Here is a 113,564-nt window from a genome sequence, read left to right on the forward strand (position 1 = left end):
TACTGCCGTTGCCGCAACTCATCAGGCATGTCGTTCAGATCGCCGGTCAGAATTGTGAAATCAATCCTGTTATCAACAGCATTACGGTGCGCAAGGGCTGCATAGTCTGGCTGCACCTCAAGCCCTGTCAGCGCAACACCCGGCACACGACGCCCCAGACACAGCGCAGCCACGCCAGCACCACACCCCAGCTCCAATACGCAGTCACCGGCCCCTGCAGGGATGCTGGCAGCCAGCAGAACGGGGTCGATCCCGGCGCGATACCCCCGCAGCGGTTGCAGGATTTTCAGTTGCCCGCCAAGAAAGTCATCGCAGCTTAACTGGGCATCGGTCCAGCCTTCAGCCATCCACATCTATCCCGTTGTCATTGAGCGTTTTGGCCGCTTGTTCAAAATCGTCGTCCGCTACCATGATCCGGCGCGGAAAAATACCGATCGAGCCCTCAAGGACGCTCATATTTACGTCCATTTCAAAGCAGTCTATACCCTCGCCCTGAAGCAGGGCCTTGGCGAATGCTATTGATGTCGGATCAGTGGTGCGTAAAAGCTGTTTCATGGGGATGACTTAAGGGCACCGCCCGCTGATTGTCGAGCGGTGAAACAGGAGTGTGATGGGATTGGACGAGGCCGCAACCAAACCGCATGAACAACTTGCCGCGCATCTGACGGCCAAGCTGGATGCGGTGAACGAGTTGATCCGCAAGCGTATGGCCTCGCGCCACGCACCGCGAATCCCGGAAGTCACCGCCCATCTGGTCGAGGCCGGCGGCAAACGCCTGCGTCCGATGCTGACACTGGCCGCCGCCGACATGTGTGGTTATGGCGGCGAATTTGACGTGCATCTGGCTGCCACTGTTGAATTCATTCACACTGCAACCCTGCTGCATGACGACGTGGTAGACGAAAGTGCGCAACGCCGCGGGCGCCCCACCGCAAACCTGCTGTGGGACAACAAATCAAGCGTTCTGGTGGGTGATTATCTATTCTCGCGTGCCTTTCAATTGATGGTCGAAACCGGTTCGTTGCGGGTGCTCGACATTCTTGCCAATGCCTCGGCCACGATTGCCGAAGGCGAGGTGTTGCAACTGACCGCCGCGCGTGACCTGTCGACAACCGAGGCGATTTATCTTCAGATCGTGCGTGGCAAGACCGCCGCGCTGTTTTCGGCCGCAACCGAGGTCGGTGGCGTCATTGCCAGTGCGCCCGAGACACAGGTCAGGGCGCTTTATGAATATGGCGATGCGCTTGGGATCGCGTTTCAGATTGTCGATGACTTATTGGATTATCAGGGCGACATGTCGGTCACCGGCAAGAACGTGGGCGACGATTTTCGCGAACGCAAGCTGACGCTGCCGGTGATCAAGGCCATAGCTGCCGCCGATGACGACGAGCGCGCGTTCTGGCGCCGGACAATCGAAAAGGGCGATCAGCGCGATGGCGATCTGGACCATGCCATGGCGCTGCTGAACGCGCATGACACCCTGAGCCAGACCCGGCAGGATGCGCTTGCATGGGCTGAAAAGGCAAAATCGGCGCTTGCCGCAATGCCAGAGCATTCATTGCGTACAATGCTGATTGATCTGGCCGATTACGTGGTCGCGCGGATCAGCTGACGCTGTTCAGACGGGTGGCTGCCACCCACCAACCCGGATAGGTTTCTTGCAGGCGACCGGCTGCCGAGGCAGCGGTTTCAGCACCTGTATAAAGCCCGAAACATGTCGCCCCCGAGCCCGACATTCGCGCCAGCAAACAGCCCGGCGTCACCTCAAGGATACGAAAAACCTGTTCAATCGCGGGTTCCGCAGCGATTGCAGGCTCTTGCAGATCGTTACGCTGTGTTGCCAGCCATTGGATCAGCTCGGCGGCTGTCACCCCTGTTGGCAGCCCCCGTGGCATCGGGGGGTTTTCGTGGTTTTCCACACGCTCAAAGATGCGGGCTGTGGGGACTGGCAACATTGGATTGACTAGCACTGCATGCAGCATGGGCAGGCCCGGTACAGAAATGACTCTATCGCCAATGCCCTGCATCCGGGCAGCCCCCTGCGCCAGACAAACAGGCACATCGGCGCCAAGCGACAGCACATTATCCGGTACCGGCTGACCAGAAAGCAAGGATAGCGCCCTGAGGGTTGCGGCTGCATCACTGGAGCCGCCACCGATCCCGGCGGCATTCGGCAGGAATTTTTTCAATCTGATATCCGCCGAAATACCCATCAGCTCGGCGGCTTTCACCACCAGATTACTAGAATCTGCGGGAACACCAGCGGCCATCGGGCCGGTGACCTTTAGGCGGGTAACATCCGATTGGGTAACGCTGATGCGATCGCCGACATCGGCGAACATCACCAGCGAATCAAGCATGTGATACCCGTCATCGCGCCGTCCCGTGACATGCAGCGTGAGGTTAACCTTGGCCGGGGCGAATGCTTTAATCGGTTTCATTGGCCACTTTCAGCGGCTCGGATCCTTCTTCGGACAAGACAACATCCAAACCGACCTCAAGCTTGCGGCGGATGCGATCGGGATCGGCATCACTTGTCGTGCTGCCCTTCTCTACAAACGACAGGGCGCGCTTCCATTGGAACCGGGCCTCGTTATAGCGGCCAACGGCCCACAGCACGTCACCCAGATGATCGTTGACCACAGGGTCAACGGGTTCAAGCTCGGCGGCGTGTTCCATATGGCCGATCGCCTCTTCGTAACGGCCCAGCCGATACAGCACCCAGCCCAGTGAATCCACGATATAGCCGCTGTCAGGGCGGGCTTTGACGGCGCGTTCGATCATGTTCAGGGCTTCGTCCAGATTGACCTGCTTTTCGACCATCGTATAGCCAAGGTAATTCAGCACCTGTGGCTGATCGGGTTTCAGTTCAAGCGCCTTGCGGAAATCAATTTCGGCTTTTTTCCAATCATCCAGCCGTTCGTGGCTGATTCCGCGCGTATAATGCACAAACCACTGATCGGTGTCGCGTTCGGCATATAGCGCAAGCGCCCGGTCATAGGCCTTCACCGCATCGCCAAACCGTTCCAGCTGACGGTAAAGATCGCCCGCAGCCACATGGACCATCGGCAGATCAGGGTGAGTTTCTGCCAGTCGCTCCAGGACTTCTATCGCAGCATCGGTTTTACCGGAACGGCGCAGCGCGTCACTGCGGCCAAGTTCGGCTGCGTGAAACGACGGGTGGTCGCGCGGGACGCGTTTATAGGCCTCGGTGGCCAGTTCGTAGCGTTCCAGCCCCTCAAGCAGTTCGGCTGACATGATGATCGCATCAATATGATCGGGCTTTAGAAATTCCGCAATACGGGCATAAAGCAGAACGTAATCCTCGCCTGTTTCGCTCATCAGGGCCTGACCCAGCGAAAAGAACACCTCGGCGATGCCATCTTGTGAATTGTGCACCAAGGCAAAAGGCACCCGTTCGCCGCTCGACAATGCGGCTCGCAACTGGGCAATCTCGGGGTCAAGATCGGTGCCAAATGTGTCGTCGATCAGTGCGACGGCTTCGGTGTCGCGCTCCAACTGACTGAGAATCTGCGCCCATGCAATGATGCCGCGACGGGTGCGTTGCAGCGGGCCATCAGATTTGCCCGAAAAAATCTTGTCGGAGCCTTCAAAATCCCCGACCGAGGCAAGGGCAAGTGCCTTGTGGTAGATCGCAAAGGCGTGCAAGCCGGGCTCTGTGGCAACCTTGTCAAACTCGGCCAGCGCCTTGGTCATGTCGCCCTTGCCGAGGTAGGTCCAGGCCCTGATCAGACCGTCACCCAATGCACCCATGCCACGCCCGTCCTTGAGCCGCGCCAGAATATCGTCATGCGCTTCGCGGATTGCTGCATCGGCAATAAGTGCCATCGACGCAACCTGACTGCGCAAGCCGTCAGCTTCGATTTTGCGGGCAATTGGTACCGCCCGGTCCACGCGCCCCAGTGCCACATGGGCTACAACCGCGTTTTCAAGGATGGCCGGGTTGGACGGATCCTGCGTTAGCGCACGGGTGAAATATTGGGCGGCGGCGGCAAAATCTTTGTCATACCGGGCCTGACGTGCAGCCAGATAGGCGCCTGTAGCCTCGCCTGCGACCGCAGGCGGGGCCATCATAGACAGAACAGTGGCAATGACAAACGCTGGAAGGATTCGGATTTTCACGCGGGCCTGCCTTTGGTTATGGGTTTCGGCGCAAGGTAATATGCAAGCGGGCCCAAAGCAATGCGGGGCGGCTGATTTGCCGCCCCGTGCGCAAGTTTTCACAACAAGGTTACATATTCGGATAGTTTGGCCCGTCGCCGCCCTGCGGGGTGACCCAGGTGATGTTCTGGCTGGGGTCCTTGATATCGCAGGTCTTGCAGTGGACGCAGTTCTGGAAGTTGATCACAAACTCGGGGCTTCCGTCCTTTTCCACCACCTCGTACACGCCTGCCGGGCAATAGCGCTGCGCAGGTTCGGCATAGGTTGGCAGGTTCACGCCAATCGGTACGCTGGCGTCTTTCAGTCGCAGATGCGCGGGCTGGCTTTCTTCGTGGTTGGTCATCGAAAAGCTGACATTGGTAAGGCGGTCAAATGACAGTTTGCCATCGGGTTTGGGATACTCGATCGGCTTGTGCTTGTCCGCGGGTTCGGTCGCGGCGGCGTCGGTCTTACCATGCTTGACCGTGCCCAGCAGGCTGAAGCCAAATGTGTTGGTCCACATGTCGAACCCGCCCACGGTAAGCGACGCCAGCAGCCCGTACTTCGACCAAAGCGGCTTGACGTTGCGCACTTTTTTCAGGTCTTTACCAATGGCCCCTGTGCGAACCTCGTTCTCGTAATCAGTCAGCTCGTCACTGGCGCGACCCGCCTCAAGCGCCGCGTGCGCGGCCTCGGCTGCGGCTTTGCCCGACAGCATGGCGTTGTGGTTACCCTTGATGCGCGGCACGTTGACCATGCCCACCGAACAGCCCAAAAGCGCGACGCCCGGCGCCACCATCTTGGGCATCGACTGGTACCCGCCCTCGGTGATGGCCCGCGCGCCATAGGCCACACGCTTGCCGCCTTTCAGCAGCTCGGCCACCATCGGGTGATGCTTGAAGCGCTGGAATTCCATGTAAGGGAACAGATGCGGGTTTTTGTAGTTCAGATGCACCACAAAACCGATATATACCTGATTGTTCTCAAGGTGATAGATGAACGACCCGCCGCCCGCATTGCTGCCCAAGGGCCAGCCCATGGTGTGGGTTACAGTGCCTTCGCGGTGTTTGTCGGGGTCGATCTCCCAGATTTCCTTCATGCCAAGGCCGAATTTCTGCGGTTCCTTGCCTTTGGAGAGGTCGTATTTGGCGATCACCTCTTTCGACAGGCTGCCGCGCACGCCCTCGGACAGGAACACGTATTTGCCGTGCAACTCCATGCCGGGTTCATAGGACGGGCCGGGAGTTCCGTCGGCGTTTTTGCCGAACTCGCCGGCGACCACGCCTTTGACGCTGCCATCCTCGGCATAAATCAGCTCGGAACAGGCCATGCCGGGGAAAATCTCGATCCCCATTTCTTCGGCCTGTTCGGCCATCCAGCGACAGACATTACCCATCGACACGATGTAATTGCCGTGGTTGTTCATCAAGGGCGGCATCGGAAAATTGGGCACGCGGATTTTACCGGCTTCACCCAACATGTAGAAATTATCCACTTTCACCGGCACATTCAGCGGCGCGCCCTTTTCCTTCCAGTCGGGGATCAGCGCATCCAGACCACAGGGATCAAGCACCGCGCCGGACAGGATATGCGCGCCAACTTCGCTGCCTTTTTCCAGCACCACGATCTCGCGGTCGGGATTAAGCTGTTTCAGGCGGATCGCAGCGCTCAGGCCCGCAGGGCCAGCGCCGACGATCACGACATCGTATTCCATGGCTTCGCGTTCGACGTCGGACATAAGGTGCATCCTTTCCCAAAGGCATCTCCGGCCATGATTGACCGGCAATAATGTTGCGCACGTGGTTACCGTGCCATTTAGCGCAACGTCAATTGGAACACGACGTTAAAACCGGCTGAAAACGGCAATTTTCCACGCAATGAGACAGGATTGCGCCGCATAGTCGCTTCGCCTATTGCAAAGACACCGCCCCTCGGGGCAATCTGGCGCGAATTTTGAAACAGACCTGACGGGCCCGGCCATGGCCGCCCCGCAATTACAGTGGACGACAGGAATGGAAAAGATCCCGATGACACAGGGTGGACATTCGGCACTGGAGGTTGAGCTGAAACAGCTTAAATCCGTCGAGCGGCCCGCCATCATCCGTGCCATCGCCGAGGCGCGCGAACATGGCGATCTGTCCGAAAATGCCGAATATCATTCTGCCAAGGAAAAGCAGTCCTTCATCGAAGGGCGTATCAAGGAAATCGAAGGCATTCTGAGCTTGGCCGAGGTAATTGATCCGACGAAGCTGTCTGGATCAATCAAGTTTGGTGCGACCGTCACATTGGTAGACGAAGACACTGACGAGGAAAAAACCTATCAGATCGTCGGCGAGCACGAAGCGAAAATCGAAAACGGACTCTTGAACATCAGATCACCCATTGCCCGAGCTCTGATCGGCAAAGAAGAGGGTGATAGCGTCGAAGTACGAACGCCGGGTGGCGAGCGATCCTACGAAGTGCTAAAAATCGCCTATATTTAACAGGCTGAAAAAATGTCCGAACGCAAGGCTTTGACCCCAACATCGTTGGGGGTTTACGACAAGATTAAAAATGATCAGATCACCCCGGTCGATGTGATCGCGCTTGCGTTGTCGTTTATCTGGCTTTTGGGCACGGCGATTTTTTTCATCGTCATGATGCCCGGCGATACGGCCGAGGGTTCTGGCGGGGCAATGCAGTTTGTGATGATCCTGCTGGCGGTGTTCATGCCGGTTGCGATGATCTGGGTGGCCGCGATCGCGGCCCGGGCTTCGCGCGTGATGCGTGAAGAAAGCCAGCGCTTGCAAGCGTCCATTGATGCGATTCGCCATGCCTATGTGGCCGAAAGCCAAAGCCGCAACACCGTGACCGAGCCCTCAGTCGCCAAAAAGCTGGATGAAATTGCTGCCGCACAGCGCAAGACCGAAAGCGCACTGGCCACGTTTTCGACCTCGCGAATGCCCGTGCCCGTCCGGCAACCGGCCAAAAAGGTTGAAAATATCGCCACAAGCGATGATCAGGTGGCCCTGCCACTAGGCACTACCGCCGAGGACATGCAGCCGCCACTGGAGCGGCCTGATTTCATCCGGGCGCTGAATTTCCCCGAGACAGCCGAGGACAAAGCCGGGTTTGCCGCATTACGCAAAGCCCTGAAAGATCGCCAGACAGCACAGCTGATTCAGGCCGCGCAGGATGTGCTGACCCTGTTGTCGCATGACGGTATCTATATGGATGACCTGCGCCCCGACATGGCACGCCCCGAAATTTGGCGGCGTTTCGCCGAAGGTGAAAGGGGCCGCCCCATGGCCGCCCTTGGCGGTATTCGCGACAGGACATCGCTGGCGCTGACGTCAGCGCGGATGAAAAAAGACACGATCTTTCGCGATGCTGCGCATCATTTCCTGAGGCTTTACGACAGGATGTTCACGCAATTCGCAGACACTGCCAGTGACGCTGAAATTTCCGAATTGTCCGATACCCGTACGGCTCGCGCCTTTATGCTGTTGGGGCGTGTCGCCGGAACGTTCGACTAGATGTGCCTGCCGCCTTCAGGCGGCAGATTACAAGTATTGCCCCGTGTGGCATTTACCTTCATGATCCCAGGCCGAGGAGAATACAATCATGCGTAAGTTTCTGGTCGTGCTGGACGAAAGCCGCGAATGCCTTAATGCCATGCGGTTTGCCGCCATGCGCGCAGCCCATACTCAGGCCGGGGTTGAAATTCTGGCCGTGATTGCCCCCGAAGAATTCAATCACTGGATCGGTGTCGGTGATCTGATGCGCGAAGAAAGCCGTGAACGGATTCATGCGCATTTCGAGGTGTTCGCAAAATGGATGCGCGACAAACAGGGTATCGATCCCGAACTGGTGATTCGTGAAGGCGAACCTGTTGACGAAATCATGGCACAGGTCATGGAAGACAGCGATATTGGTGTTCTGGTTCTGGGGGCGGGCACCGGTAAAAAGGGCCCAGGCCCGCTTGTGACGCAACTGACCAAAAGCTCGGGCTCATTGCCGATTCCGATCACAATTGTACCCGGCGATCTGTCAAAAGAGCGGCTGGAAGCGATCACCTGATCGCGCAGAACGCGAACCACCTTTGTAACCGCTCCCGTCCTGCCTTACCGGCGTGGCATTGCGCAAAAACCGGTCATTGATGCGCATCAATGCCAAAAGATGAGGTATTTGACAGACTGCGAGCATCTCTTTTGCGCAGCAGACTAGCCGCAAAGGTTCAGAGAAGGGTGAGGGTCGATGCCAAAGATCTTTTTGAACGCTTTATTTTTGCTGGTCAGCCTGATGTTGCCGTCACAAACCCTTGCTGGCCCGGACTATAGCGGCGCCTTGCTTGCGTTTCCGTCTGAGTGCCGCAATCAGTTAAAGGATCGTGGGGGGGTGGTTACCTGTAAGATTCCTTTGCAAGGGGGCACATCAATCAAGATCGATCTGGTTTTCGACAAGTTTACGATCAATGCCTTTGCAAAGCAGATTGGTGTCACACGAGAGAAATTTATCGGAAATCCACGCGGTTACATGCGTGGCGCCCTGAAACATTTTGAGAAGATGGCCGTCAAACAGCGCGATTCGGGGCGCGGAAGGATTCAGATCATAGCCCAGAGCGTACGTCCGGCACGCGCGACAAAGGCGCAACGAGGGTTGGATGAATGCCTGTATTTCATGGAAGACGCTCATGTATCCGAGCGTTCTGGCAAATACCTTGCCCGTGTTGACGTTTCAGGTGTGCGTTGTCTTGGCTTCGATACGGCCTTGGATCGCGTCTGGTATACTTATGTCGAAATCGGTGCGGTACACAAATCCGAAACCCGCGGCCGGTTGCCCAATTTTGATGACTATACCGCCAGGATCTTGCGTAGCCTAAAGCTGAACTGAGGCCCTGAAAGCCCTGACTGTGTATCACGGCTTTGGAGTTGATTTTCTGGGTTCAATACCGATTTTCCCTCCAATCTAGAATAGTTCTAAACCTTGACTTGCCGACCTGAGATGCGCATATCAGAGGCACACGCGAAAGGTGCTGCCCATGTTTATCCAGACAGAATCAACTCCAAACCCTGCGACGCTTAAATTTTTGCCCGGCCAGACCGTGCTTGAGACCGGCACCGCAGATTTTCCAACTTCGGAAGGCGCAGAAAAATCGCCACTGGCAGATCGGATATTCAAGGTCCAAGGTGTGAATGGTGTGTTCTTCGGCAATGATTTTGTGACCGTGACAAAGGCTGACAGCGCCGAATGGGATCATATCAAACCCGCCATCCTGGGCGCGATCATGGAGCATTTCCAGTCCGGCAAGCCGGTGATGATTGGCGAGGCCAGCGCGCCATCCGGCCACGCAGAGCATGACGGCGAAGACAGCGAGATTGTTGGCCAGATCAAGGAACTTCTGGATACGCGCGTACGCCCGGCCGTGGCACAGGATGGGGGCGACATAACCTTTCACGGATTTGATCGCGGCGTGGTTTATCTGCATATGCAGGGGGCCTGCGCCGGCTGCCCCTCGTCCACGATCACCCTTAAGATGGGCATCGAGAACCTGTTGCGCCACTACATCCCCGAAGTGACCGAGGTACGCCCTGTTGGTGTCTGAGCCTCTGGTTCTGGGGTTTGATACATCGGCCGCGCATTGCGCGGCCGCTTTGTTGCGTGGAAATGTGATTTTGTCGTCAGTTGCCGAAGACATGGGGCGTGGTCAGGCCGAACGGCTGTTTCCGCTGCTAGAAGAGGTGCTTGGCGACAACGGTGCAAACTGGTCGGATCTGGATCGGATCGGTGTCGGTATCGGGCCCGGCAATTTTACCGGCATCCGAATCTCGGTGTCTGCTGCACGCGGGTTGGCGCTTTCTCTGGGCATCCAGGCTGTGGGCGTAAGCACGTTTGATGCAATTGCCAAAGACCATGCCTTCCCCCATCTTCCGGCCATTCCGGCCCCTCGGGATCAATTTTACATCCGGCATCAGGGGCAGGCACCAGTGCTGGCCACCCGGGAGGCAGCGACCAGCGCTGCAGCGCCTCTGATTGGGCCACCACAACCCGCCAGGCTGGCCGCGCTGATCGCCCTGATCTCATCCCAGACGCCTCAGGATGGCATTGCCGCCGCCGCGCCGCTTTATATCAAACCGGCTGATGCAGCCCCCGCGCGTGACCAGCCGCCAAAGATTCTGGACAATGACGCCTGAGCAGATGGCCCACCTGCATGCCCGGGCTTTCGCCAGCCTTGGCAGGGCCTGGTCTGCGTCAGAGTTCGCCGATCTGCTGGAAAGCCCGCTGTGCTTTGGGGTGGGCGACGCGCGGGCATTTGCCCTGGGCCGCGTTATCGGCGACGACGCTGAACTGCTGACACTGGCAACGGACCCTGATCACCGTCGCCTTGGCCTGGCACGGGCCCGGTTGACTGCCTATGAAACGACGGCCGCAGAACGTGGCGCCACCCGAACGTTTCTTGAAGTTGCCCAAAATAACGCGGCCGCGCTGGCCCTGTACCTGGCGGCGGGCTACACCGAAACGGCCAGGCGGAAAAACTATTATCAGACACCGGACAATAGCAGGGTAGATGCGCTGATTCTGCAAAAGCAGCTTGGCGAAAACGCATCACACATAGTTCGTTCAGAAGCGAAGCGTTAAATCTGGACAGAACAGGAAATCTGCGGCTTGATATAGGCGCACCCCTGATAGCAAATAAATTAAAATGACCGATCTTTCCCTCTTCCTTCCCGGATTCATCGCTGCTTACACGATCCTTCTGGTGGGGGCGTCATCGCCGGGCCCCTCGGTGGCCATGCTGATCGGAATTGCCACATCGCAAGGCAGGGTGCCTGCGCTGGCCGCCACACTGGGCATCGCCGTGGGCAGTACGACCATCAATCTTCTTACCATGCTGGGCGTTGGGCTGCTGTTGTCGCAGGCTGCATGGGCAATAAGCCTGCTGCGCCTGATCGGGGCCGCCTATCTGCTGTACCTGGCATGTGGTGCGTTCCGCAAGGCGCTGAATCCCCCGGTCTTGCAGCCGGTCACGGGCAAGAGGCGCGCGGCGGGGAAACATTTCATGGCCGGATATTTGTTGCAGATCACCAACCCCAAAGCGATTGCCTTCTGGCTGGCCATCGCTTCGGTCGGCGCAACCGACGGGGCCGGGACGGGTATCGTCGCGATCTTCATTGCTGGGGCCTTCCTGATCTCATTCATCTGCCATGGCGCGTGGGCGATGGCCCTGTCAGCCCACCCCGTGCGCCTTGCCTATAGCGCTGGACGGCGCTGGATCGAATTGACATTGGGCGCGTTTTTCACCTTTGCCGCCTACAAACTGGCCACATCCGAAAACTGAACGACCACTGTCTGCACTGCGATATTCTGCTGAATCCGCCCCAAAGACCTTCAGAGTTCGCGAATATTAAGTCCAGATTTGATGAATTGATCAGGCCTGCGGCATTTCACCCCTGCTGATCTCTTGCAATTCGCGCGGAACTGGGGGTAGGACGGACCATGCAGATTTACCTTCCCATAGCCGAAGTTTCGGTTAACGCGTTCCTGCTCTTGGGGCTGGGTGGATTGGTTGGCATATTGTCCGGCATGTTCGGTGTTGGTGGCGGCTTTCTGATGACGCCACTTTTGTTTTTCATCGGTATTCCCCCGGCCGTGGCTGTGGCCACCGAGGCGAACCAGATTGTTGCCTCGTCGTTTTCGGGTGTTCTCGCACATTTCAGGCGAAAAACCGTAGACTTGAAAATGGGTACGGTGTTGCTGATCGGTGGTCTGCTCGGCGCGGCCGTTGGCGTGGTGTTATTCAACTACCTCAAGGCGTTGGGCCAGGTCGATCTTCTGGTCAAGCTTTGCTATGTGGTCTTTCTGGGCGTCATCGGCGGCATGATGTTCATCGAAAGCCTGAACGCGATTCGCAACACGAAAAAAGGCAAGGCGCCCAAACGCAAAAAGCATAACTGGATTCACGGGCTGCCGTTCAAGGTACGCTTCCGCACGTCGGGGCTTTACATCAGCGTCATCCCCCCACTGATCGTGGGGGTCTGTGTTGGCATTCTGGCGGCAATCATGGGTGTCGGCGGTGGCTTTATCATGGTGCCCGCGATGATCTATCTGCTGGGAATGCCCACCAAGGTGGTTGTCGGCACATCGCTGTTTCAGATTATCTTTGTGACCGCCTTTACCACCATGCTGCACGCCACGACGAACTATACCGTGGATATCGCGCTGGCGGTTCTGTTGCTGGTCGGTGGCGTGGTCGGTGCGCAGATCGGCACGCGGATCGGCGTCAAGATGAAGGCCGAACAGCTACGCATCCTGCTGGCCATGATGGTGCTGGCTGTCTGTTTCAAACTGGGCCTTGATCTTCTTCTTATGCCGTCCGAGCTTTATTCGCTTGGCAAAAGCGGGGGGCATTAGACCATGCTCCGCTGGATTGCATTGCTATGTCTTCTGGCCCTGCCGGCAAGCGCCGCAGAAGAGGTGGTGCTTGGTCTCAGCCAGGACAAGGTCGCCATCACGGCCAATTTCGACGGCTCTGATATTCTGATTTTTGGCGCGGTAAAACGCGAACAACCAATTCCGACCGACGAACCGCTTGAGGTGATCGTAACTGTCTCGGGACCGGATCATCCGGTGATGGTGCGCCGCAAGGAAAAGAAATTCGGAATCTGGGTGAATGTTGACAGCGTCCTGGTGGATTCTGCCCCCAGTTTTTATGCGGTGGCCACCAGCAATCCGTTCAAGGACGTCCTGAAAGACGTCGAAGACCTGCGTTACAGGATATCAATCAAACGGGCGATCCGGTCTGTGGGCGCTGCAATGAACATTCGCGGCGCGCAGTCATTCGCCGAGGCCGTTGTGCGTATCCGCAAGGCCAACGGGCTGTATCAAATTCTGGAAAATCAGGTGGTGGTGGATCAGCAGACCCTTTTCCGAACCTCGATTGCGATGCCGTCAAACCTGACCGAAGGCGATTATGCCACACGTATTTTCCTGACCCGTGGCGGCAAGGTGATCTCGGTGTTTGAAACAAACATCGATGTGCGCAAGGTGGGCCTGGAACGCTGGCTGTACAATCTGTCGCGTCAGCAACCGTTCGTGTACGGGCTGATGTCTCTGGCAATTGCGATCATTGCCGGGTGGGGGGCATCAGCAGCATTCCAAATGCTGCGGCGGGGGTAAGTATACTTTCCGAAGGCTGGTTTGAGCCCTTTGCAGAACTGACACCTTGCCCGGACTCAAGGCGCATCGCGCCGCCGGGCAGCGCCTGACCGCCCCATAGGCGGGCGCTTTTGCAACGTTGAACTCCAATAAAATCGTTGGATGTTGGTTGCACGATAAAGCGGCAGCCTTGACCGGATGTGCGCCCTCCCGCGGTCGGGCACCGCCCGTCACCCGCGCCCGATATAGGGCATCTTGGTGGCCATCACCGTCATGAACTGCACATTCGCCTGCGCTGGCATCTGCGCCATGTGCAGGACCGATCGCGCGGCGTCCGCGACATCCATCATCGGCATCAGGTCTGCCTTCGGGTCTTCCGCCAGGATACGCGCATTCAGGTCGTCCACCAGTTCGGTGCGCGCATTGCCGATGTCGATCTGTCCGCAGGCGATTTCAAACGCGCGCCCGTCCAGTGACAGGCTGCGGGTCATGCCGGTGATCGCGTGTTTGCTGGTGGTGTAACAAATCGATCCGGGGCGCGGGTTATGTGCCGACAATGATCCGTTGTTTATGATCCGCCCGCCTTGTGGGTCTTGCCGACGCATCTGCGCAAAGGCCAGCCGTGCGGCGATGAACATGCCGCGGACATTGACATTGATCACCTGATCAAAGGCATCGATCTCAACCTCATCAATCGGGGCGGAGGGGCCGAACATGCCCGCGTTATTGAACAGCACATCCAAACGGCCCGCATGGGCCACGAAGCTGTCAAAGACAGCCTGCATCGCGCCCGCATCAGTCACATCACATGGCAGGGCCATGGCGTTGTCGTGGGCCTGCGCCAGATCCTGCAAAACCTCAGCACGTCGTGCAATCAGTCCAACGCGCCAGCCCGCCTGAAGAAATTCAAGCGCGGTCGCCCGGCCTATACCCGAGCTTGCCCCGGTGATCAGAATAGATTTCATGCCTCAACCTCCAGTTCCAGCGGCACAGGGGCCACGCGCAGATCGTCCACCCGCAATGGCCCTGTGGGTTTTGACAGCCGGTTGCGCACCACCCAGTGCAGGCGTTCCTCGGCCCGGGTGATGGCAACATAAGCCAGCCGTTTCCACAGGGGTTGACCGGCCTCGGTCCGGCCCATTTTCGAGGCAACATAAATGTCGGGTGCAAAGACCTGCACATCGCGCCATTGACTGCCCTGTGCCTTGTGGATGGTCACCGCTGATCCGTGCAGAAAGGTCGCCCCCATGCGCGCGGCGAAAGGAATGAACGGCTCTTCCTCATCCGGTTTTTCAATCTTCACGATACTGGCAGCGCTCACCTGTGGGTCCTCGGCGCCCATCACATGCAACCGCGAAAACCCCGGCTTGCGCCCGGGGCCCAGATAGATCACCTGCGCGCCCTTGATCAGCCCGCGCGCCTCAAGATCCAGCCGTTTCTTGCGGTGTTTCAGCGGCAGTTCGATCCCGTCGCAGATCAGAGGCTCGCCTTCAACCAATTCGGTATCCGGGGCGCCGTGCACCGCGCGAAAGGCCGTGATCAGGCGGATTCGGGTTGCATTGCGCCAGACAAGGACCGGGCTGCGCGCCATCAGGTCCACCTCAACCCGCTGGGCCCAGACAACCCTTTCATCGCGTTTTGCCGCATCTTCGATCATGCGTTCGAAATCGTGAAATTCCAGCGCAGGATCGGCCAGTGCATGGGCTAGATCAAGGATCGGGTTGTCGGCATCCTGCCGGTGCACACGGTGCAATTCCAGCTTGGCGGCCGAAGGCAGGTCGTCAAACACCATCGAGCCTGATTGCTTGACCGGCGCCAATTGCGCAGGGTCGCCAAACAGCAGCAGTGTCGGGAAAATTTCTTTGAGGTCTTCAAACTGCTTGTCATCCAGCATGCTGGATTCATCGACAAAACCCACATCCAGTGGTTCTTCGCGGCGTTTCCAGCCGGTGATGAAATCCGATCCGCGCAAGCCTGCCACGGCCAGCGCGCCGGGGATGGATTTGTTGGTCTGATAGAACGCCAGTGCCCGATCCAGCGCCACGTCGGTCAGCCCCTCGATCTCGGGGCGTTCACCATGGCCGGCCAGCCATTCGGCGACCTTTTCATATTCGGGGTCATAGACCGGGGTGTAAAGAATGCGGTGGATCGTGGTGGCCGGCACACCGCGCATCCTCAATACACTGGCCGCCTTGTTGGTTGGCGCAAGAATGGCAAGGGTTCTCCGGTCGCGTCGCCGCTTGCCCTCGTAATCGCCGGAAACAACATCAACGCCGGCCTCTTCCAGCGCCCTGTAAAGCGCGGCCAGCAAAAGCGTTTTACCTGATCCCGCCTTGCCAATCACCGCCATTACGCTTTGCTTGTCGTCGCGCGGTGGTGTCAGCAACCCCTCGTCCAGATCAATGCCTGCGCCGCGCAGCGCCTCGGCGATACGGTCGTGGGCTTCGGCCTGGTCATCAGAATAGGAAATGGCGGTCGCGGACATTTTTGAACCCTACAACCACGTCCCGTGCTGCACCAGCAAAACCCGGCCCTTTCAGCCTACAATCACGGCGGCGCAAGCCGGGTCAAAGGATCATGCTGATTGCTGAAGCGCCGGTTCGATTGTGCCAAAGCTTCGGCGGAACCAGTGCTCGGATATTTCCGGCGAAAGCCCGGCGCGCAGCGCCACGCGTTGGCGGGCCCCGTTGCTGAATTGCCAAAGGCCGACGCTGATCCGGTCGCGGCCTTCCCCCTAGCTGCCCAGAATCTCAGGCGTTGACCCAAGCAGACGATAAATCCGCTCCATCCGGGCGTCGAAAACGCCGACATAGTGCTTGATTCCAAAACCGCGCATCACTTCGCCGCCTGCCAGCATCAACGCGGCCGCCACATGCGGCCCGGCGTTTCGTGTCAAACAAAATCGGGTACATTCCCAGATCAGCGGGCTGGTGATGCTTTCGCCATCCAGAAGCTGGCTGAAATGGTCATTGACCATGGTCTGACCCGTCGTTGGCAAAAAACGTGCCGATCCGCCATGCGCGCCATCCGTACGCTCCCAGATCACGTAAAGCGGGTTCAGCGTATCATATTCGTCCCGTTCTTCGCCGTTGCAATCAACGCTGACCTCCCAGTTCAGGCGCGTTTTGAACTGATCGGCGCGGTCCCGGAACATGGTATCGCGCAGACGTGGAAAACAGTGCAGATCATCTCCGTAAACATATCGCAGCATCACAGCCCCCTTTTGTTCGATGACCAATGGGAGTAGGCGACTATGGTTAACGGACCTTGGATTTAGCGTGCGTTGCTAAAAATTGTAGGCGTTTTCTGCTGCTCATGCAGTTTGAAATCTGCCTTCTAAAGCTGTTTTCGCCCTTGCATCACACCGCGCCGGGATCAGGGAATTTGACGGGTGCGTCAGATCACAATCAGCCCGCGGCTTAGCGCCCGTGCAACCGCATGCACCGTGTTGATCGCCCCCAGTTTGAACCGGGCGGATTCAATATAGACCCTCAAGGTATGTTCGGAAATGGTCAGTATTTCGGCCACCTGCGCCCGGTTGTATCCCATTGCGATCAGGGTGATGGCATCCACCTCGCGCGGGGACAGGGCTTTGGCTGCTTCCGGTTTGCGGTCAGGTTCGAAATCCAGCGCTTTCTGGTTAAAGTAATGCGCAATCAGGATCAGGTCGCGGCGGTGCCTTTCCGTAAAACTGGCCCAGGTGGCATCGTCACAATTGTGGCTGATTGAAAACAACGCGAATTGCCCGTTTGGCCCGCGCACCGGCACCGAATATCCCTGATTGCCGATACCGTGTTCAATCGCCTCGTGCTGAAACTTTCGGGCAGCTTTGCTGGACCAGTCAAGCTGCTTCCAGTCGACCGGATTGAACCTTTGGTAACAGCCCTGAATAACAGGATCGACACGCAGGTATTCCTGTTCGATATACCTTTGCACCCAGGCCGGCGGATAGGTTCCGCACCCGTACTGATCTCCGGCAGCGCTGACCCAATGATATACCAGATGATCAATTGTGAAATATTCACGCAAATCCTCTGCAACCTGCTGCAGAGCAGATTGTTCAGAGGCGCCTTCCAGATCCTCCAAAATCATGTCCAACCGCAGTGGCGGCGCCGGTTTCATCGCGTGAAAGTCCTTCCCCAGTCAACGCCAGCTCGGTCGCGGCCAGCAACCTGGTATCATCCAGTTGCTCGGCCAGAACATTCATCCCGTTTTTCCGGGCGAATGCCTTTAGATCAGCCAGAACGTCGAGTATCCACTCATTATGCATATTAAGTCTCTTTATGGTAGTTGATAAAGACGTAATACAACTTTAGCACGATATTATTTACTAAAGTATTCACGCTTTTTAACTCCCCCAAAATAGCGAGAGCTTGAAACGCTAACGGCATGACTTTGAACAGAAGTAATTTATTCGATCAAAAAACCCGCGAACAACAGGTTTGTTCGCGGGTTAATGTTACCAGATCGGAAACGGCCTTGATCACTTTGACGCTTCGACCACATCCTCGACCGTGCGCAGCCCGGTCCTAGGGGCCTGTACTAATACCGCCATATTGCCAGGCTTGTGTTCATTGCGCAGCATTTTCAGGTGCGCCTGCGGAATTTCGTCCCACGGAAACACTTCAGACATGCAGGGATCAATCCGACGTTCCACCATCAACCGGTTGGCCGAAGCCGCTTGTTTGAGATGCGCAAAATGCGAACCCTGCAAACGCTTCTGGTGCATCCACATATAACGTACGTCGAAGGTGCAGTTGAAACCGCTGGTCCCCGCACAGATCACCACCATGCCACCTTTTTTGCAGACAAGGCTGGACACGGGGAACGTGGCCTCACCGGGGTGTTCAAACACGATATCGACGTTGTTGCCCTTGCCGGTGATGTCCCAGATCGCCTTGCCGAATTTACGGGCTTCCTTGAACCATGCGGCGTATTCAGGCGTGTTTACGGTGGGCAGTTGACCCCAACATTTGAAATCTTTTCGGTTGATGACACCTTTGGCCCCCAAATCCATCACGAACTGGCGCTTTTCCTCGTCACTGATAACACCGATGGCGTTGCCCCCAGCTGCATTGATGAGTTGGATTGCAAATGATCCCAGGCCACCCGACGCGCCCCAGACCAGCACGTTCTGACCCGGCTTGAGTTCGTGCGGGTGATGTCCGAACAGCATCCGATAGGCAGTGGCCAGCGTCAGCGTATAACAGGCGCTTTCCTCCCAGGTCAGATGCTTGGGGCGGGGCAGCAATTGTTGGGCCTGCACGTTGGTGAACTGGGCAAACGATCCATCTGGGGTTTCATAACCCCAGATGCGCTGGCTGGGCGAGAACATCGGGTCACCGCCGTTGCATTCTTCGTCTTCGCCATCGTCCTGGTTGCAGTGGATAACAACCTCGTCGCCCACTTTCCAGTTTTTCACTTTGTCTCCGATTGCCCAGACAATGCCCGACGCGTCAGAGCCGGCGATGTGATAGTCGGCCCCGTGGCTGTCGAACGGGCTGATCGGGATACCCAGTCCAGCCCAGACACCGTTGTAATTCACGCCCGCTGCCATCACCAGAACCAGTACTTCGTGGCTGTCCAGCACCGGGGTGTCCACCACTTCGACCTGAAAACTCTTGTCAGGTTCACCGTGGCGCTCGCGGCGGATCGCCCATGCGTACATTTGTTTGGGAACATATCCAAGTGGTGGCATTTCACCAACCTCATAGAGGTCTTTCTCAGGCGCATCATAGGGCGCGATGCCGATATCAGAATCCAGTGCCATGAAGGGCCTCCTTTTTGTGTTTTCGCCGCGATGCAGAATCGCCTTATACGGCCTTGAAATACAATCGCGCGCGCAATAATGCAATGCCGTGGGGGTCATTTTTGTAACTTTATAACCGCGCAAGTGCAGAATATTCAGTATTTATGCGCTGCGACTGCGAAACAGATGCTCGATCGAGGCTGCATAATAGGCAACAAGCGGACGTTCTTCTTTCACCAGCGTCAGCAACCCATCGGCTTCCTGTACCAGATTGCGTTTCTTCAGCATGCGCAGGCCGACTTCGGTGGCATAAGCCGTATCACCGCGTGGCAGATACACATGCGCCTTTGGCAAGGTTTCTACCATCTGTTCAACGGTTGCCGCCAACGCCTTGTGGGTCATCGGGCCCTCTGCGCTCAACAGGGCACGTGCAACCATCGGCACCGGAAGGACGGGCACCTCTTCCCCGATCCGGTCCAACAAGAGTTTACCCAAGTGTTTTACGGTCCCTTGCGGATGGTCACGCTGAAACTGCGACAAAGAAATCGGCGCCCCGAAACTGACGGCGGCATATCCATGTCTGTGATATTGTCCGGTCAGGCGCAACCAGACCTGTTTCATCACAAATTTTGCCACCACACTGATCCGGGCCCTGAACCGGCGTTCGCCCTTTTGACCGGCGGCTACAAGAATGCGGTCTTCAAACACCCGGTCATAATTCAGGGCCACGGGTACAAACACCACGTCGCGCGCATCTGCAGACCGCTCGTCGATAATATATTTCAGTAGACCCAGCTTAGGCTGGGCCAGGGCCCCATCCAGACTTAGGCCGCCTTCGGGGAACATTGCCTGTGTCACGCCGCCATCGGTGGCCATGCGCACATAGCGGGCCAGTACCCGGCGATACAGGTCATTACGCGATTTTCGACGGATGAAATAGGCCCCCATCGCCTTGATAAGGCGGCTTAGCGGCCAGACCCGTGCCCATTCTCCCACCGCATATGACAGGGCCGAGCGCTCAGCCGCCAGCCATGTAACCAGCACATAGTCCATGTTGCTGCGGTGGTTCATGACAAAAATAACAGTTGCCTCCTTGTCGACGGCACTCAGCGCTGCCTCGTCGAAATTCCCAAGGCGCACGCGGTACAAGGACCGGCTGAGGAATTTTGCAAAGCGGATGGCAAAGCCGAAATACGCGGTGGCGGAAAACCCAGGCACAATTTCGCGCGCGTATCGCTTTGCCTGCTCAAATGCCACGTTTTCGGGGATGCCTTCCGTACGGGCATGCTCGACAATCGCGCGACTGACCTCGGGATCGTATATCAGCCGCTGAATCATGTCATAGCGCCGCGCCAGTTTGAACGGCTCGATCGGTCTTTCCAACCGTTCGTTCAGCTTGGCCACCGCGCGTTGCATCCGTCGGCGAAAGAACCAGCGCACCGATGGGAACAAAAAATGCGAGGCAAAGGTCACCACGGCAAAAAGCAGGATCAGTACAAAAAGCCAAAGGGGTATTGCCACGGTTTGCATCATGCCTCGACATTCGCAGCCAGCGGCAGGCACGTAAATCGAAATCTGGCGGTCGAAGGCAGGGCTTGTCGCCTGCAACCGGGCGCCGTAGCTTTGACACAACACCAAGGCGGGCAGGGACAAAGGTGTATTCCCGGGATTCCCTTTTCACATTATCCCAGCGCGGGCCCTCGCTGCCGCCGCGAAATGCCGCAACGCAGCGAATTGACACCGGTATAATATTCCAAGTATCAATCGCCCGACGTAACAAAATTGCGCAAACCGATTCACGAGGCCGCCCATGTCGCAGACGCAGAAAGATCGCCCCTGGCTTATTCGAACTTATGCCGGGCACTCAACCGCCAGCGCCTCGAACGCGCTTTATCGCGCGAACCTTGCCAAGGGTCAGACCGGCTTGTCCGTGGCCTTCGATTTGCCGACCCAAACCGGCTATGACAGTGACCACGTTCTGGCCCGCGGTGAAGTGGGCAAGGTGGGCGTGCCCGTCTGCCATCTGGGTGACATGCGCGCGCTGTTCGACCAGATCCCGTTGGATCAGATGAACACCTCAATGACGATCAATGCCACGGCACCGTGGCTGCTGGCGCTTTATATCGCTGTGGCCGAAGAGCAGGGTGCCGATGTAGCGGCATTGCAGGGCACGGTGCAGAATGACCTGATCAAGGAATACCTGTCGCGCGGTACTTATATCTGCCCGCCGAAACCATCGCTGAAAATGATCGGCGATGTGGCCGAATATTGCTATAAAAACGTGCCCAAATGGAACCCGATGAACGTGTGTTCCTATCACCTGCAAGAGGCCGGTGCGACACCCGAGCAGGAACTGGCCTTTGCCCTGGCAACCGCCACTGCGGTTCTGGATGAATTGAAACCACGCGTTGCCGCGCAGGATTTTCCGGCGCTTGCCGGGCGGATTTCTTTCTTTGTCAATGCCGGCATCCGGTTCGTGACTGAGATGTGCAAGATGCGCGCTTTTGTCGATTTATGGGATGAGATCCTGCATACCCGCTACGGCGTCAAAGACCCGAAATTCCGCCGCTTCCGCTATGGCGTGCAGGTCAACAGTCTTGGGCTGACCGAGCAGCAGCCCGAAAACAACGTCTACCGTATCCTGATCGAAATGTTGGCGGTGACGCTTAGCAAAAAGGCCCGTGCGCGGGCGGTGCAATTACCTGCCTGGAACGAAGCGCTTGGTCTGCCCCGCCCCTGGGATCAGCAATGGTCTATGCGGATGCAACAGATTTTGGCTTACGAGACCGATCTTCTTGAATTCGATGACCTGTTTGAGGGCAATCCGGCGGTGGACGCCAAGGTAGAGGCGCTGAAAGACGGCGCACGCCATGAGTTGGCCAATCTCGATAGTATGGGCGGGGCGATCAGCGCGATTGAATACATGAAATCGCGGCTGGTCGACAGCAACGCTGAACGCCTGAACCGGATTGAGCGCAATGAAACCGTGGTCGTCGGGGTCAACAAGTGGACGACAACCGAGCCATCGCCACTTCAAACCGAGGATGGCGGTATCATGATAGTTGACCCGGCAGTCGAGGCCGAACAGATCGGCCGCCTGAACGACTGGCGCAGCCAACGCGACGCCGGTGCGGTCAAACAAGCCCTTGCTGATCTGCGCGCCGCCGCCTCAGAGGGGCGCAACGTGATGGAGCCATCAATCGCCGCCGCCCGTGCGGGTGTTACCACCGGCGAATGGGCTGCGCAGATGCGCAGTGTCTTTGGTGAATATCGCGGGCCGACCGGGGTTTCCGCCAACCCTTCGAACAAAACCGAAGGCCTTGATGAAATCCGTACCGCCGTCGATACCGTCAGTGATCGCCTGGGCCGCCGCCTGAAATTCCTGGTCGGCAAGCCGGGGCTTGATGGCCACTCCAACGGCGCCGAGCAGATTGCCTTTCGCGCCCGCGATTGCGGCATGGACATTGGCTATGAAGGTATTCGTCTGACCCCCGAAGAGATCGTGACTGCCGCGCTGGAAGACAAGGCGCACGTGGTCGGCCTGTCGATCCTGTCGGGCAGTCACATGCCGCTGGTCCAAGATCTGATGACTCGTATGCGCGACGCGGGCCTTGCAGAGGTGCCGGTGATCGTCGGTGGCATCATCCCCGACGATGACGCCGCGCGTCTGCTGGAAATGGGTGTGGCCCGGGTCTATACGCCCAAGGATTTCGAGTTGAATACGATCATGATGGATATCGTGGCATTGGCAGACCCACAGGCCTTCGCCGCCGAATAACTTGATGATGCCGGCCGGCGTCGCAATTTCTCAGGTGCCGTGAGACGCGCATCAGGCCGCGGAACCAACTGCCGTCTCAGACCTGCCGGTTGCGCCATTCCAGAGCAGCTTTCAGGCCCTCTTCCTTGCGGATGCGGTTAAACTCCAGGCGTTCCGGCGATTGATCGGCTTCGATCCCCACGTCGACTTCCAGCGCCGCAGCCAGCCCTTCGCGCATGCGGCCCAGCTCATATGTGTGGTTGATGGCGTATTTGGTGCGCTGCACCGATTGGGCCGAGGCGCTGGTGATCTGGTGGGCCAGTGCCATGGCCGATTCCACTTCCTCGCCGTCGGGCACGACTTTGTTCAAAAGGCCCATTTCAAAACACCGCGCCGCCGGGATGCGATCATTGCCTGTCAAAAGCAGTTCCTTGGCCTGTTTGGGGCCCGTGACATAGGGCGCCAACATGGCCACGATGCCCGAGCCGAACCGCACTTCGGGTTCGCCAAACAGGGTAGAGTCCCCGGCCACCGCCATATCACAAGCCATCAGTACCTCCATCGCGCCGGCAATACAAAACCCGTGTGCTGCCGCGATTGTGGGTTTGGGACTGTTCCAGAACTGCATGATGAAGTCGAAATCGGTGGTCAGTACCTTGCGCCATTCTGCCTCGCCGGTAATGCCCTTGGCGGCACTTTCCTTCATGTCGAACCCGGCCGAAAAGCACCTGCCGGCTCCGTGCAGGACAATCGCCTGAACACTGTCGTCCGACAGAAAGCCGTCCATTGCTTCATGGGTGGCAGCGATCAGTTCGGAATTGAACGCGTTCATCACATGCGGACGGTTAAAGGTCAGGATGCCCGTGCGGCCTTCGACATGGGTTAACAAAGCGGCGTCGTTCATATCCGGTCCTTCATTGAGGGTCGTCGGAAAGTTTAGCAGAGGTTTGTTTCGCCGTTGCATCAAAAAAACAGGGATCAGTCCAGCCGATTTTTTTGATGATTTGATGTAGACGCGGATCGGGAATTAGCCTTGATTGAGCGGGATATGTTGAACGGAAAGCATTCATGATGAAGCATAGGCTGGATACGCTTCTCAAACCGCGCTCGGTGGCCATCGTCGGCGCATCCGACAAACCTGGCAGCAATGGTCATGCGATGATGACGATGTGTGGCATCGACGGCTATGATGGCCGGATCTATCCTGTGAACCCACGGCTTGAAACGCTTGAAGGTGTGCCGTGTTATCCGGATCTGGCGGCGCTTCCACAGGTGCCCGAACATGTGGTGATCGGTGTCGCCACCCGGTTTGTCGAAAGTATTCTGGATCAGGCAATTGAACTGGGTGTGCCGTCGGTCAGCATCTTTGCGGCGTGCTATCTGGACGGTGATGGCGTACCAACCCTGCCAAACCGCATTGCTGCCAAGGCACGCGCGGCTAACATGGCCATATGCGGCGCAAATTGCATGGGGTTTTACACCCCGGGTGCCGGTCTGCGTGTGGCCAGCATGCCTTCGCCGCCAGGAATTCGGCCAGGCGGCATTGCCTGGATCGCGCAATCGGGTTCGGCCTTTGGGGCACTGGCGCATAACGACCGACGGCTTGGTTTTACGCTCTGCGTTTCAACAGGCATGGAATTGGTCACAACAGCGGCTGACTATATGGACTGGGCGCTTGCCCAACCCCAAACCCGTGTGATCGGTCTGTTTCTGGAAACGGTCCGTGATCCGGTGAAATTTCTTGCCGCCCTGCAAAGGGCCCGTGATGCTAAAATCCCGGTGGTGGCTCTTAAGGTGGGGCGTACCAGAAAAAGCGCGCAGATGGCGGTTTCCCATACTGGGGCGATTGCGGGCAACGATGCAGCGTATGAGGCCGTTTTTCGCAAATTCGGCGTGACCCGCGTTGCTGACATGGATGAAATGGCCGCGACCCTGGCGCTGTTTGATACGCCCCGTGCTGTACCACAGGGCCTTTTGGGTACGGTGCACGATTCCGGCGGAGAGCGCGAATTGATCGTGGATATCGCCGAAGACATCGGCCTGGAATTTGCCGAACTGTACCCTGCAACATGCGCGGAACTGGCCAAACACCTGGAGCCGGGCCTGCACCCGGAAAACCCGCTGGATGCCTATGGCACGGGTCATGACCTGATCAACCGAAATGCGGCGATGACAGCCGCGCTGGTAAATGATCCGAATGTGGCGATTGGCTATTTCATGTCGGACCCGCGCGATGGGTATGACTATGCCAGACAGTATACCGAAGCGGTGGTCAAGGCCGCTGGCATGACCGACAAGCCACTGGCGCTGGTGTCAAACTATTCGATGGCCGACGACCGCAGCCTTGCGCAACTTTTGTTGGGGGCTGGGGTGCCGTTGCTGCGGGGAACACGCAACGCGCTGCTGGCAGCACAGCATGTCATGACATATCGTGACTACATTGCCCGGCCACCGCCGCAGCACATAGATCTACCCAAGGCCCAAGCCTGGCGCGACCGGCTGGCAGCGGGCGGGCCACTTTCCGAGTATGAAGGCCTTTGCATGCTGGCGGATTTCGGAATTGCATCGCCTGCACTGGCCTGGGTGGGTGAAGCCGCTGACGTACCCGGGGCGCTTGGGCTGCTCAGCTTTCCTATCGCCCTGAAAACCGCCGAGGATTATGCCCATAAAAGCGATGTCGGGGGCGTTGTTCTTAACTTGCCGGATGTGGCTGGCGCTGTGGCCGCCTATACGGCCATGGCGGCAAAACTGGGCCCCCGGTGTCTTTTCATGGAAATGGCACCCAAAGGCACAGAACTGGCGCTTGGATCGCTCTGGGATGACAGCTTTGGCCCGATTGTTATCATCTCTGCAGGGGGTGTTCTGGTCGAGTTTCTGAATGACAGCACTGCAGCATTGGCACCGTTTGACGAAGCCGAAGCCCTGCGCCTGCTGCAGAATTTGCGGGTCTTCAAACTGCTTGAAGGGGTGCGCGGGCAATCACCCGCCGACCTGAAACACATTGCCAGCCAGATCGCCGGTTTTTCCCGGATGGTGGCCAGTTTGGGCAAAGCCTGTCGCGAAATTGATATCAACCCTTTGATGTGCACCTCAAGCGGTGTAGTGGCGCTGGATTGTCTGGTCGTGACACCCTCGGATTAAGCGACTAGCGAGAAAAACTTCTTTTTATGGCCAGCATATCAGATCAAATGTTGTGAAAGTATGATCAAGGCACCGTTCGCGTGGCGATTTCGTTCGTGACACGAGGCCTGGTCTCCGCGATCAAACAATTCGGCGCGGCATCCCGGCATTTGGAAGGTTACCCAGTCAAAAATTTTCAGGCGTTAAAAGCCTAGTTTTTTTGCCCCAAATTGGGAGGACAGCAAATCCAGATGTTTCGCCAGAAGATTGTCGCTTCGTGTCACCAGGATAAGTGTTCGACGAATGTTATTGGGCGCACGCAGCTTTACCACATCATCGTTTGAATACCTTGTCACATCCGGGTCGGGAAGCAGGGTAAAGCCCAAACCACTTTTTACACAGCCCACTATGGCTTCAATATTATCAAGCATAACTGTTGCAGCGGTTGCGGGTCTGTCGATCTGTTCCATCGCGCTTGCGATCAGTTTGCCAATTCCGGTCTGCGGCATGAAATGGAAAAACATATGCTGTTCGATAAGCGTGTCGAGGCCCTGGCTGGCAATTGACGAATGCGCTGCAAAGACAAATGGTTCGTCGCGCAGGATCGCCTGTTTCAAACCTCGTGGATTGATTTCGGCATCGGTCACAATGGCAGCATCCAGATTTCCAGTGCGCACCTTCTCTTGCAGTACCACAGACAGTCCTGTCTCGAACTCAAACGCTGCGCGCGGCAAATTGTTCTGGGTGTTTTCCAGAAAATCCGGAAGAAGGCGTGCGGCGGCAGAGGTTACGAATCCGATCCTGAATTTGCCGGCAAGGTTGCCGTCCTGTGAACATAACTCTAGCAATGCATTTTCCTGCCCCACAACATCGCGGGCTCTTTCAACCACTGCACGGCCAATCGGCGTAAGGCGTGGCGGCCTGACCGATCGGTCAAAAAGGACGACGTCAAGTTCGGCCTCAAGCGCCTTCATTTGCATCGAAAGCGCGGATAGCGTCATGTTAAGTTGTTCGGATGCATGCAGGAACGATCCGACTTGAGAGATTTTCAAAAGACTTCTAAGCGCCCGCGTCTGCATATCTTCAGATTTCCTGTATTTTATATAAAATCTTATTAGATTGATTTGAATAAAACCAGTCATATGCTCTCCCTGTAAGTGAAGGAGGGATTGCCATGACCCACCCAGCCGTCGCCAAAGCACAAAAGCTTGCGCCGCTATTTGCCAGCCGTGCCCGCATTTGGGATGTTGAGCGCCGCTACTGCTGGGAAAATGTCGCCGATCTGGTTGGCGCCGGGATTATGGGCATGACCATCCCGAAAAGTTACGGCGGTTTGGGTGCCAGCTATCTCGATGTGGTTCAGGTCGTTGAAGAAGTTGCCAAGGCCTGCACGCTAACCGCGCGCATCGTCGTCGAATCCAATATGGGCGGTATCAGCGCTGTCATGGCCTATGGCACGGATGCGCAAAAATCTTTTTGCGCGCCGATCGTTCTGGCTGGCGACAAACCTGCAATTTGCATTACCGAGCCCGAGGCAGGAAGTGCTGCGACAAGGATGCGCACCACGGCGCAAAAACGGGGTGGCAGCTATGTGATCAACGGCACCAAGCACTGGATCACTGGCGGCGGTGTTTCGAAACTCTATGTGATTTTTGCCCGTGTTTTGGATGAAGATGGCTCAGATCTCGGCATAGGTGGTTTCATCGTTCATGCTGATATCAAAGCCGGTATCATCCCTCAGGGCTTCACCGTTGTCGGCCGCGAAAGAACCATGGGCCTATGCGGGATGCCCGAAGCTGAACTGAAATTCGAAAATCTGGAGGTTGACCAGAAATGGGCGTTGATCCCTTTGTCCGGGCTCAGGCACGGCTTTGCGGATTTGATGAATGCCTACAATTCGCAACGTGTTGGTGCCGGGGCCATTGCCCTGGGCGTGGCAGCAGGTGCTTTTGAGCATGCGAAAACATATCTGCTTGAGCGTGAACAATTCGGACGACCACTGGCAGAATTCCAGGGGCTGCAATGGATGGCCGCAGATATGGATACGCAAATTCATGCCGCTCGCCTCATGTTGCATGATGCTGCAAGACCCCGTGGTCCAAACGGTAGCCAGTTTCCCGACATGACGATGGCAGCCCGCGCAAAACTCTTTGCGTCCGAGATGGCAATCAAGGTTGTAAATGATTCACTGCAGATATTCGGGGCAAGGGGATATGGCGACAAGGAACCCTTGGAACGGATGTATCGTGATGTCCGAATGTTCACCATCGGGGGCGGCACTGCCCAGGTTCTGCGCACCCAACTCGCGGGTGCGATCCTGGGCATCAAAACACCACAAACGCGCGACGGCTACCTCAACGCGGCACCAGCGGTATGTCACGCGGCAGAATAGCCCACGCTGAAATGACAGCCGATCCGCACGACCGAACCGCAGAATCTGATTTCCACGCTCGGCTTCCCTTTCATCGCCTTGAAAACGCAGGTTTTGTGTCTGCCCCTGTCGAATTCGGTCGTGAAGTGTACGAAATCCACGTACAAAATGTACAAAGAATACGATGCACGCCCTTTATTCACGCCACAGAATCAGGTCTTCCTCATGTCCGATATGATCACCATCCGCCGCATTGAACCTGCCGACAAAACCGCTTGGGCCGCGTTGTGGAAGGCCTATCTGGACTTCTACGAAAGCAGCGTTTCAGATGCGGTTTATGACACCACATTTGACCGGCTTTGTTCAGATACCCGCCCAAATCAAAATGGCTTTCTGGCCCTGCAAGGCAACGTCCCCGTGGGGCTGGTGCATTACATTTACCACCCCCACAACTGGCGGCTCGAGGATGTGTGCTACCTGCAGGATCTCTACGCCGACCCGTCCGTACGTGGCACCGGCGTGGGGCGCAAACTGATCGAGTCGGTCTATGCCGCCGCCGACACGGATGGCTGCCCCTCGGTCTATTGGCTTACGCAGGATTTCAATGCCGAGGCGCGCAAGCTTTATGACCGCATCGCCATCCTGACCCCCTTCATCAAATACGTCCGCCCATGACCATCCATATTGGCGCGAAGCCCGGTGAAATCGCCGAAACCGTGCTGATGCCCGGCGACCCTTTGCGCGCCAGATGGGCGGCTGAGACATTTCTGGAAGACCCTGAACTGGTCAACGATATCAGAGGAATGTTTGGGTATACCGGTCACTGGAAGAAGCAACGGGTAACTATTCAGGGCAGCGGAATGGGCATGCCGTCACTCAGCATCTACGCAAATGAACTGATCCGTGACTATGGTGCGAAAACCCTCATTCGCATTGGTTCCTGTGGGGCGATGCAGGCGCAAGTAAAACTGCGCGATGTGGTGCTGGCAATGACTGCCAGCAGTGTCAACACACCGTCTTCTGCTCTGTTCCGGGAGCTGAATTTCGCCCCCTGCGCCGACTGGCCGCTGCTTAGGGCGGCCTTGCAGGCCGCTGACGGAAAGGGAATTTTTCCACATGTCGGCGGGATTTATTCTTCAGATACGTTCTATGACGAACGTCCCGACCTGATCCAGCAGATGACCCGCCACGGTGTGCTGGCTGTCGAGATGGAGGCGGCCGAGCTTTACGCCGTCGCCGCACGCCACGGGGCACGGGCGTTGGCGGTCCTGACCGTAAGCGACCATTTGCTGACCGGCGAAGCGCTGGACAGCGATGCCCGTGAACGCAGCTTTGCCGACATGATCGAAATCGCATTAGAAGCCGCGTTTTCGATCTGACCGGATGTGGATTTGCCCCCTCTCAAGCCGAGCAGAGCGAGGCTGGGCCCAACGGACGGAATGGCATCTTAGATGCCATGGCGCCGGGCGGGAGCCCCGCTTACTGGATCACTTTCCGTGGCTGCGGTCGTATCCGTTCACCGCAGGACCTGACCAGTCACCCAGCGCACCGGGGGCAGGTTCAAAGACCTCAACCAGCAACGGATAACATGCTGCGGTGTCGCTTGAATGCTCGGTCGAGCAATCGCCGCCCGGACAAGCGGAAAGCGCGCCCAGCAAGTCGACCTCGGCAAAAAACTCCAGATAATCCCCTGGGCGCACCGGGCTGGCTTTCATGAAATATTGCCCGGTGTCGCGGGTAAAACCGGTGCACATGAAGACGTTCAGTACATCATGCACATGCGGCTCGGCCTCGGCCAGCGAAACGCCCAGCTCATCCGCCAGGGCGCGGGTCAGGTTGGAATGGCAGCAATGGTGATAGTGTGTGCCTGCCAAAAGGTTGCCTGTATAAGGATCGCAACGGGTGCCGATGACATCGTGGACGGAGCCACCATAAGGGTCGATTCCGTACCAGCCCAATGTGTCTGTGGTGAGTGTCGCCATCGGGCGCAGGTAGGGAAAGCTGGACCACATCCGCTCGCCCGTTGTCAGATGCGTACCGTGCAGCGCGCGGGATTTGCCGGAATAGAACCGCTCGGACAGATTATTGGCATGCCACAGGTTCAGGTCACCCACCTGCGGGCCGTCGACCGAAGTAATGCGAAAGAATTGCCCTGCGGGAACACGAAAGCAGGCCGCATCGCGTGCAGGCACCAGCAGCTCCTCCACTTTTTGGGCTGTGTCCCGCGCCAGGGCATACAGCGCCAGATCAGGTTTGGGCAGCGTATCATTGGGGTAGCAGATCACGGGTTTGACCATACGGCGGGCATCAGCGTCGGCGGGTTGGGTCATGATGTCTGTCCTGTCTGATCCGGAATCGCGGGTACAGTCATGCACAAAGGTGACCGGGTCTGCAATCTATCCCAGGATCGGGTGCGCCAGAACTGCGCACCCAACAGTTTGCTGGGCTATAGCACCACGATATCCAGCGGCGGAAAGCCGTTAAAGCCGATGCTGGCATAGGTCGACGTATAGGCGCCGCAACTGCGAATGATGATCCTGTCCCCCGAGCGCAGGCCCAGAGGCAGATCGATCATGCGGTTTTCATACAGGACATCCGCGCTGTCGCAGGACGGGCCTGCCAGAATGCAGGGGCCGGTACGCTCATGATCGCGATCAGTCACGAACTGATAGCGAATCGCTTCATCCATGGTTTCGGCCAGACCCGAAAATTTGCCGATATCCAGATAGACCCAGCGGTGCAGATCGTCGTCAGATTTGCGTGACACCAGCAGCACTTCGGCGGCGATCATGCCGGCCTCTGCCACCAGACCACGGCCTGGTTCTGCCATAAGATGCGGCACAGTGCCGAAGCGCTCGGTTATCAGTTGCACCACCCGTGACGCATAAGGGGTGGGGGCCTCAATCACCTCGCCATAGAACGCGGGAAAACCGCCGCCGATATTCAGCAGGTTCAGGTCATGGCCCGCTGCACGAGCAGCATGCCAAAGGGTTGCGACCTGATCCAGCACATCGGTCCACATCTCGGCGCGGCGGGTCTGACTGCCAACATGAAAGGAAAACCCAACAGGGTTCAGGCCAAGCGCGCGGGCGCGATCCAATAGCGCAATTGCCTGGGTTTCGGCGCAACCGAACTTACGGGTCAGTGGCCAGTCGGCCTGTGATGCTTCGACAATCAGTCGGATATAGACCTGCGCACCGGGGGCGTTTGCAGCGATTTTTTCCAGTTCTTCCACGGCATCGGCGGCAAAAAGACGTAGGCCGGCTTGCCAGGCAAATGCAATGTCCGAGGCACGTTTGATCGTGTTGCCAAACGAGATCTTGTCAGGCGACGCACCCTGGCTGAGGCACAATTCAATCTCAGCCCGGCTGGCGGCATCAAAGCCCGACCCAAGGCCGACCAGCGTTTCGATGATTTCGGGCGCCGGGTTGGCCTTTACCGCATAGTGAATATGGGCCCGGCCCAGGCCCTGCGACAGGGCCGCAAACTGGCGGGCAACGGCCTGCGTATCAATCACCAACGTAGGTCGGTCGAAACGGGCGGTCTGCAGATAGGTTTCTATGCGGGAAACGGGCGCAATGCGGGCGTCGACCGACAGGTCGGTTACGTAAGCTTTCATGGTCATCTCCAAAAGACATGGCGCCAATAGGCGCAAGGATCAGTTCAGAGACGTTACCGTCGCTACGTAACCAGTGGCTTATAGCCTTTGGGACAGAGGCGCGTGCGTTGGCGTCTTAACGGCGCAATTACTCTTAACTGAGAAAAAAACAAGTAGGAATTTTGCCCTGGGCGCATTTTTTTGCGTTCTGTCATTTCCGAGGCGCCACCCGCAGACGCAGGCAGGTTGCGGGCGGATTGCCGTCAGATGTGACGGATAAGGCGCCACATGCCATGCATTTGTAATTTCTGGCCATCCCGTCGCCTGATTTTCCTTGCGCACGCCAACGGCAATAGCGGGTCCGCCGGTTGGAAAACAGCACCACCAGCACAAACGCAATGATCAGACCGACAATGATGATCATGGCGTGTGGCGCCCTATCCCGGGACCCATCTTAATCTGCCGCGAAGGCATCAGCATAGGCGAATAGCGCTGGCTGCCCGCCCGTATGCCAGAACAGCACCCGTTTTCCGGCCAGGTCAGGCGCCCGCCTGATCAGCGCGGCCATCACCTTGCCGGTATAGACCGGATCAAGGAACAACCCTTCGGTACGCGCAGTACGTTCCACCGCTTTACGGGTCAAAGGCCCCATGCGGCCATAACCGGGGGCAAGGGCGCTTTCATCAAGGCGAATATCGGCGTCTGTCACCGGATTGGGCATATCCAGCAGGCGGGCCAGATCCTTTAGGCGCTGACCGACACGGGTCGTCTGAGCAGTCGCTCTGCGACGCACGCAGACACCGGTGACCGGGGTTTCATCGCCCAATGCGCGCAACCCCAGCAACAGGCCGCAATGGGTAAGGGCCGATCCCGAGGCGATGAAGATTTCATCAAAACGCGTGTCCTGTGTCAGCAGCTCGATCGCTGCATCGACATAGCCTAATGCGCCTGTCGGTGGCTGATCAGCGGCTAGCGGAACGATAAAGGGTACTTCGCCCGCCGCCTGCAAGTTTTTCGCGATGGTGCGCAAATTGGCATCGGCACCGGTCTCATCCTCGCCGTCAGGGTAGCTGTGCAGGGTCGCACCCAGCACCCTGTCCAAAAGGACATTGCCGTTTTCACGGTAGAGTGCCGTGGGCTCTGTCACCCTTTCCTCCAGCTGGATATGACAGCCCATGCCAAGCCGGGCTGCCATGGCGGCGGCAGTGCGAACAAAATTGGATTGTACTGCGCCTGTGATCAGGACCTGCGTGGCACTTTGCGCCTGTGCCTTGCCCAGATAAAACTCAAGTTGACGAACCTTGTTGCCGCCCATGCCGATACCGGTGCAATCATCGCGCTTCACCCACAGATCAAGGCCCAGTTGGCGCCCAAGGTTCGTCATCGGCTCCAGCAGCGTTGGCAGGTGGCCCATGCGGGCACGCGGATGTTGTGAAAGTCGGGTTTCAAGGGTCATGTGATCAGTTGCAGTGTGATTCAGGGGTTTGTCAACGCAAGCGGGCGGACGTTTGCGGGTGTGGGCGGCTCGAAAACCGGCAGCCGCCCTAAATATGCCGTCAGGCGTGGCAGCGCTGATATTGCCATGCCGCCTGAAATATCCGCGGCTGGTCGGGGCGGAGGCTTGGGCAAACCAGACCTGCACGATTATTTGCGCTTTGCAGCAAAGCGCGCTAGGCCGCGACTACAGAATGTCTGACTGGTTGAGGGACTATGAAAAATTCACCTGTTGATCCGATTGCACTGACCGCCGATCTGGTGCGGTGCCCCTCTGTGACCCCCGACGAAGGCGGCGCGCTTGTGTTGCTGGAAAAGCTGCTTCGCGGGGCAGGGTTCACCTGCCACCGCGTGGACCGCGGCGGGGTTGCCAACCTGTTTGCCCGCTGGGGCGAAAAGGGCGCTGAAAAAACATTTGGCTTCAATGGCCATACCGATGTGGTGCCACTGGGCGACAAGGCCGCCTGGACAATGCCGCCCTTCGGGGCCAGGCAGAAAGACGGCTATTTGTGGGGCCGCGGCGCGACCGACATGAAATCGGGTGTCGCCGCGTTTGTCGCCGCGGCAGTGGACCTGGTGCAGAATGACCCGCCCGAAGGTGCGATCATTCTGACCATTACGGGCGACGAAGAGGGCGATGCAATCGACGGCACCACAGCCTTGCTCGACTGGATGCAGTTATGGGGCGAGGCGATGGATGTCTGCCTGGTCGGGGAACCCACCTGCCCTGACCATATGGGTGAGATGATCAAGATCGGGCGGCGCGGGTCGCTGTCGGCGTGGTTCACTCTAACTGGTGTGCAGGGTCATTCGGCCTATCCTCATCGTGCCTGTAATCCTTTGCCCGCTATGGCGCGCCTGATGGACCGGCTTTCTTCACATGTGCTGGACGAAGGCACCGAGCATTTTGATGCCTCGACACTGGCGGTCGTGACAATCGACACGGGTAACCCGGCAACAAACGTCATACCGGCCGAATGCCGGGCAACGGTCAATATCCGTTTCAACGATGCCCATGACAGCAAAGGGCTGATAGCGTGGATGCAGGATGAATTGGACAATGTGGCGGAAGAATTTGGCATTGCGGGCAAACTGACGGTCAAGGTTTCGGGTGAAAGCTTTCTCACACCTCCGGGGCGGCTGTCCGATCTTGTGGCAGCGGCGGTCGAGGCAGAAACCGGCGTAAAGCCGATATTTTCAACCACCGGTGGCACCTCGGATGCGCGATTTGTCAAAGATCACTGTCCGGTGGTGGAATTCGGGCTGGTGGGTAGAACCATGCATCAGGTCGATGAACGCGTGGCGGTCGATCAGATCAGCCAGCTTAAATCGATCTATTCCCGCATCCTGCAAGATTATTTCGCCTGATTTCATGCGCCAAACACTGGTTGTCATGCTGAAAGAGCCGCTACCGGGCCGGGTGAAAACCCGGTTGGGGCGCGATATCGGCATGGTGGCGGCCGCTTGGTGGTTTCGACACCAGGTGGCGCGCCTGCTGCGCGAGGTGCACGACCCCCGCTGGCGGGTCGTTCTTGCCGTAACACCCGATCACGCCGGTCTGAAAAGCCGGGTCTGGCCCAGTCACCTGCCACGTGTTTCGCAAGGCCGAGGCGATCTGGGCAAACGAATGGGGCGCTTGATGCGGCATCTGCCCCCGGGGCCGGTCTGCATCATCGGCGGCGATATCCCGGGCATCCGACGCAGGCATATTGCCCAGGCCTTTGCTGCCCTGGGGGGGCATGACGCAGCGTTTGGCCCGGCGCCCGATGGTGGCTATTGGCTGGTTGGGATGACGCGCGTGATGGTGCCTGCCTCGCTGTTTCAGGGTGTCCGCTGGTCAACTGAACACGCCTTGGCCGACAGTATCGCAAGCCTTGGGGGCGCGCGCGTGGCGATGGTGGATGAGTTGCGCGATGTCGACACCGTCGCCGATCTGCCCGGTCGCGGCGGTTTCTAAAAATTGTGCGGCTCCGCCGCGAGTCATTTCAGAGGATTAGGGGCGTTGCCCCTCACGTTGGAACCCGGGCGAGTTCCAACGCGCACCCCAGAGTATTTCGGGAAAAATGAAAGGGCGGCAAGACTCTGGTCCCACCTGACGAAGTCACCGTACGGTGTTGCAGACCTTACAAGTGTACTTGACCTTATTTCTGACCGGCATTTTCACGGATGACGCTGTTTGTCATTCATGTTAGGCCAGCAACATGAGCCAGATGCCCTCGAAAGACGAGATCCTGCAATGGATTTCCGATAACCCGACCCAAGCTTCGAAACGCGATATCGCCCGGGCCTTTGGCATCAAGGGTGCGGCGCGGATTGACCTGAAACGCATGTTGAAAGAGCTGGAGGCCGAAGGGCATCTGGAAAAGCGCAAGAAGACCTATCGCGACCCGGATCGCTTGCCGCCGGTCAGTGTGCTGCAGGTTACAGGCCAGACACCCGATGGTGAACTTTTTGCCCGCCCCCTGGAATGGCAGGGTGAGGGAGATGAGCCGGTTGTGATGGTCATACCACGTGCCAGCGACCCGGCCCTGGGCGAGGGTGATCGCATCCTGGCCCGGCTGACCGAAGCAAACGGCGAGGCGCACCAGTACGAGGGTCGGCTGATCCGCCGGATCGGGACCAACCCTTTAAAGGTGCTTGGGATTTTCAGAAAAACTACCGAAGGCGGTCGGCTTTTGCCGATCGACAAGGGGGATGGCAAGGAATGGGATATTCTGGGCGATGCCACCGGCGGCGCCAAGGATGGAGAGCTGGTTGAGGCCGAGCAGGCCGGGCCCAAAGGCCGGATGGGCCTGCCTCGTGCACGGGTCGTGCAACGGCTTGGTGATCCGTCGGCACCCAAAGCGGTCTCGCTGATTGCGATTCATCAGCATGGCATCCCCGATGATTTTCCCGATGAAGTGATCGCTGAAGCGGACAGGATGAAACCCGCCGGGCTGAGCGCGCGTGAAGATATGCGGGACATGCCGCTGATCACGATCGACCCCTCGGATGCGCGCGATCATGACGATGCCTGTTGGGCTCATGCCGATGATGACCCCAAAAACGAGGGCGGGCATGTAATCTGGGTCGCGATTGCAGATGTGGCACATTATGTTACCTCGGGCTCTGCGTTGGACCGTGAGGCCAGAAAGCGCGGCAACTCCAGCTACTTCCCTGATCGGGTTGTGCCGATGTTGCCTGATCGGCTGTCTGGGGACCTGTGCTCGCTGCATGAAGGCGTGCCGCGGGCCTGCATCGCTGTCCGGATGCAGATCAACGCCCATGGTGAAAAGATCGGTCACTGGTTTCAGCGTGGTTTGATGCGGTCTGTGGCCTCGCTGAACTATCAGGAAGTGCAGCAGGCCATGGACGGCGCGCCGAATGATAAATGCGCGCCATTGATGGAGGATGTGATCCAACCGCTCTATGCGGCCTATGAGGCACTTGAGCAGGCACGCCGGAAGCGCCAGCCGCTTAATCTGGATCTGCCCGAGCGCAAGGTCGTGCTGAGTGACGAAGGCCAGGTCCTGAGCGTTAATTTTGCCGATCGTCTTGATGCCCACAAGCTGATCGAAGAATTCATGGTTCTGGCCAATGTGGCCGCGGCCGAAACCCTGATTGCCAGAAAATCACCGCTCTTGTTCCGGGTTCACGAAGAACCACCCCCCGAAAAGCTGGATACGCTGCGCGAGGTGGCTGAGGCGGCGGGGCTGGTACTGGCCAAGGGGCAGGTTTTGAAAACCGCGCACCTGAATGCTTTGTTGAATGCCGCCGCTGGTACGGATCATGCCGAACAGATCAATATGTCGACATTGCGCGCCATGACGCAGGCCTATTATGCCCCGTCGAATTTCGGGCATTTTGGCCTTGCGTTGCAAGCTTATGCACATTTCACCTCGCCCATCCGGCGGTATGCTGATCTGGTCGTGCATCGTGCGTTGATCAGCGCCCATGGTTGGGGCGATGATGGTCTTAGTCATGAGGATATGGAACGGCTGGAAAGTACGGCGACACATATCAGCGATACCGAAAGACGCTCGATGATGGCCGAGCGTGACACCAATGACCGCTATCTGGCGGCGTTCCTGTCCGAGCGTGTAGGTGAAGAGTTTACCGGTCGGATCAGTGGAGTTGCCAAATTCGGGGTTTTTGTAAGGCTGGATGAAACCGGGGCCGATGGGCTTATTCCGGTACGCAGCCTCGGGCGCGAGTTTTTCCATTTTGACCGAGAGGCAGGCACCCTGACAGGAGCGGACAGCGGGCTGACCATCGGGCTGGGGCAGCGGGTGACGGCAAAACTGTCCGAGGCTGCTCCGGTTACGGGTGGATTGGCGCTGGAACTGGTGTCGATCGAGGGCAAAGCTATGCCAAAGAGCGGGTCTGGCAGCCGTGGTCGTCCCGTAAGGCGTAAGTTCAACAAGGCAAAACGGAAATCAGACAAGGTAAAGCGAAAGGTGACGCGGAAGCGTTAGAAGTCCCGTCGGCAACCCCCTTGGATCCTGCCCGGGCACCGCAATCAGGGTCGCGCCGAGTAGTGTCACTGCGGGGCATCGTGATTCTATTGTGCAGGCAGCCTTGCAGATGAGCAACGACCCGCGCCCGGTTTTATGACTACTTTCGATTTGGAAATATTCGGGCTACCATGAGGCAAAAGCGTCAAACAAAAAAGGGCCGGGCAATGCGAGTGAGTATTCTGTTGGCCATAGTAACAGGCATCTTATCAGGAACGGCGGTATTGGCCGCGCCGGTTGAAAGTTCGATCAGACCACAGTTGCGGCCCGGGTCGGGCGTGATTACGCCCGCTTCTGTTGTGGTGATTGATGTGCCCGTGCGCAGCTTGCGGCCAAAGATACGCCCTGCACAGCTTGGCAATGCCGATAACAGAGCTGAGACTATTCTGGTGGTTTCGTCAAACCCTGCTTTTGATCGCTGGATAAAGGGTTTTCGCGGGCGCGCTGTAAGTGCCGGTATCAAGGGCAGTGTGTTTGATAATGCCTTTCACGGTGTACGCTTTAATGCCGATGTCGTGCACAAGGACAGAAATCAGGCGGAATTCAAAAGGCAGATCTGGGATTATCTGGACAGCGCCGCCTCGCCCCCGCGAATTGAGGGTGGAAAAAAAGCACTGAGAAAACATAGTAATACGCTAAGACGGATCGAGCAGAAATATGGGGTAGACAAAGAGATTGTTACCGCCATCTGGGGGTTGGAAAGCTATTATGGCACCCGCAAAGGTGACATTCCGTTGATCGAAGCGCTGGCGACGCTGGCCTTTGACGGGCGCCGCGGCAAGTTCTTTGAGGGGCAATTGATTGCGGCCCTGAAAATTATCCAGTCCGGAGATGTGTCGCCGCGCAACATGACCGGTAGCTGGGCAGGGGCCATGGGGCATACGCAGTTCATCCCAACCTCTTATCTGGCTTATGCTGTGGATTTTACCGACGATGGCAAGCGCGATATCTGGTCGGATGATCCCAGTGATGCTTTGGCGTCAACTGCTGCTTACCTTAGAAGGTTTGGCTGGAAAAAAGGCCAACCCTGGGGCGTTGAAGTGCGCCTTCCCAAAGGGTTCAATCCCAGCCTGGCCAGCCGCAAGAATCGCAAATCTCCTGCGGCCTGGGCCGCTCAGGGCGTTGTTGGTTTCAATGGCAAACCTGTGCCAAATTATGGCAACGCCGCAATCCTGCTGCCTGCAGGATCCAAAGGCGCGGCTTTTATGATATTTGACAATTTCGCTGTGATCGAGCGGTATAATAACGCCGATGCCTATGTAATTGGTGTGGGTCACCTGGCCGATCGACTAAAGGGTGGGCCCGGGATTCAGGCCAACTGGCCGCGTGGCTATGACCCTCTGTCGTTTGACCAGAGAATGGAGATGCAGCGCCGTTTGCAGCGCAAGGGATACGGGATCGAAAAGATTGATGGTATCATCGGGCCAAACACCACGAATGCAATTCGCGCATTTCAGAATTCTGTTGGTGTGAAGGCGGATGGATATCCCTCGCAGACGCTGTTGCGGCTTCTTAAGGGGTCTTAAAAGTTAAAGATACACTTCAAAATTGTATCAGGCTGATCCAGAATTGCCTTTTACGCCGCTCAATCAGACGCGATACAGATTTAATTTTTTTGAGCTTAAAGTATAAATTTTACAAAGCTTTAAGGCGCTAATCCGGGCATTTAAAGGTACGTCTGGGGGTGTTGTGTCGAAATGACGCCGCCCAATATTGGAAATATTTCTTTACCAATTTTTAATTCCACGTAATATCACGGTCGCTGAATATTACCCGTGCAGAGTGGCATTGGGAACAAAGGCACTAGGGAGGAACATATGACCAATAAGACGATTTCACGTCGCCAGGCACTTGCTGGCCTTGCGACAGCGGGCGCAACAACGCTGGCAGCCCCATCCATCGCCACTGCAGCTGGTGAAACCACGACCTGGAAAATCCAGACATCCTGGCCCGGCGGTATCGGTTTGCAAATATTCAAGGACTGGGCAGGCTCAATCGTTGAAAAAACCGGCGGTGAACTGGCGTTCGAGCCGTTCGGTGCCAAGGACGTTGTTGGCGACTTTCAGCTTTACGATGCCGTGAAAAACGGTGTTCTGGATGCTGTTAACCCGTTCACCATCTACGCTCAGGGCATCATTCCGGCGGCGATGTTCCTAACCAGCTATCCGCTGGGACTGCGCAACCCGCACGAGTTTGACACGTTCTATTATGGCCTTGGCGGGCTCGAGATTGCCCGCGAGCTTTATGCCGCGCAGAACATGCATTTCGTGGGTCCGGTGCATCATGGCCCGAATATCATCCATTCCAAAGTGCCGATCCGTTCGGTCGACGATTTCGCAGGCCGCAAAATGCGTGCGCCAGGCGGTATGGTTGCTGAACTCTTTTCAGAGCTTGGCGCAAAAACCACGCTATTGCCCGGCTCGGAAATCTTCCCGGCGCTGGAAAAAGGGACGATCGACGTGGCCGATTATGTGGGCCCCGCTGTGAACTATGCCCTTGGCTTTAGTCAGGTCACCAAATACATCTCGATGGGGCCTCCGGGCTTTATGTCGGTGTATCAGCCGGTCGATATCATGGATATCACGGTTGGCATGCCAAGCTGGAACAAACTGAGCCCCGCGATGCAGCAGTTTGTCGAGCTGGAAACAGCCGCATATTCCGACCATCACCATGCCGCGATCCAGGCCGCCGACCAGGCCGCATGGAAAAAGTTCGAGGCAGATGGGACAGAGGTTACGCGCCTCAGCCAGACAGATGTCGAACTGATGACCGAAGTCGCCGTCCCGATCTGGTTCAAATATGCCAACCGCGACAAGGATGCCGCGCGTGTTTTCAAGATCCAACTTGATTACATGCTGTCCGGCTCGCTTGGCTATGTGACACCTGAAATGATCGAAGGCCAAACGCTGGATCTTTGATCGAACTCTGTAAGCATCACCGTCACGCCCCTGCATCTGCGGGGGCGTGACATGTCATACGACTGACCCCAACGGAAAAACCTATGCCCAGCATTGATTTCATTTTGCCCCATTGGCTTTATTGGGGTGCACTGGTTGTCTTTCCGCTGTTCGCCATGATGATGGCGCGGCGCAAACAGTCGACAGGTTATTCGCTGCCCATTGGCTATATGATCCTGTTTACCGGGGGGCTTCTGGGCCTCCATCGGCTTTATCTGCGAAACCTTTGGGGGTTGCTTTTTCTGCCAATCTTCTTCGGTATCCTGTTCGCCAATGCGCAGGGCCGCGATGCCCGCGAGGTTGAGTCAGAGGCTGCAAATGTTCTGAACAGCGCGCAGCGTGTGATCACGCGGCTAGAGCCGAAACTGGCAGGCGCCGATGAACGTCTGGCCAAGTTGCAGGCCGCTCTGGACGAGGCAGAAGAGGGCACATTTGCGCAGAAAAGCGCTAAAAAGCAGTTGGAAAAGGCGCAGGATACGCTGGTCGCCGATCAGCAGCGAATGGAAAAATCCCGCGCAGATCTGGAAGCGGCCCGACCCAATCTGGAGGCCGCCACAGCGATGCGGGATACCTGGGCGAATGTAGCCTATGTCGCGTTTCTTGTGATCTGCGCACTTGTTGCCCTGGATGCAGTTTTATTGCCTGGCATGATCAGGCGCGCCCGTGAAAAACTGGCGATGGAAGAGGCCAGTACCATAGCCTCTGCTGGAACGCTTGAGGCGATAGAGGCCGAGGCCGCAGCCAAACTAGCCGCTATCGAAGCCGAAGAAATAAAGGGTGACATGGCCCATATCGGAACCGGCTGGACCGGCGCTATTGATCGCATGTCTTATTTCGCCGGCGAGTTCGTCAGTTACTGGGCGGTGATCGCCGTCTTTGCTTATTATTTTGAAGTGGTAGCGCGCTATGTCTTCAACTCGCCCTCAATCTGGGTACACGAAGGCATGTTCCTGATGTTTGGCATGCAATACCTGATCGCAGGTGCCTATGCGGCAATGACCGACGCGCATGTCAAGGTAGACGTTTTTTACGCCGATTGGTCGCCGCTGCGCAAAGCTGTGGTTGACCTGCTAACGTCGGTATTTTTCTTCATCTTCGCGGGGACATTGCTGGTGACCGGCTGGATCTTTGCGATGGATGCGACTGTGGTGCACGAGGTTTCCTTCTCGGAATGGACCATTGCCTACTGGCCCTTCAAATGGGCCATCGCTATCGGGGCTGTGCTGTTGATCCTGCAGGGGATTGCGAAGCTGGCCCAGGATGTTGTCACTGTCCGTAACAGCCTGCAAGGAGCCTGATTAATGGGTATCGAGATGGAAATCGGCTGGCTGACCTTGCTGATGTTTGGCAGCCTGATGGTGTTGCTGATGGCGGGATTGCCGCTGGCGTTTGTGACTGGTGGTCTAGCCTGTGTGTTCCTGTTTATTCTGGGAGATGCGCAGACGTTGAATATCGTGCCCTCGCGGATTTTCCCGTTGATGACGAACTATCAGTTATCGGCGATCCCGCTATTTATCTTTCTGGCCGCGATGCTGGAAAGGGCTGGTATTATCAACGAGATGTTCGATGTGATCTACAAGCTTCTGGGGGGCGTCAAAGGCGGCCTGGCAGCGGCAACGATCATCGCCTCGACCATCCTGGCAGCCATGGTAGGTGTAATTGGCGCAGCCGTGGTGACGATGGGTATCATCGCGCTGCCGGCTATGCTGGAGCGCAACTATGACCCCAAGATAGCCATGGGCTCGATCATGGCTGGGGGGACTCTGGGTATCCTCATTCCGCCGTCCATCCTTGCTATCATCTATGCGGTTGTTGCAGAGCAGTCGGTGGGCGAATTGTTTATCGGGGCAGTTCTGCCAGGGCTATTGCTGTCGGGGATGTACATTATCTACGTCGTCGCCATGTGTTATGCCGACCCCAAGAAAGGTCCGCCCATTCCTGTTGAGGACCGTGTCAGTAACGCAGAAAAGCTGCGTCTTCTGGGGAATATGGCGGCGCCAATCTCGCTTATTTTTGTAGTGCTTGGCGTGATTTTTGCCGGGGTGGCTACGCCGGTTGAAGCGGCTGGTATCGGAACCTTTGGTGCCTTTATCGTGGCGGCCATTCACCGCAAGTTGACCTGGACCACCGTACGCGAGGCCTGTCTGACCACACTCAAGGCGAGTGCGATGGTGATCTGGATCATGTTCGGTGCGACAATCTTTGTCGGGCTTTACGTTCTGGAAGGCGGGCAGGAATTTGTCGAGCGGACGATGACCGGCATGGGCCTTGGCCCCTGGGGCATCCTGATGCTGATGATGCTTGTGCTGATCGTGCTGGGCATGTTTCTGGACTGGGTCGGTATCCTGCTGTTGGCGGTGCCAATTTTTGTGCCCATTATCAAGGCATTGGGCCCCGAAGCCTTTGGTATGGCGTCCGAGAATGATCTGGTCCTGTGGTTCGGCGTGCTTTATCTGGTGAACATGCAGATGAGCTTTCTTTCGCCGCCCTTTGGTTATGCGCTGTTTTATCTGCGGGGTGTGGCCCCGGCGGATATCCCAATGAGCGATATCTTCAAATCGGCCTTGCCGTTTCTCTTTCTGCAGATCGTCGGTTTGTCTTTGTGCATGCTGTTTCCGCAAGTCATCACCTGGCTACCCAGGCTGGTTTACGGGGGTTAGCAAGGCAAGACCCCGCTTCGGGTAACAGAAAAACCCGCGTACGAATTGTACAATTCGTACGCGGGTTTTGTACGTTTTATGGCAGTTAAAATTTGATTACCGAAATGAGGGCTGTCCGTTTGACAGCCCGATTTTTCCGGCCGGTTCCGATATGAGAGAAAAGTTGAATTTTCAGCGGTATCAGAACGGCGCGGGTTCGCAGGCCTTATCCTTGAAGCACTGTGCGACATGTTCCAGCATCTCGAGCGAGGGGTTGGCAAAGCCGAAGCCGCCGCAAGGATCAAGTTTCAGCAAATAGCCATCTTCGGTGCGTTCCAGAAAGGCCAGAAAGGGCGTATCTGACCTTGCCCCGGCGCACCAGGGACCAAAGCATTGGGCATTCAACGTGATTGGTTGGTCAAAGGCCTGTTCAAAGCCCGCCCCAACAAGGGAATTGCCTACAAGCTGCGCCGGGATCAGCGTGTTGTGTGGTGTCTGTTCCAGCTTTTCCCTATCGACCTTGGGCAATCTGGTTTCGTCAAAATTCAGGCGGCCGTACACGATAATATAGGCCTCTTTTGCTTCGGCGGCTTCGTTATAGGTGCGTGTCACATCCGGGGGCAGGCAGGACAAGGCCATCGCAGGTGAGGCAAGTGCAATCTGGGTGCTGACGAGCAAACCGCGGATCATAGCCTTGCCCCAAATGCAGCCATAACGCGTTCGTAAACCACGCGTTTGAAGGGCACGATATTGGCGACCAGCAGTTCAGGGTCCAGCCAACGCCATTCGGAAAACTCGGGGTGGTCGGTGGCGATATTCACGTCCGAGTCTGCGCCATGGAACCGCAGAAGGAACCATTTCTGCTTCTGTCCGCGAAACCGGCCTTTCCAGATGCGCGGTACCAGATCATGCGGCAGGTCGTAGGGAATCCAATCAGGTGTTTCAGCCTCGATGGTGACAAGATCGGCTGGCACTCCCGTTTCTTCCCAAAGCTCACGCAGGGCTGCATCACGGGGATCTTCGCCTGGGTCTATGCCGCCCTGAGGCATCTGCCAGGCTGCGTTGTCATTGTCGATGCGCTGCCCGACAAAAACATGACCCTGAGAGTTGGCAAGCATAACGCCGACACAAGGGCGGTAGGGAAGGTTTTCGATTTCTTCGGGCGCCATCAGTTTTCCAGACTATTTCAATGCAAACTTGGGGTGTGCAGGGGCAGTGGTCAACCGCAATAGGATTAACCCGCACCATGTCGGCCTGAAAACGCCTGAGATTTTAACTTACGCGGGCGCCAACCATGCCGACAATATCATAGGTTCTTTGTAGTATCGGGGCGGCAATGGCACGCGCACGGTCTGCTCCGGCTTCGAGAATGCGATCAATTTCGGCTGTATCCTGCATCAGGCGGGACATTTCGGTTGAGATTGGCGACATTTGCGCCACGGCCAGATCTGCCAGCATCGGTTTGAATTCCGAAAAAGCCTTGCCGCCGACTTCGGCCATAACCTGATCGACAGTCTGGTCGGACAGGGCCGCGAAGATGTTGATCAGGTTGCGGGCCTCGGGGCGGTTCTCAAGGCCTTCTACCTCGGACGGCAAAGGCTCGGGGTCGGTCTTGGCCTTGCGGATCTTTTTGGCGATGGTATCGGCATCGTCGGTCAGATTGATGCGTGACATATCCGAAGGGTCGGATTTGGACATTTTCTTGGATCCGTCACGCAGGCTCATCACGCGCGTAGCCGCGCCTTCGATCACCGGTTCGGTGATGGGAAAGAAATCGACGCCGTAGTCATGGTTGAACTTCATTGCGATGTCGCGGGTCAGTTCAAGATGCTGTTTTTGATCTTCACCTACCGGCACATGGGTCGCGTGGTAAACCAGAATGTCAGCCGCCATCAGCGCCGGATACCCAAACAGCCCCAATGAGGCGTTTTCGGCGTTCTTGCCCGCCTTGTCCTTGAATTGGGTCATGCGTTTCATCCAGCCCATGCGCGCGACGCAGTTGAATATCCATGCCATTTGGGCGTGTTCGGCCACTTGTGACTGATTGAACAGGATGGATTTCTGCGGATCGACGCCAGACGCAATAAAGCCTGCGCAAAGTTCGCGCGTGGCATGGCGCAGCTTGGCGGGGTCCTGCCAGACGGTGATGGCGTGCAGATCGACCATGCAATAGATCGTCTCGATCCCCTTATCCTGAGCGTCGGCAAATCGTTTGAGCGCACCCAGATAATTGCCAAGGGTCAGCCCGCCTGAGGGCTGGATGCCTGAGAATACGCGCGGGGTGAACGCCGCCTTGGTCATATGTCATCTCCGACTGGATTAATTCGTCTGCCTCGCTTACCCATGGGCCATAGCGCCGTCAAGGAGAGCAGGCATGTCGAGCCCCGATAACACTAGCCCCGTCAACCCGATACCGCCCGTGGTGGTGGCCCTGTTTCTTGTGGTCATCGGCATCGAGGCCGCGTTTTCACTGGGCGCGCGAGGGTTGATTGGTGGTCCTGGCGCTGTGGGCTGGCGCAGTGCGGCGATCCAGTCCTATGGGTTCAATAGCGATATCATGAAGTGGATGCTGCAAAACGGAGTGTATCCGGGTGAACATATGATCCGCTTTGTCAGTTTCATCTTTGTACATGGCACCTTTACCCATGCGTTGTTCGGCGGGGCGATGTTACTGGCGCTTGGCAAATTCGTAGGCGATGTGTTCAGCGGGTGGGCGACGCTGTTGCTTTTTCTGGCATCTTCGGTTGCAGGGGCCGCCATCTTTGGGCTTGTCGCCGGTGGGCAGCCCTGGCTGATCGGGGTTTTTCCGGGGGTTTACGGCCTGATCGGCGGGTTTACCTATCTTATGTGGCTGAAACTGGGGCAGATGGGCGCGCAGCAATATCGCGCGTTCACGCTGATCGGGTTTCTGATGGGTATTCAGCTGTTCTTTGGATTGGTGTTTGGCGGAAATGGTGACTGGCTGGCGGACGTCGGCGGGTTTGCCTTTGGCTTTGTGCTGTCGTTCTTTCTGGCGCCGGGGGGATGGTCCAAGATTCGTGCCAAAATCCGGCATCGTTAGAGTCACATCCGGGTCGGTTTATCGTCGGCGCAGTGCCTGCCGGAATTCTTGCAGTCGGAAGGCGCCAATGGCGTGGCCAAGGCTGAAGTAGCTGATCACGCCTGAACCAATCAGCACCAGCAGTGCCAGCCAGCGCCAGCCCGCCAGGGTGAAGACCGGGTTAAGCAGTATCCCCATGACCCAGAGCACAACACCCATCAGGATCGAGGCGAGTACGATCCGCCAGACGCGTCTGCGAAAGCGGGCGTCGAACCGGGCCACATCGCCAAAGGGGCGTGCGCCCTGGATCAGTAGCCAGACCATGACCCAACCGGCCACCGTGGTTGCAATTGCCGCTGCGATCCAGCCAATATAGTAGGCCAGCCCGATAGCCACGACTGCATTCACGATCATGGCCACTACGGCGTAGCGGAATGGGCTGGTGGTGTCTTCACGAGCGAAAAAAACCGGTTGCAGGATTTTTTGCAGAACGAAAGCGGGCAGGCCCAACCCGTAGACAGCAACGGCAAGGGCGGTGGCGGCGGTATCGTCGGTACCAAAAGCGCCACGTTCAAACAGGACAGTGACCAGCGGAAAAGGGATCGTAACCAGTGCCACGGCAGAGGGGACTGTCAGCGCAAGTGAAATTTCACCGGCGCGGGAAAAGGCCTCGCGCCCGCCGTCGTGGTCATTGGCTTTCAGGCGGCGTGAAAGATCGGGTAACAGGACAATACCCACTGCGATGCCGACCACGCCAAGAGGCAGCTGATAAAGCCGGTCTGCAGAATAAAGCCAGCTGATCGCCTTGTCGAAGTTCGACGCGACCTGTTGACCGACCAGAAGGTTGATCTGCATGACGCCCCCGGCAAGGGCGGCCGGGATGGCAATGCGCACCAGGCGCGACATGGCAGGGGTCCAGCGTGGGCGGACGGGGCGGATATGAATCCCGGCGCGGCGCGTGGCCTGCCAGACCAGAATCAATTGGGCCACACCAGCAAAAGGAATGGTCCAGACAAGCGCCTGCGCCACGGCGCCGCCAGTATAGGCGGCAAAGATCATCGCGCCGACCAGCATGATGTTCAGCAGCACAGGTGCTGCTGCGGCAGCTGCAAAACGACCGGCGGCATTAAGCACGCCGGAAAATAGCGCGGCCATTGAGATGAAAAGGATATAGGGAAAGACGATGCGACCGAATTCCACGGTCAGGTCAAAACGCGCGTCGCCCGAAAAGCCCTCGGCGGTGGCCCAGACCAGCGCAGGCATGAAAACCATCGACAGGCCTGTCAGCGCCAGCAGGATAAGCGCCAGACCACTGAGGGCCAGCGACGCGAAACCTTCGGCATCTTCTCCAGCTTCGTAGCGTTTCGAGAACATCGGCACGAACGCGGCATTGAACGCCCCCTCGGCAAAGAATCGGCGGAACATGTTGGGCAGGCGGAAGGCAGCGACAAAGGCATCCATCAGCGCACCGGGGCCCAGATAACTGGCGATCAGCACGTCGCGGACAAAGCCCAGAATTCGGCTGAGCAAGGTCCAGCCGCCGACTGTCAGAACGCTGGAAAGCAAGCGTATAGGTTTCATCTTTGGGCCTTTTGCCGGGTCCGATCCAGGCAGACCTAGCGGATCAAAGCGTGCGGGGGAAGGGGCGCAAAACGGTTCGTGATTTTGCCGACCTGTAATTCCCGGGCCGGTTTGGGTGGCTTTGCGTGCGGTGCGGGCAGGGCCAGATATCTTGAGGTGTCAGGCAGCAGGTGGGGGTTTGATCCCTTTGGTGCATCCCAATCAAGATCAAATATGCCCAATTATTAATCACTGCTCCCGTGTGCGCCTAAATTTTACGCATACCTCCGGGTTCCATCCTTTGATCTTGCGCGTCCGCTTTACGCTGCGCCGCAGAGGTTTTTACGCTGCGGGTGCAAAGTCCTCCACTCCGAAAGAGAAGAATGTGAAACTGATCATTGCAACTATAAAACCCTTCAAACTTGATGATGTCCGCGAAGCGCTGGTCGGCATTGGTATTCGTGGCATGATGGTCAATGAAATCAAAGGCTTCGGCACCCAATCAGGCCATACCGAAATCTATAGGGGCGCCGAATATACCGTCAATTTCGTTCCCAAGATCAAGCTTGAGATCGCTGTCCCTTCAGCCATGGCCGATCAGGTCGTCGACACAATCGCCACATCTGCCCGTACCGGCAAGATCGGGGACGGCAAAATCTTTGTCCTCGACATCGCGCAGGCGATGCGGGTGCGCACGGGTGAAACCAACGAAGACGCGCTGTGATGCGCGAGATTAGGAAAATAGAAATGCCAAAACTCACACAACTGGGACTGGCGGCTGCGCTGATTGTCCTTCCGCAGATTGGCCTTGCACAAGAGGCTGATACGACGCCCCTGAATGCAGATATCGGCTTTATCTTCACCACCTTCATGTTTCTTGTCACGGGTTTTCTGGTTTTCTTCATGGCGGCAGGGTTTGCCATGCTGGAAGCGGGCCTTGTGCGGGGCAAGAACGTTACCATGCAGCTGACCAAGAACATTGCGCTATTCTCATTGGCGTCGATCTTCTATTACATCCTTGGATACAACCTGATGTACCCCGGCGATGCCTGGACGATTTCCAACGTGCTTGGGGCCTTTTCGGTGACCGGTCTTGAACCCGTGGGGCTGGAGGGCGCTGAGCCTGACCTCACCTATGCTTCCGTTGGCTCGGACTTTTTCTTTCAGCTGATGTTCTGTGCGGCGACAGCCTCGATTGTATCAGGTGCGCTGGCAGAGCGGATCAAGCTGTGGCCCTTCCTTGCATTTGTTATCGTGCTTACAGCCGTTATCTACCCAATTCAGGCCAGCTGGAAATGGGGCGGTGGTTTTCTGCACGCGATGGGCTTTCAGGATTTTGCAGGCTCGACCGTTGTTCATTCGGTTGGGGGCTGGGCCGCACTGACAGGTGCCATCATCCTTGGGCCACGTTTGGGTAAATACAAAGACGGCAGGGTACATCCCTTCCCCGGGTCAAACCTTGCGCTGGCCACATTGGGCACGTTTATTCTGTGGCTTGGCTGGTTTGGGTTCAACGGCGGTTCGCAGCTGTATATGGATACTGCCGGGAACGTGTCTGATATTAGCCGTATCTTTTCGAACACCAACACCGCGGCGGCGGCAGGTTCTGCGGTTGCGCTGATCATGACGCAGGTGATGTACAAAAAGCCTGACCTGACGATGATCCTCAACGGAGCATTGGCCGGTCTGGTGTCAATCACAGCCGAGCCTCTGACGCCTACCCTTGTCGAGTCAACGCTGATCGGCGCGGTTGGGGGGGCAATTGTTGTGTTCGCTGTTCCCATGCTGGACCGGATGAAGATTGACGATGTCGTTGGTGCCATTCCGGTTCATCTGTTCGCGGGCATCTGGGGCACTGTCGCGGTCGTGTTTACCAACGACGCCGCAAGCCTGATGACACAGCTTTATTCCATCGTTGTTGTGGGTGTATTTGTCAGCGTAGCCTCGACGGTTGTCTGGCTGATCCTTAAATTCACGGTGGGAATCCGAGTTGATGAAGAAACCGAAATCAACGGTCTGGACGTAAGTGAATTGGGGATGGAAGCTTATCCGGAGTTCTCTGCCGGTTAAATTTTCCGACCCAGATTACCAGAAACCCCGGGGTGTTCCCCGGGGTTTTTGTTTGGGCTCTGAACGCAGAAGCGCGTGGGAGTGCGGGTTTTTCGAAGTTTGGCCTTGGTGGTCAGTGTAAAGTAGCGGCCCCTAGGTAAAGGCCCGTTCCACACCCAGTTCGATGGACTGGCGGAGCTTCTTTTCAAGAGCTTCCTGTTTGGCCTTGGAATGGAACTTCAGGCCAAACATGTCTTTCACATAAAAGGTATCCACCACCTGTTCACCAAAAGTCGCGATCACGGCCGAGTTGATGTAGACATTGTTGTTGGCCAGTGTGCGCGTCAGGTCATACAGAAGGCCGGGCCGGTCGCGGGTGTCGACCTCGATGATGGTGTAGATTTCCGAGCCTTCGTTATCAAAGGTGATATGTGTGGGCACCCGGAAAGCGCGTTCTCGCTTCTTGATCTTGTCGCGCGATTTGATGGCGTCGCGGGCGACGACCTCGCCCTTGAGGGTTTTCTGGATCATCTGACGCAGGCGGGGCAGGCGACTGGATTCGTAGGGGTGGCCCTCGGCGTCCTGTATCCAGAAGGCGGCGGTGGCAAAGCCGTCCTTGGAGGTATAGGTGCGCGCGTCGACCACATTGGCGCCGACAAGGGCCAGCGCACCCGCCAAGCGTGAGAATATGCCAGGATGGTCGGCCAGAGCAAAGCAGGCGCGGGTCGCATCACGGTCTTCGTCGGGATGCAGGTCGATCGCTATTTCATCTGCTTTGAGGTCGCGCAACAGGCGGGCAAAAACCTCGTGTGCGGTGACATGCAGACCCTGCCAGTAAGGCGGGTAGTGCCGGGACGTTTCGATTTTAAGGTCCTTGGCGTCCCAGTCTGACAGCGCTTCGCGCAGGTTGCGCTTGGCGTCTGATCCGCGTTGCTCGCGGTTGAGATCTTCAAGCCCGCCTTCCATGGCACGACGGGTTTGTCGATAGAGTGCCCTCAATAGTGAGGCTTTCCAGTTGTTCCAGGTCCCCGGGCCGACGCCTCGGATATCGCAGACCGTCAGCAAGAGCAGCAAATCCAGACGCTCGCGGGTTTGCACGGCCTTGGCAAAATCGCGCACCGTGCGCGGATCGGCAATATCGCGTTTCTGCGCCATGTCGGACATCAGAAGATGATAGCGCACCAGCCATTCAACCGTGTCGACCTCTTTTGGTTTCAGACCAAGACGTGGCGCCACTTTGCGGGCGATCTGTGCGCCAAGGATTGAGTGGTCTTCATCCCGACCCTTGCCGATGTCATGCAGCAGCAGGGCCACATAAAGCACTTTGCGGTTGACGCCCTCCTTGAGGATCGAGGACGAAACCGGCAGTTCTTCAATCAATTCACTGCGTTCGATCTGGGCCAGATGGCTGATGCACTGGATGATGTGTTCGTCAACCGTGTAATGGTGGTACATGTTGAACTGCATCATGGCGACGATCGGCTCAAACTCGGGGATAAACACAGACAGGACGCCCAGTTCGTTCATCCGGCGCAGGGCGCGTTCCGGGTTTCCGTGCTTCAGCAGCAGGTCAAGAAAGAGTTTCTTTGCTTTTGGATCGGCGCGAAACTCGTCATCGATCAGATTGAGGTTGGCCGTCACAAGTCGCATTGCGTCCGGATGGATCAGAAGGCCGGTGCGCAATCCTTCCTCGAAGACCCGAAGCAGATTCAGCCGGTCCTGAAGAAAGGCCTTTTCATCGGCAATCGCAAGGCGTCCATGTACCTCGGTATAACCGTCTTTGAGACGCTTTTTGCGACGAAAGAGCCGTTGCAGCAGGGGCTGCGATTTGATCTGCGACGCTTCCAGTTTGGTCAGAAAGATGCGCGTCAGATCACCCACCGCCGTGGCATGGCGAAAATAATCCTGCATGAAGATTTCAACGCCCCGGCGGCCGGCAGTATCCTTGTAGCCCATGCGCTCGGCCACCTCGACCTGCAGATCGAATGTCAATTGATCGCTGGGCCGTTTGGTGAGTAGGTGAAGGTGGCAACGCACCGCCCAGAGAAAATTTTCAGCCTTGGAGAATTTTTCGAACTCTTCTTTTGTAAAAAGGCCAAGTGACGCCAGTTCGCTGACGTCTTTCACACGGTGCAGATATTTCGCGATCCAGAACATGGATTGAAGGTCGCGCAGCCCGCCTTTGCCCTCTTTTACGTTGGGTTCAACCATATAGCGCTGGCCGCCTTGTTTTTCGTGGCGTGCATCGCGTTCTTCCAGCTTGGCCTCGGTAAATTCACGCTCGGTTCCCTTGAACAGGTCCTGCCAGAGACGATGATTTAGGTCTGCGGCCAGCTTTTCATCGCCAACCAGAAAACGGTTTTCCAGCAGCGCGGTGCGTATTGTGAAATCTTCGGTGCCAAGGCGCAGGCAGTCGTGAATCGTGCGGCTTGCATGACCTACTTTAAGGCGCAGATCCCACAACATATAAAGCATGCTTTCGATCACGCTTTCAGCCCAGGGGGTGATTTTGTAGGGGGTAAGAAACAACAAATCGACATCTGATTGCGGGGCCATTTCACCACGACCATAGCCACCGACAGCAAAGACGGCGATACGTTCGGCCTCGGTTGGTGTGGGAAGTGGATGCATGACGCGCGTGGCCAGATCAAAGGCGGTCAGAATAATGCAATCGGTCAGCCAGCTATAACTGCGTGTCGCAGCATGGGCGGCGAAAGGCTGGTCAGTAAAGGCCGCGCTGATTGCGGCGCGGCCTTTGGTCATCTCTTCATTCAAAATGCCGACTACAGGTTTGCGTAGCGACGTTGATTTATCTGTCGCCTCTGCGATGGCCGTCTCCAGCCTCTGGTGGACAGATTTGGCATCGAAAATTTCTTCAGCCGGGCAGATCAGGTTGTCGGGGCGGGGTATTTTATTCTGCATTCTGTCCTATCAACGCGGCGTCAGAAACCCGCGCCACCAAAGCCCTGTGGCGCGGGCGCAATTACAACCAATTTCTGATCACGGATCGTAGCAACAGCCAGTCCGCGTTCATTTGTGCCATCTGCAAGCAGACGGAAAACGCCATTTACGCCCTGAAAGCCTGCAGGCTGGGTAAGACTTCCCCGGGTCAGAGCGGTGCGCGACCCGGATTTGGCCAACGCGCCGATGGCGGCAATCGCGTCATATGCCAGACCGCTGATTGCATGGGGTGAATTACCGTAAGCGGCTTGAAAACGGGTGATATACTGGGCGCTGCGTTGTGGGTCGGGCAGGGCAAACCAGCCCCCCTGCACCCCGGGCAGCGCCAGAGTCTGCGGCGGGGTGTCCCAACGGCTGAGGCCGATAAACTGGGTGGTTGCCGGGCTGATGCCTGCCTCGGGCAGCATCTGCGAGAAGAGCGGCAATGCGCCGGCGGTATTTGAGGTCAGAAAAATCGCATCTGCGTTGTTGTTGGTAACGGCCGCCTTGATGGCCGGGATCGCGGCCACAACGCCTTGCTGTGAAAAATCGTATCCGACGCTGCCGGCCATGGTTGCGCCGCTTATGGCGACTGCCTGCTCAATCGCCTGCTTGCCAAGCTGACCGGAAAGGTTGTTCGAATGTACGGCTACGAAGCGTTTTTTGCCCTGACGGCTGGCGAAACTGGCAAGCCGGTCTGCCGTGTTCTGGAAGGTTTGACCGAGAACGAACAGATTGCCACCCGCGATCGTGGCGTTGTTCGAGAACGCCAGAACGTTGACGTTCCTGTTTGCAACGGCAACCGCCACGGCATTTGCCGATTCAGCGTGCAGTGGGCCTATGATGATCTTGGCCCCGTCTGCCACGGCGCTCAAAGCCGCTGACTGGGCCAGGCCAGCCTGACCACCGGTGTCGTAGACCCGAAGGTCGATCTTTACACTATCCAGATCCGACGCCGCCAGACGCGCCGCGTTTTCCAGATCGCGCGCCAGATTCTGTTCCTGCGGGCTTTGTGCACTTAAAGGTATCAGAAGCGCCACGGGGACCGGCGCAGAGGGGTTGATCGACTTGCCCCCGCCAGTGTTTGACAAATCCACCGGCTGGCATGCCGCCAGCCAAAGGATTGAAATTAGGATTGTAAAACGACCGAACAGCTTGCGGACGGGGGATAAAACGGCGAACATGGTCAACTTCACTCCCTGATTTCTGCGGACCTTTTGGTGGCCGCGATTTGAGGGCGATAATAAACGTCAAACGGGGCGGGTCCAGTGGGGAATGCGATCAAGACGGGGCTGACGCCGGGGCTGTATCTGGTTGCGACTCCGATTGGCACGGCGCGCGACATCACGCTTAGGGCTTTGGATATTCTTGCCTCGGCGGATGTGGTCGCGGCCGAGGATACGCGCAGCCTGCGCAAATTGATGGATATCCACGGGGTTGCACTGGGGGATCGCCCGCTGTTGGCCTATCACGATCACAATGGTGATAAGGTAAGGCCCAGGCTTCTAGAGGCTTTGAGCGCAGGCAAATCGGTGGTTTACGCGTCCGAGGCGGGCACACCTTTGGTGGCGGATCCGGGATTTGATCTGGCGCGCGCTGTCGTGGCCGAAGGCTATGCACTGGTGTCGGCGCCGGGCCCGTCTGCGGTGATCACGGCGCTGACATTGGCGGGATTGCCGACGGATAAATTTCTTTTCGCGGGCTTTTTGCCCAATGCTACCGGACGGCGGAAATCCGCGCTAAGCGAGTTGAAGGACGTGCCTGCGACGCTCGTCTTCTACGAATCGCCCAAACGGATCGCAGCGATGCTGTCGAATGCCGCCGAGGTTCTGGGCGGCGAACGCCAAGCGGCAGTCTGTCGCGAACTGACCAAGAAATTCGAGGAAATCCTGCGCGGGACACTGGATGAGCTGGCTGCGACCTGTGCGGCCCGCACTCTTAAAGGCGAAATCGTTGTGGTGATTGACCGGGCAGGTTCAGTAATTGTTAGCGAAACTGATCTAGAAGAAAAAATTATAGACGCTTTGCGGACGCGCACTGTGCGCGATGCGGCAGATGTTGTTTCAGCCGAACTGGGATTGCCACGACGCCGTGTTTATCAGCTAGCGCTTAAGCTGGCAGGTACCGACTAGTGGCGAGTCTGATCCGGTGAAAGGTGAGGCATGTCAAAACCCGATGAAAAAGGATGTGCCCCGCCTGATCGGGCTCAGCGGCACGAGGCGGGACAGCGCGCATATTTATCGGGCGACAGCGCAGAGCGGTCGGTTGCTGCCGAATATTTCAAGCGGGGATGCACAGTATTGGAAACCCGTTGGCGTGGTCATGGGGGCGAGATAGACCTGATCATCCGGGATGGGCCGGTTTACGTATTTTGCGAGGTCAAGAAAGCGCGCAACTTTGATGTTGCAATGACCCGGCTAAGACCCGCGCAGATGCGGCGCATTCATGCCGCTGCTGAAGAGTTTCTGGGAACGACGAAATCGGGATCGCTAAGTGAAGTGCGTTTCGATCTGGCAATTATGGATGGTCAAGGGCGCATCGAGATCCTGGAGAACGCGTTCGGGCATTTCTGAATTGAACCTTTGGCCTTCATGCCCCATTTAGGGGGGAACGGAACAAGGGGACAACCCATGAAAATCGCCTTTCAGATGGACCCGATCGGGCCAATCAACATTGATGCCGACAGTACTTTTCGTTTGGCTGAAGAGGCTCAGGCGCGCGGGCACGAGTTGTTTTATTATACGCCTGACAAGCTGGCCTATGATCAGGGACACGTGACGGCGCGAGGTTGGCCATTGCGTGTGCAGCGCGTAAAGGGGGATCATTTCCGGCTGGGCGACGAGGCGACTGTGGACCTTGCGGATTTTGATGTGGTCTGGCTGCGTCAGGACCCGCCGTTTGACATGTTCTACATCACCACCACGCATATTCTGCAGCGGCTGATGCCGGGCACGACGGTGGTCAATGATCCGTTCTGGGTGCGCAATTTTCCCGAAAAACTGTTGATCCTGGATTTTCCGCAGCTGATGCCGCCGACTACGATTGCCCGCGACATTGACACGATCCGCGCCTTTAAAGAGCAACATGGTGATGTTATCCTGAAGCCGCTTTATGGCAATGGCGGTGCCGGCGTGTTCATGCTGAACATGGCGGATCGCAATCTGACCTCGCTGCACGAGCTGTTCACCGGGTTCAGCCGGGAGCCATTGATCGTGCAAAAATTCCTTCCCGATGTTGCCAAGGGCGACAAACGGGTGATTCTGGTTGACGGTGAGCCGGTGGGTGCAATCAACCGGGTGCCTGCCAAGGGTGAGACCCGGTCCAACATGCATGTGGGAGGGCGCCCCGAAAAGGTTGAACTGACGGATCGCGACCGCGAAATTTGTGCCGCGATCGGGCCACTCTTACGCGAAAAGGGACAGGTTTTTGTGGGGATTGATGTGATTGGTGAGTATCTGACCGAGATCAACGTCACATCGCCAACCGGCATTCAGGAACTGGAGCGGTTCGATGGTGTCAACGTGGCTGCGCAGATATGGGAGGCCATCGAGGCCAAGCGCGCATGAGCGCTGAATAAAATCTTCCCCATCACTGGCCGCATTTGTGCCGTTTCTTCCAGAAGTCTGTCAAACGTCAAAATCATTGCCGCGTGGTTTACAGTTCTTTCACACCTGACAGGCGAAAGCTGATGGCTTCCGCCACATGGGGCTGGCGCACATCCTGATCAGCGTCCAGGTCGGCGATGGTTCGTGCGACACGCAAAATCCGGTGGTAGCCGCGTGCCGAAAGTCCAAATCGTTCAGCCACGCGATTGATCAGATCGCGACCTTGAGGGTCGGGTGTCGCGATCTCTTCCAGGGCCTCGCCTTCGGCATCGGCATTCAGGCGCATGTCGGGTCGGTCGGCAAATCGTTGGGCCTGTACCGCCCGGGCCTGTTCGACCCGGCCTGCGACCGTCGCTGAGGCGTCGCCCGAGGGTGGCAGATCAAGATCAGTAAAGCTGACCGGTGGCACTTCGATGCGCAGATCGAAACGGTCCATCAAAGGGCCTGAAATTCGGCCAAGGTAGTCTTCGCCGCAAAGGGGCACACGGGCGCAGGCCCGTGCCGGATCAGAGAGGTATCCGCACTTGCAAGGGTTTGCAGCGGCTACCAGCATGAACCGACAGGGATATCTGATATGGGCGTTGGCACGGGCGATCATCACCTCGCCGGACTCGATGGGCTGGCGCAGGGTTTCCAGCACGGTGCGGGGAAATTCGGGAAATTCATCCATGAAAAGTACACCATTGTGGGCAAGGCTGATTTCACCGGGGCTGGCGCGGCGGCCTCCGCCGACGATAGCGGCCATCGAAGCGGTGTGATGCGGTTCGCGAAACGGGCGGGTGCGGCTAATGCCGCCTTCGTCCAGCAGGCCCGCAAGGGAATGGATCATTGAGGTTTCCAACGCCTCGACTGGGGTGAGTGGTGGCAGGATGCCTGGCAACCGGGCGGCCAACATGGATTTGCCCGAACCGGGCGTACCCACCATCATCAGGTGGTGGCGTCCGGCGGCGGCAATTTCAAGCGCGCGCTTGGCGCGTTCCTGCCCCTTGACGTCGCGCAGGTCGCGCCCGCCATTGCCGGTAAGGACTTCTCCTGGTTCAGCCGGTGCCAGAGGGGACTGGCCGGTATAGTGGCGTACAACATCCGCAAGCGAGGCTGCGCCGATCACTTGTGCTGCGCCAACCCAGGCGGCCTCGGCACCCGAAGCTTTTGGGCAGAGGAGTGTCCGATCGTCTTCTGCGGCGGCCATGGCGGCTGGCAGGGCACCAATGACAGGGATGAGGGTGCCATCGAGTGACAATTCTCCCAGTGAACAGGTGCCTTCTACGGCGTCTTTTGGGATGATTTCCAGCGCGGCCAGCAGGGCCAGAGCAATGGGCAGGTCGAAATGGCTGCCTTCTTTGGGCAGGTCGGCCGGGCTGAGGTTGATAGTGATGCGTTTAGACGGCAGCGCGATGGCCATGGAGCTGAGCGCAGTGCGCACACGATCCCTGGCCTCGGACACGGCCTTGTCAGGCAGGCCGACAAGGGAAAAGGCGGGCAGGCCGGGGGTGATGGCGCATTGCACCTCAACCTGGCGCGCCTCGACCCCTTCAAAAGCCACCGTATAGGCGCGTGCGACCATGCTGTTCCCCATTTCATAAATCGTGGTTAACGAATACGGTGGGAAGGGTTTAGGATTGGTTAACTGACGCAGGAAGGCGCAGCCCCCACGTTACAAACCCGAGGGATTTTAACGCCCCCGGAACAGTTTCCAAAAGAAGACGTAATCGCGTTTTCAGGCGTTGAAAATTGTGGTGAAGGCGGGCCACGCGTCGGGATCGGCCACTGTTTTATCGCGGCAGAAGGCGTTGCAGAATCCGAATGTCCGGCCCTCGGTCTCCAGAAGGTGGGTGATGGGTTTGCCGGAATAGGGGCAAACCGTGTTTTCGGGTGTGCCTGTGTCGACGGGGTGCGCCGGGCGCGGCATCGGGCCCGGCCAGGGGCCTGTGGTATAGGGTTTGGCATAGCGGTTGAGCGTTTCGCCATGCACCAGCCCCATGGCGCGCCAGCGTCGGAAGGCCGGATCGGCCAGATGAGCAGCGACATAGGCCTGTGCAGCGGGGGTGACTGCAAGACCGTACCCTGCAATCCGCGCCGCTACAGGCGCAAAGAAGGCATCGGCAACCGAATAGGCGCCGCAGAGCCACGGACCGTCGGGAAGGCAGGTGTTTCGGGCATGATCCCAGATCAGTTCAAGCCTGCGAAGATCTGCCATTACCGCGTCTGAAGGTTGCATGTTTGTATAGGCGAGCCGAACATTCATCGGACAATCGCTGCGCAGGGCAGTAAAGCCCGAATGCATCTCGGCCGTGAGGTTGCGGGCGGTGGCGCGCGACTTGGGATCTGTTGGCCAGAGACCCGCATCGGGATGGCGGGTTGCCAGTTCTTCGGCGATCGCGAGGGAATCGGACAGGATCGCGCCTTCGGGTGTGCGTAGGGCGGGTACGGTCTTGGCGGGTGCCCAGTCGGGCATCTGGTCGGGTACACTGCCGAGTTTGAAATTCACCATTCTGGTCTGCCGGGGCAGACCGAATTTTTCAAACAACAGCCAGCCGCGCAGTGACCAGGAAGAATAGGCGTAATCGCCGAGAATGAGATCATAAGTCATGGCATGACGATAGCGCTTGCCGGTTTTGGTGTGAAACCAAGAATTGTGAGGCGGGTCATCACGGCAGATGATTGATCTGCGCCGCGTGCCAGCCGCTTTCCTTTTTATGCAGTTCCGTTACCGAAAGATTGTCGATCCGGTGGCTGAAGACCTCGTACGCACCGACCCGCAGGGCCTGCTGAACCTGCGTCAGGATTGCGCCGAAATGGGCCACCGCAATGATGTCGCGGCCCGCATGTGCTGTAAGCATACGGTTGACTGCGCGGTCGACACGCGTGGCCACCTCGTGCCAGCTTTCGCCGCCGGGGGGGCGCACATCGCCGGGATTGTCCCAGAAGGCGCGCAGATGGTCCTGATCGGGGATGGTGTCAAAGCGTTGCAATTCCCAGTCACCAAAGTGAATTTCGCGCAAGTCGGGATCATGAGGCAGGCGATCCCGGTTGCCTGCGATGGCATCGGCAGTGGCGCTGGCGCGGATGAGATCGGAAGAGATGACAAGAGCATCATCAGGCAAATGCGACCTGAGACGTTCGATCTGTGCTGCGTTGCTCAGGTCGGCCGGAAGGTCAGACCAGCCGACCATGGATTTCGCATGTGTGGGCCCATGGCGGACCCAGAAAATGCGACTCAAGGCAACTGACCTTTCAGGACCTGCGGCAGGCCCGCGATGACGTTGACAACCAGACCTGCCTTTTGGGCAAGTTTCTGGTTCAGCCGCCCCTGGGCCTCGCGGAAATCACGGGCAAGTTTGTTGTCAGGCACCACTGAAAGCCCCACCTCATTGCTGACGATCACGATGGGGGCTGCGCTGAGCGCGATACCTGCCATCAACCCGGCCTCGGCTTCGGCCAGATCATTTTCTGCCAGCATATGATTGGAAAGCCACATTGTGGCGCAATCCAAAAGAACGGCTTGATCCCCGCTGATCGCCGCCAGAGTGCGGCCCACATCCAGTGGTTCTTCGACAGTTCGCCAGCCTGCTCCGCGCGTTTCTTTGTGATGATAGACTTTTGCCCGCATCTCGTTGTCGTGGATTTGCGCTGTCGCCAGATAGACCAGCCCGCGACCTGTGCCTTTTACAAGGCTTTCGGCGAAGGCGGATTTCCCCGAGGCCGCGCCCCCAAGTACCAAAGTAAGTTCTGGCAGCATTGTGGTTTTGCACCCTTTTTTGATCCAGATTGATTGGGTCTGCGTATCACCCCATGAGAAACTGAGAAAGGGCGCAATCGGGATTGCTGCCCTGCAAGGGGGTAAAAATGCCACTGGATGCACCACAAACCAGTTCCATGTCCCGCACTGCTATGAAGGCCGAGTTGCTGGACGCAGAGACCGAGCGCCAACTTGCCTGCGCCTGGCGCGATCAGCGCGATGAAGCGGCACTGCATCGGCTGATCACGGCCTACATGCGGCTGGCTATTTCGATGGCTTCCAAGTTCCGCCGCTATGGCGCGCCGATGAATGACTTGATTCAAGAGGCCGGTGTCGGCCTGATGAAGGCGGCCGACAAGTTCGACCCGGATCGCGGGGTTCGGTTTTCGACCTATGCGGTGTGGTGGATCAAGGCCAGTATTCAGGACTATGTGATGCGTAACTGGTCGATGGTGCGTACCGGAAGCACGTCATCGCAGAAATCGCTGTTTTTCAATATGCGTCGGGTGCAGGCGCGCCTGGAACGCGAGTCGATGGCGCGGGGCGAAGAACTGGATGGTTATCAGCTGCGCGAGTTGATCGCACACGAAGTTGGTGTGCCATTACGCGACGTTGAAATGATGGCGGGGCGGCTTTCGGGTTCGGATTTTTCGCTGAATGCAACGCAGTCTTCCGAAGATGAAGGGCGAGAGTGGATCGACACGATCGAGGATGACGGGCCGCGTGCGGATGAGATGGTTGAACAGGACCATGATCTTCATGCCTTGCGTGGATGGCTGGGTGAGGCGCTGGGCAAGCTGAATGAGCGCGAACAGTTTATCGTCAGGGAACGTAAATTACGTGATGTGCCCCGAACCTTGGAAAGCCTTGGAGATGAACTGAACCTTTCGAAAGAGCGTGTGCGACAGCTGGAAGTGGCGGCGTTTCAGAAGATGCGCAAAACCCTTGAACGTCATGGATCAGAGGTGCACAACCTGCTCGCATGATTGTGCGGTTTGCCTTCCTTTTCCTGACCCTGTCCCAGAATGCGTTTGCGCAGGATGTGCTGATCATTGGCGAGGTGCATGACAACACCGCCCACCACGCGGTCCAGGCTGAAAAGGTGGCCAAGTTCCGACCGGCCGCGCTTGTGTTTGAAATGGTAAGCCCTGCACGTATCTATGGGGAAGTCTTGCCGCAATTTACAGATCCGGGCGATTTGGAGGCATTCCTGGAGTGGGGATCGTCAGGGTGGCCGGACTTTTCGATGTACAGACCCATATTCAATGCGGCACCGGAGGCGAAGGTGTATGGCGCGCATGTCCCACGCAGCCAGGCACAGGCTGTTCTGGAAGACGGGCCAGAGCAGGTTTTCGGTGCAGAAGCCAGACGCTATGGGTTGGCTGAACCACTGTCGGCCCGGCAACAGGCCCAGCGAGAAACCCTGCAAATGGTGGCGCATTGCAATGCGCTGCCACCCGAGATTTTGCCGGGGATGGTGGAAATTCAGCGCCTGCGTGACGCCGTTCTGGCGCGTGCGGCGGTGCGCGCATTGGAGGAAACCGGTGGTCCGGTGGTTGTGATCACCGGAAACGGGCATGCGAGGCGCGACTGGGGTGTGCCCTCTTATCTGGCGGATGTTGTGCCAGAGACAACAGTTTATGTGATTGGCCAGACTGAAGACGATCAGCCTCTGGAGGGCGGATTTGACAAAGTGCTTTCGGCCCCGGCGGCTGAGCGCCCCGACCCTTGTGCCGCTTTCAAATAAAGATGGATTGCCCCGCGAGACAGGGTGACAAGCGCAGCGAGCTGCCCCTTGTCACCCTGAAGGTCAGACCTTACTGTCGCAGCGGCTGAATAAGGAAAGCGTCATGCTGGCATCGAAACGCATTCTTCTGATTATCGGCGGAGGTATTGCGGCCTTCAAGTCCTTGGACCTGATCCGCCGCCTGCGAGAACGCGGGGCCGAGGTAACCCCGGTCCTGACTCGTGCGGGATCGGAATTTGTAACACCTCTTTCGGTTTCGGCGCTTGCCGGTCAAAAGCTTTATCAGGACCTGTTCGATCTGACCGATGAGGCCGAAATGGGCCATATCGAACTGAGCCGCAGTGCCGACCTGATCGTGGTAGCACCCGCCACCGCTGACCTGATGGCAAAAATGGCGAACGGGCATGCGGATGATCTGGCCTCAACCCTGCTTTTGGCTACCGACACACCGGTGATGATCGCGCCGGCGATGAATGTGCGGATGTGGCAGCACAGGGCGACCCGCCGGAACACAGCGACACTGGACGCCGATGGTATTCATGTTGTTGGCCCGAATGAGGGCGACATGGCCTGCGGCGAATTTGGCCCGGGCCGGATGGCCGAGCCGCTGGAGATTGTCGCGGCGATCGAATCAGCGTTGGCAGGCGGCCTGCTGCAAGGCAAGCGCGTGCTGGTAACATCGGGACCGACGCAGGAGCCGATTGATCCGGTGCGCTATATTGCCAACCGCTCGTCCGGGGCGCAGGGAACGGCGCTGGCGCGGGCGCTGGTGGCATTGGGAGCCGAAGTGGTATTTGTCACTGGCCCCGCCGATGTGCCGCCGCCTTCGGGGGTTGAGGTGATCCGGGTTCAGACGGCACAAGAGATGTTGAAGGCGGTGCAAGCCGCGCTGCCGGTCGAGGCGGCCGTTTTCGCCGCTGCGGTGGCTGACTGGCGCGTTGCGAGTGCCAGCGACAGCAAGTTGAAGAAAACAAAGGAAGGTCTGCCAAATCTGGAATTCGCCGAAAACCCGGATATTCTGGCTACGGTTAGCCAGATGAAAAAGGGTCGGCCGGCACTTGTTGTGGGCTTTGCGGCCGAGACCGATGATGTCGTTGAAAACGCTGCAGCCAAGCGCCTGCGAAAAGGCTGTGACTGGATCGTTGCCAATGACGTAAACCACTCTACGGGTATCATGGGTGGGGCCGAAAATGACGTTACCCTGATCATGGACGAAGGGGTGGAAGATTGGCCGCGCATGTCCAAAGATCAGGTCGCGCAAAAACTGGCCCAGCGTATCGCTGCAGCGCTGACCTGAGGGTTTTGAGTATTTTTGCCAAGAAGAAGGGCTGGGAATGGTTGCAGTGCAACTGATGTGGGACGCGGGCGCAGACCAGTCGCTTGGGCTGCCATCCTATGAAACGCCGGGGGCTGCGGGTGCTGATCTGCGGGCCAATTTTCCGGAGGGGGCCAAGGGGGGGCTGATACTGGCACCTGGTGAACGGGCGTTGGTGCCCACCGGATTGCGGATGGCGGTGCCCGAAGGGTATGAGGTGCAATTGCGCCCGCGCTCGGGGCTGGCCCTGAAAAACGGAGTTACCCTGCCCAACAGCCCCGGCACCATCGACAGCGATTATCGCGGGCCTTTGGGTGTGATCGTGATGAATGCAGGCGATGCGCCGTTTGAGGTTACACACGGGATGCGCATCGCCCAGATGGTTGTGGCCCCGGTCGTGCAGGCGCGTTTCGATCTTGTCCAGACGCTGGATGAAACCCTGCGCGGGCAGGGTGGTTTTGGCTCCACAGGGCGCGGCTGATGATTTTGGTTCTGGTGATGGCGGCTGGGCTTTGGGGCCTTGGAGCGGTTCTGGGGGTGCCCAGGAACCTGCGCTGGACGATGATTGGCCTGCTGTGGCTGGCGGTTGTCTTGCTGCATCTGGTTTTGCCGGACGGGCACTCTTTGCGCATGGCGACAGGAACCACTGCTGGTTTTTGGTTGATCCTTGGGGGCTGTGCCGTGCTGATCATGGTCTATCGCGCGGGCCTCAGATGGTTAAAAGTCAAGGCGCAGGCCGGCCCCGCGCATGTCGCCAACTCTGGTACATTTTCGGATGCCGAACTAGAGCGTTACGCACGCCATATCGTGCTTCGCGAAATCGGCGGACCGGGGCAAAAAGCGATGAAGCAGGCGCGTGTTCTGGTGATCGGCGCCGGAGGGTTGGGATCACCGGCACTGTTGTATCTAGCGGCGGCAGGGGTTGGTACGATTGGTGTGATTGACGATGACGATGTCGATAATTCCAACTTGCAGCGGCAAGTCATTCACCGTGACACTGATATCGGTCTGCCAAAGGTGAAATCCGCCGCTGTCGCAATGAAGGCGCAGAACCCCAGTGTTGATGTGCGTCCCTATCAGCGGCGTTTGACCCCAGAAATCGCAGACGAGCTATTTGCCGATTACGATTTGATCCTTGACGGCACCGATAATTTTGAAACCCGTTATCTGGTGAACCGGGCCGCTGCTGCACAGGGTAAGCCGCTGATTTCCGGTGCTTTGTCACAATGGGAGGGGCAGCTAAGTGTGTTTGATCCGGCGCGCGGTACACCCTGTTATCAGTGTATTTTTCCCGATGCGCCTGCGGCGGGTCTTGCCCCGTCATGTGCCGAGGCAGGTGTTTTGGGCCCCTTGCCAGGTGTTGTGGGGGCAATGATGGCGGTTGAGGCGGTCAAGCTGATCACCGGAGCGGGCGAGGCTCTGCGCGCAGAGATGCTGATTTATGACGCGCTTTATGGCGAATCCCGCAAGATCACCCTGAAATCCCGCCCTGATTGCCCTGTATGTGGGGCCAAAGGAGAACACCATGACCAATCCGCTGCTGGCTGACTGGGCCACGCCTTTTGAAATCGCACCGTTCGCCCGGATCCGCGACGAAGATTTTGCCCCGGCATTTGACAAGGCACTGGAGCTGGCGCAGGCAGAGGTGCGGGCGATCGGCGATTGCTCAGCTTCACCCACTTTTGCCAACACGATTGAGGCGCTAGAGGCGTCAGGCAAAGCGCTGGACAAGGTGTTGTCGGTTTTTTTCTCGCTGGCGGGGGCTGACAGCAATCCCAAACGGCAGGAGTTGCAGCGCTCATTCAGCCCAAGACTGGCGGCGCATGCGTCAGAAATCTATGGCAACAAGGCGTTGTATGCGCGGATAGAAGCCTTGTGGGAAGCCCGTGATACGCTGGATCTGACAGACGAACAGCGCCGTGTACTGATGTTGACCCACCGCGGGTTCCGGCGTGCGGGCGCTGCGTTGACAGGGAATCAGGACAAGCGCATGCGGCAGATCATGTCGCGGCTGGCGGAGTTGGGCACTGCCTTTACCCAGAACCTGTTGGCGGATGAGGCCGCATGGTACATGGCGCTTTCCGAGGATGATCTGGAAGGCTTGCCCGATTTTCTGGTGAATGCGGCCCGTTCTGCAGGCGCGGAAAAAGGTCTGAAAAATCCGATTGTTACATTGTCACGGTCGCTGATCGTACCGTTCCTGCAATTCTCGCCTCGACGGGATCTGCGCGAGAAAGCTTTTACTGCCTGGGCTGCCCGTGGGGCAAATGAAGGTGCGACGGATAACCGCGCGATTGCGCAAGAGACGCTGGCGCTGCGGCAGGAACGCGCGGCGCTTCTGGGATATGGCAGCTTTGCCGATTTCAAGCTGGAAACCGAGATGGCCAAGACCCCGGCCGCGGTCCAAAAGTTGCTGATGGATGTCTGGGGGCCCGCCAAGGCACAGGCTGATCGTGACGCAGAGGTGCTGACCACGATGATGCGGGAAGACGGGATCAACGGTGATCTGGCGCCGTGGGACTGGCGGTATTATGCGGAAAAGCGCCGTCAGGCCGAGCATGATCTGGATGAGGCGGAACTGAAGCCCTATCTGCAGCTTGACCGGATGATAGAGGCGGCTTTTTCCTGTGCTAACCGGCTGTTTGGCCTTGAATTCAAGGCACTGGACGTGCCGCTGTATCACGCGGATTGCCGGGCCTGGGAAGTGACCCGTGAAGGTCGCCATATCGCTGTATTCATTGGGGATTACTTTGCCCGGGGTTCAAAACGTTCAGGTGCTTGGTGCTCGGCCATGCGGGGGCAGGCCAAATTCCCAAAGGTGCAGGGGCCGGTGGTGATCAATGTATGCAATTTTGCAAAGGGTGATCCCGCATTGCTGAGCTACGATGATGCGCGCACGTTGTTTCATGAGTTTGGGCACGCCCTGCATCAGATGCTGTCGGATGTGACCTATGAGAGCATTTCGGGCACCTCGGTGGCGCGGGATTTTGTGGAATTGCCCAGTCAGCTATTTGAGCATTGGCTGGAAGTGCCAGAAGTTCTTGGAGAATTTGCCACCCATGCCGAAACAGGTGCCCCCATGCCGCGGGATATGCTGGACAAGGTTCTGGGGGCGGCGACATTTGATATGGGGTTTCAGACGGTAGAATATGTTGCCTCGGCACTGGTTGATCTGGCGTTTCACGAAGGGGAGGCGCCCCATGATGTAATGGCTAAGCAGCAGGAAATATTGAAAAATATCGGGATGCCGTCGGCGATTGCAATGCGCCATGCGACGCCGCAGTTTGCACATGTGTTTTCTGGCGACGGCTATAGCTCGGGCTATTACAGCTATATGTGGTCTGAAGTGATGGACGCCGACGCGTTTGCTGCGTTTGAAGAGGCGGGTGGACCGTTTGATCCGGAACGGGCCAAGGCCCTGGAGAAAAACATTCTTTCAACCGGCGGGTCGCGTGACGCGGAGGCGCTTTATATAGCATTCCGGGGCCGTTTGCCGGGTGTTGAGGCGCTGCTGAAGGGGCGTGGGCTGACGGCCTGAGGTATCGTGGGGTGAAACCCCGCCCTGCACAGGCCTGAACATGCGAAGTGTACGTGGATTTCGCGGGCTTTACCGGTGACCAAGCCCCGGGAGCGCCCACCCGCCCACCCCGCACCCGGGGCTTGGGGTGCGGAATGGATATTTTGGCAAGAAGAAATGGCAGTGCGCGCGCCGGGTGTCAGATTGTCTGGTCGTAATCGCCAACAGCAGGTTCGGTGCGGATGACCGCGTCAATATCGGCAAAGATGGCCCGCATTTCGGCGTCGGAATGCGAGCTTTCGCAGACCACCACCAGATTGGGGGTGTTGGAGGAGGCCCGCACCAGACCCCAGCTGCCGTTGTCCAGAATGACGCGGGCGCCGTTGACGGTGACCACTTCCTTGATGGCGCGACCAGCGATTTTTTCGCCGGCTTTGTGTTTGGCAACGAGTTTTTCGACCAGTCGTTCAAGCACATCGTATTTTTCGGTATCGGCGCACCAGGGTGACATGGTTGGGGTGGCGTAGGTCACGGGTAGCGCCTTGCGCAGGTCGGACATCGACATGTCGGGATTGCGGTCCATCAGTTTGCAGATCTCAACGGCCACGCGCATGCCGCAGTCGTATCCGCGGCCCACAGGTTCGGCCAGAAAGTAGTGGCCGGATTTTTCAAAGCCCGCCAGCGCGCCGATTTCCTTGACCCGGCGTTTCATGTGGGAATGCCCGGTTTTCCAATAATCGGCCCTGGCGCCGTTGGCCAAGAGTTCCGGATCCGAGGCAAAAAGCCCGGTCGATTTCACATCGGCCACAAAGGTGGAGCCGGGATAGAGTTTGGAAAGATCCCGCGCCATGATGACGCCGACCTTATCGGCAAAAATCTCTTCGCCCTCATCATCGACCACGCCACAGCGGTCGCCGTCGCCATCAAAGCCAAGGGCAAAATCGGCGCCTGAAGCCTTAACGCTGTCGCTCATGTCGTGCAGCATTTCCATGGCTTCGGGGTTGGGGTTGTAGTGGGGAAAGGTGTAATCAAGGGTGTTGTGCGAGGGCACGACCTCGACCCCCAGCCGTTCAAACAACTCGGGGGCAAAGGCGCTGGCCGTGCCGTTACCGGTGGCGCAGACGACCTTGAGCTTGCGGGTCATCTTGAAGTCGCCGACAAGGTCATCAAGATAGGCCTCGCGCACGCCATGGACAAATTCATAGGCGCCGCCGGGGCGCTGTTCACCTTCGCCATTCAGAACGATGTCGCGCAGTTCGTTCATCTCATCGGGGCCGTGGGTGAGGGGGCGTTCAAAGCCCATCTTCACGCCGGTCCAACCGTTGGGATTATGGCTGGCTGTGACCATGGCAACCGCAGGCACATCCAGATGAAACTGCGAAAAATAAGCCATGGGGGACAGGCAGGGGCCGATATCCCTGACGGAAATCCCGGCCTGCATCAGCCCGAGCATGAGGGCGTTTTTGACCGATAAAGAATAGTCGCGATAGTCGTTGCCAACGGCAATCACCGGGTCAATACCGCGGCGTTGCATCTGGGTGCCAAGGCCCAGGCCAAGGGCGGTGATGCCGGGCAGGTTGATCTCGTCGGGGTATTTCCAGCGCGCATCATATTCACGGAAACCGGTGGGCGTGATCATCGCATCGCGCAGGAATTCCCAGGTGTTTGGGGTGACTTGGTACTCGGGCTTTTTCACTGTCAAAGTCTTTCTTCAGATCGCAATCGGGTTCTCTTTGGCGAGAAGGTCAAATCGCATTAATGTGGCAATAAGATGAGGCATTTGCGACAGCGGGATCATATTGGGCCCGTCCGAGGGGGCACTATCGGGGTCTTCATGGGTTTCAATGAAAACCGCAGCAATACCAAGGGATACGGCGGCGCGGGCCATGACCGGGGCAAATTCACGCTGGCCGCCGGAACTGCCGCCCATGCCGCCTGGTTGCTGCACAGAATGGGTGGCGTCCATCACCACGGGATAGCCGGTGGCGGCCATTTGCGGCAGGGCACGCATATCGGTGACAAGGGTGTTATAGCCAAACGATGTGCCACGTTCGGTCAGCAGAATTTTGGTGTTGCCAGTGGATTCGAGTTTGGAGACCACATTGGGCATATCCCATGGCGCCAGAAACTGGCCCTTTTTCACGTTGATCACGGCGCCGGTTTCGCCTGCGGCCAATAGCAGGTCGGTCTGGCGGCAGAGAAAGGCAGGGATTTGCAGCACATCGCAGACCTGGGCCACCGCTGCGCATTGGTCGGGCAGGTGCACGTCGGTCAGTACCGGAACGCCAAGGGCGTCCTTGACGGCCTGCATGACCTTGAGCCCTTCATCCTGCCCAAGGCCGCGTTTGCCCTTGAGCGAGGTGCGATTGGCCTTGTCGAACGAGCCCTTGAAGATGAATTGCGCGCCAGCGGCCTTACAGGCCTCGGCCATGGTTCCGGCAATCATCTGGGCGTGATCCACGCTTTCCAACTGACACGGGCCTGCAATGACGGTGAGCGGCTGATTGTTGCCCACGTGCAGCCCGGCGAATTCAACCTGTTTCATATTAAGACGATACCTGTTCGCGAAGAATGGAGGCGGTGAGTGATATCATCAGGTAGATACCGGCAAAGATCAGGAAGGCAAGGACCGTGTTTTCAAAAGCCCGCGGATAGGAGGGATCCTGCGAGGCGATCGGCTGAACGCTGACGGTCAGATACCGGACCTGTTTGTTCGCCTCGATCTCGGACTGGCGTTTGGTTTCCAGTGCCGATTGCAGGACCAGATCGGCGGTGGCCAGATCCGCCTGGGCCATCTGTATGTCCGCGGTTTGTGAGGCCAACGAGCTTGCGCCGTCACTTGCCTGATTAAGACGGGCGTTCAGTTTGGTCAGCTCAGCCTGCAGAATTTCGATTTCGCTGCGCAAGGCTGCCACCTTGGACCGGTTCGGCCGGGAATTGTTCAGCTGGATGTTCAGAGCCAGTTGTTTTTCCTGAAGTTGCAGTTCGATCGAGTTGATCAGGCTGCGGATGCTGCCGATTTCACCTGCCGGATCCAGAATGCTGTTTTCCTGCAATTCAACAAGACGTTGCTGGGCTGCGCGCCGTTCGGCCTTGGCTTGCTCAAGGCTTGCAATGGCGGTTTGTACAGCATCCTGACGTTTTTCCTGACTCAGGTGGTCAACCCGTTCTTCGGCGTAGTTGATAAGGCGTTCCGAGAACAGGGCACTGACTTCGGGTGTGGCGGTGGACAGTTCCATCCGGATCACGCCTTCGGTTGGGTCATAGCCCAGTTTCACGTATTTGTTGTAAAGCTTGTACGCCTTTTCGTTGCTGGCGTCAGGGTCAAGCCGCTGGATCGGGTCGATCCAAGCCTGACTGAAATGATCACGAAATCCCAGTTCCTTGTCGAGGCGCAGCATGGCGTCTTTGGATTCAAGGTATTCCTGGGTGGCAATAGCATCCTGACCGGTGGCAAACTGGCTGGGCAGCAGGCCACCCAATCCGCCCGCGCTTGCGCCGCCGTCGGCGGATAAGATCAGGAAGGCGGACTTGGTCGTGTACATCGGAGTGGCTACGGCATAGTAGTAATAGCCCGCCAATATCGTCGGCAGAAACACAAATGCCGACAGTCGCGACAACAACAGCAGCAGCTTGCGGCGGCGGCGCTTGGCGATGTCGCGCTGGATCTGCATGATTTCCTGAGCGCGACGGTCTGCCGGGCTGAGATCTGTTGAAGGCAGGCCCGGACGACCCGCCGGAACGGTCTGGGGCAATTGCACTTGTTGGTCAGATGTGCCTTTGGTGTCGGCGCGCTGTTTATTCTCTTTGTCCACCAGCTCGACTATGTTGGCGCGCTGGAACGGGTCGATGCCTTTGGCACGCAGCAACCGTACCGCATCTAAATCCGAGACCGGGGCCAGACCGTGTTTTTGTGCCATGCGCCGCGCCATTCGCAACTGACGACCGGTCAGGCCTTCTTTGCGGATGTCATCGATATTCTGAGCTGCAGGTTTTTTTGGCGCAGGAGTGGCGGTGCCCTGTGCCGTAACAGTCGCTGTGTCAGCGACAGGCGTTACCGGCGCGGATTCGGGCACATCGCCCGCTTTATCATCCGCCATGATCCGATCAAGCGCTTCCTCCGGTTCCATTTCCGGACTGGTCGATGTCGCGCCTTTGGGGGACGGTGACGGTTTGTGCGGGATACGGTACTTTTTAACCTTGGGTTTCGTAGTCATACAGAACTTTCGCCTCTTCCAAGGTGTCGAACATATACAGCTGTCCGCCCATGAGAACTGCCGCTGAGCGGGCAAATTTTTCCAGTGTCGCCGGCTGGTGTGAAACAATTATCACAGTGGTTGTGCGTAACCTTTCCTTGAGTATTTCACCAGCCTTGCGGTTGAATTCTACATCAGTAGAACCGGGCATTCCCTCATCAATCAGGTAGATATCAAAATCTAGCGCCAGCATCAGCGAAAAGGTAAAACGCGCCCGCATTCCCGAAGAATAGGTGCCAAGCGGCTGGTCGAAATATTCGCCAAGGTTACACATCCACCGGCAAAACGCTTCGATATAGTCGGGGTCAAGCCCGTAGAGCCGGGCGATATAGCGGGAATTCTCCATCGCTGAGACGCGATTGACAACTCCGCCCATGAACCCGAGCGGAAAGCTGATACGACAGCCACGACGAATGTCACCTTCGTCTGGCTTTTCCAAACCGGCCATCATATTGATCAGTGTGGTTTTGCCGGTCCCATTAGGGGCGAGTATGCCAAGCGAGTTGCCCAATTCAACGCGAAAAGACACGCGGTCAAGGATCACCTTGCGCTGCGTGCCAGTCCAGAAGGACTTGCTCACGTTGTCGAATTCGAGCATTCCATTGCTCCGATGCTGCTCTGCCAGATCCTCTTTAGCGAGGTTTTCTTAAGGCATGATGAGTCAATTCCCCATGATTATGGCGAATTAGATAGCTTTGTGACAGTAAATCAGGGAAAATTTTTGCGCCTTGGTGCAAAAAAACCGGCGCCAAAGCACCGGCTTCATGTGGCTGGCAAGCCATTATCCTACATTTCGCGCTTCTCAACCCTGAGCAGCTTACCCACGAAAATTGATATGATGGCCGCCGCAAAGCTGAAGAGCGCACCCATTTTGGCGGCATCCTGCACAGGCCCGGCATCGAAGGCCACTGAGGCAACAAAAAGCGATACCGTAAAGCCGATGGCGGCGACGCAGCCGATCACCACCAGATCAATGATCCGCATGCCCTGCGGAATTCCAAGACCCATCGGCTTTGCGGCGATCCAGCCGAAGATGAAAATCCCGACCGGCTTACCAACGAGCAGCCCCGCCAGTACCAGCCATGTCGCATCGCCCATCGCCGAAAACTCGACCCCGGCGTTGAGTAGGCCAAAGAAGAACAGAACGATTTCAACAGGGTGTTTGAGCGCGTGTTCCAGAACGTTCAGCAGGTCATGCAGATATTTCTCGGCTTCAGAAAAAATGCCAAAAGCACGGTCAGCATGGGGGATGGTCGGGACGATAGGAAGCAGACCTAGCGCCGGATGAAGCCCCGAGCGCATGAAGCCATACCAGCTGATGCAGCCGGCAAGGATATAGGGCAGGCCACCCAGATTGGCGCGCATCCAGCTGGAGCAGGGGCGATCCTGATTGCCGCGGTCCATCCGGCGGGGCAGCCAGTTGAAGAACACGAACACGCCGATGGCGGCCCCCAAAGACAGCAGCAGCCAGACGGGCGCCAGATCGCCGCTGGGGTAGAAAATCGCCAGAATGATCAGACCGGCTGCATCATCGGCAATCGCCAGAAGCAGCAAAAAGCGTACCGCCGGGTGCCCGCCGCCAAAGACCATACGGCCTACCAGGTAGCTGAACGCGATATCGGTGGCGGTTGGGATCGCCCAGCCATTGGCAACGGCACTATAGGTATCCGAGCCCATGATCGTCGCCAGACCCAGATACACCAGTATGGGGCCGAACATGCCGCCGGCTGTTGCAAACAAGGGGGTTGCAGCCTTTTTCCCTCGCAGGGAACCGTTTTTAAGGATCACCGCCTCCCACACTTCTTTGGCGGCAATGGCAAAGAACAGAGCCATCAGGATGTCATTGACCAAATAGTGCAGCGTGAGGGTGCGGTGGCCGTCATGCAGGTGGCCAATCGGAGCATGATCCCAGATCACGAATTCAACAAAATGGTGGTAGCTGTCGGGATTGGTATTAGCCCAGATCAGGGCAGTAATGGCGCCAAGGATCAGAAGAAGAGAATATTCAGCGACAAAATTCCATACGCGATACATTGCAGCCCCCCAGTTTCAAATATTTCCTTTTCGGGTTAGGGTATTTGGGCGGCAGGGGCAACAGGCCGCCCGGGTGCCGACAGCTTTCCTGAATCCGTTAGGTTCAGGCCGCTGCCTGCCAGGCGATTCCGGCCAGAACTGCGCCAATGACAGCAAAACCTATATAGGCGGCAAAGACGCGCGGTTTGACCAGCGCCCAGACAGCGATGGCGGCAGGGATGCAACTGACACCGCCGGCAATGACAAAGCTCATGGCGGCCCCGTTGCTCATGCCTTGCGCCAACAGGGCATCAACCATCGGCACGGCGGCATAGCCGTTAAGGTAGGCCGGTGCACCGACAATGGCACCCATCAGGATCGGGGTGATGCCGGTACCGCCCAACAGGCCCGCGACGGCATCGGCAGGGATGTAATGCAGCATCAGCGCTTCGATCACATAGGCCAGAGCCAGCCATTTCAGCAGGAACACTGCGTTGTCCAGCGCCGTGGCGCGAAAGGTGTCGATGCGGGGCTTTTCCTGCCAGAAACGCCAGAGCGGTGCGCCCTGAAACGGTTTATTGGCGCTGCAGCAGCCACCGACATGGGGTTTTTCCCGCAGGGGGTCTGCAAAGACGAAAGAGTGCGCAGCCAGCATGGTTGCAAAACCGCCGAACAGGCCGATACCAACGGCGGCAATTGTTTTGGCGATGGCAAAATCCCAGCCCAGTGTGCCTGAGGTGATCAGGAACATCGCCGGGTCCATCAGAGGGGAGGCCAGCCAGAAGGCCATGACCGCAGCCAGTGGGGCGCCTAGGGCTAGCATGGCGGCGATGAAGGGGATCACCTCGCAACTGCAGAAGGGTGAGAGACCGCCAAGCAGCGCCGCCAGCACGATCATCCGGGTCTGGCGGCCTTCAAAGGCGCGGGCCAGTAGGGTTTCGGCACCTGAAGCCTTCATATAGGCCACTGCCAATACCGCGAAGGCGATGAAGGGCGCAGTGTGCAGAAGAGACGTCGCGCCGAACGTGACCGTGGGCCAGAATTGCGGCCAGTCCAGCACCGCAACCAACATGAGGATGATGATCAGTGACGCCCAGGCTTTGTCCATTCGGTTCCAGAATGAGCGCGGTGCGGGAAGGGTGGTATCAGCCATGTTCATGGTCCTTGCAGGGCGCATCGGCGCAGCATTCTCGCAACAGAAATTCGGAGAGCGCACGCAATTCATCATAGGCGACGGCGGCGCAGATGATCGAGCGGCCCTGACGCTGTTGTGTGACCAGCCCGGCCTGGGTCAGGATTTTGACGTGATGCGTCAGGGTCGAGCCGGTGACGCTGCTGCGTTTGCCCAGCTCGCCAATGCTCAGCCCGTCAGGGCCTGCGCGGACAAGGCAGCGCAGCACCGCAAGGCGCTGTTCACTGCCAAGAGCCGCAAAGGTTGATGCCGTCAGGGCAAGATCAAGGTCGGGTGTGGGTGGTTGTTTCATGATTCTAGAAATATCGAAATAAATTCGCCCCTGCAAGATTTATTTCGATAATCTTCGAAATAACAGGTTAACCCACTTTCCGGCGTAGATAATTTTCCAGCAAACGAGAGATATCGTTGTCGAAATCATTCCACGGCAGGCTGCCGCAGAAGGTGATAGAGCCGGTTGAAAACACCGATCCACCGCCTGAACAGTCAAAATAGATCATGTCGGCATGTTTGGCTTCGTCCTCGGACCCGCCGGTAAGGTTGGTCAGATGGGTTAACATTTCCTCGGGCACCAGCATGAAATCGTGATTGTCGCCGGTAGAGCGGGCCAGGATAGTCAGGTCTTTTGGTGAGCCGAGGCGATGATCGACGTGGTCCAGTTCGAACCCGGCAGCGCCGTTGCCGCTGAAGCCGAAATCGCCCAAGACATCATTTTCAATGCCCTCAAACAGCCAGTCAAAGGCCGGATCCTTGCAAAGCCGCAGATAAGGAGAGCCATAGAATTCACCCTGCGCGGCAAAGCCGATACCGACCAGATCCTGCGGTGCGCGGCCGCTGCGCCGCCAGAGTCCGCCATAGGTGCCGTCAAAGGCGTTGTAGTATTCGCCCGGTTCCGCCGCCCAGGCACGGATGCCGTCCTCGGCCCTGCGGATTTCAAGCAGGCTGTTGTTTTCACGATGTCGGGCGATGCGCCAGTAAAATCCGTTGCCACCTAGGTATAGCAGGTTGCCGCCAGAATCGCGATATTCGCGCAGGGCATCCAGCGTTTCAGCCGTATGGTATTCGGGGTGGGTGGTTGTGGTTACTGCCTTGTAACCCGCGATAGCGGCTGCGCCGTCTTCGTGCAGTTCGGTATCGGTGATGATGTCATAGCTGATGGATTTGGCGTGCAGCCAGCTGATCAGGTGACTGTCCGCCTGAAAATGCCGCAAGCCCGAACAGGGCGTGGTGCAGAAGGTCAGATATCCGGGGCGCAGGTTGAAAAGCGGCCGGTGATGTGAGGCGTGGCAGATGCCCGACCCGTCGGAATGAGTGTTGTAGGTCGACATGCCATAGTCGCGGTATTCGGCGGCATTATACGGATAGGCGCCCCATTCAGCGATCCGTTTTTGCCAGGACGGATTGTAATCTGGGCGGGCGTGGTTGCCATAAATCACATAGGTGAAAGTGGGGATCAGAACGCACAAATCAGAGGTCCGCTCGCCTTTGGGCGGGCAGACGTAGAACGGCATGGCATCTGCATCGCTGTCGCCCTCGATCCGCATGACGTAGACGCCCGAGGGCATGCCATCCGGGATCGTGAAGCTGAAATCAGTCTCCCAGCCGAAATCGTAAAGGTCGTCGTCGTGAAAGTGGATGGCGCCGTAGTGATCGGGTTTGTGGCGCCAACACATCTCGGACGCGTCCCAACCCGAGCCGGTCATGCCACGTGCGGGGAAATTGATTAGCGTCAGGCCGGGCCCGGTGAGGGCCGGAACGCGGGCCGAGGGTGTATTGGCGGCCAGATCCCACACGGCTAGCGGGGTGTCGCCAGACGTTATTGACGGCGCTTCGACCTTGCCGTTGAAATGGGCCGTGGCCCGGGGCCCGTCCTGTCGGGCGGCAAGAGTGACCGTGGCGTTGATGGCGGGCAGGGCCGCGGTGCCTGACACCGACTCGGCCAGGGTTGTGTCGCGGCTGATCGGGGTCAGGGTCAGGGTGAAATAGCCATCGGCGAATTCGGCGCTGATCCGCGCCCACTTATGAAGGGTCAGTGGCTGGCTGGTGATAAGGCGCTGGTTGCCGACCAGGGCAAAACCGTGCCCGGCTGCATCAAGGCCCAGTGCAATCGGGCCAAGCCCAAGTACAACCTGATCCTGGCCGGTGATCCGTGTTGGCAGGATCGTAGCGGCAAGCGTCAGGGCCTGACCCGCCTGGATTTTGAGGGCGGTGTCGCTGGTGCCGTATGACCCTGAAAAAAAGGGCTGGTGGCGGGATGGGACATCGCGGGCAGTGAACCAAGCGCTGGCGTCTTCCTCGACAATGCCTTGACCTGCGGGGTTTGGATCGGCGCAGATGGACCGCATGAGGCGGGCGCGAAACGGGGCGTCAAGATGCGATGAGACCTTGAATTCAATGGTCTCACCCGGGCGCGCCGACAGGCGATCCGTGTAGCCAGCTAGCGGGACTTCTTTCATTGTTTTACCTCAGTTGCGGACCGTAGACCATGTCGGGCAGGAAGGTGACCCAGTCCGAGAAAAAGACCAAAAGCAGGATCATCAGCATGTAGGGGATCAGCAGGGGCAGGACACCAACGGAAATCTCCTCGATTGTGATCTTGCTGATCCGTGCAGCGACAAACAGGTTGACGCCGATCGGCGGGGTGAGAAATCCGATCTCGCAGGTCATGACCGTGAAGATGCCAAAGACCACCGGATCAATCCCAAGGCTGGTGATCAGGGGAAAGAAGACGGCGGTGAAGATGATGATCTGCGGGATGCTTTCAAGCCACATGCCGACAAGGATATAGAAGACGCCGATCAGCAGCATCACCAGCCAGGGATATTCGACAAGCCCCTGAAACAGGCCCAGCACCGCATCGGGTATATCGAACAGCGTAACCAGTTGGCCAAAAGCTTTGGTCGAGCCAAGGATGAACAGCACCGAGCCGATGACGATCGCGGTGAATTTGAAGGCGTGGAACAGCTTTGCCCAGGTCAGTCCGCGATAGATGAACATGCCTACGAAAAGGCCATATGCCACGGCAACGCCTGCGGCCTCGGACGGGGTGAAGATGCCGGCATAGATGCCGCCAAGGATGATCACGGGGGCCATGACGGCCCATTTACCATCCCAGAAGGCCGTGAGCAGCGGACCCCAGCGGAATTTTTCGCCGGTGCCGCCATAGCCGTTCTTGACGGATATGATGAAGACCACAATCATCAGCATCAGGCCCAGCACAATGCCGGGCACGATGCCCGCCAGAAAAAGGCGCGGGATCGACACGTCGGTGACGAGCGCGAAGATGATCAGCAGATTTGAGGGCGGGATCATGCTGCCAAGCGCGCCTGCGGCGGCGGCAATCGCACCGGCAAAGCGTGAGCGATAGCCTTCTTCCTGCATAGCCGGAATGGTGATCGAGCCGATGGCAGCAGTGGTGGCGGGGCCGGACCCCGAGAGTGCGGCAAAGAACATGCAGGCCACGACCGTCACCAGCCCGAGGCCACCCTTGTAGGCGCCAACAAGTTTCTGCGCGATATTGACCAGTTTTTCGGACATGCCGCCCTGTTCCATCAACTGACCTGCCAGAATGAACAGCGGGATGGTGACCAGCGGGAAGGGTTCAAACGCCGTCCAGGCGGCCTGGGCCATCAACGTCATCGGGACGTCAGCGAGGTAAAGCCCAGCTACTGTGGCAATCCCGGCGGCAAAGGGGATGGGAACCCCAATGGCCATCGTAAACACAAAAACGACAGCCATGAGAATGGGGCCATTCACCCCCGTAGCGAAGGCGAGGGCAACGCCAATGGTCATTGCGGCAAGAATTGCCGTTGGTATGGCTGACGCGGTGATTGGGCTTCCTTTGACCGGGGTCATAGCGGCAGCCCTTCGAAGCGGTCTTTGCCCCACCGCCAATAGACCTGAAGGATGCGGAACAGCATCAGGGTGAACAGCATGGGAATGAACATCTGCACCCAGCGTTGTTCGATCCCCAGACCGGGTGTTTGGTAGGTGACGTTGAACAGCAGTTGCGTGTAGGCGGTGGTTTGCACGATCATGAAGATCACAAATGCAAGCCAAAGCGTATCAGCCAGCACAACCGAGGCCACCTGCAGGGCCCGTGGCAGTCGGCTGACCAATAGCGTGATCCGGATATGCGCCCGGTCGCGAACTGCCATTGTAGCCCCCAGATAGACCGCGAAGATCATGCCGTAGACGGCGGTTTCTTCGGCCCAGGCCGCTGCGGTATGGAAGAAAAACCGCAAGACCACCTGCATCAGCACCGATCCGACAACCACGCCAAGAAAGAGCGTACAGAGCACTTCTTCGAAATACTGATCAAGTTTGGTCAGCATGATATCTTCCTGCGGATCGGGGAAAGGCAGGCATGCAAACCAAGGATTGCATGCCTTTTACTTTTGCGGAAAGCCGCCTATTCAGCAGCGGCACGAACGGCGTTGACCAGTGCGGTAAATTCGTCCCCTTTTTCAGACGCATACCGATCCTGAACGCGCTGGCCGGCTGCGATGAAGTCGGTTCGGTCAAACTCGGCCGTCTTCATACCGCCCTCGCCGGTCAGGAAGGCGCGGATTTCATCCACCTGCTTGGTCATTTCCTGTTTTTGGTAGATCCCTGCATCACGGGCGGCGCGCATCACGGCGTCTCGCTGAGCATCATCCAGTTTCTTCATGATCCGGTCGCTGGCGAAGAGTGGTGAGAAATAGGTGAAATGCTCAAGCGCGGTGAAATACGGCATGATTTCATAGAATTTCTGCGACTTGATGAAGGATGTCCCGTTGTCGGCGCCTTCCACTGTACCTGTCTGCAGTGCAGTGGGGGTATCTGCCCACGGAAGCGGGATGGGGGCGGCGCCGAATTCGGTAAAGGTGTCAATCATCACCTGGTTCTTGGGAACGCGGACTTTGAGACCCGCCATATCCGCCATCTTGGTGATCGGGTTGCGCGAATTATAGAAATCGCGGTCACCGACAAAGCCAAAGGTCAGCAGGTGAACGCCTGTTGCTGCATGCAACTGGCTAGCAAAACCGGAACCGACCTTGCCTTCGAGGACGCGGTAAGCGTGGGCCTTGTCCTCGAAGATATAGGGCAGCACAAAGGCATCCATCAAAGGAAAGTGCGGCGAGATATTGTTGCCGGTGATGATATGCATATCAACGGTGCCAAGCTGCATCGCTTTGAACGCTTCGTCCTCGCCCATCAGCTGGCCGCAGCAGCGCACTTTGACGTCGATTGTGCCACCGGAATATTCCTCGGCCAGTTCTTCGAATTTGTCGGCCAGAACGGCGTAAGAACTGCCTTCGGCCGCAGCATAGCCAAGGTTGATTGTGACGTCGGCCGCCTGCGCGGCGCCGACCGTCAGGGAAAGGGCCGCAACGGACCCCGCAAGGATTTTTGGAAAGGTGAGTGACATGACAGCTCCCGGGTGTTGGATGTTTTTATTCTTATTGTTGTGAGCAAAGGGTAGCGTGGGGGAATGCGCAAGTATAATATCAATTCATCCGTTCTTGATGCAGAAAAGGTATTATGAAATTTGGCCTGCGCCATATCCGCTATTTCCTTGCTGTTGCCGAAGATCTGAATTTTCGCCGCGCGTCGGAAAAGCTGAATATCTCGCAACCGGCCCTTAGCCGGGCGATCCAGCATCTTGAGGCCGATCTGGGCGTGCAGTTGTTCGCCAGATCGCAAAGCTTTGTCCGGCTGACCGAGGCGGGGGTCGTGTTTCGTGATGGTGCGCGCGCTGTGCTGAACGGGATGGAGGCAACGGTGGACCTGACACGTCGCATAAACCGGGGTGAGGCGGGCGCGCTGCGTGTGGGATATACTGACTTCGCCATTGCCGGCGCCCTGCCCGAGTTGTTGAAGCAGTTTCGACTGGGCCAGCCGGGTATCACTATCCGCCCGCATCATGGGGTAACGTCAACTCAATTGAGGGAACTGGATGATGACAAGCTGGATATTGGTTTTGTCACTGGCCCGGTAAGGCAGGCTGGTCTGGGACGACGCGCGATCCAGACCGACCGCCCGATTTGCATCGTGCATGAAAGCCACCGGTTTGCGCAGCGCAAATCCTTGCGGCTAAAGGATCTGGCGGATGAGGATTTCGTGCATGGCCCGGCCAAGGATTGGGCGCATTTCTATGACTATCTTTTTCCGCTGTGCCGCCGCGCCGGGTTCATGCCCCGGATCGTGCAGGAGGCCTTCAATTCGGTGGGCATTCTGGGCCTTGTATCTTGCGGGATGGGGATCACGATATTGACCGAGACAATTTATAATTTTGCTTCGGGGGGGCTGGTGGCGTTGCCGCTGGAGGACGTACCCGAGGTGATGTTAACCGAGGCGGTGTGGAACAGTGACAAGGCAAGGCTGCCGACGCTGCAATTCGTGGAGTTTCTGGACCAGCAGATTGCGTTGGGTCAGATCGGGGCGCTGCCGCTGGCAAGAAGCTGAGGTTCAGGTAATGTCGGGCATCAGACAGTGGTTCAGGTCTGTCATTGCCGTCTGCCCGATCTGAGCCAGAGTCAGGCTGATCTCGTCGTTCAGAACGTCCCAAAGCTGCGCCAATCCTGCCTCACCCTTTGCCGCCATGGCAAACAGGAACGGGCGCCCAAGAAAGGCGAAATTGGCACCCATGGCGTAGGCCTTGATGATATCCTCGCCCGAGCGCAGACCGCTATCGTAGAAAAGCGGAAACCTGGGCCCCACTGCCTTGCGGATCGCAGCCAGCATCAGGATTGGCGGCGGCGCGCTGTCAAGTTGGCGGCCACCGTGGCTGGATACCTGAATGGCATCGACACCGGCCTTTTTCAGATGTTTGGCATCCTCGACACTCAGCACGCCTTTGACCACCAGTTTGCCAGGCCATTTGGCGCGCAGCCGGTCCAGATAGGACCAGTCGGCGGCGGCGCGGCTTTCGGTACGGTCAAACGCGTCGGCGCCATCGGGGAAATTGGCCATCTGCGGTTTGCCTTTGGCCAGAGAAGACAGCGACCATCGCGGATGCAGGGCAAAGTCGACGAACTGCCTTGGCCCGATGCGGAAGGGCATTTTGAACCCGTGGCGCAATTCACGCGGGCGGCGGCCTACTTCGGGCACGTCCAGCGTCAGGACTAGGGTTTTGTATCCGGCTGTTTTCGCTCGTTCGACCAGTTTCATGGTGCCCGAGCCGTCGCCGCTGAAATAAAGCTGGAACCAGGCGTGCCCATCGGCCGCGTCAATCATTTTTTCCAATGAGGTCGATGCGACGGTAGACACGCCCACCGGTGTTTTGTACCGGGCCGCCATGCGCGCCAGCATCAGATCGGCGCCGGGCGTGGACAGGTTGCACATGCCCATAGGGCTGACGCCGAAGGGCACGTTTGCATCGTGATCAAACACCTTCACGCCAAGATCGCGGGTCTTGACGTTACGCAAGATCCGCGGCTGCAGGCGCAGGTCACGCAGGGCGGTGCGGTTCATTGCCTCGCCGTGGCCCTCGCCTGCGGCGCCGTCGATGTAATCGAACACCATCCATGGCAGACGGCGCCGCGCCAGATGGCGGGCGTCGTCGCAGCAGTGGATGCCAGTACGCGGCAACATCGTGGACCCCTTTTGCGTAACGTCAGGCCTGAACGGCCTTCATGAAGCGGTCACGGATAACGACCGGATCCATGGTGATGACCGGCACCTTGATGTTGCCGCTTTCGCATTTGCAAACAATGATCGTCATCTTGTTCGAGGCCAGCGCCTTTTCCAGCACGTCCTTGGTCTCGCTCGCCTGACATTCAATCACCGTTTCACAGCCACAGGCCTTTGCCACGGCGGTGAGCGAGGTTTTCTTGCCGGCATAGGTTGGCTGATCGCCGGTCGAGCCATAGCTGCCGTTGTCGATGATCAGCAGGATATAGTTGTCGGCCACGTTGTTGGCGATGGTTGGCAGGGTGCCAAAGTTGGTCAGGACAGAGCCGTCACCATCAATCGAGATGACCTTTTTGTTTTGGGCCAGAGCCAGCCCAAGCCCGATCGAGGACGAAAGGCCCATAGTGCCAAGCATGTAGAAATTGGTCGGTTGATCATCCAGCAGGTGCAACTCCTGACTGGGCAGGCCGATGTTGCACACCACAAGATGGTCGCGGATTACAGGCGCGATATCGCGCAGAACGTCAGAGCGGATCATTGGTCTCCGTAGCCTCCCCAGAAAGACGCGTCGGTCAGGATCGCGACAGGTTTGTTGCACATGAATGTGTATTTCAGGATCGCGTCCAATTCGTTGGCGTCCGATTCCCTGTGGAAATGATAGGTCGGGATATTCAGCTGGGCCAAAAGCGCCTTGGTATGCACCGCCATTTCCACCTGACAGGCCACCGGCTCGCGCAGCTCGCCGCGATAGCTGATCAGCATCGGCAAGGGCATGCGGTAGAACTGCGTCAGGGTGGCCAGCGTGTTGATGGTCACGCCGATCGCCGTGTTCTGCATGATGATGGCGGGGCGTTTGCCGCCCATGAAGGCGCCGGCGCAGAGGCCCATACCCTCGTCTTCTTTGTTTGAGGGGATATGGTAAATCTCGGGCCGGGCTTCGATTTCGTCGATGACACCGGCCAGCTGCTTGCAGGGCACGGTTGTGACGAAACTGATGTCATTGGCGACCAGATCGTCGACGATTTTCGTGTGGATGGACACGTCTTTTACTCCTTGAAGTCAGGAAGGTGGGTATTGGCAGGAAACACGGGTTTTACCGCAGTACATGAACGGAACAGGGGGCGTGCCGGACAATCCGCGCAGCGGTTGACCCCAACAGAAAATCGCGCAGGCCGGGTTTATGCGATCCGATGACAATACAATCGGCCTTTATTTCGTTGGCATAGTCGATCAGTGTGCGCCCGGTATGACCTTTGAGCAGGACCGCTTCGACATCTGGCGCATCCTTGACCCGGCTGGCCAAATCGTCCTTTACACGTTGCAACGCAGCGGCGACCGCCTCTTCCGAGACATAGGTGCTGGCTGATCCCTGAAGCGGCTCATAGACATGCACAGCGCGGATCTTGCCGCCGTTAGATGTTAGTGCGCGGGCGGTATCGATGGCCGTCTCGCCGATGCCATGTTCGAGGGACAGGGATACGATAACATTTTTATACATCGTGGTTCCTTTTTACTGCCAGCTTATCCCGAGATCTCGGGGTTGAGTATAATCTTCGGGGCGGCGATACGGCCTGCGCGGATATCTGCGAAGGCCTTCGCGCCGTCGGCGAGGGGGCGGGTTTCGACCCAGTCAAGCGGGCCCAGGCGATTGTTAAAAATGGCCTGTGCCGTATCGCGGAAATCCTGAGCGGTATAGGTGTAGGTGCCGATAAAGGTAATCTCCTGCAGGGTCATGCGGCGGATATCCAGCCCGCCGGTATCCTCTCCCAGCCCGATGTGCAGGATGACGCCGCCGGGCTGTGCCAGTTCCGACGCGGTAGCGCGGGTGGCGGCATAGCCCACCGCATCCACGACGATTGCAAATTGTCCGTCGCCTGCCGCCACGGCTTTTTCATCGCAGTGCAGTCCGAGAAACGCGCGCCGTTCTGCATTCGGCTCGACAATCGTGATGTCACCGACCCCCATTGCGCGCAGCGCCAGCGCCGCACCCAGCCCGATGGCGCCACCGCCGATAACGATGGCTTGTCGATCGGCCGCAGGGTGCAGCGCCTCCAGACCTAGCCGTACCGCGTGCCAGCTTACGGCAAGGGGTTCGGCCAGCGCCGCCTTGCCTGTGCTGATGTCGTCGGGGATGGCGACAAGATTGCGTTCTGGCATTGCCACATACTGGGCAAATGCGCCTTCGCGGGGTGGCATCGAGATGATCTGGCGCGTCGAACAAAGATTTTCGCGTCCGGATATGCAAGCCGGGCAAGTGCCACAGGTCACCAGCGGGTTGATTGTCACACGCTTGCCTTCACGCGGGCCGCCGATAATGGTGCCTGCGGCCTCGTGTCCAAGGATCAGCGGGGCGGGGCGGCGGTTGTCGTGGCCCAGGTAGGCATGCATGTCGGACCCGCAGATACCCACGCTTTCGACGCGGATCAGCGCCTCATCCGTCTTGGGCTGGGGCATCGACGCGTCCCGGTAATCCAGCGTCTCGGGGCCAGTGTAAATCAACGCTTTCATTTTGCGGTATATCCTCCGTCCACCATCAGGATCTGCCCGGTCACATAGGCCGAGGCGTCGGAACACAGAAACAACAGCGGGCCGTTCAGATCGTGAGGTTCGCCGTTGCGGCCGATACAGGTTTGCGCGGCATTGCGGGCGGCGCGCACCGGGTCGTTGAACACCGGCGCTGTAAGTTCTGTACGGATGAATCCGGGGCCAATCGCGTTGGCGTTGATACCAAATTGCGACCAGGCTTCGGCCATGGCACGGGTCAGCTGGCCGACACCGCCCTTGGTGGCGCCGTAAGCAATGCCGCCCGGAAAGGCACGGGTCGTCTGCAGAGAGGCGAAATTCACGATCCGGCCCCAGCCCTTTTCCTTCATTGCGGGCACAAGATGCTGGCTGAGGAAAAAGGGTGCCGACAGGTTGAGCGACAGGGTGACATCCCATCCTTCGGGTGTCACGTCGTCGGCAGCCTGCCGGGTGTTGATGCCTGCAGCGTGGATCAGGATATCGGGTGCGCCAAAGGGTTGTGCCACCTTTTGGGCCAGATCGGCCAGACTGTCGCGATCCGCCAGATCGTGCGGCACGCTGGCGGCGGCCTTACCGATATCGGTCTGCCATTCTGCCAGTTGATCTGCCCGGCGGGCCACGCCGACGACACGCGCGCCGGCCTGTGCCAGCACCGTGGCGGCCTGCCGGCCGAGGCCAGAAGAGGCCCCGGTGACGCAGGCCACATGGCCCGTCAGGTCAAACAGACCCGATATGCAGGAAACCTCAGCCATCGGCGGTCAGGTCAAAGGTTTCGTTGGGGAAATACTTGTGCAGGCGGATGTCCGCGGTGCGGGCGTGTCCCTCCATTCCTTCCAGACGGGCAATGCGCGCCGTCGCTTCGGCAACGGGTTTGGATCCTTCGCGGGTGGCGCGCTGCCACGTGACGATCTTCATATATTTGTGAACACTCAGGCCACCAGTATAGCTGGCCGCGCCCGAGGTGGGCAGCACGTGGTTGGTGCCTGCGGCCTTGTCGCCAAAGGCAACGGTGGTCTCTTCGCCCAGGAAAAGCGAGCCATAACAGGACAGGCGGTCCAACCACCACTCCAGATCCTCGGCCTGTACGGTCAGGTGTTCGGGGGCATAATCGTCGGATGTTGCGGCCATTTCCTCGCGGTCGGCGCAGACGATCACCTCGGCATAATCGCGCCAAGCGGCAAAGGCGTTGTCGCGGTTCACCTCAGGCAGATCGTCGATCAGGCCGGGAACGATGCGCATCACCTTTTCGGCCAGCGGACGGTTGTCGGTGACAAGCCAGACTGGAGAGTTATAGCCATGCTCGGCCTGCCCCACCAGATCGGTGGCCACGACCATCGGATCGGCGGCCGCATCGGCGAGAATAAGGCTATCTGTCGGGCCGGCGATCATGTCGATGCCGACACGGCCAAACAGCATGCGCTTGGCCTCGGCGACGAACTGATTGCCCGGACCCACCAGAATGTTCGCCTTGGGCAGGCCAAACAGGCCGAATGTCATTGCTGCGACGCCCTGAACCCCACCCATGGCAAGGATGGTATCGGCACCGCACAAATCGGCCGCATAGATGATCGCAGGGGCGACACCAACGCCAGGGCGCGGCGGTGAACAGGCAACGATGTGTTTGCACCCGGCGACGCTTGCGGTGGTGACGGTCATGATTGCACTGGCGATATGGCTATAGCGGCCGCCGGGGACGTAACAGCCGGCGCCGGTGACGGGGATGCTTTTCTGCCCGGCAATCAGACCCGGCACGACCTCGATCTCGATATCCTTGCAGGTCTCTTTCTGGGCTTCGGCAAAGCGACGCACGTTGTTGTGGGCGAACTGAATGTCCCGTTTGAGCTTTTCCGGCACCAGCGCCGCTGCTGCCTCGATCTCGGCGCGGGTGATTACGACATTGCCATCATATTGGTCAAACTTGGCGGCATATTCCATCGCGGCCTTGTCACCGCCTGCCTCGATGTCATCGAGGATGGCACGCACTGTGGCTTTCACATCCGAGGCATCGGATTTTGAGGTGAGGGTTGCTTTCTTTAGATACTCTCTGGGCATCTTTATCTCCTATCTGAGGTTGTCGGGCAGCATTGTCAGCGAGATCGCGGGAATGTAGGCGATCATCAGTGTGACAACGAGCATGAAGAAAACGAAGGGTCCGACGCGTGAGGCGATTCTGAGAACGGATTCGCCGGTTATGCCGGAGACAACGAAAAGGTTCAGACCCAAGGGCGGCGTGATGAATCCCACACCCAGAGCGGTAATCATCATGATGCAGAACTGAATCTCATGCATACCGATGGAATCTGCCAGTGGCTTGAGGATCGGCGCCAGGATCACGATATTTGGCGTGGTTTCCATGACGCAGCCCGCAGCAATCAGAATGCCGATCATTAATAGCGTCAGCAGGTAAGGGTCTTCGGTCAGCGATGACACAGAGGCCACGAAACCCTGCGGCACACCCATGATGGCCAGCGCCTGCGCCAGAGGCAGCGAAAAGGCGATGATCGGAAGGATGACGCCGTTGACCTTGGCCGAGCCTACCAGCATCGCAGGGAAGTCGGAAAACTTCAGCGTACGCAGGATAAAGCCCAGAATAATTGTGACGATCACGGCGGTCGCGCCGGCCTCGGTCGGGGTCAGACGACCCGAGAAGATGCCGTAAAAGATGATGCCGGGAACAAGGAAGGCGTACCAACCGCGCGCAATGGTGCGGCCCAGATTAGAGGCCCATTCACCAAAGCTCATTGGTTCGCCGCCCTCGTAGGCGTAGATGCGGTTCATCACCAGATTGGTCACCAGAATGGCCACCAGAATGGCGATGCCGGGGATAAGGGCCGCGATGAAAAGGGTCGAGGCGGATATGCCCAGAACAAGGCCGATGATGATATAGGCAATCGACGGCGGGATCAGCACACCAGTACAGGCGCCCGAAGCCACCAGCGCACAGGCATAGGGGCGTGGATAGCCGGATTCGACCAGCCGGTCGATTGTCATCCGGCCTACAGCGGCGGCACCCGCGGCGTCCGACCCCGAGATGGCCGAGAACATGCCGCAGACCAGAACGGTGGCCGAACCAAAGCCGCCTTTTGTCCAGCAGGTCAGCGCCTCGGCCACATCCAGAAATTTTCGACTAAGGCCGGTTCGCACCAGCACATCGCCTGTCAGGATAAACAAAGGCACAGCGGTGAGTGCAAAGGCATCAATTCCGTCGAACAGGGATTCGCCAACCAGTGACAGGGGCAGAGCGCCCGAAAGCAGCAACATGGCAATGGCCGCCGACCCGATGGAGGCCCAGATCGGAACAGCCAGGGCGCACATGATGACGAATATGATGACCGGCAGATAGAAATCCCAGCCAAGAATGACGGTTTGTTCTTCAATACTTGGAAACAGCATCTTGCACCTCAATCAAAGAGTTTGTCGCCTTCGTAAACGGGCGTGCCCGAACGAAGATCGCGGATGTCGCGCAACAAAGATTGCGTGAGGCGGAAAAGCATGAGGGTAAACCCAATGGGCACTGCCGCGAGGAACCAGACCATCGACACCCGCAGGCCATGACTGACCGAGCCGAACTTGGCCGAGACCATGACGGTTTCAAACGACCAGTAGAGCGCGATGAGGGCAACGGCGAACATGATCAGGTCGCCAAAGATGTACAGCAATGCTTTCATCCGCCTCGAGACGTAGTGCATGATCACGTCAATTCTTATGTGGGCGCGTTCGCGTACGGCCGAGGCGGCACCAATCCAGGCAAGGTAGATAAACGCGTAGCGCACGATCTCTTCGCCCCAGATTGAGGAGTAGGAAAAAATCTCGCGCCTCAGCACCTCTATGAACATCGTGGCAACCAGAAGAACGTAGAAAAACAAAAGCGCCCACCGTTCTGCGTTCTTGTTCAAATTCGACAAAAACTGATCCATAAGATTCTCGCTTTCGTGCTTGGCCAGGGCACATTCGGTGTTAACCGGTGCCAATAAAGCCTGAAAATTTTGGGAATGGCCGAGCCGCCAGATGTGCAGTGCTCTGGCGGCTCAATAGCCCGGGTCTTATGCGTCGTGTACGTAGTAGCGGCCTTTGGTGCCGGCAGCTTCTTCCAGTCTGGCAAAGGCGTCCATGGAACCGGCCAGTTCGGTCTTGAAACTGTCCCATTCGGACCGCTGATATCCGCCTGCCTCTTTCCACACTGCAAGCTGATCGTCGGTCAGTGAATGGAACTCAACACCGGCCTTGCGCAGTTCGGCCATGGCATAGTTGCGGGCTGAGGGCACTTTGGCCAGATTCTGATGGCCGGTGATTTCGGACGCAACCATGATACCGTCCTGAACATCGGCAGGCATCGAGTTGAACCATTCAAGGTTACAGGAGAACACCTGACTGTCGGGCACGGCCTGAGTAAAGGTGACATGGCTCAGGATGTCCTTGAAGCCGAACACATAAAGCGCACCGACGGACGGATCGAGAGCATCCGCAACGCCCTGTTTGATCGCCGAAGGTGTTTCGCCCCAGGCAACGGGCGTTGGGTTGGCGCCGACCATTTTGTAATACTGCTGCAGCATCTTCGAGCCGGGAACGCGGAATTTTACTCCGTTGAGGTCGGCGGGCGTGATCACGGCACCTGCGCCACCTTTGCGAACGGCCACAACCCGGGGGTCGATCACCACGTAGAAAAGCGCCTTGAAGCCTTTCGCCTCGACGTTGGCTTCGACATCGGTTTTCCACGCGTCGGAATGCACAAGGTTGGTGAACCGCTGATTGGAGCCACAGAAATAGGGCATGTTGATCAGGTCAGCCGCAGGGGCGAAGGCCGCAAAGTTCGACAGCGAATGCTGGGCTGCCTGAATGGTGCCGCCCTGTACCTTTTGTACCAGCGCACCGCCTGCGCCCAGCTGACCGCCGGGGGCCAGTTTCACATATACCTTGCCGTTGGTGGCATTCTGAATGTTTTCTTTCAGGTCCAGTTGCAGAATGGGGTAGCTGCGCGATGCGCCTAACACATAGGCGGTTGCAATTGTCATGGTGTGCTCTGCGGCGGCCTGACGGTCTTTTTCCTCTTTGGCGGTCTGTGCCGCAGCCTCGGATGACCAGAGCATGCCTGCCGCGCCTGCGACCATCGCGGCGGTAAAGCCACCGGATCCGGCAAGTTTTAGAAAGTTGCGCCGTTCTGCCGAGGCAAGTTCGTCACGTTCGTTGGTCATTGATAGTCCTCCCGTTGGTGTCATGATTATTTGTTCTTTTTTGCTGCCGCTTCGCGTTTCAGAATGGCAGCGACGAAAACAAGCGATGTCAGGGCAAGCAGCAGCATTTCACCAACATCCCCCAGAAAGGGTGTGCCGCCAGACGAGCCGATGGCCACGTTGGTCGCAAAGATGGCGAACAAGATGACTGTTGCGAGCAAAGACATGTATTCCCTCCAATCACCGGCGCTCCACCGCCGATTCGAAATCAATGTAAGCGCTTACATATTGTCTTGCAAGCGCTTACATTGTCTACTGGGGCAAAACCTGAAGGAGTTGTTCCCTTCATTGCTTCGATCGGTTAGGCCCGGTCTGTCTGGATTTAGGGCGTCGCGGATGAACAGAAAACAAAAGCATAGTGAAAGATCGGTTCCGACGCTTGAGGATGTTGCGCGTCATGCCGATGTATCGACGGCGACGGTTTCGCGGTGCCTGAATTCCCCCGACCGGGTGATCGAGAAAACCCGAAAACGGGTATTGGCCGCAGTGCGGGAACTGGGCTATTCGCCCAATTTCGGGGCCCGTGCGCTGGCGGCCAAGCGCACCAACACAATCGGTGCAATCATTCCGACGATGGAAAACGCCATCTTTGCGCGTGGCATTCAGGCCTTTCAGGAAGAATTGCACAGGCTGGGGTTTACCCTGCTGGTTTCAAGTTCGTCCTATCGTCCTGATTTGGAAGATGAACAGATTCGCGCGCTTGTGGCCCGTGGTGCCGATGCGCTTTTGTTGATCGGGCATCACCGCGACCCTGAAATATACCGGTTTCTGGAAGATCGCGGTGTGCCGGTTTTGGTGGCGTGGGCCTATCAGAAAGGGGCGGCGGTGGCGTCAATCGGGTTTGACAACAGGCGCGCCATGGCGGAATTGGCCGAAAAGGTCATGGACCTTGGGCACCGGAAGCTTGGGATTATATCGGCCGGGCAGGCGCTGAATGACCGGGCCCGCGACCGTGTGCGTGGCGTGATGGAGGTTGCCGCAAAGCGCGGACTTGATCCGCAGGCCATTGCGCTTGTCGAAACACCTTATTCGATTGAAAACGGGGGGCATGCCTTTCGCCAGTTGATGGAGCAGGAGGAGCCGCCTACGGTGGTGATCTGTGGCAACGATGTTCTGGCAGTGGGGGCGATGCAAATGGCGCGGCAGATGGGTTTGCGTGTGCCGCAGGATGTTTCGATTACAGGTTTTGACGATATAGAACTGGCCGCCGTGGTTGCACCGTCACTGACCACTGTGCACGTACCACATCGCGATATGGGCCGTCAGGCTGCGCAGATTCTGGTGGATATGGTTCTGGGTAAGCCGCTGGCGCAAAGCGTACTGCTTGAAACAGATCTGCGCCTGCGCGAAACCCTTGGCCCACCCAAAGGCTGAGCGCCCGGCGACTGCGTTGGGCGTTCAGGTTTCCGAGGCGCGGGTCAGCGACAGGCGGGCGGTTTCAAGATGTTCTTTCATGATCGTCGCCGCGCGTTCGGGTTCGCGGGTGCGCAGGGCATTCAGTATCTGGCGGTGCTGGGCGTTGTATTGATTGATGGTGGCCGCATCCAGCGTCAGGTGGCGCATGCGGGTCCAGTCATCCTGACTGCGGACGTTGGCGATCTGGTCGATGATCCAGATCAGCAAACCGTTGCGGGTCGAGTCGGCCAGGGCACGGTGAAAATGCGTATCGGCCTCGGAAAAACTGACCGGGTCTTCGACGCATTGTTCCATCCGGGTGCAGAGCGTCTCCATCTTGTCAAAATCTGCTCGGCGGCCGTGCAGGACGGACAGACGGCATATGTGGGGTTCAAGCGCGAATCGCGTGTCCATCAGTTCAAGCGGGGTGGCGTTGTCGATCGCCGCAGGAGAGGAGTCGTCGGGTTTGTGAACCACATATGTACCGCTGCCTGGACGAATTTCCACAAAGCCTTCGTCTTCTAGCAGATTTAGGGCCTTGCGCACCGTTCCGCGGGCAGCGCCATAGGTTTCGGCGAGCACGCGCTCGGGCTGCAGCCGGTCGTGAAGCTGCAGATTCCCTTTTGAAATCTCACGCCGAACCATCGCGGCTATATCGGAAGCACCCAATTTCTGTTCGGCATGTGCGGTCATGTTGATAGTTCCATTTTTAAACCAAATATATACCAATATATACAAAAATCAAATACATGAACTAATTTTGGATCAAAAGCGGTTGACTTTTGGGGCGATCGTTGGAAAGGTTTGGTCAAGTAGACAGTCCTTCGTCACAAATACATTCTAATGTTGCCGCCAAAGCAAGGCCCAAACCAAGGATCGCTGACACATGGCATTCCCGGATCGTGCAGATCAAGTGGCTGTTCCAGCAGGTATACATGCTGAGCCGCGCGGGGCAAAGCATGTCGGGGCGTCAGCATTTGATGCAGGTGGCAAGTCTCAAACCGGTTTTTATAACGATCGGGCATCGTCCGGGTCTGAGAGGTTCAAAATTGGGGCGCTCCACCCCATGCCGAACCCTTAATTTTCGTGGAGCTGAATACAACCGCTGTGACCGGGCGCGAGACCCGAAACAGCACAACATCAGGGAGACTAAAACGTGGCTGAGACAGACCTTGAAAGATTTGTAGAAGCGCCTGGACGCGACGAGAAGATCAAAGAAGTACGCAAGATGATTGATGCCAAGGGCATCGAGTATCTGTACCTGCAATTTGTATCCGTGACCGGCAAGATCATGGGTAAAGGCATTCCGGCGGACCATTGGGAATCAGTTGCCAAGAAGGGCTTTCAGCTGGTTTATGGTGCCACGGTGAACCTGTTTACCGACCGCGCCGGCAATTATTTGGGCTATGGCCCGGAAGCCGCCGAGCTGATCGGTATTCCCGAGCCTGAGACATTCATGCAGCTGCCTTGGGCGCCTGAAATCGGCCGTTTCTACTGCACACTTTTCCGCAACCGCGAAGAAAAGGAAAACCCCGGTGGGTTCCTGACCGCAGACAGCCGTGGCAACCTGCGCCGGATGCACGAGGACTTTAAAGCCAAGCATGGCCGCAGCCTGCGGATCGGCACCGAGCCGGAAATGATGTGGCTGAAATTCGACGAGAATGGCCAGCCTCGCGATGGCTATTCCAAACCCTTCTGCTACCACATCGACCAGTTTGAATCGCTGCGCCCGGTGTCGATGCAGGTGATCCGCTATGCCCGTGCGATGGGTCTGGATATGATTCAGGGCGATCACGAGGATGCGCCGGGGCAGCTAGAGTTGAACTGGATGTTCGACGATGTGCTGCGTAACGCTGACCGCCTGACCACCTATCGCCAGATCTGTGCCCAGGTGGCGCGGGAAAACGGTATCTTTGCCTGCTTTATGACCAAGCCCTTCATGGGCGTGTCAGCCAGTGGCTGTCACCACAACATGAGCCTGTGGCGCGGTGGCGAGGACGAGTTTGTGAAATGCGGCAACAACCCGGATGACCTGCCGGGGATGGCCGAGAACTATATGTATGTCCGGGGCGGTGAAAACACCTTTATGCCGGATGATGACGATCCCCAGATGCCGGGCAAAGAGGGCTTGGAGGCGATCGGCGGCGTTGTACACCATTTACAGGCGCTGACGGCCATCGGATCATCCACCGTAAACTCGTACCGCCGTTTGTGGGACACGGGTTTCTGGGCGCCGATTTTTGCCGACTGGGGCTTTCAGAACCGTACCACGGGTCTGCGGGTTTCGGCGCCGGGCCGGTTTGAATACCGGTCGGTAGACAGCATGGTGAACCCCTACCTGATGGGCTCGACCCTGCTGGCGGCGATGGACGATGGCATCACCAACAAACTGGACCCGGGCGAGCCGGAAGAACGCAACATCTATGAGGCGATCAAGGCTGGCAAGCAGGTGAAAAAGCTGCCGATGAGTCTGGGAGAAGCCCTTGAGCATCTGGAGGGCAGTGAGGTTGTGCGCCGTGGTCTGCCTGGTGAGATGTACCGTTTGTACCATGAATACAAATATGACGAATGGGCGCGGTTTATGTCCACCGTCACCGATTGGGACAAAGACACCTATATGGAATGCCTGCCCTGAGGCATTCCAACTTCTGGCGGCGGGCGTAACTGCCTGCCGCCATTCTTGAATACACGCAACATGCAACTTGAGGAGGCGCATTCAGATGTGCGGAATTGCAGGACTTATTCACAAGGGCAAAAGCTCGAACGTGGGGGCCGAAATGACCTCGATGCTCAGAGCCCTTAAACACCGGGGGCCAGACAGCACCGGATACGCGGTATACGGCGAACCGACCGAGGGGGACTATATCCTACGCGTCAATGTTGCTGAAGCCGAGGATATGAGCAAAGGGCGCGGCATTCATCAGGTCATCGTAGATCGTATCGCCGAAGTCGAAGCGATTTTGGCCGAGCACGGCGCCAAGGTGAAATCCAAAAGGGCAGACACCGAATATGCGCTGCGTTATGTTGTCAGCCATGACGGTGACACCGCCAAGATGGCCGCCCATATCGAAGAGGGCGAAGGCGTCGAGATCATGTCAATGGGCAATGGCCTTGAGCTGATCAAAGACCTTGGGGATGCTGATGACGTTGCAGCGTTGTACAACCTGAACGCCTTCCAGGGTACGCATGGTATCGGCCATACCCGCATGGCGACTGAATCGGACGTGGATATCCGCTCTGCCCACCCCTATTGGGCTTTCCCGTATAATGACGTCAGCGTGGTTCATAACGGCCAGATCACCAACTACTGGATCATGCGCCGCACGATGGAGCGCAAAGGCCACCGCTTTATGTCGAATTGCGACAGTGAGCTACTGGCGGTCTACACCGCGCACAATTTGTCGAAAGGCATTTCGCTGGAAGACAGCCTGCGCCAGTCGATCAGCGAAATCGACGGTGTGTTCACCTATCTGGTCGCTACCAAAGATCAGCTGGGAATGGCCAAAGACACGATGGCAGCCAAGCCGCTGGTTCTTTACGAATCGGACGATCTGATTGCCATGGCTTCGGAAGAGGTGGCGATCCGCGCGATCCTCCCTGAAGAAATTGACACAACTGATCCCTACGACGAGGAGGTCCGGGTATGGCAAGCGTAAGCGACGCAGAACTTAAGAACATGACCCAGGAAGAGCGGGTAACCGCCCTGGGTATGCGCACCGAACAGCTGACGGGCAAATCACTCTATCTGGAGTTTGACCCGGATGCGACCGAGAACTTTACCTATCCGTGGGCCCCTGATGTTGATTTCAACAAACGGACCGAATTGGATTGTGATGGCAAGACCACGACCGAGGTCAACTCGTCGATCCGCGCGCTGATGAAAGAAGGTTATGGCACTGTGGTGCTGAAAAACCCGCGCGGCATGCACTCTCTTGGCGTTGGTATTCTCAGCCGTCTGAACCTTATCGTCGAAGGCTCGACCGGATATTTTGCGGTGGGTCTGATCGACGGGCCAAACGTGCGCATCAATGGGCGCGTGGGATGGTCATGCGGCGAAAACATGATGTCCGGCACGATCCTGATCGAAAAGAACGCCGGGTCCACCTTTGGCGCCGCAATTCGTGGCGGCGATCTGGTTTGTCGCGGTTCGGTCGGTTCGCGTACCGGTATCGACCAGAAGGGTGGCACGATCATCGTCGGTGGTGACACAGGCGCATTGTCGGGCTTCATGATGCAGCGCGGCCGGATGGTTGTCTGCGGCAATGCCGGCAAGAACCTGGGCGACAGCATGTATGACGGCACAATCTTTGTCGGCGGCGAAATCAAGTCGCTGGGTGTTGATGCGATCGAGGCTGAACTGACCGATCTCGACAAGGCATGGCTGACGCGGAAGCTGACGCAATATGGCTTGATGCCCGATAAAGGCGTCGATCACTTCACCAAGGTGGTCGCTGGCAAAATGCTCTGGAACTACGACAACCTTGAGCCCTCTGAGAAGAAACTCATTCTGTGATTGGCGCCCGGTCCCCCGCCTGTCGGGCAGGGGCCGCCCATTCCACGAAGGAAAGGAATTACAAAATGGCTGATGGTGATCTGCCCAAAAAACCAGCGCTGGCGCGTGATGTAAACCGCATCGGCAACAGCTTTATTTTCCCGCCGGCGGTGATGGATGACATCCACATCAAGTCTGAACTTGGCCGCTACCGGATGCGGGGTTTCTCGTTGTTCAAGAAAATCCCGCATTGGGATGATCTGACCTTCCTGCCCGGCACGCTGACGCGTTTCGTGATCGAAGGCTATCGCGAGAAGTGCGAAACCAAGACCATTATTGGCCCCCGCGCCAAGAAACCGATTGAACTGGATATCCCGGTTTATATCACCGGCATGTCGTTTGGCGCCTTGTCATACGAGGCCAAGACGGCGCTTGCCCGCGGGGCAACCATGGCCGGCACGGCAACGTGTTCAGGTGAAGGTGGGATGATCCCGGACGAGCGACGCTATAGTTCAAAGTGGTTCTATCAGTGCATCCAGTCGCGCTATGGCTTTAACCCCAACCACCTGGTTCTGGCGGATGGCTGCGAATTCTTCATCGGTCAGGGCTGTAAAGTTGGCCTTGGCGGTCACCTGATGGGTCAGAAAGTGACCGACCAGGTTGCCGAGATGCGCTCGCTGCCCGCCGGTATCGACCAGCGTTCACCTGCCCGTCACCCTGACTGGCTGGGACCGGACGACCTGGCCCTGAAAATCCAGGAAATCCGTGAAGCCACCGATTGGCAGATTCCGATCCAGCTCAAGCTGGGCGCCAGCCGCGTCTATGACGATGTCCGGATGGCCGTTAAGTGTGACCCGGACAGCATCTATATCGACGGTATGGAAGGCGGTACCGGTGCAGGCCCGCACCTTGCGACAGAAGATACCGGTGTGCCGGGCATGGCGGCGATCCGTCAGGCGCGCAAAGCCATCGACGATCTGGGCAAGCGCGGCGAGATCACGCTGGTTTATGCCGGTGGTATCCGGAACGGTGCCGATGTGGCCAAGGCGATTGCGCTTGGCGCGGACGCCATCGCGATCGGTCACTCGGCGATGATGGCGCTGAACTGCAACAAGGACATCCCCGAGGCAAATTATCCGGAGGAAGTCGGCGCAGAGCCAGGATATTGCTATCACTGCCATACGGGCCGTTGCCCGGTTGGTGTTGCGACGCAAGACCCCAAACTTCGCGAACGTCTGGATCCCGATGCAGCCGCCGAACGTGTGTACAATTTCCTGCACACGCTTACCATCGAAGCACAGCTTTTCGCCCGTGCCTGTGGCAAGACCTATCTGCATTCGCTGGAACCCGAGGATCTGGCCGCGCTTACGATGGAGGCTTCGGCCATGGCTGGCGTCCCGCTTGCGGGTACCAACCACACCGTCGGCATCGCCGATTATCACCACCTGTAATGCGTGAAGGTACCCCCGCCCCGCCCGAATGGTGCAGGGTGGGGGCAACCCACGCTCTCGACGAGGAGAAATAAAATGGCTGGAACACAGTACCGCGGCTCCGAGATCAAGGATGTCGACCAGTTCCTGAAAGATGCCGACGGGCTTGGCTCGGAACGCGAAAAGGAAATCGGCCAGCACATCGGCTATCGTTATGATGTTAACCTTGTGCCCGATTACAATCGCATCACCCCCTATCTGGAAAAATACATGGAGGTGATGGGCTGGGACGATCTGAACTGGCTGGAAGATGTGCACATGGGATACGAAGAGGGCATGCCCGCCGTCTTTGACCGCAACAACAATGGTTGGATCCGCGTACCCGACACGATCGAACTGCCCGATAACCAGCAGGATCGCGATATGATTGCACGCGAACTTCTTCTGAAATTCCAGATGTCTGACCGTCACCCGCTGGTCAACCTCCGGAAGGCTTATATGAAGTTCTGAGCAAACATGCCGCGCCCGCTTGATATCGCCTGTCTTCAGACACGGCCAATGCCCGATTTTTCATCGGCGCTGGACGAGGCGATGCCGCTTGCAAATTCAGCGGTCACAGCGGGCGCGGACATTCTTTTTCTGCCGGAATACTGTGGCGGTCTGAAAACCGAAGGCCGGGCGGTTGTGCCGCCCTCGGCAGCCGAGGCAAGCCATCCGTTTCTTCAGGAAATGCAGGCATTTGCCGCCAAGCGCCAGGTCTGGGTGAATATCGGATCCGTTGCGGTGGATGGCCCTGACGGGCGGATCATCAACCGGGGTTTCATGCTGGATGATCAGGGCGCCATTCGTGGGCGCTATGACAAGATCAACATGTTTGATATCCAGCTGTCCGAGACCGAGGTCTACCGTGAAAGTGATCGCGTCAGCCCCGGGCATCAGGCTGTGATTCACGATACACCCTTTGCCCGTATCGGGCATACCATCTGTTACGATTTGCGCTTTCCTGATCTGTTTCGCAGCCTGGCGCAGGCCGGGGCCGAGATCATTTGCTGCCCTGCGGCCTTTACTCGCAAGACAGGTGCGGCGCACTGGCATGTTCTCAACCGGGCCCGCGCGATCGAAACGACGCGATTCGTTGTTTCTGCCTGTGCAATCGGGCCAATTCCGGGGGGTGGTGAAAGCTATGGCCATTCGCTGATCGTGAACCCATGGGGCGAGGTGATCAGTGATGGCGGCGCGCTGCCCGGTCTGGTTCAGGCCCGGATTGATCTGGACAATGTCGCCGAAACGGCGGCACGTATCCCAAGCCTGATGAACGAGCAGCCATTTACACGCGCACCTGAAACCAAAAGGAACGTTGCATGAGTTCTGTCGCCACCCAGCTGGGGCAAAGTTATTCCGATCATCCGCTGCGCAAGGCTTTCCTGCGCTGGCAGTGCCGGGTGCGCCAGATGTCGATGCGCGATCAGGACGGGCGCCCGGATGACGCTATCATGCCAGCCGTTCTGCTGCCGGACCAGCCCGAAGCATTGGGGCACATCATCACGGTCATGAACAAGGCGCCTGGATATTCGGTGACCGCCGAACTGACCCATATGGCGGCAAAAACCAACGATCCGGCACAGCGTCGTGATGCAGCGATCCGTTTTCTTTCAGCCGGATATTTTCAGAACGCTGTAGAATTCTCGGACATCCTTACGGCGACTTTCCCGCCCGGATCGGAAGGCGCGAAAAAAATACACGACGCCGGGCAGTGCCAGTTGGTGTTCGAGGCCTATGCCCAGACGTTTGACCTGACCTGCAAGGTCTGGCGACTTGCGCCGCACAACCTGCTGCATCAGGCCACCATGGCACATAACAGATTGTTCAATCCGAGCATCCATCCCGATACCGAAGTTTTGGGTTTTGAGCCGGACTGGGGCGCAAGCTCTTCCGACCCGGCCTATTCATAATAAAAATCTGAGTCACCTTCGACGCACGCGGGTCTGATCCGGCGGAGCGCGCCTGCGCGCGCACTTTATCCCTCGTCAGGCTGGCGCCTTCCTCAGATCTGGATGCCAGGTGACGGGTATAACTGATGTGGCGGGGGGAGAGCTTTGGGACGAGTATTTGTTGAAAAATGAAAGTTCGGGGTGTTTTGTTTAATCGCTTTCTCAAAAGCACTTTGGGCCTGGCACCCCTCTTTTGAGCACCTGGTTTAGCGTGGTCAGCGGCTTGGTCGCTGGACCGCGGGTTTCTGACTCTGAAATGTTGACTATGGGTTCGGCGGCTTACTGAAAGCCGTTGTGGTGCCAGGTTGAAGCAACCTGCAAATGCCAGAGCGTTTGGGAAATCTCTGGACTCGCAATTTTTTCCGTATACAAATTGTATTCAAATAGGAGATTCGATGGCCACTGATAAGAAAGCCCGCTGCCTGGACGATTTGCGCATGCGAATCCTCACGCTTGATATCGCACCCGGTTCCGACTTGGACGAGGCCGCGCTGTGCGAGCAGTATGGTATTTCGCGAACGCCTATTCGCGAGGTGTTTCAACGTCTGGGCGGGGAGGGGTATCTGAGGCTTGAGCAGAATCGCGGCGCCAAAGTGACCTCGATGGATCTGGGCGTGATGCGGGTATTCTTTCAAACCGCACCGATGATTTATGCCAATGTGGCGCGATTGGCGGCCGAGAACCGCCGTTCGGATGAAATCCCGGGTTTGAAAGACGTTCAGCATGCGTTCCGGGCTGCAGCGCAGGCCGGCGATGCGGGCCAGGCGGCGTTGCTGAACCACCGGTTTCACCGCCAGATCGGCGAGATGGCACATAACCCCTATCTGTTGCCCAGTCTGAACCGGATGCTGATTGATCACACCCGGTTAAGTCAGACGTTTTATCGACCCGCCTCGGAGGACGAGGCCGGGCGCGTTAACCGCGCCATTGACCAACACGATCAGATGATTGTCGCGATTGAGCGACAAGAGGCGGCTTTGGCTGTCGATCTGACCATCGACCACTGGAACCTGTCACGGGATCGGCTGGAGCGGTTCGTCACCCCTGACCCGCTGCCCATTGACGTGCTTGCAATGAAGGACAGAAAACATGCAGTTTGAAGGCATATGGACCCCCGTTGTCACGCCTTATACGGACGATTTCCAGATCAACGAACAGGCCCTGGCCGATACGGTAGGCCTGCTGATCGATAAAGGGGTGCACGGAATTATCGTGTCCGGCACAACCGGCGAATACTATGCGCAGTCCCATGAGGATCGGATCTGGCTGATGCAGCGTGTGCGGGAGCTTATCAATGGTCGCGTGCCGCTGGTTGTCGGCACAGGTGCGTTGCGCACCGAGGACAGCATTGAATATGCCAAGGCGGCAAAAGATATTTGTGCTGATGCCATTCTGATCGCGACCCCGCCCTATTCGGTGCCCACGGGCCGAGAGATCGCCTTGCATGCTCTGGCGATTGACCGGGCGGTGGATATGCCAGTGATGCTGTACAACTATCCCGGCCGGATGGGTGTGAACATGGACGAGGAAACCCTGGACAGGCTGGGGCGGTCACCCAATTTCTGCGGTATCAAGGAAAGCAGCGGAGACATCAACCGTCTGCATATGATCGCGCGCGATTACCCGCATCTGGGGCTGCTGTGTGGCATGGACGATCAGGCGCTTGAGTTTTTCGCCTGGGGCGCGCGTGGTTGGGTCTGTGCCGGGTCGAACTTTGCCCCCGAGGCGCATGTGGCTCTTTATGAGGCCTGTGTTCTGGAGGGTGATTTTACCAAAGGTCGCGCCATCATGTCGGCGATGATGCCACTGATGCGCGTACTGGAACAGGGCGGTAAGTTCATCCAGTGCATCAAGCACGGGCTCACCCTGCGTGGCATTCCTGCAGGACCGCCGCTTAAGCCTCTGCATCCGCTGAACAAGGACGACAAGCGAGAGCTTGAGAACGTGATCCGCACAATGAACACGGCTGTGGCCAAAATCACAGGAGAGGCGAAATGACTGACCTTCTGACCCGCGACGAATACGGCGCCATTGCCGCCGAGATCGACCTGCCCAAGACACCGTTCATTGACGGCAAGTTTCAAAAGGGCAATGGCCCGCTGATGGAAACGGTGAACCCGGCCACCGGAGATGTGCTGGTGAAGATCAGTACCGCCGATGCCAAAGACGTGGATTTTGCCGTTGGGAAGGCGCGAGAGGCGTTTGAGCAGGGCCACTGGTCGCGTCTGCATCCGTCCGAGCGCAAGGACGTGTTGATCCGGTTTTGCAAGCTGATCACCCGGCGGCGGCGCGAACTGGCCGTGATGGAAAGCCTGGACAGCGGCAAGCCCATTCGCGATTGCGAGTTGATTGATATCCCCGAGACGATCCACACGATCAAATGGCATGCCGAGCTGATCGACAAGATCTATGATCAGACCGGGCCATCGGGGGATGATGCGATCAGCATGATCGTCCGCGAGCCGATTGGCGTGGTGGCCGCGGTGCTGCCGTGGAACTTCCCGATGCTGATGATGGCATGGAAGATCGGGCCGGCGCTGGCGGCGGGCAACTCGGTGATCGTAAAACCGGCCGAGCAGACCAGCCTGACCGCGCTGCGTCTGGCCGAGATTGCGCATATGGCCGGCATCCCGCGCGGGGTGTTGCAGGTGCTGCCGGGGGGCGGGCCCGAGGTGGGAGAGCCGTTGGGCCTTCATATGGATGTGGACATGATCAGCTTTACCGGCTCGACCGAGACCGGCAAGCGGTTCCTGCGCTATGCGGCTGACAGCAACGTGAAAGAGGTTACGCTGGAATGCGGCGGCAAGAACCCGGCGGTTGTGCTGGAGGATGCCGAAAACCTGGATAGCGTCGCCGAGCATGTCGTCAACGCGGCGTTCTGGAACATGGGCGAGAATTGCAGCGCCTCGTCGCGGCTGATTGTGCACAAGGCCGTCAAAGAGCCGCTGATGGAGCGGATCGTGGCACGCATTCGCGACTGGAAGGTGGGCGATCCGCTGGACCCGGCCAACCATCTGGGCGCGCTGATTGATAGTGAGCATTGCAAGAAGGTCAGCGGCTATCTGACCGGCAAAGCGCTGGTGGGCGGCAAGACGGATGGAAACTTTGTGGCCCCGACGGTGTATGAAGTCAAAAAAGACGACGCACGCGCGCGCGAGGAAATCTTTGGGCCGGTGCTGAGCGTGATCGAAGTTGCCAGCACGGAAGAAGCGATAGAGCTGGCGAATGACACTGCCTATGGCCTTGCCGCGAGTGTATTTTCGGCCAACACCCGCAACGCCATACGTGCCGCCCGCAATATCAGGGCGGGGACGGTGACGGTGAACTGCTATGGCGAGGGCGACATCAGCACGCCGTTTGGTGGCTACAAGCAATCGGGCTTTGGCGGGCGCGATAACTCGGTTCATGCGCATGACCAGTTTACCCAGCTGAAAACCATCTGGATCGATCTGAGCGATCCGGCAGACGGGGATGATGTGGGATGAACAGGGTCGGTTTCCTGGGCACGGGCCATATCGCTGCTCCGATGGCCCGGGTATTGGCTCGCAAAAATTTTTCTGTGACCGTGTCAAAGAGAAATCCGCAAGTTGCCGCCGGGCTGGTGGCTGACGGGCTGGGGATACGGGTTGCATCCAATCAGGGTGTCGTGGATGCGTCTGATGTCGTGTTTCTTTGCCTGCGACCGGCTGTCTGGGCCGACGCGGTAGCCGGTCTGACCTGGCGGGACGATCAGCAGATTGTGTCGGTCATGTCCGGGGTGACGCTGGCCGAGATTGCGCAGGCCTGCCCCCCGGTGACCAAAATTTCGGCCACGATCCCCTATGGATTTGTCGAGCAGGGCAACTGCCCCTTGCCGGTTGTGGGCGACCCTTCGGCGGTGCAAGCCTTGTTTGGAGATGAGAACCCCGTTCTTCCACAAACGGAAGAAACCGCGCTGAGATATTTTTTCGCGGCCTCCGCTTTGGTTTCGGGGGTTCTGGAGATGTTGGAAACCTCGGGTGACTGGTTAGCCGGACAGATCGGAGATGCTGATCAGGCCGAGGTATATGTGGCCAATATGGTCACCGGGGTTCTTTCGAATATGGACAAATCGCGCGCCGGGCGGTTGGCGGACGAGAAATGGGCACTGGCCACCCCGAATACGCTGAACCTGCAAATGGTGGAAGGGCTGAAGCGTGATGGCGCGTTTGACCAACTTCCTAGTTTACTTAATCAAATTTCTGCCAGCATGGAGAAGAACGCATGAGCGTTGATGCAGTTGGAACCACCCGCCGCGGGCGGGGTGCCAGAAAGGCCATTCGCCAGACGCGGGACGTGAAAATGTTACCTGCGCTCAAGCGGAACCTGCCGCTGACAGAACCGATGGATGCTGAGCAGATCTCGCGGATTGACGCGGCCTCGATGCATATACTGGAAAATGTCGGTGTGGTTTTCCGTGATGACATAGCTTTGGAGGACTGGCGTCTTGCCGGTGCCAAGGTGGTGGGCGACCGGGTGTATCTGGACCGGGGATTGGTGCGCGAGCTGATCAGGACCATCCCTGAAACCTTCATCTATCACGCGCGCAACCCGGCCAATAACCTGCCGTTTGGCCGCGAGCATGCCATATTCGTGCCGATGACCGGTGCGCCGTTTCTGCGTGATCTGGAGGATGTGCGGCGCAATCCGACGCTGGACGATCTGGCAAACTTTCACAAGCTGGCGCATATGCTGCCGGCCCTGCATTCTTCGGCGCACCACATCGTTGAGCCCTATGATCATCCGATCAGCCAGAGACATCTGCGGATCACCTACAGCTCGATGAAACATTCCGACAAGACGTTCATGGGTATGACAACCAGCCCAAAGAACGCCGAGGACGTGATGGAGATGTGCGCGATTGTGTTTGGTGAGGATTTTCTTGAAACTCATCCGGTCTGCACTGGCAACTGCAATGGGAACTCACCACTTGTGTGGGATGAAACCATGCTGGGTGCGATGCGTGCCTTCAACAAACGTAATCAGCCGGTGCTGTGCTCTCCTTTCGTGCTGGGCGGGGCGAACACGCCGGCCAGCGTTGCGCCCACCGTGGCGCAACTGAATGCCGAGGCACTGAGCGCGCTGGCCTATACGCAGGTGGTGCGCAAGGGCTGCCCGGCGATCTACGGTCACTACCTCAGCGCGGTCAGCATGAAATCCGGCGCGCCGATGGCTGGCACCCCCGAGATCAGCCTGATGAACCTGATGATCGGTCAGATGGCGCGGTTCTACGGCGTGCCTTGGCGGTCCTCGAATACGCTTGGCGGCGCCAAGACGTTTGACGCGCAGGCGGGGTATGAAAGTGCCACAACGCTGATGGCGCTGCAGATGGCAGGCACCAATTACATGTGGCACTCGGCCGGATGGAACGAGGCCGGGATGCATTGCTCGATGGCCAAATTCGTTGTCGATGCCGAGCAATGTGCCATGGCCTATCGCATGGCCGAAGGCATCCGTTGGGATGACTTTGACGAGGCTTTGGCGGCGGTGGCAGACGTCGGCCCGGGCGGGCATTACCTGGGTCATCCGCATACGTTGGAAAACTTTCAGCGGGCGTTTTTCATGCCTGAATTGTTCGACAACAACTCGATCGAACAATGGCAGGCCGAGGGCGGCGTTGAGATAAATGAGCGTGCCCTCACCCAGGTCAAAACCATGCTGAACGAATACGAGGAGCCCAAGCTGGACGCTGGCGTCAACGAGGCGCTTCTGGATTACATCGCCCGGCGTGAGCGGGAAATCCCTGCTGCAGATGCGTTAAATCAGGATATCTGACATGCAGGTTAGCATTAAGGCCGGACAACCCGATCATGCTTCAGAGCGCATTGCGGAACTGATCTGGTCGACCGATCCAGTCTTAATGAATTTCATGTTTGGAGATATTTCGGCGTTTCGGCGCGCTACAGCGCGCGAGTGGCCATCAGACGCGGGGCTTATTTGCTACAAGCAAGCTTTTGTTGCCGAGGCCAATGACGAGATCGTCGGTCTTTGCATCGGGCATACCACAGAGGAATACGGTCCGAATTTCGAAGCGGCGCAGCGTATTCAATCCGCTGCACTTAGGGCGGCAGAAGGTTGGCATATCCGCGAGGCGCTGGATTGGATGGATCGCTTGTTTCCCGCCCCCCGCGACGAATCTTTTTATATTCTTGAACTCGCCGTGAGTGAAAACGCTCAGGGTCTGGGCCTGGGTCGCAAACTGCTTGGCAAAGCGGTTGAGCGTGCACGGCAGTTGCAATGCAAACGGCTTGCGCTTGATGTTGCAGCGGATAATCCGGCGGTCGATTTCTATCTTCAGCTTGGGCTTGAAGTCGAGATTGAGACGCGTGTGCCCTGCCTGGCAGATGGTTTCGGGATTGGCGCGCACCTTCACATGTCCGCACCGCTGGGCAAACTGGCAACCAGTTTAAAGGACATATGATGCGTATTGCTGAACTTCATATCTACCAGCACGATCTGCCGGTGAAAAACGGCCCGTATACCATGGCCAATGCACAGGTCTGGTCCCTGACCAGCACACTGGTTCGGTTGATTTCGGATACCGGGCTGGAAGGTTGGGGAGAGACCTGCCCGGTTGGCCCGACCTATGCTGAGGCCCATGCTAACGGCGCATGTGCTGCGCTGATGGAAATGGCTCCCGGTCTGATTGGGGCCGAGGTTACGACTCTGACCCTGCACCGGGCGATGAACGGGCTGCTGAACGGCCATAACTATGCCAAAGCGGCTATTGATATTGCCGCCCATGACCTGATCGGCAAGGCGACCGGTTTGAGGGTGGCTGATCTGCTGGGCGGGGCAATAACTGCGCGGGTTCCCTCTTATTACGCCACGGGTGTGGGCGAACCCGATGACATTGCACGCCTTGCCGCAGATAAAGTGGCTGAAGGCTATCCGCGATTGCAGATCAAGGTAGGCGGCCGCCCGGTCGAGGTGGATATTGCTGTCATCCGCAAAGTCTGGGAAACGATAGGCACGGCGGCCCGTCTAGCAGTGGATGGCAATCGCGGCTGGACCACCCGTGATGCGCTGCGCGTCAGTCGCGAATGCCCTGACATCCCGTTCATCATGGAACAGCCGTGCAACACCCTGGACGATTTGCGACAGATACGCGGGCAAGTGGGCCATGCGATTTACATGGATGAAAACGCCGTCGATCTGTCGACTGTGATCAACGCCGTCGGCACCGGGTTGGTGGATGGGTTCGGTATGAAAGTCACGCGCATTGGAGGCCTGCACCCGATGGCGGCTTTCCGCGATATCTGCGAATCGCGCAATTTGCCTCATACCTGCGACGACAGTTGGGGCGGGGATATCATCGCCGCCGCCTGCACCCATATCGGGGCCACGATCAATCCGCGCCTGTTGGATGGTGTCTGGTTGGCAGCACCTTATATCGAAGGGCATTACGACCCCGAGAACGGTATCCGAATTGAGGGCGGTCATATCAATCTGCCCCAAGGGCCGGGGCTGGGCGTGGTGCCGGATGTATCACTGTTCGGTGATCCTGTGGCCGCTTTCGGAGGCTGAGGGATGGTTTCGAAGCTGCCATATCTTGATCTGAGCGATCCTGAATTCTCGACCCGAGGGCCCGATGTGCTGGCCGCCCGCGATGCGGGCTGGTGTGCCGAAACGCCCTATGGTCTGGCGGTGCTGCGCTGGCGCGAAGTGGGTAAAATCTTGCGGGACAGGCGGTTTCGGCAGGGCAGTCACAACTGGCCGGGTACGGTGGGTATTTCAGGGCCGTTTGCAGATTTCTGGCGGCAGTCGGTGATCGGGCAGGAAGGAAATGCGCATCAGCGCCTGCGTGCGCTGGCAGTGCCCGCGCTGAGTGAAGATTATGTGCAGAGTCTCAAGCCCGCTTTCCTGCAGATCGCCCGCGACATTTGTGCAACGTTGCGCAAGACCGACCGGGCCGAGTTTCAATCTGCCTTTTGCGATCCGTTCACGGGCCAGGTGATTGGCACGCTACTTGGGCTGGGGCAGGATGAATGGCCTGCGGTCGCGCGTGATGCGTCCGAGTTGGGCCTGGCGATGGGGATCACGGCAAAACAGTACGAGGATCGCTCCAATGCCGCCTGTGAACGCCTGTTTGCGAAAGCCGAGCAACTGGTGTCGCGGGTGCAGCAGGGTAAAGATAGCGACAGTTACATCGCGCGGATGGTTGCCGAATTCGACAAAAACGGCGATTGCAGCCATGCCGAACTGCACAACACCATTGTGATTTCGATCTTTGGCGGTGTCGATACCACGCGTGCATTGCTGGGCCTGGGGCTGTCGCTTTTCATTGAAAACCCTGATCAATGGCAAAAGCTGCGCGCGGATGCCTCGCTGATTCCAAGCGCGGTTGACGAGTTTATCCGCGCCCGCCCCACCACCACCTGGGCCACCCGCGAAGCGACTGAAGATGTGGATATGAACGGGATGGTGATTGCCAAAGGCACGGTTCTGCATCTGCTGGTTCATGCCTCGGCCCGCGACCCGGAAATCTGTAATGATCCAAGGTTTGACATTTCAGCGACCCGTAAAAAGCACTTTGGCTTTGGCGGTGGTGCGCATCACTGCATCGGCCATTTCGTGGCCCGCACTGACATAGCCGCAGCCCTGACAGCATTGCGCGAGACTTTTGCAACTATAGCGTATGACGGCACACCGGATTGGCTGCCGGACAGTGGTAATACCGGGGCTATCAGGCTGCCGATCAAATATGAGGTTACAATATGAGATTTAATAATAAAAATGCACTTGTAACCGGTGCTTCAGGCGGCATTGGCAAGGTGTTGGTTGCGATGCTTCGGGCAGAAGGCGCACGTGTGGCAGTGACCGACCGCGATACGTCAGGCGTTCAGGCCGAGGCGCATCTGGATGGTGATCTGCTGGATGATGCCTTTTGTGACGGTCTACCAGGGCAGGCGGCCGAGGCCCTGGGCGGGCTGGATATCGTCTGCAACAATGCTGGCGTCATTACCCGGGGCAACATTACCTTGGCCACCGATGCCGATTACGCACTTACGATGGGCGTCAATGTCGAAGCGCCGTTTCGGATCTGCCGTGCTGCAATTCCCCTGATGGCCCAGGCAGGAGGTGGGGCGATCGTAAACACCGCTTCGTGCTGGGGCCTTAGCCCGGGGCCGGATCATCCACTTTATATCATGTCCAAGGCTGCCCTTGCGTCGCTGACCCAGTGCCTGGCGCGTGATCATGCGCATCAGGGTATTCGCGTGAATGCCGTATGCCCGAACGAAGTGAATACACCAATGCTGCGCACGGGATTTGCCATTCGCGGGCTGGATCCGGACAAGGCGGTGGACGAGTTGAATGCCAGTGTACCGCTGGGCCGGATCGCCGAGCCCGAGGATATTGCGGATGTTATTATATTTCTGGCCTCGGACGCTGCGCGCTATGTCTGTGGTGCGCTGGTCGAGGCCAACGGTGCTAAACCGGTGGCATGATGGGGAGGTTTTCAGGAAAAGTCGCGCTTGTCACAGGGGCCTCGTCGGGCATGGGACAGGCAACGGCACGCATGCTGGCGGACCAGGGCGCGCGGGTCTTTACCGCGCAGCGCGGTGCTGCAGAGCATGAGGCGCTTGTGGCGGATTTCACTGATCCGGGTGCCCCCGAACAGGTGGTCAATGCCGTGCGCAAGGCTGCTGGTCAGCTTGATATCCTGATCAACAACGCTGGTGTGATGCGCGAGGGCACGGTCGAGGAAACAACGCAGGACGACTGGCACCTGCAGCTTCAGGTCAACCTGACTGCCCCTTTTCTGCTGACCCGCCACGCCATGCCGTTGCTGAAACAAGGCCGCGGTGCGATCGTGAACGTCGGCTCGATTGAAGGGCTGGGGTCGAACCCGCGCCATCCGGCCTATTGTGCGTCAAAGGCGGGCTTGCATGGGCTGACCCGCGCCGTGGCGGTGGACCACAGCCCCGACGGGGTGCGCTGTAACGCCGTCGCCCCCGGCTGGATCGACACAGGCCTGAACGTTGATTTCATCGAAAGCATGGGCGATCCGGAAGAGTTCCGTCGGCAGATTGGCCGGATTCATCCGGTGCGACGTACCGGGCTGCCTGAAGAAGTGGCGCGGCTGATCTGCTGGCTGGCGTCAGACGAGGCAAGTTTCGTCACCGGACAGATTTACACAATTGATGGGGGTCGCACATCCCAACTGAGTCTGCCATGAAAGTGACCCGCCTGCCGGTCGATACCGGCCCTGCCGCCTGGAACAGAATACTACCGCCGCAAGAACCCGCAAAGGTACTTGAAGAAAACATCACTGCGGACTGGTTGGTGATCGGTGGGGGCTTTGCCGGGCTGGCCGCAGCTCGTCGCCTGAGCCAATTGCATCCGGGTGACCGTATCGTGTTGCTGGAAGCCAAACGCATTGCCGAGGGCCCGGCGGGGCGCAATACCGGTTTCATGATCGATCTGCCGCATCACCTGACCTCGGAAGGGTATGGCGGCCAGATGGAAAAGGACCGCGCCGAGGCTGCTGCCAACCGGGCAGGCATTGCCTTTGCTGCCGAGATGGCTGCTGAATTCGGTCTTAGCCGTGAGGCGTTCAACCCCTCAGGCAAGATCAACGCTGCCGCAACTGAGCGGGGCCATAAACACAATCTGGACTATGCCCAGCATCTGAGCAATCTGAATGAGGCACATCAGTTGCTGGACGCAAAGCAGATGCACGAGATGACAGGGACCACCTATTATCAAAGTGGTCTCTTTACGCCGGGTGCTGTGATGATCCAGCCGGCGCTATTCGTGCGGGGCATTGCCAGAAGTCTGAAAGCCAACCACATCTCGATATTTGAAAACTGCCCGGTCACACAGTTGACCCGCAATGGCGAATGGACGGCGCGAACGCCAGGGGGACATGTATCGGCGCCCAAGGTTATCCTTGGGGTGAACGGCCATGCCAACAGCTTTGGCAAGTTCAAAGGCCGGCTGATGCATATCCACCTTTACGGGTCGATGACGCGGGCGCTGACGCCCGAGGAATGTCGTAAACTGGGTGGGGCAGACCGCTGGGGGGTGACGCCCGCTGATCCGATGGGATCAACAGTGCGGCGCATTTCAGGTACCGGGGGCGACCGTATAATTGTGCGTAACCGCTTTACCTATGACCCGACGATGCAGGTCAGCGAGGGCCGCGTCGCCCGGATGGCACAGGACCACAGCAAAGGTTTTGCGGCGCGGTTCCCAATGCTAGACGGTGTCAGGATGGAATACCGCTGGGGTGGTCGCCTATGTCTGAGCCGGAATAATGTGCCTGCTTTGGGCGAGGTCGACGAGGGGCTGTATTCCGCGTGCTGCCAGAACGGGCTGGGCACTGCCAAGGGCACTCTGCATGGCATGCTGATGGCTGATCTGGCTTCGGGCAATGGCTCGGATCTGCTGGATCAGGTTATGGATCAGCCTCGCCCCTCGCGCCTGCCACCCAATCCGTTTGCCTATATCGGCGCCAACGCAGCGCTGCGCTGGAGCGAGATCAAAGCAGGGAAAGAAATTTAGTACAGGCCGGAACGTCGGAAAAGAAAGGTGTCTGAATTTTTCGATGTCTGAAAATTCTTGCAATTTATCTTGGTGAAAGCTCGGAATATTGCCTCCCAAATTGGCTTGGCATATCAATATGGGACATGCTGGTCATTGGCGTGATAAATTGGATGAAGACGTGCCTTTACCCAAAGACTCCAAGCATTTTCGATCTGGAATAATGTATATCTAATACAAGGGTGGTGATGGGCTGGAAGGTCCCGGACACAATCGTTGTGTTTAGAAACTCAACCCGAAGCCAGATCCTTCAGGATCGGGCAATCCGGGCGGTTGTCGCCCGCGCATTCCTGTACCAGATGCGTCAATGTTGTCTGCATTGACTGAAGCTGCGCTATCTTCTCTTCAATCTGATCCAGATGCTTTTTCGCCAGCCGTTTGACATCTGCACTGGCGCGATCCTCGTCCTCGTAAAGCGCCATCAGCGTCCGGCAATCCTCGATCGAGAATCCCAGGGCGCGGGCGCGGCCCAAAAAGGCCAGTTTGTGAAAATCAGCTTCGCGGAAAACGCGGTATCCGTTGGTGTCGCGCAGGGGACGGATCAGTCCGATTTCCTCATAATAGCGGATGGTCTTGGCGGGCAGGCCCGTGCGTTTTGCCACGTCTCCGATATTCATGCGGCCCTCGGTTCATCTGCGGCGCTCTGCATTGCGGGGCGTATCCCGCGCAGACGCAAGGCATTGCTCAGCACAAAGACCGAGGATAGCGCCATTGCACCCGCCGCCAGCATTGGCGACAGCATCATGCCAGTCACCGGGTATAGCGCGCCTGCGGCCACCGGGATCAGCGCTGCGTTATAGGCAAAGGCCCAGAAAAGGTTTTGCCGGATGTTGCGCATTACCTGTCGTGAAAGATGCAGCGCATTGACCACACCTGCCAGATCGCCGGACATAAGCACAATATCCGCGGCCTCAATCGCCACATCCGTGCCCGTTCCCACCGCCAGACCGATGTCGGCCTCGGCCAGCGCAGGCGCATCATTTATCCCGTCGCCGACAAAGGCTACAGGGCCAAAACGTTCGCGCAGACCCGAGATGGCCGCGACCTTACCATCTGGCAATACCTCGGCTTCGATATGATCGATGCCCAGTTCGGTGGCAATCGCCTGTGCTGTGGCGGCGGTGTCGCCGGTGATCATCGCCACCTTCAATCCCTGGGCGTGCAATTGCTTGACCACTGCGCGGCTGGTTGGTTTCACAGGATCCGCCACGGCCAGCACGGCGGCCAGTTGGCCGTCGATGGCGGCAAACACGGGGGTCTGGCCCTTGGCCGTCAAGTCTTCGACCACACCCGCAAATCCATCAATGGCCACGTCCTCGCGTGTCATCAGGCGCTCGGCGCCGACCAACATGTCACGGCCTTCGACGCAGGCCTGCAATCCATAGCCGCTGATTGCGGTGAATGTTGTCACCTCGGGCAGGTCCATTCCCTTGGCGGCGGCTTCGATCGCGCGGGCTATGGGGTGTTCTGATTTGCCTTCAACCGCCGCCACCAGGCGCAGCACGGTATCATGCTCAAAGCCTTTTGCCAGTTCGATCCGTGTCACTGTCGGGTGCCCTTTGGTCAGCGTGCCGGTCTTGTCAAAGGCCACTACGCGGGCCTCGTCCAGTTGCTGGAGTGCGTCGCCCTTGCGAAACAAAACCCCCAGTTCCGCCGCACGGCCCGTGCCCACCATGATCGACGTTGGCGTGGCCAGACCCATGGCGCAGGGGCAGGCAATTATCAGCACCGACACACCTGCAACCAAGGCATAGGTCAGTGCGGGTGTAGGGCCAAAGGCAAACCAGGTCGCGACCGTCAGCAGCGCCAGTGCAATGACCACCGGCACAAAAATGCGTACCACCTTGTCGGCCAGGGCCTGTATCGGCAGCTTGGCGCCCTGTGCCTGTTCAACCATGTCGATGATCCGCGCCAGAACCGTGTCACGGCCCACTTTTGTGGTTCTGAAGGCAAGCGCGCCTTCGCCGTTGATCGTGCCACCGATGACCTCTGCTCCGATGGTTTTCTCTACCGGCACCGGCTCGCCCGAGATCATGCTTTCATCGACGTAGGAGGCACCTTTTGTTACCTCGCCATCCACAGCAATCTGTTCGCCGGGGCGGACATGTACGATGTCGCCCACGGCGACCTCATCAATGGCCAGATCGATGATCTCGCCCTTGCGCTCGACCCGCGCAGTTTTGGGCTGCAGGCCGATCAACTTCTGGATCGCGGCGCCGGTGCGCCCCTTGGCCCGGGCTTCCAGCCAGCGACCCAACAGGATCAGGGTGACAATGACGGCAGCTGCCTCGAAATACACCGCGCGCGTGCTTTCGGGCAGCAAGGCGGGTGCGAAAAGTGCCAGGGTTGAAAATGCCCAGGCCGCCGAAGTGCCAAGGGCGACGAGGCTGTTCATATCCGGCGCGGCTTTCAGCAAGGCCGGGATGCCTTTGGTGAAAAACTGGCGGCCGGGCCAGATCAGTACCAGCGTGGTCAGCACAAATTGCAACAGCCACGACGTTTCACGGCCAATCGTGGCATCAACCCACCCCCGCATGCCGGGAATGAAATGGCTGCCCATTTCGATCACAAAGACCGGCAGGCTAAGGGCAGCCGCGATCAGTGTCATTTGCCGGGCGTGATCAATCTCGGCCTGCCGTCGTGCAGCCTGATCATCGCCCGTGCCGTCTGCCGGACGGGCAGGATACCCCGCCTCGGTCAGTGCGCGCGCCAAAGCGCCGGGGGTGGTTGTGCCGGTCAGATAGTGCACCTGTGCTGTCTGGGTGGCCAGATTGACTGATGCCTCAAGCACGCCGGGCACACCTTGCAACGCCGCCTCGGCCCGGCCTACGCAAGAGGCACAGGACATGCCGCTGACGGCCAGAGTGATAGCGGCT

The 113,564-nt window shown here is 57.9% G+C and carries 106 protein-coding genes and 2 pseudogenes (2 of these 108 cut by a window edge); 55 read left to right on the forward strand and 53 right to left on the reverse strand.

The genetic code is table 11. The annotated features are described in order from the left end of the window. Together PEL8287_RS04740 and PEL8287_RS04745 are read right to left on the reverse strand one after the other, a co-directional pair. Positions 1–347, reverse strand: partial view of a tRNA1(Val) (adenine(37)-N6)-methyltransferase gene (locus PEL8287_RS04740; RefSeq protein ID WP_085891489.1) — the 5' portion only. It extends 424 nt beyond the left edge of the window; only the first 347 of its 771 coding nucleotides appear in the window; it begins with the start codon at positions 345–347; the stop codon falls past the left edge of the window. Further along, the gene (locus PEL8287_RS04745) at positions 340–555 is read right to left on the reverse strand and encodes a putative signal transducing protein (protein WP_085891205.1); all 216 of its coding nucleotides are present in this window, start codon (positions 553–555) and stop codon (positions 340–342) included. Before PEL8287_RS04745 ends, PEL8287_RS04740 begins: the two co-directional genes overlap by 8 nt. 55 nt (positions 556–610) lie before the next feature. Between PEL8287_RS04745 and PEL8287_RS04750 the strand changes: the two genes are divergently transcribed. After that, positions 611–1,612: a polyprenyl synthetase family protein gene (locus PEL8287_RS04750; protein WP_085891206.1), complete on the forward strand. Its 1,002-nt coding sequence runs from the start codon at positions 611–613 to the stop codon at positions 1,610–1,612. On the opposite strand, the gene PEL8287_RS04755 is transcribed toward PEL8287_RS04750, so the two are convergent. The 3 genes from PEL8287_RS04755 to PEL8287_RS04765 all read right to left on the reverse strand — a co-directional run bounded on the left by PEL8287_RS04755 (position 1,605) and on the right by PEL8287_RS04765 (position 5,899). Then, positions 1,605–2,441 carry a 4-(cytidine 5'-diphospho)-2-C-methyl-D-erythritol kinase gene (locus PEL8287_RS04755; protein WP_085891207.1) on the reverse strand — a complete coding sequence of 279 codons (837 nt, stop codon included), beginning with the start codon at positions 2,439–2,441 and terminating at the stop codon, positions 1,605–1,607. The two genes, PEL8287_RS04750 and PEL8287_RS04755, sit on opposite strands and share 8 nt — an antisense overlap. Continuing rightward, complete coding sequence (locus tag PEL8287_RS04760) at positions 2,428–4,143, reverse strand: tetratricopeptide repeat protein (protein ID WP_306372174.1); 1,716 nt, start codon at positions 4,141–4,143, stop codon at positions 2,428–2,430. Before PEL8287_RS04760 ends, PEL8287_RS04755 begins: the two co-directional genes overlap by 14 nt. Positions 4,144–4,252: 109 nt before the next feature. Next, on the reverse strand, positions 4,253–5,899 hold the full coding sequence (locus PEL8287_RS04765) for an electron transfer flavoprotein-ubiquinone oxidoreductase (RefSeq protein ID WP_085891208.1): 1,647 nt from the start codon (positions 5,897–5,899) through the stop codon (positions 4,253–4,255). Positions 5,900–6,173: 274 nt separating this feature from the next. Here PEL8287_RS04765 and greA point away from each other — a divergent pair, with 274 nt between their 5' ends. The 10 genes from greA (at position 6,174) to PEL8287_RS04815 (ending at position 13,317) form a co-directional block, all read left to right on the forward strand. Continuing rightward, on the forward strand, positions 6,174–6,644 hold the full coding sequence (gene greA / locus PEL8287_RS04770; RefSeq protein ID WP_085891209.1) for a transcription elongation factor GreA: 471 nt from the start codon (positions 6,174–6,176) through the stop codon (positions 6,642–6,644). A 12-nt stretch (positions 6,645–6,656) separates the two neighbouring features. Next, a complete protein-coding gene (locus PEL8287_RS04775; RefSeq protein ID WP_085891210.1) occupies positions 6,657–7,676 on the forward strand; it encodes a hypothetical protein in 1,020 nt (339 codons plus the stop codon). 88 nt (positions 7,677–7,764) lie between these two features. Next, positions 7,765–8,220, forward strand: a complete 456-nt coding sequence (locus tag PEL8287_RS04780) for a universal stress protein (RefSeq protein WP_085891211.1) — start codon at positions 7,765–7,767, stop codon at positions 8,218–8,220. A 177-nt stretch (positions 8,221–8,397) separates the two neighbouring features. After that, the gene (locus PEL8287_RS04785) at positions 8,398–9,033 is read left to right on the forward strand and encodes a hypothetical protein (protein WP_085891212.1); all 636 of its coding nucleotides are present in this window, start codon (positions 8,398–8,400) and stop codon (positions 9,031–9,033) included. 148 nt (positions 9,034–9,181) lie between these two features. After that, positions 9,182–9,745, forward strand: coding sequence for a NifU family protein (locus PEL8287_RS04790; RefSeq protein WP_085891213.1), 564 nt, complete (start codon positions 9,182–9,184; stop codon positions 9,743–9,745). Continuing rightward, positions 9,735–10,334: a tRNA (adenosine(37)-N6)-threonylcarbamoyltransferase complex dimerization subunit type 1 TsaB gene (gene tsaB / locus PEL8287_RS04795; protein WP_085891214.1), complete on the forward strand. Its 600-nt coding sequence runs from the start codon at positions 9,735–9,737 to the stop codon at positions 10,332–10,334. Before PEL8287_RS04790 ends, tsaB begins: the two co-directional genes overlap by 11 nt. Beyond that, complete coding sequence (locus PEL8287_RS04800; protein WP_085891215.1) at positions 10,324–10,779, forward strand: GNAT family N-acetyltransferase; 456 nt, start codon at positions 10,324–10,326, stop codon at positions 10,777–10,779. Before tsaB ends, PEL8287_RS04800 begins: the two co-directional genes overlap by 11 nt. 64 nt (positions 10,780–10,843) lie before the next feature. Further along, on the forward strand, positions 10,844–11,479 hold the full coding sequence (locus PEL8287_RS04805) for a LysE family translocator (protein ID WP_085891216.1): 636 nt from the start codon (positions 10,844–10,846) through the stop codon (positions 11,477–11,479). 158 nt (positions 11,480–11,637) lie between these two features. After that, the gene (locus PEL8287_RS04810; protein ID WP_085891217.1) at positions 11,638–12,552 is read left to right on the forward strand and encodes a sulfite exporter TauE/SafE family protein; all 915 of its coding nucleotides are present in this window, start codon (positions 11,638–11,640) and stop codon (positions 12,550–12,552) included. A 3-nt stretch (positions 12,553–12,555) separates the two neighbouring features. Then, positions 12,556–13,317: a TIGR02186 family protein gene (locus tag PEL8287_RS04815; RefSeq protein WP_085891218.1), complete on the forward strand. Its 762-nt coding sequence runs from the start codon at positions 12,556–12,558 to the stop codon at positions 13,315–13,317. Positions 13,318–13,526: 209 nt separating this feature from the next. Here PEL8287_RS04815 and PEL8287_RS04820 read toward each other — a convergent pair whose 3' ends face one another. The 7 genes and pseudogenes from PEL8287_RS04820 to PEL8287_RS04850 all read right to left on the reverse strand — a co-directional run bounded on the left by PEL8287_RS04820 (position 13,527) and on the right by PEL8287_RS04850 (position 20,578). After that, on the reverse strand, positions 13,527–14,261 hold the full coding sequence (locus tag PEL8287_RS04820) for an SDR family oxidoreductase (protein ID WP_085891219.1): 735 nt from the start codon (positions 14,259–14,261) through the stop codon (positions 13,527–13,529). Continuing rightward, positions 14,258–15,781, reverse strand: a complete 1,524-nt coding sequence (locus tag PEL8287_RS04825) for an AAA family ATPase (protein WP_085891220.1) — start codon at positions 15,779–15,781, stop codon at positions 14,258–14,260. The genes PEL8287_RS04820 and PEL8287_RS04825 overlap by 4 nt, the downstream gene beginning before the upstream one ends. A 90-nt stretch (positions 15,782–15,871) precedes the next feature. Continuing rightward, positions 15,872–16,507 (reverse strand): annotated as a pseudogene (locus tag PEL8287_RS04830) (acyl-homoserine-lactone synthase). Between the two features lie 185 nt (positions 16,508–16,692). Continuing rightward, positions 16,693–17,418: a helix-turn-helix transcriptional regulator gene (locus PEL8287_RS04835; RefSeq protein ID WP_085891221.1), complete on the reverse strand. Its 726-nt coding sequence runs from the start codon at positions 17,416–17,418 to the stop codon at positions 16,693–16,695. Then, positions 17,357–17,566 (reverse strand): hypothetical protein, encoded by a 210-nt coding sequence (locus PEL8287_RS04840; protein ID WP_085891222.1) that lies wholly within the window; start codon positions 17,564–17,566, stop codon positions 17,357–17,359. Before PEL8287_RS04840 ends, PEL8287_RS04835 begins: the two co-directional genes overlap by 62 nt. Before the next feature lie 213 nt (positions 17,567–17,779). Further along, positions 17,780–19,066, reverse strand: coding sequence for a crotonyl-CoA carboxylase/reductase (ccrA, locus tag PEL8287_RS04845; protein WP_085891223.1), 1,287 nt, complete (start codon positions 19,064–19,066; stop codon positions 17,780–17,782). A 141-nt stretch (positions 19,067–19,207) separates the two neighbouring features. Continuing rightward, positions 19,208–20,578: a 1-acyl-sn-glycerol-3-phosphate acyltransferase gene (locus tag PEL8287_RS04850; protein WP_085891491.1), complete on the reverse strand. Its 1,371-nt coding sequence runs from the start codon at positions 20,576–20,578 to the stop codon at positions 19,208–19,210. A gap of 271 nt (positions 20,579–20,849) precedes the next feature. Here PEL8287_RS04850 and PEL8287_RS04855 point away from each other — a divergent pair. Next, a pseudogene (locus tag PEL8287_RS04855) lies at positions 20,850–22,823 on the forward strand (methylmalonyl-CoA mutase family protein); the annotation flags it as partial. 76 nt (positions 22,824–22,899) lie between these two features. On the opposite strand, the gene PEL8287_RS04860 reads toward PEL8287_RS04855, so the two are convergent. Next, positions 22,900–23,706 (reverse strand): enoyl-CoA hydratase/isomerase family protein, encoded by an 807-nt coding sequence (locus PEL8287_RS04860; RefSeq protein WP_085891492.1) that lies wholly within the window; start codon positions 23,704–23,706, stop codon positions 22,900–22,902. A 164-nt stretch (positions 23,707–23,870) separates the two neighbouring features. Between PEL8287_RS04860 and PEL8287_RS04865 the strand changes: the two genes are divergently transcribed. Then, on the forward strand, positions 23,871–25,943 hold the full coding sequence (locus PEL8287_RS04865; protein ID WP_085891225.1) for an acetate--CoA ligase family protein: 2,073 nt from the start codon (positions 23,871–23,873) through the stop codon (positions 25,941–25,943). Positions 25,944–26,125: 182 nt separating this feature from the next. Here the strand turns inward: PEL8287_RS04865 and PEL8287_RS04870 are convergent, their stop codons facing one another. Continuing rightward, entirely contained in the window at positions 26,126–27,001 is an 876-nt protein-coding gene (locus PEL8287_RS04870) for a LysR family transcriptional regulator (RefSeq protein ID WP_176228561.1), read from the reverse strand. A 95-nt stretch (positions 27,002–27,096) separates the two neighbouring features. On the opposite strand from PEL8287_RS04870, the gene acdA reads away from it, so the two are divergent. The 3 genes from acdA to deoD all read left to right on the forward strand — a co-directional run bounded on the left by acdA (position 27,097) and on the right by deoD (position 29,672). Next, on the forward strand, positions 27,097–28,314 hold the full coding sequence (gene acdA, locus PEL8287_RS04875; RefSeq protein WP_085891227.1) for a 3-sulfinopropanoyl-CoA desulfinase: 1,218 nt from the start codon (positions 27,097–27,099) through the stop codon (positions 28,312–28,314). A 204-nt stretch (positions 28,315–28,518) separates the two neighbouring features. Further along, entirely contained in the window at positions 28,519–28,968 is a 450-nt protein-coding gene (locus PEL8287_RS04880; RefSeq protein WP_085891493.1) for a GNAT family N-acetyltransferase, read from the forward strand. Beyond that, entirely contained in the window at positions 28,965–29,672 is a 708-nt protein-coding gene (deoD, locus tag PEL8287_RS04885) for a purine-nucleoside phosphorylase (RefSeq protein ID WP_085891228.1), read from the forward strand. Before PEL8287_RS04880 ends, deoD begins: the two co-directional genes overlap by 4 nt. Positions 29,673–29,780: 108 nt before the next feature. On the opposite strand, the gene PEL8287_RS04890 is transcribed toward deoD, so the two are convergent. The 4 genes from PEL8287_RS04890 to PEL8287_RS04905 all read right to left on the reverse strand — a co-directional run bounded on the left by PEL8287_RS04890 (position 29,781) and on the right by PEL8287_RS04905 (position 33,347). Next, positions 29,781–30,623 carry an urea carboxylase-associated family protein gene (locus tag PEL8287_RS04890; protein ID WP_085891229.1) on the reverse strand — a complete coding sequence of 281 codons (843 nt, stop codon included), beginning with the start codon at positions 30,621–30,623 and terminating at the stop codon, positions 29,781–29,783. Between the two features lie 116 nt (positions 30,624–30,739). Further along, on the reverse strand, positions 30,740–31,912 hold the full coding sequence (locus PEL8287_RS04895) for a type III PLP-dependent enzyme (RefSeq protein ID WP_085891230.1): 1,173 nt from the start codon (positions 31,910–31,912) through the stop codon (positions 30,740–30,742). Between the two features lie 190 nt (positions 31,913–32,102). Next, a complete protein-coding gene (locus PEL8287_RS04900) occupies positions 32,103–32,315 on the reverse strand; it encodes a hypothetical protein (protein WP_085891231.1) in 213 nt (70 codons plus the stop codon). A 30-nt stretch (positions 32,316–32,345) separates the two neighbouring features. Beyond that, the gene (locus tag PEL8287_RS04905) at positions 32,346–33,347 is read right to left on the reverse strand and encodes a D-cysteine desulfhydrase family protein (protein WP_085891494.1); all 1,002 of its coding nucleotides are present in this window, start codon (positions 33,345–33,347) and stop codon (positions 32,346–32,348) included. Positions 33,348–33,601: 254 nt separating this feature from the next. Between PEL8287_RS04905 and dapE the strand changes: the two genes are divergently transcribed. The 7 genes from dapE (at position 33,602) to PEL8287_RS04940 (ending at position 43,495) form a co-directional block, all read left to right on the forward strand. Then, positions 33,602–34,753, forward strand: coding sequence for a succinyl-diaminopimelate desuccinylase (gene dapE / locus PEL8287_RS04910; RefSeq protein ID WP_085891232.1), 1,152 nt, complete (start codon positions 33,602–33,604; stop codon positions 34,751–34,753). Between the two features lie 4 nt (positions 34,754–34,757). Then, complete coding sequence (locus PEL8287_RS04915) at positions 34,758–35,342, forward strand: TIGR04282 family arsenosugar biosynthesis glycosyltransferase (RefSeq protein WP_085891233.1); 585 nt, start codon at positions 34,758–34,760, stop codon at positions 35,340–35,342. 244 nt (positions 35,343–35,586) lie between these two features. Continuing rightward, positions 35,587–37,839: a ribonuclease R gene (rnr, locus tag PEL8287_RS04920; protein ID WP_085891234.1), complete on the forward strand. Its 2,253-nt coding sequence runs from the start codon at positions 35,587–35,589 to the stop codon at positions 37,837–37,839. 206 nt (positions 37,840–38,045) lie between these two features. Then, positions 38,046–39,404, forward strand: coding sequence for a lytic murein transglycosylase (locus PEL8287_RS04925; RefSeq protein WP_085891495.1), 1,359 nt, complete (start codon positions 38,046–38,048; stop codon positions 39,402–39,404). Between the two features lie 291 nt (positions 39,405–39,695). Continuing rightward, entirely contained in the window at positions 39,696–40,796 is a 1,101-nt protein-coding gene (dctP, locus tag PEL8287_RS04930; protein WP_085891235.1) for a TRAP transporter substrate-binding protein DctP, read from the forward strand. An 83-nt stretch (positions 40,797–40,879) separates the two neighbouring features. Next, on the forward strand, positions 40,880–42,133 hold the full coding sequence (locus tag PEL8287_RS04935) for a TRAP transporter small permease subunit (RefSeq protein WP_085891236.1): 1,254 nt from the start codon (positions 40,880–40,882) through the stop codon (positions 42,131–42,133). Between the two features lie 3 nt (positions 42,134–42,136). Next, positions 42,137–43,495 (forward strand): TRAP transporter large permease, encoded by a 1,359-nt coding sequence (locus PEL8287_RS04940; RefSeq protein ID WP_085891237.1) that lies wholly within the window; start codon positions 42,137–42,139, stop codon positions 43,493–43,495. A 180-nt stretch (positions 43,496–43,675) separates the two neighbouring features. Here the strand turns inward: PEL8287_RS04940 and PEL8287_RS04945 are convergent, their stop codons facing one another. The 3 genes from PEL8287_RS04945 to trpS form a co-directional block, all read right to left on the reverse strand. Next, positions 43,676–44,164: a hypothetical protein gene (locus PEL8287_RS04945; protein ID WP_085891238.1), complete on the reverse strand. Its 489-nt coding sequence runs from the start codon at positions 44,162–44,164 to the stop codon at positions 43,676–43,678. Continuing rightward, on the reverse strand, positions 44,161–44,643 hold the full coding sequence (locus tag PEL8287_RS04950; protein WP_085891239.1) for an RNA pyrophosphohydrolase: 483 nt from the start codon (positions 44,641–44,643) through the stop codon (positions 44,161–44,163). Before PEL8287_RS04950 ends, PEL8287_RS04945 begins: the two co-directional genes overlap by 4 nt. A 103-nt stretch (positions 44,644–44,746) precedes the next feature. After that, entirely contained in the window at positions 44,747–45,775 is a 1,029-nt protein-coding gene (trpS, locus tag PEL8287_RS04955; RefSeq protein ID WP_085891240.1) for a tryptophan--tRNA ligase, read from the reverse strand. Positions 45,776–45,848: 73 nt separating this feature from the next. Here trpS and PEL8287_RS04960 point away from each other — a divergent pair, with 73 nt between their 5' ends. Next, positions 45,849–46,535, forward strand: a complete 687-nt coding sequence (locus PEL8287_RS04960) for a rhomboid family intramembrane serine protease (protein ID WP_085891241.1) — start codon at positions 45,849–45,851, stop codon at positions 46,533–46,535. An 18-nt stretch (positions 46,536–46,553) separates the two neighbouring features. Here the strand turns inward: PEL8287_RS04960 and murJ are convergent, their stop codons facing one another. Continuing rightward, positions 46,554–48,095, reverse strand: coding sequence for a murein biosynthesis integral membrane protein MurJ (gene murJ, locus PEL8287_RS04965; protein ID WP_085891242.1), 1,542 nt, complete (start codon positions 48,093–48,095; stop codon positions 46,554–46,556). A 364-nt stretch (positions 48,096–48,459) separates the two neighbouring features. Here murJ and PEL8287_RS04975 point away from each other — a divergent pair, with 364 nt between their 5' ends. After that, positions 48,460–48,798, forward strand: coding sequence for a P-II family nitrogen regulator (locus PEL8287_RS04975; RefSeq protein ID WP_085891244.1), 339 nt, complete (start codon positions 48,460–48,462; stop codon positions 48,796–48,798). A 23-nt stretch (positions 48,799–48,821) separates the two neighbouring features. Next, positions 48,822–50,144: an ammonium transporter AmtB gene (locus tag PEL8287_RS04980; RefSeq protein ID WP_085891245.1), complete on the forward strand. Its 1,323-nt coding sequence runs from the start codon at positions 48,822–48,824 to the stop codon at positions 50,142–50,144. A 132-nt stretch (positions 50,145–50,276) separates the two neighbouring features. On the opposite strand, the gene PEL8287_RS04985 is transcribed toward PEL8287_RS04980, so the two are convergent. After that, positions 50,277–53,045 (reverse strand): [protein-PII] uridylyltransferase, encoded by a 2,769-nt coding sequence (locus tag PEL8287_RS04985; protein WP_085891246.1) that lies wholly within the window; start codon positions 53,043–53,045, stop codon positions 50,277–50,279. 20 nt (positions 53,046–53,065) lie between these two features. Then, positions 53,066–54,247, reverse strand: coding sequence for a penicillin-binding protein activator (locus PEL8287_RS04990; RefSeq protein WP_085891247.1), 1,182 nt, complete (start codon positions 54,245–54,247; stop codon positions 53,066–53,068). An 84-nt stretch (positions 54,248–54,331) separates the two neighbouring features. On the opposite strand from PEL8287_RS04990, the gene rsmI reads away from it, so the two are divergent. From rsmI to gshB, 3 genes are read left to right on the forward strand one after another with little or no spacing between them, the layout of a single operon-like run. Further along, positions 54,332–55,195, forward strand: coding sequence for a 16S rRNA (cytidine(1402)-2'-O)-methyltransferase (rsmI, locus tag PEL8287_RS04995; RefSeq protein ID WP_085891248.1), 864 nt, complete (start codon positions 54,332–54,334; stop codon positions 55,193–55,195). Positions 55,196–55,225: 30 nt separating this feature from the next. Then, a complete protein-coding gene (locus tag PEL8287_RS05000) occupies positions 55,226–55,636 on the forward strand; it encodes a YraN family protein (RefSeq protein WP_085891249.1) in 411 nt (136 codons plus the stop codon). A gap of 57 nt (positions 55,637–55,693) precedes the next feature. Further along, positions 55,694–56,629 carry a glutathione synthase gene (gene gshB / locus PEL8287_RS05005; RefSeq protein ID WP_085891250.1) on the forward strand — a complete coding sequence of 312 codons (936 nt, stop codon included), beginning with the start codon at positions 55,694–55,696 and terminating at the stop codon, positions 56,627–56,629. 88 nt (positions 56,630–56,717) lie between these two features. On the opposite strand, the gene PEL8287_RS05010 is transcribed toward gshB, so the two are convergent. The 4 genes from PEL8287_RS05010 to cobU all read right to left on the reverse strand — a co-directional run bounded on the left by PEL8287_RS05010 (position 56,718) and on the right by cobU (position 60,407). Further along, on the reverse strand, positions 56,718–58,232 hold the full coding sequence (locus PEL8287_RS05010) for a YifB family Mg chelatase-like AAA ATPase (RefSeq protein WP_085891251.1): 1,515 nt from the start codon (positions 58,230–58,232) through the stop codon (positions 56,718–56,720). A 153-nt stretch (positions 58,233–58,385) separates the two neighbouring features. Then, positions 58,386–59,258 carry a glutathione S-transferase gene (locus PEL8287_RS05015; protein ID WP_085891252.1) on the reverse strand — a complete coding sequence of 291 codons (873 nt, stop codon included), beginning with the start codon at positions 59,256–59,258 and terminating at the stop codon, positions 58,386–58,388. Between the two features lie 58 nt (positions 59,259–59,316). Beyond that, positions 59,317–59,889, reverse strand: a complete 573-nt coding sequence (locus PEL8287_RS05020; RefSeq protein WP_085891253.1) for a histidine phosphatase family protein — start codon at positions 59,887–59,889, stop codon at positions 59,317–59,319. Then, positions 59,886–60,407: a bifunctional adenosylcobinamide kinase/adenosylcobinamide-phosphate guanylyltransferase gene (gene cobU / locus PEL8287_RS05025; RefSeq protein ID WP_085891254.1), complete on the reverse strand. Its 522-nt coding sequence runs from the start codon at positions 60,405–60,407 to the stop codon at positions 59,886–59,888. The genes PEL8287_RS05020 and cobU overlap by 4 nt, the downstream gene beginning before the upstream one ends. 107 nt (positions 60,408–60,514) lie before the next feature. On the opposite strand from cobU, the gene PEL8287_RS05030 reads away from it, so the two are divergent. The 6 genes from PEL8287_RS05030 to PEL8287_RS05055 all read left to right on the forward strand — a co-directional run bounded on the left by PEL8287_RS05030 (position 60,515) and on the right by PEL8287_RS05055 (position 67,007). Further along, the gene (locus PEL8287_RS05030; RefSeq protein ID WP_085891496.1) at positions 60,515–61,393 is read left to right on the forward strand and encodes an RNA polymerase factor sigma-32; all 879 of its coding nucleotides are present in this window, start codon (positions 60,515–60,517) and stop codon (positions 61,391–61,393) included. Next, a complete protein-coding gene (locus PEL8287_RS05035) occupies positions 61,390–62,154 on the forward strand; it encodes a ChaN family lipoprotein (protein ID WP_085891255.1) in 765 nt (254 codons plus the stop codon). Before PEL8287_RS05030 ends, PEL8287_RS05035 begins: the two co-directional genes overlap by 4 nt. Positions 62,155–62,257: 103 nt before the next feature. Beyond that, the gene (gene coaBC, locus PEL8287_RS05040) at positions 62,258–63,451 is read left to right on the forward strand and encodes a bifunctional phosphopantothenoylcysteine decarboxylase/phosphopantothenate--cysteine ligase CoaBC (protein WP_085891256.1); all 1,194 of its coding nucleotides are present in this window, start codon (positions 62,258–62,260) and stop codon (positions 63,449–63,451) included. A gap of 37 nt (positions 63,452–63,488) precedes the next feature. After that, entirely contained in the window at positions 63,489–63,950 is a 462-nt protein-coding gene (gene dut / locus PEL8287_RS05045) for a dUTP diphosphatase (protein WP_085891257.1), read from the forward strand. Next, positions 63,950–65,017, forward strand: a complete 1,068-nt coding sequence (locus tag PEL8287_RS05050) for a HesA/MoeB/ThiF family protein (RefSeq protein ID WP_085891258.1) — start codon at positions 63,950–63,952, stop codon at positions 65,015–65,017. The genes dut and PEL8287_RS05050 overlap by 1 nt, the downstream gene beginning before the upstream one ends. After that, complete coding sequence (locus tag PEL8287_RS05055; RefSeq protein ID WP_085891259.1) at positions 64,995–67,007, forward strand: M3 family metallopeptidase; 2,013 nt, start codon at positions 64,995–64,997, stop codon at positions 67,005–67,007. Before PEL8287_RS05050 ends, PEL8287_RS05055 begins: the two co-directional genes overlap by 23 nt. 178 nt (positions 67,008–67,185) lie before the next feature. Here PEL8287_RS05055 and PEL8287_RS05060 read toward each other — a convergent pair whose 3' ends face one another. The 11 genes from PEL8287_RS05060 to PEL8287_RS05110 form a co-directional block, all read right to left on the reverse strand. Then, positions 67,186–68,625, reverse strand: coding sequence for a phosphomannomutase/phosphoglucomutase (locus tag PEL8287_RS05060; RefSeq protein ID WP_370737913.1), 1,440 nt, complete (start codon positions 68,623–68,625; stop codon positions 67,186–67,188). A gap of 72 nt (positions 68,626–68,697) precedes the next feature. Then, on the reverse strand, positions 68,698–69,531 hold the full coding sequence (kdsA, locus tag PEL8287_RS05065) for a 3-deoxy-8-phosphooctulonate synthase (RefSeq protein ID WP_085891260.1): 834 nt from the start codon (positions 69,529–69,531) through the stop codon (positions 68,698–68,700). A gap of 1 nt (position 69,532) precedes the next feature. Beyond that, entirely contained in the window at positions 69,533–71,203 is a 1,671-nt protein-coding gene (locus tag PEL8287_RS05070; protein ID WP_085891261.1) for a KpsE/RkpR family capsule polysaccharide export protein, read from the reverse strand. After that, the gene (locus tag PEL8287_RS05075) at positions 71,181–71,840 is read right to left on the reverse strand and encodes an ABC transporter ATP-binding protein (RefSeq protein WP_085891262.1); all 660 of its coding nucleotides are present in this window, start codon (positions 71,838–71,840) and stop codon (positions 71,181–71,183) included. The genes PEL8287_RS05070 and PEL8287_RS05075 overlap by 23 nt, the downstream gene beginning before the upstream one ends. Positions 71,841–72,028: 188 nt before the next feature. Beyond that, entirely contained in the window at positions 72,029–73,276 is a 1,248-nt protein-coding gene (locus tag PEL8287_RS05080) for a Na+/H+ antiporter NhaA (RefSeq protein WP_085891263.1), read from the reverse strand. Positions 73,277–73,379: 103 nt separating this feature from the next. After that, positions 73,380–74,408 carry a permease gene (locus tag PEL8287_RS05085; protein WP_085891498.1) on the reverse strand — a complete coding sequence of 343 codons (1,029 nt, stop codon included), beginning with the start codon at positions 74,406–74,408 and terminating at the stop codon, positions 73,380–73,382. Then, positions 74,401–74,739, reverse strand: coding sequence for an ArsR/SmtB family transcription factor (locus PEL8287_RS05090; RefSeq protein ID WP_085891264.1), 339 nt, complete (start codon positions 74,737–74,739; stop codon positions 74,401–74,403). The genes PEL8287_RS05085 and PEL8287_RS05090 overlap by 8 nt, the downstream gene beginning before the upstream one ends. Before the next feature lie 67 nt (positions 74,740–74,806). Then, complete coding sequence (locus tag PEL8287_RS05095; protein WP_085891265.1) at positions 74,807–76,903, reverse strand: N,N-dimethylformamidase beta subunit family domain-containing protein; 2,097 nt, start codon at positions 76,901–76,903, stop codon at positions 74,807–74,809. 4 nt (positions 76,904–76,907) lie between these two features. Then, positions 76,908–78,302 (reverse strand): TRAP transporter large permease, encoded by a 1,395-nt coding sequence (locus PEL8287_RS05100; RefSeq protein ID WP_235862200.1) that lies wholly within the window; start codon positions 78,300–78,302, stop codon positions 76,908–76,910. Beyond that, entirely contained in the window at positions 78,299–78,781 is a 483-nt protein-coding gene (locus PEL8287_RS05105; protein WP_085891266.1) for a TRAP transporter small permease, read from the reverse strand. Before PEL8287_RS05105 ends, PEL8287_RS05100 begins: the two co-directional genes overlap by 4 nt. Positions 78,782–78,858: 77 nt before the next feature. Beyond that, complete coding sequence (locus PEL8287_RS05110) at positions 78,859–79,857, reverse strand: TRAP transporter substrate-binding protein (RefSeq protein WP_085891267.1); 999 nt, start codon at positions 79,855–79,857, stop codon at positions 78,859–78,861. Between the two features lie 113 nt (positions 79,858–79,970). On the opposite strand from PEL8287_RS05110, the gene PEL8287_RS05115 reads away from it, so the two are divergent. Beyond that, complete coding sequence (locus PEL8287_RS05115) at positions 79,971–80,894, forward strand: LysR family transcriptional regulator (RefSeq protein ID WP_085891268.1); 924 nt, start codon at positions 79,971–79,973, stop codon at positions 80,892–80,894. Positions 80,895–80,897: 3 nt separating this feature from the next. Here PEL8287_RS05115 and PEL8287_RS05120 read toward each other — a convergent pair whose 3' ends face one another. The 11 genes from PEL8287_RS05120 to PEL8287_RS05170 all read right to left on the reverse strand — a co-directional run bounded on the left by PEL8287_RS05120 (position 80,898) and on the right by PEL8287_RS05170 (position 89,982). Further along, on the reverse strand, positions 80,898–82,022 hold the full coding sequence (locus PEL8287_RS05120; RefSeq protein ID WP_085891269.1) for an alpha-hydroxy acid oxidase: 1,125 nt from the start codon (positions 82,020–82,022) through the stop codon (positions 80,898–80,900). A 22-nt stretch (positions 82,023–82,044) separates the two neighbouring features. Then, the gene (gene comE / locus PEL8287_RS05125; protein ID WP_085891270.1) at positions 82,045–82,599 is read right to left on the reverse strand and encodes a sulfopyruvate decarboxylase subunit beta; all 555 of its coding nucleotides are present in this window, start codon (positions 82,597–82,599) and stop codon (positions 82,045–82,047) included. Beyond that, positions 82,596–83,102, reverse strand: coding sequence for a sulfopyruvate decarboxylase subunit alpha (comD, locus tag PEL8287_RS05130; protein ID WP_085891271.1), 507 nt, complete (start codon positions 83,100–83,102; stop codon positions 82,596–82,598). Before comD ends, comE begins: the two co-directional genes overlap by 4 nt. A gap of 52 nt (positions 83,103–83,154) precedes the next feature. Next, positions 83,155–83,559: a universal stress protein gene (locus tag PEL8287_RS05135; protein ID WP_085891272.1), complete on the reverse strand. Its 405-nt coding sequence runs from the start codon at positions 83,557–83,559 to the stop codon at positions 83,155–83,157. A gap of 23 nt (positions 83,560–83,582) precedes the next feature. After that, positions 83,583–84,569 (reverse strand): alcohol dehydrogenase catalytic domain-containing protein, encoded by a 987-nt coding sequence (locus PEL8287_RS05140; protein WP_085891273.1) that lies wholly within the window; start codon positions 84,567–84,569, stop codon positions 83,583–83,585. Beyond that, a complete protein-coding gene (locus tag PEL8287_RS05145) occupies positions 84,566–85,336 on the reverse strand; it encodes an SDR family NAD(P)-dependent oxidoreductase (protein ID WP_085891274.1) in 771 nt (256 codons plus the stop codon). Before PEL8287_RS05145 ends, PEL8287_RS05140 begins: the two co-directional genes overlap by 4 nt. After that, on the reverse strand, positions 85,329–86,636 hold the full coding sequence (gene hisD / locus PEL8287_RS05150; protein WP_085891275.1) for a histidinol dehydrogenase: 1,308 nt from the start codon (positions 86,634–86,636) through the stop codon (positions 85,329–85,331). The genes PEL8287_RS05145 and hisD overlap by 8 nt, the downstream gene beginning before the upstream one ends. 9 nt (positions 86,637–86,645) lie before the next feature. Beyond that, a complete protein-coding gene (locus tag PEL8287_RS05155) occupies positions 86,646–87,977 on the reverse strand; it encodes a TRAP transporter large permease (protein WP_085891276.1) in 1,332 nt (443 codons plus the stop codon). Between the two features lie 8 nt (positions 87,978–87,985). Continuing rightward, positions 87,986–88,501 carry a TRAP transporter small permease gene (locus tag PEL8287_RS05160; protein ID WP_085891500.1) on the reverse strand — a complete coding sequence of 172 codons (516 nt, stop codon included), beginning with the start codon at positions 88,499–88,501 and terminating at the stop codon, positions 87,986–87,988. Positions 88,502–88,627: 126 nt separating this feature from the next. Next, entirely contained in the window at positions 88,628–89,776 is a 1,149-nt protein-coding gene (locus PEL8287_RS05165; RefSeq protein WP_085891277.1) for a TRAP transporter substrate-binding protein, read from the reverse strand. 26 nt (positions 89,777–89,802) lie between these two features. Next, complete coding sequence (locus PEL8287_RS05170; RefSeq protein WP_085891278.1) at positions 89,803–89,982, reverse strand: hypothetical protein; 180 nt, start codon at positions 89,980–89,982, stop codon at positions 89,803–89,805. 169 nt (positions 89,983–90,151) lie between these two features. Here PEL8287_RS05170 and PEL8287_RS05175 point away from each other — a divergent pair, with 169 nt between their 5' ends. Continuing rightward, positions 90,152–91,189, forward strand: coding sequence for a LacI family DNA-binding transcriptional regulator (locus tag PEL8287_RS05175; RefSeq protein ID WP_085891279.1), 1,038 nt, complete (start codon positions 90,152–90,154; stop codon positions 91,187–91,189). Between the two features lie 24 nt (positions 91,190–91,213). Here PEL8287_RS05175 and PEL8287_RS05180 read toward each other — a convergent pair whose 3' ends face one another. Continuing rightward, complete coding sequence (locus tag PEL8287_RS05180; protein WP_085891280.1) at positions 91,214–91,903, reverse strand: FadR/GntR family transcriptional regulator; 690 nt, start codon at positions 91,901–91,903, stop codon at positions 91,214–91,216. A gap of 463 nt (positions 91,904–92,366) precedes the next feature. Here PEL8287_RS05180 and PEL8287_RS05185 point away from each other — a divergent pair, with 463 nt between their 5' ends. The 18 genes from PEL8287_RS05185 to PEL8287_RS05270 all read left to right on the forward strand — a co-directional run bounded on the left by PEL8287_RS05185 (position 92,367) and on the right by PEL8287_RS05270 (position 110,649). Next, a complete protein-coding gene (locus PEL8287_RS05185; protein ID WP_085891281.1) occupies positions 92,367–93,845 on the forward strand; it encodes a glutamine synthetase family protein in 1,479 nt (492 codons plus the stop codon). An 85-nt stretch (positions 93,846–93,930) separates the two neighbouring features. Then, positions 93,931–94,866 carry a class II glutamine amidotransferase domain-containing protein gene (locus PEL8287_RS05190; protein WP_085891282.1) on the forward strand — a complete coding sequence of 312 codons (936 nt, stop codon included), beginning with the start codon at positions 93,931–93,933 and terminating at the stop codon, positions 94,864–94,866. Continuing rightward, complete coding sequence (locus tag PEL8287_RS05195; RefSeq protein ID WP_085891283.1) at positions 94,854–95,723, forward strand: GltB/FmdC/FwdC-like GXGXG domain-containing protein; 870 nt, start codon at positions 94,854–94,856, stop codon at positions 95,721–95,723. The genes PEL8287_RS05190 and PEL8287_RS05195 overlap by 13 nt, the downstream gene beginning before the upstream one ends. A 65-nt stretch (positions 95,724–95,788) precedes the next feature. Continuing rightward, positions 95,789–97,153 carry an FMN-binding glutamate synthase family protein gene (locus tag PEL8287_RS05200; protein WP_085891284.1) on the forward strand — a complete coding sequence of 455 codons (1,365 nt, stop codon included), beginning with the start codon at positions 95,789–95,791 and terminating at the stop codon, positions 97,151–97,153. 75 nt (positions 97,154–97,228) lie between these two features. Continuing rightward, a complete protein-coding gene (locus PEL8287_RS05205; RefSeq protein ID WP_085891285.1) occupies positions 97,229–97,642 on the forward strand; it encodes a hypothetical protein in 414 nt (137 codons plus the stop codon). A gap of 6 nt (positions 97,643–97,648) precedes the next feature. Continuing rightward, positions 97,649–98,497 carry a carbon-nitrogen hydrolase family protein gene (locus PEL8287_RS05210; RefSeq protein ID WP_085891286.1) on the forward strand — a complete coding sequence of 283 codons (849 nt, stop codon included), beginning with the start codon at positions 97,649–97,651 and terminating at the stop codon, positions 98,495–98,497. Next, positions 98,494–99,084, forward strand: coding sequence for a hypothetical protein (locus PEL8287_RS05215; RefSeq protein ID WP_085891287.1), 591 nt, complete (start codon positions 98,494–98,496; stop codon positions 99,082–99,084). Before PEL8287_RS05210 ends, PEL8287_RS05215 begins: the two co-directional genes overlap by 4 nt. Positions 99,085–99,518: 434 nt before the next feature. Then, the gene (locus PEL8287_RS05220; protein WP_085891288.1) at positions 99,519–100,223 is read left to right on the forward strand and encodes a GntR family transcriptional regulator; all 705 of its coding nucleotides are present in this window, start codon (positions 99,519–99,521) and stop codon (positions 100,221–100,223) included. Continuing rightward, entirely contained in the window at positions 100,213–101,121 is a 909-nt protein-coding gene (locus PEL8287_RS05225) for a dihydrodipicolinate synthase family protein (protein ID WP_085891289.1), read from the forward strand. The genes PEL8287_RS05220 and PEL8287_RS05225 overlap by 11 nt, the downstream gene beginning before the upstream one ends. Then, a complete protein-coding gene (locus PEL8287_RS05230; RefSeq protein WP_085891290.1) occupies positions 101,118–102,608 on the forward strand; it encodes an aldehyde dehydrogenase in 1,491 nt (496 codons plus the stop codon). Before PEL8287_RS05225 ends, PEL8287_RS05230 begins: the two co-directional genes overlap by 4 nt. Then, the gene (locus PEL8287_RS05235) at positions 102,605–103,369 is read left to right on the forward strand and encodes an NAD(P)-binding domain-containing protein (protein WP_085891291.1); all 765 of its coding nucleotides are present in this window, start codon (positions 102,605–102,607) and stop codon (positions 103,367–103,369) included. Before PEL8287_RS05230 ends, PEL8287_RS05235 begins: the two co-directional genes overlap by 4 nt. Next, positions 103,366–104,916, forward strand: coding sequence for a trimethylamine methyltransferase family protein (locus PEL8287_RS05240; protein ID WP_085891292.1), 1,551 nt, complete (start codon positions 103,366–103,368; stop codon positions 104,914–104,916). Before PEL8287_RS05235 ends, PEL8287_RS05240 begins: the two co-directional genes overlap by 4 nt. Position 104,917: 1 nt before the next feature. After that, complete coding sequence (locus PEL8287_RS05245) at positions 104,918–105,562, forward strand: GNAT family N-acetyltransferase (protein ID WP_085891293.1); 645 nt, start codon at positions 104,918–104,920, stop codon at positions 105,560–105,562. Continuing rightward, positions 105,562–106,668 carry a mandelate racemase/muconate lactonizing enzyme family protein gene (locus PEL8287_RS05250; protein ID WP_085891501.1) on the forward strand — a complete coding sequence of 369 codons (1,107 nt, stop codon included), beginning with the start codon at positions 105,562–105,564 and terminating at the stop codon, positions 106,666–106,668. The genes PEL8287_RS05245 and PEL8287_RS05250 overlap by 1 nt, the downstream gene beginning before the upstream one ends. A gap of 3 nt (positions 106,669–106,671) precedes the next feature. Further along, positions 106,672–107,862, forward strand: coding sequence for a cytochrome P450 (locus PEL8287_RS05255; protein ID WP_085891294.1), 1,191 nt, complete (start codon positions 106,672–106,674; stop codon positions 107,860–107,862). Next, positions 107,859–108,590 carry an SDR family NAD(P)-dependent oxidoreductase gene (locus tag PEL8287_RS05260; protein WP_085891295.1) on the forward strand — a complete coding sequence of 244 codons (732 nt, stop codon included), beginning with the start codon at positions 107,859–107,861 and terminating at the stop codon, positions 108,588–108,590. Before PEL8287_RS05255 ends, PEL8287_RS05260 begins: the two co-directional genes overlap by 4 nt. After that, the gene (locus tag PEL8287_RS05265; protein WP_085891296.1) at positions 108,590–109,321 is read left to right on the forward strand and encodes an SDR family NAD(P)-dependent oxidoreductase; all 732 of its coding nucleotides are present in this window, start codon (positions 108,590–108,592) and stop codon (positions 109,319–109,321) included. Before PEL8287_RS05260 ends, PEL8287_RS05265 begins: the two co-directional genes overlap by 1 nt. Next, positions 109,318–110,649 carry an NAD(P)/FAD-dependent oxidoreductase gene (locus PEL8287_RS05270; RefSeq protein ID WP_085891297.1) on the forward strand — a complete coding sequence of 444 codons (1,332 nt, stop codon included), beginning with the start codon at positions 109,318–109,320 and terminating at the stop codon, positions 110,647–110,649. The genes PEL8287_RS05265 and PEL8287_RS05270 overlap by 4 nt, the downstream gene beginning before the upstream one ends. 269 nt (positions 110,650–110,918) lie before the next feature. On the opposite strand, the gene cueR is transcribed toward PEL8287_RS05270, so the two are convergent. After that, positions 110,919–111,305 carry a Cu(I)-responsive transcriptional regulator gene (cueR, locus tag PEL8287_RS05275; protein ID WP_085891298.1) on the reverse strand — a complete coding sequence of 129 codons (387 nt, stop codon included), beginning with the start codon at positions 111,303–111,305 and terminating at the stop codon, positions 110,919–110,921. Continuing rightward, on the reverse strand, positions 111,302–113,564 hold the 3' portion of the coding sequence (locus PEL8287_RS05280; protein ID WP_085891299.1) for a heavy metal translocating P-type ATPase. 209 nt of this gene lie beyond the right edge of the window; 2,263 of the gene's 2,472 nt are visible here — the last part of the coding sequence; the start codon falls outside the window, past its right edge; it ends in the stop codon at positions 111,302–111,304. Before PEL8287_RS05280 ends, cueR begins: the two co-directional genes overlap by 4 nt.

Source organism: Roseovarius litorisediminis (genome assembly GCF_900172295.1).
GTDB classification, from domain to species: domain Bacteria; phylum Pseudomonadota; class Alphaproteobacteria; order Rhodobacterales; family Rhodobacteraceae; genus Roseovarius; species Roseovarius litorisediminis.

Bases quoted from the DNA above. Each gene is read 5' to 3' on its own strand.
- PEL8287_RS04745 (WP_085891205.1), bottom strand. From the start codon at position 555: ATGAAACAGCTTTTACGCACCACTGATCCGACATCAATAGCATTCGCC.
- PEL8287_RS04750 (WP_085891206.1), top strand. From the start codon at position 611: ATGGGATTGGACGAGGCCGCAACCAAACCGCATGAACAACTTGCCGCG.
- PEL8287_RS04755 (WP_085891207.1), bottom strand. From the start codon at position 2,441: ATGAAACCGATTAAAGCATTCGCCCCGGCCAAGGTTAACCTCACGCTG.
- PEL8287_RS04765 (WP_085891208.1), bottom strand. From the start codon at position 5,899: ATGTCCGACGTCGAACGCGAAGCCATGGAATACGATGTCGTGATCGTC.
- greA (WP_085891209.1), top strand. From the start codon at position 6,174: ATGGAAAAGATCCCGATGACACAGGGTGGACATTCGGCACTGGAGGTT.
- PEL8287_RS04775 (WP_085891210.1), top strand. From the start codon at position 6,657: ATGTCCGAACGCAAGGCTTTGACCCCAACATCGTTGGGGGTTTACGAC.
- PEL8287_RS04780 (WP_085891211.1), top strand. From the start codon at position 7,765: ATGCGTAAGTTTCTGGTCGTGCTGGACGAAAGCCGCGAATGCCTTAAT.
- PEL8287_RS04785 (WP_085891212.1), top strand. From the start codon at position 8,398: ATGCCAAAGATCTTTTTGAACGCTTTATTTTTGCTGGTCAGCCTGATG.
- PEL8287_RS04790 (WP_085891213.1), top strand. From the start codon at position 9,182: ATGTTTATCCAGACAGAATCAACTCCAAACCCTGCGACGCTTAAATTT.
- PEL8287_RS04800 (WP_085891215.1), top strand. From the start codon at position 10,324: ATGACGCCTGAGCAGATGGCCCACCTGCATGCCCGGGCTTTCGCCAGC.
- PEL8287_RS04805 (WP_085891216.1), top strand. From the start codon at position 10,844: ATGACCGATCTTTCCCTCTTCCTTCCCGGATTCATCGCTGCTTACACG.
- PEL8287_RS04810 (WP_085891217.1), top strand. From the start codon at position 11,638: ATGCAGATTTACCTTCCCATAGCCGAAGTTTCGGTTAACGCGTTCCTG.
- PEL8287_RS04815 (WP_085891218.1), top strand. From the start codon at position 12,556: ATGCTCCGCTGGATTGCATTGCTATGTCTTCTGGCCCTGCCGGCAAGC.
- PEL8287_RS04820 (WP_085891219.1), bottom strand. From the start codon at position 14,261: ATGAAATCTATTCTGATCACCGGGGCAAGCTCGGGTATAGGCCGGGCG.
- PEL8287_RS04825 (WP_085891220.1), bottom strand. From the start codon at position 15,781: ATGTCCGCGACCGCCATTTCCTATTCTGATGACCAGGCCGAAGCCCAC.
- PEL8287_RS04835 (WP_085891221.1), bottom strand. From the start codon at position 17,418: ATGAAACCGGCGCCGCCACTGCGGTTGGACATGATTTTGGAGGATCTG.
- PEL8287_RS04840 (WP_085891222.1), bottom strand. From the start codon at position 17,566: ATGCATAATGAGTGGATACTCGACGTTCTGGCTGATCTAAAGGCATTC.
- ccrA (WP_085891223.1), bottom strand. From the start codon at position 19,066: ATGGCACTGGATTCTGATATCGGCATCGCGCCCTATGATGCGCCTGAG.
- PEL8287_RS04850 (WP_085891491.1), bottom strand. From the start codon at position 20,578: ATGATGCAAACCGTGGCAATACCCCTTTGGCTTTTTGTACTGATCCTG.
- PEL8287_RS04860 (WP_085891492.1), bottom strand. From the start codon at position 23,706: ATGAACGACGCCGCTTTGTTAACCCATGTCGAAGGCCGCACGGGCATC.
- PEL8287_RS04865 (WP_085891225.1), top strand. From the start codon at position 23,871: ATGATGAAGCATAGGCTGGATACGCTTCTCAAACCGCGCTCGGTGGCC.
- PEL8287_RS04870 (WP_176228561.1), bottom strand. From the start codon at position 27,001: ATGCAGACGCGGGCGCTTAGAAGTCTTTTGAAAATCTCTCAAGTCGGA.
- acdA (WP_085891227.1), top strand. From the start codon at position 27,097: ATGACCCACCCAGCCGTCGCCAAAGCACAAAAGCTTGCGCCGCTATTT.
- PEL8287_RS04880 (WP_085891493.1), top strand. From the start codon at position 28,519: ATGTCCGATATGATCACCATCCGCCGCATTGAACCTGCCGACAAAACC.
- deoD (WP_085891228.1), top strand. From the start codon at position 28,965: ATGACCATCCATATTGGCGCGAAGCCCGGTGAAATCGCCGAAACCGTG.
- PEL8287_RS04890 (WP_085891229.1), bottom strand. From the start codon at position 30,623: ATGACCCAACCCGCCGACGCTGATGCCCGCCGTATGGTCAAACCCGTG.
- PEL8287_RS04895 (WP_085891230.1), bottom strand. From the start codon at position 31,912: ATGAAAGCTTACGTAACCGACCTGTCGGTCGACGCCCGCATTGCGCCC.
- PEL8287_RS04900 (WP_085891231.1), bottom strand. From the start codon at position 32,315: ATGATCATCATTGTCGGTCTGATCATTGCGTTTGTGCTGGTGGTGCTG.
- PEL8287_RS04905 (WP_085891494.1), bottom strand. From the start codon at position 33,347: ATGACCCTTGAAACCCGACTTTCACAACATCCGCGTGCCCGCATGGGC.
- dapE (WP_085891232.1), top strand. From the start codon at position 33,602: ATGAAAAATTCACCTGTTGATCCGATTGCACTGACCGCCGATCTGGTG.
- PEL8287_RS04915 (WP_085891233.1), top strand. From the start codon at position 34,758: ATGCGCCAAACACTGGTTGTCATGCTGAAAGAGCCGCTACCGGGCCGG.
- rnr (WP_085891234.1), top strand. From the start codon at position 35,587: ATGAGCCAGATGCCCTCGAAAGACGAGATCCTGCAATGGATTTCCGAT.
- PEL8287_RS04925 (WP_085891495.1), top strand. From the start codon at position 38,046: ATGCGAGTGAGTATTCTGTTGGCCATAGTAACAGGCATCTTATCAGGA.
- dctP (WP_085891235.1), top strand. From the start codon at position 39,696: ATGACCAATAAGACGATTTCACGTCGCCAGGCACTTGCTGGCCTTGCG.
- PEL8287_RS04935 (WP_085891236.1), top strand. From the start codon at position 40,880: ATGCCCAGCATTGATTTCATTTTGCCCCATTGGCTTTATTGGGGTGCA.
- PEL8287_RS04940 (WP_085891237.1), top strand. From the start codon at position 42,137: ATGGGTATCGAGATGGAAATCGGCTGGCTGACCTTGCTGATGTTTGGC.
- PEL8287_RS04945 (WP_085891238.1), bottom strand. From the start codon at position 44,164: ATGATCCGCGGTTTGCTCGTCAGCACCCAGATTGCACTTGCCTCACCT.
- PEL8287_RS04950 (WP_085891239.1), bottom strand. From the start codon at position 44,643: ATGGCGCCCGAAGAAATCGAAAACCTTCCCTACCGCCCTTGTGTCGGC.
- trpS (WP_085891240.1), bottom strand. From the start codon at position 45,775: ATGACCAAGGCGGCGTTCACCCCGCGCGTATTCTCAGGCATCCAGCCC.
- PEL8287_RS04960 (WP_085891241.1), top strand. From the start codon at position 45,849: ATGTCGAGCCCCGATAACACTAGCCCCGTCAACCCGATACCGCCCGTG.
- murJ (WP_085891242.1), bottom strand. From the start codon at position 48,095: ATGAAACCTATACGCTTGCTTTCCAGCGTTCTGACAGTCGGCGGCTGG.
- PEL8287_RS04980 (WP_085891245.1), top strand. From the start codon at position 48,822: ATGCCAAAACTCACACAACTGGGACTGGCGGCTGCGCTGATTGTCCTT.
- PEL8287_RS04985 (WP_085891246.1), bottom strand. From the start codon at position 53,045: ATGCAGAATAAAATACCCCGCCCCGACAACCTGATCTGCCCGGCTGAA.
- PEL8287_RS04990 (WP_085891247.1), bottom strand. From the start codon at position 54,247: ATGTTCGCCGTTTTATCCCCCGTCCGCAAGCTGTTCGGTCGTTTTACA.
- PEL8287_RS05000 (WP_085891249.1), top strand. From the start codon at position 55,226: ATGTCAAAACCCGATGAAAAAGGATGTGCCCCGCCTGATCGGGCTCAG.
- gshB (WP_085891250.1), top strand. From the start codon at position 55,694: ATGAAAATCGCCTTTCAGATGGACCCGATCGGGCCAATCAACATTGAT.
- PEL8287_RS05010 (WP_085891251.1), bottom strand. From the start codon at position 58,232: ATGGTCGCACGCGCCTATACGGTGGCTTTTGAAGGGGTCGAGGCGCGC.
- PEL8287_RS05015 (WP_085891252.1), bottom strand. From the start codon at position 59,258: ATGACTTATGATCTCATTCTCGGCGATTACGCCTATTCTTCCTGGTCA.
- cobU (WP_085891254.1), bottom strand. From the start codon at position 60,407: ATGCTGCCAGAACTTACTTTGGTACTTGGGGGCGCGGCCTCGGGGAAA.
- PEL8287_RS05030 (WP_085891496.1), top strand. From the start codon at position 60,515: ATGCCACTGGATGCACCACAAACCAGTTCCATGTCCCGCACTGCTATG.
- PEL8287_RS05035 (WP_085891255.1), top strand. From the start codon at position 61,390: ATGATTGTGCGGTTTGCCTTCCTTTTCCTGACCCTGTCCCAGAATGCG.
- coaBC (WP_085891256.1), top strand. From the start codon at position 62,258: ATGCTGGCATCGAAACGCATTCTTCTGATTATCGGCGGAGGTATTGCG.
- dut (WP_085891257.1), top strand. From the start codon at position 63,489: ATGGTTGCAGTGCAACTGATGTGGGACGCGGGCGCAGACCAGTCGCTT.
- PEL8287_RS05050 (WP_085891258.1), top strand. From the start codon at position 63,950: ATGATTTTGGTTCTGGTGATGGCGGCTGGGCTTTGGGGCCTTGGAGCG.
- PEL8287_RS05055 (WP_085891259.1), top strand. From the start codon at position 64,995: ATGACCAATCCGCTGCTGGCTGACTGGGCCACGCCTTTTGAAATCGCA.
- PEL8287_RS05060 (WP_370737913.1), bottom strand. From the start codon at position 68,625: ATGATCACGCCCACCGGTTTCCGTGAATATGATGCGCGCTGGAAATAC.
- kdsA (WP_085891260.1), bottom strand. From the start codon at position 69,531: ATGAAACAGGTTGAATTCGCCGGGCTGCACGTGGGCAACAATCAGCCG.
- PEL8287_RS05070 (WP_085891261.1), bottom strand. From the start codon at position 71,203: ATGACTACGAAACCCAAGGTTAAAAAGTACCGTATCCCGCACAAACCG.
- PEL8287_RS05075 (WP_085891262.1), bottom strand. From the start codon at position 71,840: ATGCTCGAATTCGACAACGTGAGCAAGTCCTTCTGGACTGGCACGCAG.
- PEL8287_RS05080 (WP_085891263.1), bottom strand. From the start codon at position 73,276: ATGTATCGCGTATGGAATTTTGTCGCTGAATATTCTCTTCTTCTGATC.
- PEL8287_RS05085 (WP_085891498.1), bottom strand. From the start codon at position 74,408: ATGGCTGATACCACCCTTCCCGCACCGCGCTCATTCTGGAACCGAATG.
- PEL8287_RS05090 (WP_085891264.1), bottom strand. From the start codon at position 74,739: ATGAAACAACCACCCACACCCGACCTTGATCTTGCCCTGACGGCATCA.
- PEL8287_RS05095 (WP_085891265.1), bottom strand. From the start codon at position 76,903: ATGAAAGAAGTCCCGCTAGCTGGCTACACGGATCGCCTGTCGGCGCGC.
- PEL8287_RS05100 (WP_235862200.1), bottom strand. From the start codon at position 78,302: ATGACCCCGGTCAAAGGAAGCCCAATCACCGCGTCAGCCATACCAACG.
- PEL8287_RS05105 (WP_085891266.1), bottom strand. From the start codon at position 78,781: ATGCTGACCAAACTTGATCAGTATTTCGAAGAAGTGCTCTGTACGCTC.
- PEL8287_RS05110 (WP_085891267.1), bottom strand. From the start codon at position 79,857: ATGTCACTCACCTTTCCAAAAATCCTTGCGGGGTCCGTTGCGGCCCTT.
- PEL8287_RS05115 (WP_085891268.1), top strand. From the start codon at position 79,971: ATGAAATTTGGCCTGCGCCATATCCGCTATTTCCTTGCTGTTGCCGAA.
- PEL8287_RS05120 (WP_085891269.1), bottom strand. From the start codon at position 82,022: ATGTTGCCGCGTACTGGCATCCACTGCTGCGACGACGCCCGCCATCTG.
- comE (WP_085891270.1), bottom strand. From the start codon at position 82,599: ATGATCCGCTCTGACGTTCTGCGCGATATCGCGCCTGTAATCCGCGAC.
- PEL8287_RS05135 (WP_085891272.1), bottom strand. From the start codon at position 83,559: ATGTATAAAAATGTTATCGTATCCCTGTCCCTCGAACATGGCATCGGC.
- PEL8287_RS05140 (WP_085891273.1), bottom strand. From the start codon at position 84,569: ATGAAAGCGTTGATTTACACTGGCCCCGAGACGCTGGATTACCGGGAC.
- PEL8287_RS05145 (WP_085891274.1), bottom strand. From the start codon at position 85,336: ATGGCTGAGGTTTCCTGCATATCGGGTCTGTTTGACCTGACGGGCCAT.
- hisD (WP_085891275.1), bottom strand. From the start codon at position 86,636: ATGCCCAGAGAGTATCTAAAGAAAGCAACCCTCACCTCAAAATCCGAT.
- PEL8287_RS05155 (WP_085891276.1), bottom strand. From the start codon at position 87,977: ATGCTGTTTCCAAGTATTGAAGAACAAACCGTCATTCTTGGCTGGGAT.
- PEL8287_RS05160 (WP_085891500.1), bottom strand. From the start codon at position 88,501: ATGGATCAGTTTTTGTCGAATTTGAACAAGAACGCAGAACGGTGGGCG.
- PEL8287_RS05165 (WP_085891277.1), bottom strand. From the start codon at position 89,776: ATGACCAACGAACGTGACGAACTTGCCTCGGCAGAACGGCGCAACTTT.
- PEL8287_RS05170 (WP_085891278.1), bottom strand. From the start codon at position 89,982: ATGTCTTTGCTCGCAACAGTCATCTTGTTCGCCATCTTTGCGACCAAC.
- PEL8287_RS05175 (WP_085891279.1), top strand. From the start codon at position 90,152: ATGAACAGAAAACAAAAGCATAGTGAAAGATCGGTTCCGACGCTTGAG.
- PEL8287_RS05180 (WP_085891280.1), bottom strand. From the start codon at position 91,903: ATGACCGCACATGCCGAACAGAAATTGGGTGCTTCCGATATAGCCGCG.
- PEL8287_RS05190 (WP_085891282.1), top strand. From the start codon at position 93,931: ATGTGCGGAATTGCAGGACTTATTCACAAGGGCAAAAGCTCGAACGTG.
- PEL8287_RS05195 (WP_085891283.1), top strand. From the start codon at position 94,854: ATGGCAAGCGTAAGCGACGCAGAACTTAAGAACATGACCCAGGAAGAG.
- PEL8287_RS05200 (WP_085891284.1), top strand. From the start codon at position 95,789: ATGGCTGATGGTGATCTGCCCAAAAAACCAGCGCTGGCGCGTGATGTA.
- PEL8287_RS05205 (WP_085891285.1), top strand. From the start codon at position 97,229: ATGGCTGGAACACAGTACCGCGGCTCCGAGATCAAGGATGTCGACCAG.
- PEL8287_RS05210 (WP_085891286.1), top strand. From the start codon at position 97,649: ATGCCGCGCCCGCTTGATATCGCCTGTCTTCAGACACGGCCAATGCCC.
- PEL8287_RS05215 (WP_085891287.1), top strand. From the start codon at position 98,494: ATGAGTTCTGTCGCCACCCAGCTGGGGCAAAGTTATTCCGATCATCCG.
- PEL8287_RS05220 (WP_085891288.1), top strand. From the start codon at position 99,519: ATGGCCACTGATAAGAAAGCCCGCTGCCTGGACGATTTGCGCATGCGA.
- PEL8287_RS05225 (WP_085891289.1), top strand. From the start codon at position 100,213: ATGCAGTTTGAAGGCATATGGACCCCCGTTGTCACGCCTTATACGGAC.
- PEL8287_RS05230 (WP_085891290.1), top strand. From the start codon at position 101,118: ATGACTGACCTTCTGACCCGCGACGAATACGGCGCCATTGCCGCCGAG.
- PEL8287_RS05235 (WP_085891291.1), top strand. From the start codon at position 102,605: ATGAACAGGGTCGGTTTCCTGGGCACGGGCCATATCGCTGCTCCGATG.
- PEL8287_RS05240 (WP_085891292.1), top strand. From the start codon at position 103,366: ATGAGCGTTGATGCAGTTGGAACCACCCGCCGCGGGCGGGGTGCCAGA.
- PEL8287_RS05245 (WP_085891293.1), top strand. From the start codon at position 104,918: ATGCAGGTTAGCATTAAGGCCGGACAACCCGATCATGCTTCAGAGCGC.
- PEL8287_RS05250 (WP_085891501.1), top strand. From the start codon at position 105,562: ATGCGTATTGCTGAACTTCATATCTACCAGCACGATCTGCCGGTGAAA.
- PEL8287_RS05255 (WP_085891294.1), top strand. From the start codon at position 106,672: ATGGTTTCGAAGCTGCCATATCTTGATCTGAGCGATCCTGAATTCTCG.
- PEL8287_RS05260 (WP_085891295.1), top strand. From the start codon at position 107,859: ATGAGATTTAATAATAAAAATGCACTTGTAACCGGTGCTTCAGGCGGC.
- PEL8287_RS05265 (WP_085891296.1), top strand. From the start codon at position 108,590: ATGGGGAGGTTTTCAGGAAAAGTCGCGCTTGTCACAGGGGCCTCGTCG.
- PEL8287_RS05270 (WP_085891297.1), top strand. From the start codon at position 109,318: ATGAAAGTGACCCGCCTGCCGGTCGATACCGGCCCTGCCGCCTGGAAC.
- cueR (WP_085891298.1), bottom strand. From the start codon at position 111,305: ATGAATATCGGAGACGTGGCAAAACGCACGGGCCTGCCCGCCAAGACC.